The sequence below is a fragment of the Rugosimonospora acidiphila genome (assembly GCF_039543385.1).
GTDB lineage: Bacteria > Actinomycetota > Actinomycetes > Mycobacteriales > Micromonosporaceae > Rugosimonospora > Rugosimonospora acidiphila.
The window spans coordinates 1-115,343 of the sequence record NZ_BAABJQ010000023.1; the positions used below are offsets into that span (position 1 = coordinate 1).

Below are 115,343 nucleotides of genomic sequence, written 5' to 3' on the forward strand. Positions count from 1 at the left end.
GAGCCGGGCGCGGCGGGCCGGGCGGGCCGGGCGGGCCGGGCGGGCAAGCGGGCCAGGGGGCGCCGAGCCGAGCCGGGCGCGCCGGCTGACGGCCAGGAGGGCGGTCGGGGCGGGCGGAAGAGTCGGCCGGGATCGCCGGGCCCGGCGGCGCGCGGCGGGCTCAGCGCGGCCGAGTTCTGCAACCATAGACGGATGTCTGTCCCGAAGGCGTTGCCGGGCACCGCCCGCCGGCCGACCATGGTCGATGTCGCCCGGCGTGCCGGCGTCAGCCTCAAGACCGTCTCCCGGGTGGTCAACGGCGAACCCGCGGTGGCACAGGCGCTGACCGACCGGGTGCTGGAGGCCATCGCCGAGCTCGGGTTCCGGCGCAACGACATCGCTCGCAACCTGCGCTCCGGCCGGGTCAACGCGACCATCGGGCTGCTCATCGAGGAGATCGACAACCCCTTCTACGCGGCCATCACCAGCGCCGCCGCGCAGGTCGCCTCGGCCCACGACACGCTGCTGATGACCGCGTCCTCCGAGGAGGACCCCGAGCGGGAGCGGCAGCTGCTGCTCGACCTGTGCCAGAGGCGGGTGGACGGGCTGCTGGTGGTGCCGGCCGGTACCGACCACTCGTTCCTGCGCCGGGAGGTGGAGATGGGCATGCCCGTGGTGTTCCTCGACCGGCCGCCGGGGCAGCTGCTGGCCGACACCGTGCTGCTGGACAACCGGGGCGGGGCGCGTGCCGGCATGCGGCGGCTGCTAGCCGCCGGTCATCGGCGGGTCGGCGTGCTACTGGACTCGCTGTCCGTGTACACGATGGCCGAGCGCCTGGCCGGGGTGCGGGACGCGCTGGCCGAGACCGGCGTCGGGTACGACGAGGCGCTGGTACGGGACGGGGTCAAGACGCCGGAGGAGGCCGCGGACGCCATCGCCGACCTGCTGGGCCTCGCCGACCCGCCGACCGCGTTCTTCGGCACCAACAACCGGATCACCGTCGGCGCGCTGCGCCAGCTCTGGCGGCTGGGCAGCGACGCGGCGCTGACCGGCTTCGACGACTTCGAGCTGTCCCACCTGATGCCGCGCCCGCTGACCGTCATCGCCTACGATCCCCGGGAACTGGCCCGCCAGGCCACCCAGCTGCTGTTCCGCCGGATCTCCGGGGACACCTCACCGCCCGCCACGACGGTGCTGCCCACCCAGCTGGTGGCGCGGGGTATCCGATAGTTTGCCCCACGTTTGTCCGTCGGTAATTGTACCTTTTGTTCGTGAGTCAGTGTGTTTCTATCACTCCACACCGAGGGCCGGCCGGGCCGCCCCCCTCGGCCGACATGGTGTGGATCCCGAGCGGTAGCTGCGAACTCGGCCCGGTGGACGGCTTCTGGATCGACGCCTGCCCGGTCACCAATGGGGAGTTCGCGGCGTTCGCCGCCGAGACCGGGTACCGCACGCTCGCCCGCCGCGAGCCCGACCTGGCCCCCTGGGCGGCGTACCCGGCCGGGCGGGCCGACCACCCGGTCACCGACGTCGCGTGGGTGGACGCGGTGGCCTACGCGGCCTGGGCCGGCAAGGCGCTGCCGACCGAGGCGGAGTGGGTCTGCGCGGCACACGACGCGCCGGAGGCACCCGGGGCGGGCGCCGGTACCCGGCCGGTCGCCGCCGGCGCGCCCAACGGGTACGGGCTGTACGACATGTTCGGCAACGTGTCGGAGTGGACGGCCGACTGGCACCGCGCCAGCGGGCCGCTGCCGATGAAAGTGATCAGAGGTGGCGCCGGCCGGCTCGCTCGGCCGTACCCGGTGCACGGGTACGGCGACGACCTCGGCTTCCGTTGCGTGGTGCGCACCGGGTGACGCCGCCGGCCACCCGACCCGCCGGCGCGGACGGTACCGCGGCGTGACGCCCCGAGCGTCCCGGCGGCCCGCGGCACCCGCCGGCTGACCCGCCGCCACTCGGGGAGCGCTGGGTACGGTGGCCGCATGAGCATCCCTAGCCGGGTGATGGAGCGAGTCTTACAGCTGCCGCCGGCCCGCACCCGGGCCGTGCGGGTGCGCCGCCGCATTCCGGTGCGCACGCGCGACGGGGTGGTGCTGCGTACCGATCACTGGGAGCCCCGGCTGCGCGGGGCGCCGACGATCCTGATCCGGACCCCGTATGGGCGGGGCGGCGCGATCGGGCTGGTCTCCGGGCGGCTGCTGGCCGAACGTGGCTTCCACGTGGTGATGCAGAGCTGCCGGGGCACCTTCGACTCGGGCGGCGAGTGGAACCCGCTGCGGTACGAGCGCGAGGACGGGCTGGACACGGTGGCCTGGATCGAGCGGCAGCCGTGGTTCGAGGGGAGCCTGTTCACCTTCGGGCCCAGCTACCTGGGGTTCACCCAGTGGGCCATCGCCTCCGAGACCGGGCCGGTGCTCAAGGGGATGCTGACCGCGGTCACCGCGTCCGCCTTCCGTGACCCCACCTACGCCGGCGGCGCGTACGCCCTGGACACGATCCTCAACTGGGCCACTCTCACCAGCAACCAGGGCGGCTCCACGCTGTCCTTCGCCTACAAGCAGTACCGCTCCCAGTCCCGGCTGCGCCGGGCGTGGACGCACCTGCCGCTGTCCGAGGTCGACGCGCTGGCCGCCGGCCGGGAGGTCACCTTCTTTCAGGAGTGGCTGACCCACTGCGAGCCGGACGACCCGTACTGGACGCCGCGCGGCAACCCCGACGTGGCGCGGGTACAGGCCCCGGTGTGCATGGTCGGCGGGTGGTACGACATCTTCCTGCCCTGGCAGCTGCGCGACTACGCGACCCTGCGCGCGGCCGGGGCGGCACCCCGCCTGGTGATCGGCCCCTGGACGCACGCCAGCCCCGAGCTGCTGGGCGCCTCGATGCGCGAGGCCATCGCCTGGTTCCGGGCGTCCATGGACGGCGGCGCGTCGGGCGGGGTACGGGTGCACGTCGGCGGGATCGACGAGTGGCGGGAGCTGCCCACCTGGCCGCCGAGTACCCGGTCCCGGTCGTGGTTCCTCCAGCCGGAGGGCGGGCTGGCGCCCCAACCGCCGGCGGCCTCCCCGCCGGACCGGTTCCGGTTCGACCCGTCCGACCCGACCCCGTCGCCCGGCGGCCCGCTGCTGACCCGGCAGGCCGGCCGGGTGGACAACCGGGCGGTCGAGGCCCGGCCCGACACCCTGGTCTACACCAGCGCCGTGCTGAGCGCCGACGTCGAGGCGATCGGGCCGGTCGCCGCGACCGTCCGGGTGCGGGCCGACGGCGAGCACTTTGACGTCTTCGTGCGAGTGTGCGACGTGGACCCGGACGGTCGCTCGGAGAACATCAGCGACGGGCTGGTCCGGGTCGCTCCGGGACAGTTCCCGCCGGACGCCGACGGAGTGCGCGCCGTCGAGGTCGAGCTGTGGCCGATGGGGTACGTGTTCCGGCGCGGCCACCGGATCCGGGTACAGCTGGCCGGCGGTGCCCACCCGCGGTACGCCCGCAACTGCGGCACCGGCGATCCGATAGGTACGGCGATCGAGCTGCGACCGGTGGCCCAGGAGATCTGGCACGACCCGGAGCACCCCTCCGAGCTGCGGCTGCCCGCCTGAGTCCGGCACCGGAACCCGGCGGGTGCGCGGCCGGCCACCACCCCCCGTCGCCACACCCGGTCCCGACCGACCGGGTGCGGCTCGCGGCGGCCGACCGCGCGGTCTACCCGCGTCTCATCGTGATCGAAGCCGGCCGGCCGGGGAGCGGTTCGCCGGGCATGTCCCCGGAACGGGATCGCCGCGCCTACTCTCCGGGCGGCGGTTGCGGTGCTCGCCTGCGCCGCAACCCGGCTCGGCCGGCCCCCGGGGCGGCCGGCTCGGCGCCGGTGGGCACCGCCGGCCGGTGAGACTCGATCCACATGTCGATGCGCGCCCACCAGCGGTACAGCCACTCGATCCGCGCCTCGTCGCCGGCCGGAACCTCCGCGCGCGGCACCAGCCACCACTGCATGATGATGGTCTTGTCCATCGGCAGCGCGCGCCACACGTCGGCCACCGTCAGCAGGTGGTCCACGCCGGTGTGCCCAACCATGATCACGTCGGCGTCCGGCGCGGCGTCGAGCGCGGCGAGCACGCCGCCGGGGTGCGGCGGCAGGACGTTGTGCATCCGCCGCGCGCGGGTCGCCATCTGCTGCAATCCGAGCGCGGACAGCCGCTGGATGGCCCGCTCCCACCGGCGCGGGGTGAAGTTGCCGCCCTCCGGAAAGATCAGTAGCGCGTCGTGCCGGCCGAGCCCGGCGGCCAGCGAGGCGATCTCCGACTCCGCCCGCTCGGCGGGCTCCCGGCCGGGCGCGATGAACCGGTTGGGCAGCCGGTTGAGCAGCACGTCGATGCTCGGATCCCACTGCAACGCGTCCTTGAGCACGATCCGCGGATCGCGGTCGTACCAGTTGATCAAGGCGTGTGCCAGCAGGAACGAGTCCCCCGGGCCGGCGTGCCGGGACAGCACCAGCAGCGGCCGGCCGGGCGGCACCGAGTCGGGTGCCGAGCCCTCGATCCTGACGTGCAGCCGGAGCACCCAGCGGGCCTGCCGGTACAGCACCCGCATGGCCCGGCCGCACAGCCGGTAGTGGGCGCGCTGGAACAGCGGCCCGCGCACCCTCCAGCCGAAGCCCGAGGCCAGCCACAGCGCGAGCATCACGACCAGCGCGACCAGCTCGACGAGCAGGTAGACGGTGGTGAGCCAGAGCAGCCGCAGCGGCCGCAGGAAACCCGGTACCAGCGGCGAGCCGGCCAGCGTCAGGACCACCCACACCGGCGCGGTACCCACCAGGACCAGCGCCAGCCCCATCACCACGGGTGCCAGCAGCACCCGCCGGAGCCAGCGCGGGGGTGGCCTCATCTGCCGATCGCATCCAGGTACTCGGCCGAGGCTTCATAGGCCCGGTTGATCCGGCGGGCGGCGGCGCCCAGGTCCCGGTACGCCAGCGGGGAGTCGTCCCGGTCGGAGCCGCTCCCGGCGGGCAGCACGTGCACCGTCACCGTGTCGGGGAGGTTGGCCATCTCCCGGGCGTACCGGTGCCGCCGGGACACCTCGAAGGCGACCTTGGCCACGTCCCACAGGTAACGGGGTGGCTTCAGGGGCCGGTCGATCCGGCCGACCTGGAGCACGTAGACGGTCGTGGCCCCCAGGTCCACCGCGCGGCCCACCGGGATCGAGTTGACGATGCCGCCGTCGATGAAGTGCTCGCCCTCGATGGCCATGGGCGGCAGCAGGCCCGGTACCGCCGACGAGGCGAGCACGGCCGGCACCAGGTCACCGTCGGCGAACCAGTGCTCGGCGGCGCGCTCGATGCTGGCGGCACAGCACTCGAACCGGACCCGCAGGTCGGCGAAGCTGGTCACCGGCCCCAGTTCGCGGCGCAGCATGTCGCGCAGCGGCCGCGGCGAGTGCAGGTGCGTGCCGCGGCGGGCCACCCGGAACAGTTGCCGGGATGCGGAGCCGCCGTAGACCTCCCGGGCCTCCGGCGACGCCCACAGCCGGCCGAGCCGCTCGGTGACCTCCTCGGTCGGGTCGGCGGCCACCAGCACCCCGTTCACGGCGCCGATCGAGGTTCCGACGATGAGATCCGGCCGGATGCCGCGCTGCAGCAGGGCTCGCAGCATGCCCACCTCGACCGCGCCGAGCACGCCACCTCCGCCCAGTACGAACGCCACCGATCCGCCGGACATACTGATCATCGTGCCACGGAACGCGGGCCCCGGCCCGCTAGCACAGGCTCGGGTAGAGGCCGCTCAGATGTCATCCCAGCGGAACAGCAGCGCCGAGATCGCGGAGAGCACCAGCGCGAAGCCGAGCAGGATGCCCAGCTCGGGCAGCACGCTGACCGGCGACCTGCCGCGCACCATCACGTCGAGCACGCCGGTGTTCAGGTGCTGCAGTGGGAACACCTTGGCCAGCCCCTGTAGCCACCCCGGCGCGCCGGACAGCGGGAAGAAGGACCCGGACAGGAACGCCATCGGGATGGTGATCAAGTTGGCGATGGCGCTGGCCGCCTCCATGGACTTCGCCTTCGCGCCGGCGAGCAGCCCGATCGACATGAACGCCAGGGTGCCGGCGAGGATCAGCGGGATCGACATCCACCAGTAGTGGGACAGCTTGAGGCCGAACGCGCCGGCGCCGACGGCGAGGAAGATCGCCGTCTGGATGAGCGCCACGCCCATCGACACCACTATCCGCGCGCCGATCACCGTCGGCACCCCGACCGGAGCCAGGGTGAGCCGGCGCAGGATCTTCTTCTGCCGCCAGGTGACCAGGGTCGACGCGGCACCGAAGGTCGCGCCGACCGCCACCGCGTACCCCAGCAGCCCCGGGGTTATGTACTGGATGTAGCTCAGCGACTTGTCTTCGACCTGCTGGATGTCCAGCGAGAACTTGGGCGGCTGTCCGGTGGCGTCCACGTTCGCGGTCTGTACCAGCGACGTGAGCACGCCCTGTACCGTCCCGGACGCCGTCGCGTCCGCGGCCGAGTAGTGCACCACTAACCGGTCGCCGACCTGCTCGATGGCCGCCGCGTCGTCGCCCTGGCGCACCTTGCCCAGCGCGGCCGTCCGATCGGTGGTCTTCGTGATGTCGAGCACGCGATCCAGCGCGGTGCGCGCGTCGGCCGGCAGCGTGTCGATCAGCGGAACCGAGCCGACCTCCAGCACGGACTGCCTGGAGGTGCCGCTGTTGCGGAACAGGCCGCCGAAGATGACCAGGAAGACCAGCGGGAACAGCAGGGTGAAGAACAGCCCGGCACGATCGCGGCGGAAACCCAGGAACATCGCCCGGGCCAGGCTGAGGAAGCTGGTCGCCCGCCGGCCGGTGGCGATCGGGCGAGGACCGAACCTCCCCTCGACCGGGCCGCCTTCGTTGGGGCCGCCCTCGTTGGGGCCGCCCTCGTTGGGGCCGGCCGGGTCGGCGGTCAGTTGGCCGGCGGCGTCGTCGCCCGGTTGTCCGGGCCGGCTCTGCGTGCTCATGCCCGGTACTCCCGTCCGGTGAGGTCCAGGAAGACGTCCTCCAGCGAGGCGCCGCGCACGGCCAGGCCGCGCAGCGCGTTGCGCTCGGCCAGCGTGGACAGCACGCTCGCCGGGTCCCGGGTGGACACGATCAGCGACACGCCGTCGTCGGTGACCTCCGCGTCCGGAAAGAGCTCGCGGGCGCCGTCCAGCGGCACGGTGCCGGTCTCGACGCCGATCCGGGTGGGCGCGTCCAGGCCGCGTACCAGGGCCGCGGGCGCACCGGACCTGAGGATGCGACCGTTGTCCATGATCGCCACCCGGTCGCAGAGCAGCTCCGCCTCGTCCATGTAGTGGGTGGTGAGCACGACCGTGCGCCCCTCAGCGTTGATCTCCCGGAGCAGGTCCCAGAGGTTGCGCCGGGCTTGCGGGTCCAGCGCCGCCGTCGGCTCGTCCAGGAAGACCACCTCGGGCCCGTGCACCAGCGCGCAGGCGATGGACAGCCGCTGCACCTGGCCGCCGGAGAGCTTCTCGGTGCGGGTGTCGGCCTTGTCCGCCAGCCCGACGACCTCCAGCATCCGGTCGGCGTGCGGCGCCGGGATCCCGTACAGGGAGGCGAACGTGCGGATCTGCTCGCGGGCGGTGAGCCGCTCGAAGAACGAGGTGGCCTGCAACTGCACGCCGATGCGGGGAAGCAGCCGGGCGTTGCGCGGCCAGGGGCGCATGCCCAGCAGGCTCACCTGCCCGGCGTCCGGCTTGCGCAGGCCCTCGACGATCTCCAGCAGGGTGGTCTTCCCCGCGCCGTTGGGTCCGAGGATGCCGAAGAACTCGCCGCGCTCGACCTCGAACGACACCCCGTCCACGGCGTGTGTGTCGCCGTACCACTTCCGTAGTCCGTCAACCTGGATGGTGGGCGTCATGGCCTGCAGGTTAGCGGCAGCCGTCCACCTCGCGGCCCCATAGGCGGGCCACTTTCGATGCTTCTGGTACTGTTTGTATGAATTGTCCAGCTAATTCCGGAGGCATCAGTGAAGCCGGCTGTGATCGGAATTGCCCAACAACTCGCGGCGCAGCTGCTGCGGCACCCGACGACGGCACTCGAGCGCCAGCTCGGCCACATCTCGGAGATCGCCGCGCTGCTGCCGACCGATGTCGGCACCCCGCTGGCGAGGCTTGCCGCTCACCTGCGTGGCACCGGCCCGGACGCCGCGGTCGAGGAGTATACGACGATCTTCGAGCCCGGCGGGGCACTGCTTCTGCTCAGCCATCCGGACGACCTCGCCTTCACGCTCGCCTACCAGCAGGCCGGCTTCAGGCTCGCGGAGACGGAGCGGGCGGACTTCCTGCCAGCGGTGCTGGAGTTCGCCGCGGCACGGGTGGCGGCCGACGACTTCCGCGGCCAGGAACTGCTGTGCGGATACCGGCCGGCGATCGACGCGATCGCCGACCGGCTGGCCGAACGCGACTCGCCGTACCTGCTCGCGATGGACGCGATCGGCGCGACGCTGCCGCTGCTGCACCCGGCCGCCTGACCGCACGCGGGCCGGCCCATGATCGCCGGTACCGGGGCAAATGCGAGGATGTCCCGGTGCCCCCTCGCGTACTGCTCACCGGCTTCGAACCCTTCGGCGGCTCCGACCTGAACCCCTCGTGGTCCGCGGTGCGGCTCGCCGCGGCCTCGGCGATCCCCGGCGTCGACCTGCACACCCAGCTGCTGCCCTGCGTCTTCGGTGCGGCCGGCGAGGTGCTGTGGGACGCGGTCGAACTGCTCGACCCCGACGTGGTGATCGCGGTCGGCCAGGCCGGGGGCAACAGCGGGCTGGCCGTCGAGCGGGTGGCGGTCAACCTCGATGACGCCACCATCCCGGACAACGCCGGGGCGCGTCCGGTCGACCGGCCGATCGTGCCGGACGGGCCGGTGGGCTACTTCGCCACCATCCCGGTGAAGGAGTGCGTAGAGGCGGCCCGGGCGATCGGCGTACCGGCGGCGGTGTCCGACTCGGCCGGCCGGTTCGTGTGCAACCACGTCATGTACGGGCTGCTGCACCGCGCCGCGACCCGCCGCCCGGGCCGGCTGCAGGGCGGGTTCGTCCACGTGCCGTTCGCGCCGGAGCAGGTGCCGGACGCGGGCCGGCCCAGCCTGCCATCGTCCACGGTCGCGGCCGGACTGCGCGCGATCGTCTCCCGGGCCGCCCGGCCCGCCTGACCGGTCGGGACGGGGCCGGTCGGGACGGGGCATCCTCCCGGGTCCGATCGAGCGGGAACGAGCCGAGCCAGGCCGGCTGGCAGACTGTCCGCGTGACCTCTCGCTACATCGCGGCGATCGATCAGGGAACCACCTCGACTCGCTGCATCATCTTCGACGGCGCTGGTCAGATCGTCGCGCTCGATCAGCGCGAGCACCAGCAGATCTACCCCCGGCCAGGCTGGGTCGAGCACGACGCGGCCGAGATTTGGCACAACGTTCAGGCGGTCACCCGCGCCGCCCTGGACGACGCCGGGCTGTCCCGCGCCGACCTGGCCGCGATCGGCATCACCAACCAGCGCGAGACCACCCTGCTGTGGGACACGGCGACCGGGGAGCCGGTACACAACGCGATCGTCTGGCAGGACACCCGCACCGACCGGATAGTCCGGGAATTGGCCGGCCAGGCCGGGACCGACCGGTTCCGCGACGCCTCGGGGCTGCCGCTGGCCACCTACTTCGCCGGGCCCAAGATTCGCTGGCTGCTGGACGAGCGGCCCGAACTGCGGGCCCGGGCCGAGTCCGGCGAAGTGGTCTTCGGCACCCTGGACACCTGGCTGATCTGGCGGCTGACCGGCCGGCACGCCACCGACGTGACCAATGCCAGCCGCACCATGCTGATGAATCTGTCCACACTGGACTGGGATGACCGGCTGCTCGACGCGTTCGGGGTGCCGCGGGCGATGCTCCCCGAGATCCTGCCCTCGTCCCACGTGTACGGCGAGGCTCGGGGCGACATCGGCGGGGTACCGGTGGCCAGCGCCCTGGGCGACCAGTCCGCCGCCCTGTTCGGCCAGACCTGCTTCGATCCCGGGCAGGCCAAGTGCACCTACGGCACCGGATCGTTCCTGCTGCTCAACACCGGCACCACGCCGGTGCGCAGCGAGCGCGGCCTGCTCACCACGGTCGGATATCAGATCGGGGACTGCCGCCCGGTGTACGCGCTGGAGGGCTCCATCGCGGTGACCGGTGCGCTGGTGCAGTGGCTGCGCGACAACCTCGGCATCATCTCCTCCGCACCGGAGATCAACGAGCTGGCCGCGACCGTGGAGGACAACGGGGGCTGCTACTTCGTGCCCGCCTTCTCCGGCCTGTTCGCCCCGTACTGGCGCACCGACGCGCGGGGCGTCATCGCCGGCCTGACCGGCTACGTGACCAAGGGGCACCTGGCCCGGGCGGCGCTGGAGGCGACCGGGTGGCAGGTCAAGGACGTCGCGGACGCGATGGTCGCGGAGTCCGACGTGAACATCGCCGAACTGCGGGTGGATGGCGGGATGACCGCGAGCGACCTGCTCATGCAGTTCCAGGCCGATGTGCTGGACGTGCCGGTGGTGCGCCCGACGATCGCGGAGACCACCGCCCTCGGCGCCGCCTACGCCGCCGGGCTCGCGGTCGGGATCTGGCCCGACCTGGAGACGCTGCGGGCCAACTGGCACGCCGACGCCGAGTGGCAGTCCCGGATGCCGGCCGCCGACCGGGACCGCGGGTACGGGCTGTGGCGCAAGGCGGTCGAACGCTCCCTCAACTGGCTCGACTGACCCGCGCGTTCGACGCGAGGCGTCCGCCCCAGGTGTGCCCCGCGGGTCTGTGCTCCGGAGCCCGGAACAGGACGAGCGGCGTGACCCCCGGAGGTCACGCCGCTCGCCCTTCTGGGAGGAGGCAAAGCCTGTGTCAGGACGATTCGCCCACGGTCACGGGTACCTGCTGGGTCGAGCCGTTGCGGCTCACCGTGAGCTGGAGCTTGTCGCCCACCTTGCTGTTCTGCACGACGTCGAGCAGGTCGTCGCTGCTGTGGATGTCGGACGCGTCGGCCTTGACGATCACGTCGCCCTCCTTCAGGCCGGCCTTGTCCGCCGGGCTCCCGCTGACCACGCCGGTCACCGAAGCCCCGACGTTGCCGTCGGCGGTACCGACGTTGACCCCGATGTACGGGTGGCTGACCTTCTCGCCCTTCATCAGCGACTGGGAGACGGAGTTGACCCGGTCGGACGGGATCGCGAAGCCCACGCCGATGTTGCCGTCGGCGTCACCCGAGGTCAGGATGCTGGTGTTGATGCCCACCACCTCGCCGCGGGTGTTCACCAGGGCGCCACCGGAGTTGCCCGGGTTGATCGCGGCGTCGGTCTGGATCGCGCCAGCGATGTCGGTCTCCTGCTGAGGTTGCTGTTGCTGCTGAGGAGGTTGCTGGGGCTGCTGGGGTTGCTGGGGCTGCTGGCCGCCGAACGGGTTCTGGCCGCCGAACGGGTTCTGCCCGCCGAAGGGGTCCTGGCCGCCGAAGGGGTCCTGCGGCTGCTGCGGCTGCTGCTGGTCCTCGGGCGTCTCCTCGATGGTCCGGTGCAGCGCGCTGACGATGCCGGCGGTGACCGAGCCCTGCAGTCCCAGCGGACTGCCGATGGCCATCACCGTGTCGCCCACCTGGACGGCGTCGCTGTCGCCGAACTTCGCCGCGGTCAGCTTCGAGACGCCCTGCGCCTTCACCACCGCGAGGTCGGTCTTCGGGTCGGTCCCCACGATCGTCGCCTGCGCGGTCTTGCTGTCGGCGAAGGTGACCTGGACGGTCTTGCCGGTCGCGTCGGCCACCACGTGGTTGTTGGTCACGATGTATCCGTCGGCCGAGATGATCACGCCGGAGCCCTCGGCGTCCGAGGTCTGGATCGAGACCACGCTGTTCTTCACCGTGTTCACGATGCCGGTCAGGCTGGAGCGGTCGACGGTTGGCGCCGGCGCGAGCGAGCTAGCGGCGTTGGAGTGGTCGGCGGCGTGCACGACCAGGCCGCCCACGACGCCACCGCCGCCGGCGAGCAGCAGGGCGAGCAGGCCAACGCCGATGGCCCTGCCCAGCCGGCCGGTGGGCTGGCGGGGTGCCGTCTGCTCCTGGTCGCCGGGCGGCTGCTCCTCGGCACCGGCCGGCTGCCCGGCCGCGTCGGGTGCCTGCGGGCCGTACCCCGCCGGCGCGCCGTACCAGCTCTGCTGGGGCGGGGGCACGGACCCCGCGGGCATCGCGGGCGGCATGGGCGCGCCCGAGGACACCGGCGTGGCCGAGGTCGGCGCCTGCTCCGGCTGCCAGACGGACGGCACCGGCTGGCCCGACACGGGCTGATTCGGCGCGACCTGACCCGGTACTGGCTGACCGGGTACCGGCTGGCCCGGTACCGGCGGAAGCGGCGCGGTCTGGTCCGTCGCGGGCTGGCCGTCGGAGGCCTGGCCAGGGGCGGGCTCACCCGACATCGGCTGCCCGTTCGGGCCGATGGGCAGCTCGCTCGTCGGCCGTTCATACCGGTCGTCCGGCTCCGGGAAGCGCTGCGGGTTCGTGTCGCTCTCGCTCATGGGTCCAAGACTGCCCCGCCCGACTGCGTCAGTCCTGGGTTCGGGCTGGAAGTTGGCTGTGAATCATTCCTCCGACCAATCCTCTTCCGGATCGACGCCGGGCGGGGCCAACGGGAGGCGCACCCGGAACGTGGCACCCTCCCCCGGCCTGCTGTCCACCTCGACGCTGCCCCGGTGCGCCACGACCAGCGCCGCGACGATGGCCAGCCCCAGACCGGTGCCGCTGGTCGCCCCGTTTCCGCCGTCGTTGCGGGTACGGGCGGTATCGGCGCGGTAGAACCGCTCGAAGACGTGCTCCCCCTGCTCCGGCGACAGCCCCGGCCCGGCGTCGGCGACCTCGATCACCGCCTGGTTCTCCTCGGGGCGCAGGCGCAGCGAGATCGGGGTACCCGCCGGGGTGTGCACCCGCGCGTTGGTCATCAGGTTCCCGACGACCTGACGCAGCCGTGACTCGTCACCGTTGACCATGATCGGACCGGTGCCCTCGGGAATCTCCAGGGTGATCTCGCGATCCGGGGCCACGGCCCTGGCCGCGGTCACCGCGTCGTTGGCGATCACCCGCAGCTCCAGCCGGGCGGGCACCAGCGGCCGCTCCATGTCCAGGCGGGCCAGCAGCAGCAGGTCCTCGACCAGCAGGCCCATCCGGGACGCCTCGCCCTCGATCCGGCCGATCAGCCCCTCGGTCGCCTCCGGCGCGCGGGCCGCACCCTGCCGGTACAGCTCGGCGAAGCCGCGGATGGTGGTCAGCGGGGTACGCAGCTCGTGCGAGGCGTCCGCCACGAACTGGCGCATCCGCTCCTCCGAGCGGCGGGCCCGGGTCTCGGACAGCCGGGCGGCCTCGGCCGCGCCCCGGGCCGCCGACTCGGCCGACCGGGCGGCGGCCTCCGAGGCGGTCTGCGCGGTGAACGCGACCTCGACCTGGCCCAGCATCGTGTTCAAAGCGCGGGCCAGGTGACCGACCTCGGTGCGCGGCTCCTGCTCGCCCGGCTCGAACTCCGGGATGCGCTGGGTCAGGTCGCCGCCCGCGATGGCGGCCGCGGTGTGCTCGATCGAGCGCAGCGGGCGCAGGCTGGCCTGCACCATCGCCGTACCCGCGACCGCGAGCAGGATCAGCGTGCCGGCCCCGATCAGCAGCTCGGCGACCACGAGCCGGGACAGCGTGTTGTCCACGTCGGTCATGTCGGCGGCCACCATCAGGTAGTGGCCGGGCTGGGAGACCAGCGGGGTGACCAGCACCCGCCAGCGGCCCTGGCCGCTCATCGACGGCACCGTGAAGACGCTGTCCAGCTTGGCCGCCGCCTGGGTCGTGTTGCGCGGCACCATGGGCAGGTCGGTGGCCTGGTACTGCGAGGTGTCGTAGATCGGCTGGAACAGCCCGGTCGGGCCGACCAACTCGGCGAAGAACTGCGACGGCAGCGCCACCGCCGACTGGGTGCCGGGATGCTCGTAGTTCTCGATGGACAGCGCGTTGGAGTCCTGAGCGACGGTCCGTACGTCGCTGTCGAGCCTGCCGACCAGGTACGCGCGGAGCGCGAACACGCTGGAGAAACCGATCACCACAAGCGCGGCGGTGACCAGTGCCATGACGGCGGCTACGAGTTTGAGCCGCAACGGTGTGCGGCTGAACGGGTGGATCATGGGACTCGCTAGGGGCTCGCTAAGAGGGCAGGCGCAGCACGTACCCGACGCCGCGCAGCGTGTGGATCAGCCGCGGCTCGGTGAAGTCGACCTTGCGACGCAGGTACGAGATGTACGACTCGACAATGCTGTCGTCACCCCGGAAGTCGTAGCTCCAGACATGGTCGAGGATCTGCCCCTTGGACAGCACCCGGCCCGCGTTGGCCATGAGATAACGCAGCAGCTTGAACTCGGTCGGCGACAGCGAGATCCGCTCGCCGTTGCGCCACACCTCGTGAGCCTCCTCGTCCAACTCCAGGTCGGCGAAGGTGAGCCGGGCCGAGACCGCCGCGCCGCTGGTCCTGCGCAGCACCGCGCGGATTCGCGCGGTCAACTCCTCCAGGCTGAACGGCTTGGTGACGTAGTCGTCGCCACCCAGGGTCAACCCGCGGATCTTATCGTCGGTGGTGTCCCGCGCGGTCAGGAAGACCACGGGGGTGCGGGTACCGCTGTCACGCAGCTTGCGAATGACCTCGAAGCCGTCGAGGTCTGGCAGCATCACGTCGAGGACGATCAGGTCCGGGCGCTCCTCGCGGGCAGCGCTGACCGCGGCGGCACCATTGGTCGCCGTGGAAACGGTGAATCCGGCGAAGCGCAGGCTGGCGGAGAGCAGCTCGAGGATGTTTGGGTCATCCTCTACTACGAGCAGTCTCGCCTCAGCCTGCGCCGCACCGGACAGCGTCGCACCCCCGGATTGTGCAACGCCGTCACGTACCCCCATGCGCTTCATCGTGGTCCCCTATGCTGTGCCATAACTGAAGTCTGCCTGGGAATTGGCTGAGAATCAGCGTTCGGCACGCATTCCCCGGAGAATGCCACCGGTTTGGCCCCGCCCGTCCGGTGTCCCCGGCCACCCCGGCATCACTCGCGCAGCAGCCGCCGCAGCTCGGTCAGGGCGCTGCTTACCACCGCCGTCGCGGCCCTGAGCTGGGCCTCGCCGGCCGAGCCCTGCCGGGCCATCCGGCGCACCTCCGAGGCGAGCTGGCCGACCGCGCGCTCCAGATCGCCGAAGGCTGGGGCGTTTGCCCGGGAGTCGCCAGTTGTGCGCGTACCGCGATCGCCGTCCGGCCCACCGTGGCCCTGGTTCCCATCGACCGAGTTGGTGTCGACCGAGTTGGTGTCGACCGGGTTGGTATCGACCGGGCTTCCGTCGGCACCCTGGGTCCACGGGCCCGGCGTGCCCGCTCCGCCGGCCGGCGCCCCGGGTGTCCACCGCCGGTGGGCCTGCTGCCAGGGCGCCCGGCCGGCGGAGCGGACCTGCCGCGCGGCGTCCCGGAGTTCCTGCTTGATGTCCCGCACCGAGCCACTGACGTGCTGCTCGATCTCGGAGGCCAGGGTGGTCAGGTCGGCCACCGACGCGTGGATCTCCGCCTCCAGGTCGGCCAGCTCGCCGGCCCGCTGGGTGAGCTCGGCCCGGCCGTCCCCGGTGAGCTCATAGACCTTGCGGCCGCCGGCCTGGGTGTGGGTTACCAGTCCCTCGGACTCCATCCGCTGCAGCCGCGGGTAGATGGTGCCCGCCGACGGCGCGTACAGGCCGAGGAACCGGTTCTCCAGCAGCCGGATCAGCTCGTACCCGTGCTTCGGCCCCTCGGCCAGCAGCTTGAGCAGGTACAGGCGAAGCCGGCCGTGGCTGAACACAGCCGTCATGTCGACGCCTCCACCGAACCCGTGCCGACCGGCCCCGGCTCGTCGTGGGCGAAGTCCTCATCGACCGGTCGGTGCAGCAGCGCGATGTTGCCGCCCATCGCGTTGGCGGAAAGCCGCCCGGTACCCGCGCCGATCCTGCCCCGCACCGATGTGCCCCGCTCGCCCTCGACTGCCAGATCCGGGAAGGCGCTGGTCACCCGGCCGTGCACCGCCGACAGCCGCACGGTCAGGTCACTGTCCTCGCGCACCCGGATGATGATCTCCCCGGAGATCGTCTCAAGATTGATCTCGCTGTCGTGCGGCGGGTTGTCCAGGTCGGCGGTGAGCGCCCCGGAGATCGTCTTCGCGGTCAGCCGCCGGGCGGCGGTGTCCGCCAGCGTGATCTCCCCGGAGACCGTGTCCAGCGTGATGTCTCCCGCGCAGCCCAGCGCCTCGATCGAGCCGGAGACCACGCTGGCCTTGATCCGCCCATCGACGCCCAGCAGCGTGGTTCGGCCGCTGGCACAGTCCACGCTCAAATCGGCGTGCACGGTCGAGACGATCACCGAACCGGACCCGACCTTCAACGTCGCCGGGGTCTGGAACGGGACGGCTATCGACACGTCCGCCGAGAACCTGCGCCGGCCGCCGATCCACCACCACCACAGCGGCTTGAAGATCCCGGGCCAGGCGCGCGGCACGTCATGGTGCACCGACAGCTGTCCGTCCTCGCTGCGGACGTTGAGCTTGAGCTCCCCCACGGCGCTGACCTCCACCCGGGCCGGCCCGTCGGTGCCGACGAGGCTGAGCCGGCCGGCCAGCAGGGAGACGTCGAGCCGGTCGACGCGGTCGATGTCGAGCCGCCGAGGTTCGGTGATCGCCCAGTAGGCCACCGCGCACCTCCAGGAAGAGATTCGAATGGTACGGGCGCGACGTGTGTCGCGTTAGATCGTGACCAGACTATCGCGATGTATCGCGAATTCCCAGAGTCGGCGCGGCTCGTCGGCAGGAGTGAGTAAATGCGGCTGTCTACGGCCGAGAATCAAATGATTGCGGCCGTAGACAGGTAGTTGATATGAAAAACCGGCGCTCGACGCGGACGGGCAGCGCGCCGCTCAGGCCGCCCGCCGCAGCGCGAGCGGGCCGGCCGCCCCCTCGTCCGCGACCTCGGTCCGCAGCGGGATCGGGGCCACCGGCGGCACGGCGACCGGCGGCACGGCGACCGGCGCCTGGCGCCGCGTGCCCCGGTCCGCGGCCGGACCGGACGCGCCGACCGCCATCGCGGCCACCCTCGCCAGGCTGCGTCGGGTCGCACCCGAGGCCGGGTGGATGATCGATCCGCAGACCAGCCGGATGTCCAGCCGCGGCAGGCGCATGATCCGGCGCAGCGAGTCGAGCAGCGTCTCGTCGCCGATGAAGGCCGCCGCCGCGGTCCGCCCGGCCCCGGCCAGCCCGAACCTCAGCGTGACCGGGACGATCGCGGCGCCCGCCTCGACGGCCGCCTGGAAGAACGCCGGCCGGAACCGGCCGATCGACCGGCCGCAGGAGGTCGTTCCCTCCGGGAACACCACCACCACCTCGCCGGCCTCCAGCGCCGATCGGACGTCGGCCACCGCCGCCGGCAGCGCGCGGGGCCTGGCCCGGTCCACGAAGATCGTGCCGGCGTACCTCGCGATCCGGCCGACCACCGGCCACTCGCCGACCTCGCACTTGGCGACCAGCCGGGTGCGCCCGGCGGCCAGCAGCACCACGATGTCCAGCCAGGAGATGTGATTGGCGACGACCAGGGTGCCGCCGCAGGCCGACCCGGCCGCACCGCGCCCCGCGGCGGGCCGCCAGCTCGGGATCCGGCCGCGCACGCTCACCCGGATGCCCAGCGCGCGCAGCACGCCCCGGGCGCACCAGCGCACCGGCCGCGCCCGGCTCCCGGCCGGCAGCAACGGCAGCACCGGCGTCAGCACCACCGCCACGAGCATGACGCCGGCGGCGGCGGCGAACCGGCTCGCGCTTCTGAGCCGGCCGACGGCCGTGAACGGCTCGTCGTCGTTGAGGCAGTTCACGTCGCACGATGACGTGGGCTGCCACAGGTCGTTCACGACCCGCACCTCGCTCACGGGGCGCCCCGCCTCCGTGGTCGGCCCGCCGTTCACGGCATCGCACCCAGGAAGTGCCGTAGGTAGCGCGGGTCCACCCGGTCGAGGCCGAGCAGCACGTAGAAGTCGGCGCAGCCGAAGTCGGGGTCGTACGCGGGAGCCCCGCACACCCAGGCGCCCAGCCGCAGGTACCCGCGCAGCAGCGGCGGCACCGCCACCCGGCCCGGCGCCTCGGTCCCCGGGTGCCACGGCTGCCGCGGTGTGACCCGGTACTCCTCGGGCGCCAGGTGCCGGCGCTGGACCAGGTCCCACACCCCCGTCGCGACCGTACCGCCGTCGTCCAGCCCGACCGAGGCGCAGCCGGCCAGCCATTGGTGCCCGGTCAAGTGCATATACCGGGCGATACCGGCCCACATTAGGTTAATCACCGCTCCGCCCCGGTGATCCGGGCGCACGCAGGAGCGGCCCGTCTCCACCAGGTCGTGGGCGATCCCGGCCTGCGCCGAAAGCTCGAACTCCGTGTCGGAGTAGCGCCCCTCGATGCGCCCCGGCGGGAGCATCCGGTAGGTGCCGACCACCGCACCGGTCAGGTCCTCGACGACGATCAGGTGGTCACAGTGCCGGTCGAATTCATCCACGTCCAGGTGCGGCGTACCGGTGTGCAACCGCGCGCCGAGTTCCTCGGCGAACACCTCGTACCGCAGGCGCTGCGCCGCGCGGACCTCGGCGGGGCCATCCGCGATGCGCAGCGTGTACCGGGCCGCTCCGGTGGTGGGTGTGCTGACGGCTAGTACAGTCATACAACTCTGTGTAAATCCGTGGCCTGCCGAAATGATGAACGTCGACCGCTCACCGACGTGGAATCCTGATGAACGGCTGTGACCGGGGTCGACCGGATGCCGGGTGATCGACGGTCGTGCCCATTTATCACTCACGGTTATCCGGCGGGACTCTCGGTCATCCGGCGAGGGGTCCGCATCATGATCACGTCGGGTCGGGTTTTGGACACAGACCGCCACGACGGGGCAGCGCGCCATTCATCGCGTGCGGCACAATCGTGGCGTGCGGTGCTCATGCCTATCGATCAGGCGCCAGGATATTTCCTGATTGTTGCCGCCATATCAGAGGTCGCTCCGCCGCCCGCAAGCGAGATCGCGCGATCGGCGCGATAAGCACACGTGAATCAATTTCTGTGAGGCGTCACACGGTACGAAGCCGGTGGAGTCGGCCGATGCTTGTACGCGTAGCCTGAGAACACACTCAGGTCAAAACAGACTCGTGAAGAAACGAGAGAGCGGCAGTGTCGACTCAACAGGCATCGCAGGAGAATCCGCTGGCGGATTTCGGTCCGAATGAGTGGATCGTCGAAGACATGTACCAGCGCTACCTCGCCGATCCAGCGAGCGTAGACCCGGCTTGGCACGACTTCTTCGCCGACTACAAGCCGACCCTCGAGCAGCCGACGGGCGTCGCGACCGCTCCACCGACACAGCCACCCGCCTCGCCGCCGGCACCCGCCGCCAACGGTAGCGTCGCCCCGGCCAAGGCCGCGCCGGCGCCCGCCCAGGCCCCGACGGCCGCGCCCGCCGCCACGACGGCCGCGCCAGCGGCGCCGGCCAAGCCCGCGACCCCGGCCAAGCCCGCCGCCAAGCCGGCGACTGCCGCCAGGCCCGCCGCCGCGGCGAAGCCGGCCCCGCCGGTCACCGCGCCGTCCGCCGCGACCACGACCGTGCTGCGCGGGGTGGCCGCCCGGATCGTGCAGAACATGGACCAGTCACTGTCCGTACCGACGGCGACCAGCGTGCGCGCCGTGCCGGCCAAGCTGCTGTCGGACAACCGCATCGTGATCAACAATCACCTCGCGCGCGGCCGGGGCGGCAAGGTCAGCTTCACCCACCTGATCGGGTACGCGCTGGTCAAGGCGCTGGCCTTGCACCCGGAGATGAACAACTCCTTCGCCGAGGTCGACGGCAAGCCGGCGCTGGTCGCGCCCGAGCACGTCAACCTGGGCATCGCGATCGACCTGGCCCGCCCGGACGGCAGCCGCAGCCTCGTCGTGCCCAGCATCAAGGGCTCCGAGGAAATGGACTTCCGCCAGTTCTGGCAGGCGTACGAGGACATCGTCCGGCGCGCCCGCAAGAACGAGCTGACCATGGACGACTACGCCGCCACCACGATCTCGCTGACCAACCCTGGCGGCATCGGCACCGTGCACTCGATGCCCCGGCTGGTCACCGGCCAGGGCACGATCATCGGCGTCGGCGCCATGGAGTACCCGGCCGAGTACTCCGGCATGTCGGACGAGGCGCTGGCCAACAGCGCGGTCAGCAAGATCATCACGCTGACCAGCACGTACGACCACCGGATCATCCAGGGCGCCCAGTCGGGCGAATTCCTCAAGGTCATGCACGAGCTGCTGCTCGGCGAGCACGACTTCTACGACGAGATCTTCACCGCGCTGCGCATCCCCTACGAGCCCGTGCGCTGGGTGCGTGACGTGGCACACACCTCCGAGGGCCAGATCGACAAGGCGGCCCGGATCATCGAGCTGATCCACGCGTACCGGGTGCGCGGCCACATGATGGCCGACACTGACCCGCTCGAGTTCCACATCCGCCGCCACCCGGACCTCGACGTGCTCGAGCACGGGCTGACCCTCTGGGACCTGGACCGCGCCTTCCCGGTCGGCGGGTTCGCCGGCAAGCAGAAGATGAAGCTGCGCGAGGTGCTCGGTGTGCTGCGCGACTCGTACTGCCGCCGGGTGGGCGTCGAGTACATGCACATCATGGACCCGGAAGAGCGCAACTGGATCCAGGAGCGGGTGGAGCGCAAGTACACCAAGCCCGACGCCGAGGAGCAGAAGCACGTCCTGTCCCGGCTCAACGCCGCGGAGGCGTTCGAGACCTTCCTGCAGACCAAATTCGTCGGCCAGCGCCGGTTCTCCCTGGAGGGTGGGGAGAGCCTGATCCCGCTGCTCGACGAGATCCTGTCCCGCTCTGCGGTCGGCGGGCTGGATGAGGTCGTGATCGGGATGGCCCACCGTGGCCGGCTCAACGTGCTGGCCAACATCGTCGGCAAGCCGTACGAGAAGATCTTCTCGGAGTTCGAGGGCCACCTCGACCCGAAGACCGCGCAGGGCTCGGGCGACGTGAAGTACCACCTCGGCCAGACCGGCAAGTTCAGCACCCCGGACGGGGAGCACGGGATCACCGTCTCGGTGGTGGCCAACCCGTCGCACCTGGAGGCGGTCGACCCGGTGCTGGAGGGCATCGTCCGGGCCAAGCAGGACCGGATCGACCTCAAGCTGGAGGGCTACACCGTGCTCGCGGTCGCGGTGCACGGCGACGCCGCGTTCGCCGGCCAGGGCGTGGTGCAGGAGACGCTCAACCTGTCCCAGCTGCGCGGGTACCGCACCGGCGGCACCGTGCACGTGGTCGTCAACAACCAGGTCGGCTTCACCACCGCCCCGGAGTACTCGCGGTCCAGCCTGTACTCCACGGACGTGGCCCGCATGATCCAGGCGCCGATCTTCCACGTCAACGGCGACGACCCCGAGGCCGTCGTCCGGGTCGCCCGGCTGGCCTTCGAGTACCGCCAGGCGTTCAACAAGGACGTGGTCATCGACCTGGTCTGCTACCGGCGGCGCGGGCACAACGAGGGCGACGACCCCTCGATGACCAACCCGCTGATGTACCACATCATCGACAACAAGCGCTCGGTTCGGAAGCTGTACACCGAGGAGCTGATCGGCCGGGGCGACATCACGCTCGACGACGCGGAGGAGTCGCTGCGCGACTTCCAGCAGCAGCTCGAGACCGTGTTCAAGGCGACCCGCGACACCTCGACCACGAGCCGTCCGGCCCGCAACCGCGAGCCGCAGCCCGAGCCGGTGGTGGAGACGGCGATCACCGCCGAGCTGGTCAAGCAGATCGGCGAGGCGCACGTCAACCTGCCTGAGGGCTTCACCCCGCACAAGCGCGTGGTCCAGCTGCTCGAGCGGCGCGCGAAGATGTCCGTGCAGGGCGACATCGACTGGGGCTTCGGCGAGATCATCGCCCTCGGCTCGCTGCTCAACCAGGGCGTGACCGTCCGGCTGGCCGGGCAGGACTCGCGGCGAGGCACGTTCGTCTCCCGGCACGCCAGCGTGGTCGACGCGGAGACCGGTGACGACTACCTGCCGCTGTTCGCGGTGAAGCACGACGACGCCCGGTTCTTCGTGCACGACTCGCTGCTGTCGGAGTACGCGGCGATGGGCTTCGAGTACGGGTACTCGGTGGAGAACCTGGACGCGTTCGTGGCCTGGGAGGCGCAGTTCGGCGACTTCGCCAACGGGGCGCAGTCCGTGGTCGACGAGTTCATCTCCTCCGGCGAGGTCAAGTGGGGCCAGCGCTCGGCGGTGACGCTGCTGCTGCCGCACGGCCACGAGGGCCAGGGCCCGGACCACACCTCGGGGCGCATCGAGCGGTACCTGCAGCTGTGCGCCGAGGACAACCTGCGGGTCGTGCTCCCGTCCACCCCCGCTCAGCACTTCCACCTGCTGCGCCGGCAGGCCCTCTCGCCGAAGAAGAAGCCGCTGGTGGTCTTCACCCCGAAGTCGCTGCTGCGGCACAAGCTGGCGGTCTCGGCGGTGTCGGAGTTCACCACCGGCACCTTCCAGCGGGTCATCCCGGACACGGTGGCGCCGGCCAGCATCACCCGGGTGCTGTTCTGCTCCGGCAAGGTCTATTACGACCTGATCCAGGCCCGGGCCGACCGGAAGATCACCAACACCGCGATCGTCCGGGTCGAGCAGCTGTACCCGCTGCCGGTGGACGAGATCCGGGCGGCCATCGCCCAGTACCCGGCGGCCAACGACTTCTCCTGGGTCCAGGAGGAGCCGGCCAACCAGGGTGCCTGGTCGTTCATGGCGATGAACCTGCTGGAACACCTCGACGGCGTGTCGCTGCGGCGGATCTCGCGGCCGGCCGCGGCCGCCCCTGCGGTGGGCTCGGCGAAGCTGCACGAGGCCGAGCAGGCAGCGCTGATCGAGGCCGCCCTGCCGCGCGCCTGATTGGCAACCAATGGGCCGCGGGTGCCCCCGTTTCGTCGGGGGCACCCGCGGCCCATATCGTGAGGTCATGTACTTCACCGATCGCGGCATCGAGGAGCTGGCGCAACGGCGGGGCGACGAGTCCGTGTCGGTCGAGTGGCTGGCCGAGCGGCTGCGCGACTTCGTCGACCTCAACCCGGAGTTCGAGACGCCGATCGAGCGGTTCGCCACCTGGCTGGCCCGGCTCGACGACGAGGACGACGACCTCTGAGGCGACCCGCGACCAGCCGCCGAACGAGCGGACCCGCACCGATGGGCAGCGCGGCCGGAGCCGGTTCAGGACGCGGGCGCGGGCATGGCCGCGCGACCGGTCGGGTGATTACCCTGGCGAGATGAGCTCCTGTCCTCACCTGGCCGAGATCGCCGATGTCAGCCCGCAGCCGCTCGGCGGTTGCGCCGAGTGCCTGGCATCCGGCGGTCGCTGGGTACATCTGCGCGAGTGCCTGACCTGCGGGCACGTCGGCTGCTGCGACTCGTCGCCGAACCGGCACGCGACCGCGCACTACCACGAGACCGGGCACCCGATCGTCACGTCCTACGAACCGGACGAGGACTGGGTCTGGTGCTACCCGGACGAGGCGATCGTCGGCACGGCCGCCCGCCCCGCCGGTCAGCGGGGCCTGGGCGGCCCGGCCGCCGATCCCATCAGCTGAGCAGCAGCCAGCCCACCACCACGACGACGACGACCGCCACCACAATGCCGACGATCATCGGCAGCGGGGAGCGCTTGGCCGGCTCCGGTTCCTTGCTCTGCGCGTACGCCTGGAACTGTTGGGTGCTGCCGCTCGGATCGATCTGCTGGTTCGACATGCGGTAGACCCTAACGGGTGATCACAGCATGTGCGGGTACGTGTGGTCGGTCGGCGGCACGAAGGTCTCCTTGATGGTGCGCGGCGACATCCAGCGCATCAGGTTCTGCCAGGAGCCGGCCTTGTCGTTGGTGCCAGACGCCCTCGCCCCGCCGAAGGGCTGGTGGCCCACCACGGCACCGGTCGGCTTGTCGTTGACGTAGAAGTTGCCGGCCGCGTACCGCAGCGTGTGGCTGGCCCAGTCGATGACCCGGCGGTCGGTGGCGAAGATGGAGCCGGTCAGCGCGTACGGTGCGGCCGACTCGGCCTGGCGCACGACGTCCTCGAAGTCGCCATCGTCGTAGACGTAGACGGAGAGGATCGGCCCGAAGTACTCGGTGCGCATCACCTCGTGGCCCGGGTCCGTGCACTGGACGACCGTCGGGCGCACGAACCAGCCCTCCGAGTCGTCGGCGGTGCCGCCCGCCAGGACCGTGCACGCGGGCGAGTTCTTCACCATGTCCAGCGCGGCCGTGTGCTTCGCGAAGGCCCGCGCGTCGATGACCGCGCCACCGAAGTTGCCGAAGTCGCTGACGTCGCCGTAGGTCAGCGACTCGGTGGTGGCCACCAACTGGTCGCGCAGGCCGGCCTCCCACAGCGATCGGGGCAGGTAGGCCCGGGAGGCGGCGGAGCACTTCTGGCCCTGGTACTCGAAGGCGCCCCGGACCAGCGCGGTGTTCAGCGACGCCACGTCCGCCGACGCGTGGGCGATCACGAAGTCCTTCCCGCCGGTCTCGCCGACCAGGCGCGGGTACCCGCGGTACCGCCCGATGTTCTCGCCCACCGTCCGCCACAGCGTCTGGAACGTCGCGGTGGAGCCGGTGAAGTGGATGCCGGCCAGGTCGGGATCGGCGAGCACCACCTCGGAGACCGCGAGCCCGTCACCGGTCACCATGTTGATCACGCCGGGCGGCAGGCCGGCCGCCTCCAGTACCCGCATGGTGAAGTGCGCCGCGAACTGCTGGGTGGGCGACGGCTTCCACACCACCGTGTTGCCCAGCAGCGCGACCGAGGTCGGCAGGTTGCCGGCGATCGCGGTGAAGTTGAACGGCGTGATCGCGTACACGAAGCCCTCGAGCGGCCGGTAGTCGAACCGGTTCCACACGCCGGGCGAGGACAGCGGCTGCTCGGCGAGCAGCTTGCGCGCGAAGAAGACGTTGTACCGCAGAAAGTCGATGAGCTCGCAGGCGGCGTCGATCTCGGCCTGGAACGCCGTCTTCGACTGGCCCAGCATCGTCGCGCCGTTGATGGTGTCGCGCCACGGCCCGGCGAGCAGGTCCGCGGCGCGGAGGAAGACGGCGGCCCGGTCATCAAAGGACAATTCACGCCACATCGGGGCGGCTTTCTTCGCGGCCGTCACCGCATCGACGGCGTCGCCGTTGGTTGCGTTGTGGGTGAGTCCCAGAACGTGCCGATGCACGTGCGGCTGCACCACTTTGATGGGTTCGCCGCCGGCCATACGTTGCCGTCCGTCGACGGTCATCGTCAGGTCCAGCCGGTCTCCGGCCAGCTCATCGAGGCGACGGCGCAGGCTGTCCCGTTCTGGACTTCCCGGCGCGTACGTCCGGTTCGCTTCATTACGTGGCTCTGGTACGGCGGAAACGGCATCCATGGCGGGCTCCTCCGGAGGGATCTCGGCGGCATCGGCGAGGCCACACCCATACTGGCACGGCCGGCGGACCTCACCGACGGCCCCGCGCCACGTGACAGGCGCCGTTACCCACGCGCGTACCCTGAGTCATCGGCGACAGTGGTAAAGGGGAGCCGAGATGCCTGAAGACGCCGAGCGTCCCACCGGCCAGCGCAGCACGATAGTGCTGTTCGCGCTCGGTCTGATCTGGCTCGCCGCCTATTTGTGGTCGGCGCACGCCAGCATCGACGAGGCCGGCACGGATCAGCTCATCGCCGTGTTCGACGCGGCGCTGGCGCTGCCCGGCGTAGTCGCCGCCACCATGCTCGCCGGCGCCACGGCCGGCGTCACGGCGCTCGGCTGGCTGCGACCGCGCCTGCCCGGACCCGGTGGCTGGGCGGTGTCGGGCGTCGCGCTGCTCGCCGGCCTCATCGTCGGCGGCCTGGCCGGCGGCATGATCCTGGTGGGCTACGGTCACCGTTCATCGATCACGGTACTGGCCTGGGCGGTACTGGCCGCCGGAGCGGTCGGCGGCATCCTGGGCAGCGCCCGGCCCCGCGAGATGACCTCCGCCGGACTGGCCGCCACGATCGTCGCGTTCCTCATCGGGTTCGTGCTGAACTACAAGCAGGACTCGCTGCTCAACCTGTTCGGCGCCGGAGCCTCGGTGCAGTCGCGGGCCGACGCGCTCAACCGGCTCACGCCGACCGAATCCCTGCTGGCTGGCCTGCTGGCCGGCATCGTCGCCTACCTGTACCTGCGCCGGACCGGCACCGGGCTGCAGTTCTGGCCACGATTCTGGGCGCATTTGGCGGCCGGCGCGACGCCGGGGATCATCCTGCTGCTCGCCGAGGCGGTGACCCGGCTTGGCGGGGGCCAGCTGTTCGGGGCCGCGGGCAGCGACAGCGCGATCGACCAGACCGCCGTGGCGTACTCCAGCGGCGCCCGGCTGAACCACGGTCTCCTCGTCCTCTTCACGGGGGCGTTCGTCGCCGTGATCGCGTTCGGCGGCACCATCCGCCGGGCGAACGCCGTCCGGGCCGAGACGGCCGGGGGCCGTGGCGCGGCCGGAGGCGTGGGCCATCGTGGGGTCGCGAGTGCCGCCCGGAGGGCTGCGGCGCCGGCCGGCCGGGACTCGGTGGCGGCCGTCGCGGGCCCGGCCGAGGTGGCCGCCACGGGCGCCGACGAGCTGACCGCCACGGGTCCGGCGGGGCTGGCCTCCGCCGACGCCTCCCCCGGCAACGGCTCGGGGGCCGTCGAGTCCTGACCGAACCGTCGAGGCCCGCGGATCGGGCGGTCAGGCCGGATCAGGCGGTCAGGCCGGATCAGGCGGTCAGGCCGGATCAGGCGGTCAGGACAGGATCAGGCCGTCAGGCCGGATCAGGCCGTCGAGGCCCGATCCGGTCCGGCCGACGGGAAGGGCCCGGCGGGCCGGCGCAACGGCTCAGGCCGCGCCCTGCTCGGGCGGCATGCGCATGTGGTCGAGCTCGGAGACGTCGTACCAGGCCAGCTCGTGGTCCTCGGTGGCGTCCACGGTGAACTGCGCGTCCTGGTCCCCGGCCATGGCCGCTTCGATGACCTTGGCCGCCGCCGTGACCTCCCGCTCCGCCAGGGCGTCGTCGATGTGGATCGCGGCGACCGCGGCGAGCGGCACCGGGCCGGCCAGCCGGATCTCGCTGGAGCCCAGCTCGGGGATGGCCTTGCCGAGGCTGGGCCGCGGCAGGTCGACGGAGATCACCACCCGGCGCCGAGGAGCCGCCGGAGCCTGGCTGAGCAGCCGTAGGGAGGCCTGAGCCGCCCGGGTGAAGGCGACGTACTCCAGCTCCTCCTCGTCGCCCTCGGTGTACCACTCGCGCAGGCTCGGCGTGACCGCGTGCGCCAAACCGCCCTGGCCGTCCGGGAGCAACTGGCGCCCCTCTCGCAGCTCGACCAGATCGGGAAGGGTCGCGGGCAGGTAGATCCGGATCAGCTCGTCCGTCACGGTGGCGCACCCCCGGGCGCGATCAGTTTGATGTCGCCACCCGGTGTACACCCCGGGCAGCCCGGAAGGAAGGCTATCCGGTCGATCGGGACGGGCATCGTCGCCGGTGGCCCGGACCGGATCGCGCCGTTGCACGCAATCGATGGCAAACTAAAGCAATGCCCGCTCGCTTCATGCAGATGCAAGAGGTCGCCGACGAGCTGTCCGTGTCGGTATCGCAGGTCTATCACATGGTGCGCAGCGGTGAGCTGCCCGCGATCAAGGTCGGCGGCCGGGGCCAGTGGCGCATCGAGCGGGCCCGGCTCGAGGACTACATCGAGCGCAAGTACACGGAGACCGCCGACTGGGTCCGGGAAAACCCGCTGATCGGGCGGGAGGACGAGATCGACCCGTCCGACTGAGCCGACCGCGCGCGACGACTGAGCCCAACCAGCGAAGACGATCCCAACCAGCGAACACCAGCCAGCGAGGACGGCCGCCGATCCCGGAAGGGACGGCGGCCGTCGCGCGTTCCCGGGCCACCCCTCCCGAAGATCGGGCACTATCCGGGGTCAGTGGGGAGTTGACGGGATAGACCACGGTCGACTACAAACCAGTGAAGGCAAACGAAGGCAAACGAAGGTATCGACGACAGAGCTGGGGAGGCTCCCGTGACCACATCGCTTGCCGTCCGCTCCCGCCCGGAGCGCTCGCGGAAGGGCTCACCTCCGCCGCAGTCCGGCCCCGGCTGCGCCCCCTCGGACAAGGCCGCGCGCGTGGCCGCCGTCGGCGCGGTCCCGCTGGTGCGGGTCCGGCCGGCACCGCTGTGCGAGCCGCCGTATGACGACGAGGCGATCCCGTCGGAGCCGGCATCGGGAGCCATCCGCGCCACTACCCGGCTCGGGGGCGCTCCCCCAGGGGCGGCGCGCGACACCGGCCGTGAACCGGGGCCGGCGACGGCCGGCGGGCCGCAGCCGTGGTCCACCAAGGAGGAGGCCGCCCAGAACGGGGCCACAGGGGACGGCATCGCCCGCGACGGCACCGCCCGCGACGGCACCGCCCGCGACCGCATCGCCCGCGACGGCACCGCCCGCGACGGGGCGCGCGAGGAGCCGGGACGCAGCGAGCCCGCGCACGGCGCCCCTTCCGCCTCGCAGGCCGCTGGGGCACCGCCCCGGACCGGCACCGGCGGGCACGCCGCACACCGGTACGTCAGCCTGTGCATCGAGGTGCTGGAGGGCTTCCGGCCCATCGGGCATCTGCGCAGGTTCACGGCGCCGCTCGCGTTCGAGTCGATCGCCGGCCAGCTGGCCCGGCCGGTGGCCCGGATGGGGCACCGACCGGGCGGTGAGGCCCTGGCCGCCCCAGCGGACCGGTGGGGCCTCGCCGGACGCCCGCCGGGACCGTCGGCGGCCCCGCCACGAGCCGTGGGGACGATGGCGGTCCAGGGGCGGCCGGGGGCCGCGGCGTCCCCTGGGCGGCCCGGGGCCGCAGCGACTTCTGGGCGGCCGGCGGGGGTGGGCGCCGACAGGCTCAGGCTGCGGCGCCTGCGCCTGTCCGAGCCCCGTGAGGGGGTGGTCGAGGCGGTCGCCGTGCTCGGCCGGGCCGGGCGTGCCTGGGCCCTCGCGCTGCGCCTGGAGCAGCGCGGGGAAGCCTGGCTGTGCACCCACGTCGAGGTGGTCTAGCGGCGCTGACGGGCCCGGAAACGACCGCGGCGGCCGGCGGACCCTGGGGGTCCACCGGCCGCCGCCGGGCTTGCGCGTCAGACCACGGGAGCGCCGTGGCAGCGCTTGTACTTCTTGCCGGAGCCGCAGGGGCAGGGCGCGTTGCGCGAGGGGTTGCTGCCGACCGCCTGCCCCGCGGGGGCCTGGCGACCGCCGGTCGCCAGGTTGGAGGACGGGCCAGGCCGGCGGGCCGGCGGTTCGTCCTCCTCGCCGCCGAGGCCGAGCGCCGGCGCGTTCTCCATCATCACGCTGCCCCGGCCGGCCTCACCGTCGACGGCCGGCGCCGAATACTGCAGCGCGCGGGGCGTGGTGCGCGATCCGCCCAGCCCCTTGGCCTTGATCCCGACCGGCGCCTCGGGGCTCGGCTGCGGGGTGGTCGCCGCCGGCTCGCCGTCCTCGGTCTCGCCGGGGGCGGCGGGCGCCTGCTGCTGCTCGACCTGAACGTCCAGGTTGAACAGGAAGCCGACCGCCTCCTCCTTGATGCCGTCCAGCATCTGGTTGAACATGTCGAAGCCCTCGCGCTGGTACTCGACCAGCGGGTCCCGCTGCGCGTAGGCCCGCAGACCGACACCCTCCTGGAGGTAGTCCATCTCGTAGAGGTGCTCGCGCCACTTGCGGTCGATGACCGCCAGCAGTACCTGGCGCTCCAGCTCGCGCATGGCCTCGGAGCCCAGCGTCTCCTCGCGCCGGGCGTACGCCTCCTGGGCGTCCTCGATCATCCGGGCCTGGAGGAACTCCGAGTCGAGCTGGTCGCGCTCGGCGTTGGTCTCCTCCTCGATGTCCTCGACCGTGATCCCGACCGGGTAGAGCTGCTTGAGGCTGGCCCAGAGCTGGTCGAGGTCCCAGTCCTCCGCGTACCCCTCGCTCGTGGCGCCGGCCACGTACGCCCGGATCACGTCCTCGGTCATGTGGGTGACCTGGTCGTGCAGGTCTTCGCCGTCGAGTACCCGCTTGCGCTCGGTGTAGATCACCGTGCGCTGCCGGTTGAGCACCTCGTCGTACTTCAGAACGTTCTTGCGGATCTCCGCGTTCTGCGCCTCGATCTGGGTCTGCGCGCTCTTGATCTGGCGCGTGACCATCTTCGACTCGATCGGCACGTCCTCGGGGATGTTGAAGCGCTCCATGACCGCCTCGACCGCACCCGCCCGGAACCGGCGCATCAGCTCGTCCTGCAGCGACAGGTAGAAGCGGGACTCACCCGGGTCGCCCTGCCGGCCCGACCGGCCGCGCAGCTGGTTGTCGATGCGCCGGGACTCGTGCCGCTCGGTGCCCAGCACGTAGAGCCCGCCCGCGTCGACGACCTCCTCGGCCTCCTCGCTGCACAGCTTCTCCCACTTGCTCAGCGCGTCGGTCCAGGCCGCGGCGTATTCCTCCGGGCCCTCCTCCTGGCTGAGGCCGCGCTGGCGCAGCTCGGCGGCGGCCAGGAACTCCGCGTTGCCGCCCAGCAGGATGTCGGTACCGCGGCCGGCCATGTTGGTGGAGACCGTGACGGCCCCCTTGCGGCCGGCCTGCGCGACGATCTCCGCCTCCTTGGCGTGGAACTTCGCGTTCAGCACGTTGTGCGGGATGCCCTTGCGGCGCAGCATCTGCGAGAGCACCTCGGAATTCTCCACCGAGACCGTGCCGACCAGCACCGGCTGGCCCAGGGAGTGCCGCTCGGCGATGTCCTCGACCACGGCGTTGAACTTCGCCTTCTCGGTCTTGTAGATCACGTCGGGGCGGTCTTCGCGGATCATCGGCCGGTGGGTCGGGATCGGCACGACCCCGACGTCGTAGACCTTGTTGAACTCGGCCGCCTCGGTCTGGGCGGTACCGGTCATGCCGGCCAGCTTGTTGTACAGCCGGAAGTAGTTCTGCAGGGTGATCGTCGCGAGGGTCTGGTTCTCCTGCTTGATCTCCACATGCTCCTTGGCCTCGATGGCCTGGTGCATGCCCTCGTTGTACCGGCGGCCGTGCAGGATGCGTCCGGTGAACTCGTCAACGATCAGGACCTCGCCCTCGTCGCTGACGATGTAGTCCTTGTCCCGCTTGTACAGCTCCTTGGCCTTGATCGCGTTGTTCAGGTAGCCGACCAGCGGGGTGTTCACCGACTCGTACAGGTTGTCGATGCCCAGCCGGTCCTCGACCTTGGCGACACCCGCCTCGCTGACGGCGATCGTCCGCTTGGACTCGTCGACCTCGTAGTCGCCCTCGCCCTCGGTGCCCCGGATCATCCTGGCCACGACCTGGGCGAACTCCTGGTACCACCGGGCGGACAGCTCGGCCGGCCCGGAGATGATCAACGGGGTCCGGGCCTCGTCGATCAAGATCGAGTCAACCTCGTCCACCATCGCGAAGTTGTGCCCGCGCTGCACCAGGTCCTCGGCGGACAGGCTCATGTTGTCGCGCAGGTAGTCGAAGCCGAACTCGTTGTTCGTGCCGTAGGTGATGTCCCGGCCGTACGCCGCCTTGTGCTCGGCGCTGGACTGGTTGGGCAGGATCACCCCGACGGTCAGCCCGAGGAACCGGTGCACCTGCCCCATCCACTCGGCGTCGCGCTGTGCGAGGTAGTCGTTGGTGGTGACCACGTGCACGCCGTCGCCGGACAGGGCGTTGAGGTAGACCGGGAAGACCGAGGTCAGGGTCTTGCCCTCACCGGTCTTCATCTCGGAGATGTCGCCGAAGTGCAGTGCGGCGCCACCCATGATCTGGACGTCGTACGCCCGCTGGCCCAGCACCCGACTGGCCGCCTCGCGGGCCGTGGCGAAGGCCTCGGGCAGCAGATCGTCGAGGGACTCGCCGTCCTTGTACCGCTGCTTGTACTGATCCGTCAGCTCACGCAACTCCTCGTCGGTGAGATCGACGTAGTTGTCCTCGATCGAGTTCACGGCGGTAGCGATGGCCGCCAAGCGACGCACCATCCGCCCCTCGCCGGCGCGGAGGATCTTTTCGAAGAACGCCACGGATTCCGCTCCCTAGACAGTCTGCCGAACCATCGTAGGCGGAGAGGAGGCCGAACTGTCAGCCGCGCGGAGATCCAATGCCGTGATCGTGACTAATCGGACCCACAATTTTGAGTCGATCATGAAAATGACGGTCTGGCGCCCCTCGTATCCGGTCCGTAACCTCATGATCCATGTCGAGCCCGCTCATGGAGATCCACGCCGGAAACATGCTGATCCGGCCGTGGCAGCCGGCCGACGCCGGCCCCGTGTACCAAGCCTGCCAGGATCCGGAGATCCAGCGGTGGACCCGGGTACCCCGCCCGTACCGGCCCGAACACGCCGCCGACTTTGTTACTGAAATGTCGCCGAAAGCCTGGGCCGGGGGCAGCGCCGCCCCGCTGGGCGTTTTCGATCAGGCGACCGGCGAGTTGCTGGGATCCTGCGGGCTGGTGTCCATCCGCGACGGTTCCGGCGAGGTCGGGTACTGGACGGCACCCTGGGCGCGCGGTCGCGGGGTGGCCGTGACCGCGCTGCGCGCGGTGGCGCTGTTCGCCTTCGAGTCGCTGGGGCTACGCCGGGTCACCTGGCACGCCTACCTCGGTAACCACGCCTCCCGGCTGGTGGCGCTGCGGGCCGGGGTGCGCGTCCACGGCCGCACCCGGGTGGTGGACGGGCCGCCACCGGGCGCGTTCGGACCCGCCAACGATCACCGGGCCGGCGATCATCCGGCCGGCGATCACCCGGCCGGGGACGGGCCGGGTCGGGGTCAGACCGCGCCGGCCTGGCGGGACGCCTGGTGGGGCACCCTGGTGCCGGGCGAGGTCACCGGGCAGACCCCGCCGCCGTACGCGCCCGGATCGCCGGCCGCGCGGCGGGCCGCCCTGTTCGCCGGGCCGCAGCCCCGACTGCCCGGCCTTGCCCCGCTGGGCGAGGCCGATGTCGACGCCCTCACCAGCGCCTGCCAGGACCCGGAGTCCGCACGCTGGACGACCATACCGGTGCCCTACGCCCGGGCGGACGCGGAATTCTTCGTGCGGCGGCACGCGCCACTGGTCTGGGCCGCCGGGCTGGGTGCGGCGTACCAGATAGTGGACGGGCGGGGAGCCTACGCCGGGTCCGTGGAGCTGACTCTCGACGAGCGCGACGAGGCCAGCGCCGAGATCGGGTTCCTGGTAGCGCCGTGGGCCAGGGGGCGCGGGCACGCGACCGCGGCGGTGCGGACGATCTGCGGCTGGGCGTTCGACGCCCTCGGCCTGACCCGGATCGTCTGGCGGGCGCACGTGGGCAACGAGGCGTCCCGCCGGGTCGCCACGAAGGCCGGCTTCACGATGGAGGGGGTGCAGCGCGCCGGCTGCGCCCAGCGCGGCGAGCGCCGCGACGCCTGGGTGGGCTCGCTGCTGGCCACCGACCCCCGCCCGCGCTGAGCCACGGTGGGCGTTCGCGCCGGCGGGCGGAGGTCGGTCGGTCAGGCGAGCCAGACCGACGGGTCGGGCCCGGCCGGAACGATCCCGCTCGGGTTGATCGCCTCGTGGGTCAGGTAGTAGTGGCGCTTGATCTGGTCGAAGTCCACCGTGTCGCCGAAGCCCGGGAGACGGTAGAGCCGGCGCGCGTACTCCCACAGCACCGGCATCTCGGTGATCTTGTTGCGGTTGCAGCGGAAGTGGTTGTGGTAGACGGCGTCGAACCGGACCAGGGTGGTGAACAGCCGGACGTCGGCCTCGGTGAGCCGGTCCCCCATCAGGTACGGGCGGCCGTCCGACAACCGTGCCGCCAGCGCGTCCAGCCGGGCGAACAGCCGGTCGTACGCCTCCTGGTAGGCATCCTGGCTGCTGGCGAAGCCGGCCCGGTACACCCCGTTGTTGACGTCGGCGTAGACGTCGGCCATCAGCTCGTCCAGTTCGGCGCGCTGCGGTTCGGGGTAGAGCTCGGGGGCGCCGGCGGCGTGGAAATCCACCCACTCCGTGGCGAGGTCCAGGGTGATCTGCGGGTAGTCGTTGGTCACCACGCGTCCGGTGAGCGTGTCGACGATGGCCGGTACCGTCACACGCCCCTCGTAGGTCGGGTCGGTCGCCAGGTACGCCTCGGAGAGCAGCCCGATACCGAGCACCGGGTCGCGCCCGTCCGGGTCGAGGGTGAACCGCCAGCCGCGTTCGTCGCGGATCGGATCGACCGTGCCGAGGCCGATCGCCCCGGTCAGACCCAGCAGTGCCCGTACGATCACAGCGCGGTGCGCCCACGGGCAGGCACGCGACCAGATGAGCCGGTACCGCCCCGGCTCGACCGGCCAGCGACCCCGCTCGTCGGGCCCGCCGCCGGCCGGCGAGCTGGAGTCTCTGCTGATCCGGTCGGTGAAGCGGTTGGACTGGCGGACGAACCGCCCGTCCCGCTCCTCGGCGACGAACTGTGGGGTAGGCATTGTTCAAGGATGCCGTGGAAGGTGGAGCATGGGCCAACCGATCATGGGAGGCGACGGGGTCGTCCTGCGGGCGCCGCGCCCGGGCGACCGCGACGGCCTGCGCGCCGGGGTGGACTCGCTGGTCACCCGGTTCGTCCCGGCCGTACCGGACCCCTGCACCCCACGGGACATCCAGCGCTGGATCGATCGGGTACGCGGTGGCGCGCCCGACCGGGTGGACTACGTGATCGCCGATCCCGGTACGGACGAGATCCTGGGCGCCGCCGGCATGCACCACCTGCGCTGGGAGGAGGGCACCGGCGAGGTCGGGTACTGGGTGGCGCCGTGGGCCCGGGGCCGCGGCGTCGCGACCGCCACCGCGATCGCGCTCACCCAGTGGGGCCTGGTGCACGGCCTGCACCGCGTGGAGTTGCTCACCCACCCCGACAACTGGCCCAGCCAGCGGGTCGCGATCAACGCCGGGTACCGGCGGGAGGGCGTACGCCGCGGCGGCGGGATCAACCGGGACGGCAGCCGGTACGACCTGATCGTGTGGGCCCGGCTGCGCACCGACCCGGACGGGCCCGGGCTGCGCACCCTGCCCGACCTGCCCGGCGGCGAGCTGACCGACGGCGTGGTCTCGCTGCGCCCGCTGTGGTCCGACGACGCGCCGAACGTGTTCGCCCTGCGCAGCCTGCCCGACGTGGTTGCCACCACGGTGCCCTCCCAGCTGCCGAAGCTGGACCAGATCGAGCGGCGGTGCGCGCAGGCTCCCGCCGAGTGGCTTGCCGGCACCGCCGCCGACCTGACCATCCGGGACGCGGCCAGCGGCGCGTTCGCCGGGGAGATCGGGCTGCGCTACACCGAGCCGATCACGGGCCAGGCGATGATCGGGTACAGCCTGCTGACGCCCTGGCGCGGGCGCGGGTTCGCGTCCCGGGCGTGCCGGATGATGGCCGCCTGGGCCTTTGAGACGGTGGGTGCCGTCCGGCTGATCGCCGGTACCGCCCCGGGCAACGCCCGCTCTCAGCGGGTACTGGAGCGCGCCGGCTTCCGCCGCGAGGGGTACGAGCACTCCCGGCTGCCGGGTCCGGCCGGTGCCCGGGTCGACAACATCATGTACGCACTGCTGCCCGAGGACCTGGCCCCTCGGTCGGGCTGACCCCGTCGCCGGCCGCGAGCCCGCCGGGTCCGCCACCGGGAGGCGTCAGCCCCACCAGAACACAGCGGCGATGATCACGTAGAGGCCGATCAGGATCGAGCCCTCCAGCCAGTTGGACTCGCCGTCGAACACGATCAGGGTCACCAGCACCACCGTGACCACCACCGCGGCGACCAGCATGGGCGCGAAGACCAGGGTCAGCGTGGTGGCGGTGGTCAGGCTGAGCAGCACCAGGGCGGGCGCGAGCAGCAGGGCCACCTGCAGCGGACTGTTCAGGATGACGGACAGCGCATAGTCCGACTGGTTGAGGTACGCCAGCCGGATGCCCACCACGTGTTCGATGGCGTTGCCGGCGATGGCCACCACGACCAGGCCCGCGAACGCCTGCGACAGGTGGAGCGTGGTGATCGCGGGCTGCAGGGCGTGCACGAACCAGTCGGAGACCAGGGCGGAGGCCCCGCCGGACGCCGCGAGCAGGCCCACCGCCAACCAGATCGGCCAGCGTGGCGGCTCGTTGCCCTGGGCCACCTTGGCCGTCTTGGCGGCCGGCGCGGCCGCGGCGGCCTTGCCGCCCCCGGTCGAGTCGCCGGCGCGCCTGGCCAGCGCGGCGGGCAGCGACAGCACGAACACGATCAGCAGCACCACCGCCACCGTGTCGGACAGCACCCGCAGGTGCGGAGCCGCCGGGCTGTGGCTGAACTGCGCCATGCTGGGCAGCACCAGCGCGGCCGTGGCCAGGACCAGCAGCACGCTGGTGTCCCGGGCCCGGGCCCGCTCGAAGCGCTGCGTCCCGTGCTTGAGCCCGCCCACGACGAATGCGGCCCCGAGCACCAGCAGCAGGTTGGCCAGCATCGAGCCGATGATGGCCGACTGCACCACGACCCGCAGGCCGGCCCGCAGCGCGAAGAACGAGATGAACAGCTCGGGCAGGTTGCCCAGGGCGCCCTGCAGCACTCCGGTGGCGCCCGCGCCGAACCGGTCCCCCATCTGCTCCACGCTGCGCGCGACGAGCGCGGCCAGCACCGCGACCGCCACGGCGGCGCAGACGAAGGCGAGGATGGCGCTGGTGTGCGCGAACCGGGTGAGGCCGGCGGCCACGACTCCGATCGCCCCGCCGACGAAGATCACCACATCTGACCGGGTCAGCGTCCTCGCGTTCGCCGTCCGGTCGTCGGTTGACGGGGAACCGGCCTGGTTCTCGGGCACCGGGTCATCGCAGGGTCGGACGAGTCCGGCCGGCGTTCACCGGGGGCCCGCCCCGAACCGGGGCGGGCCCTCCCGGACCCGGTATCGGGGTCACGCGACCAGCGAGATGAGGCCGTAGTCGTACGCCCGCCGCCGGTACACGACGCAGGGGCGGCCGGAGTCTTTGTCGAGGTACAGGAAGAAGTCGTGGCCGACGAGCTCCATCTGGAACAGGGCGTCGTCGACGGTCATCGGTACCGCCATGTGCTCCTTGCACCGGGCGATGTGCCACGGCGCGTCGTCATCGAACTCGTTGAGCTCGCGCACGGCCGTGCGGGCCCGCACGACGACAGGTTCGGCGGGCAGTTCGGGTGTCGGCAGGCCCGACGTGGCCGCGGCGACGGACACCGGCGCATGCCGGCCCCGATGCACCCGGCGCCGGTCCGCGGCCCGCCTCAGCCGCGCCTCCAGCTTCGCGGTGGCCTGGTCCAACGCGCTGTAGAAGTCCCCGGCGCAGGCCTCGGCCCGAACCACCGGACCCCGCGAGACGCAGGTGACCTCCACCCGTTGGCAGTGGTCGGACTGGCGACGGTTGCGTTCGTGGGAAAGTTCGACTTCCCAGCGAATGATCTTGTGGTCGTAGCGCTCGATCTTGTGCAGCTTGTCCGCCAGGTGCTGCCGGTAATGATCCGGCACCTCCACGTTGCGGCCCTTGACGACGATGTCCACAGGTCTGACCTCCCCCAAGGTCTGTGTCCGGACGCCACCGCTGCCCCCTGGGTCAGTGGCGAACTGTCCATGTGGCTTCTGATGTGACTCGGCCCTGGCGACCGACCGTTGGTTGAGTACCTCCCTCGATCGGCTGCGCTCCTCCTTAGATCTCGCTGCCAGTTCCCGATGAGGTCCGACGCTAACCCTTGTTGGTTCGGACGTCACCCCTTGCTTTCAAGAACGTTTTGGAGTAATTCGCCCGCTCTATCAGCCGGGAAAATCATGGGAAAATCACCCGGAAGGCGTACGCGGACCGGTGCGACGCCGGGTCGCCGCGACCACCACCGCCAGCGGTACCGGGACCCCGGCGTCACGCAGCCCGGCGGCCACCGCGGCCAGGGTGGCGCCGGTGGTGAGGATGTCGTCGAGCGCGATCACCAGGGCTCCCCGGGCGGCCACCTCCGCCATCCTCGCCAGCTCGCGAGGGCGGGGAGCGAACGCCTGCGCCGCGGCACTGGCCCGGCCGGCACGGTCCAGATGGGCCGAGTCGGCACGCGGCCGGGCGGACAGCGGGGTGGCCAGGCCGGCCGGCCAGCCGCTGGCGTTGAGCCGTGCCGAGGCGCGCCGGGCGAGCCGGAGCATGTGATCGCCGTACCGGTCCCGTGCCGCGGCAGCGGTGTCCGGCACCGGTACCAGCAGCAGCGGCGTTCCGGCGGGCGGCCCGGCGAGCCGTACCCCGGCCAGGACGGCGGAGGCGAGCAGGTCGCCCAGCGAGCGGGCCAGGGTGTGCCGGCCCCGCTCCTTGTACGCCAGCAGCACCTCGCGCAGCACTCCCTCGTAGCCGCCCATGGCCACGCACCGGGGCAGGCCGGGCGGGGCCGGCGTCGGGCGTACCGGGTGGGCCCGCAGGCCGCGCAGCGCTCGGAGGCAGTTCGCGCACATCGCGCCCGGGCCGCCGGCCCCGCAGCCGGCGCAGGTCCCCGGCAGCACCAGATCCGCCAGCCCGGTCCACGTCTGCCCCAGCCAGCTCACGGCCGAGCCCCTAGTCTTGGTAGAACGGGTTGCTCGGCACCGGCTCGCCGGCCGGTGCGTGGCTGGGCGACGGGCTCGGCGATGGAGCGCTGGCCCCCAGCTTGATCGACCGCGAGCTGACGCGGGTGGAGTGGTAGGCGATGTTGTGGTCTGTTTGCACCATCGCCCGGTCAATCTGGCTGGCCACCGGCACCGACGCGGGGTTGGGCAGGGCCACCACCGAGACGATCCGGTACGAGTAGGCGGCCTTCCACTCGGTGGCCATGGCGCCGTCGATCGTCGCCTCGACCAGCTGGTAGTTGACGGCACCCCGGCCGGCGATCAGCACGCGGTCGAGCTGCGACCACGCGATGCTGGTCAGGTCGGTGAGCCCGGACGAGATGTAACGCGGCGGCCCGACGGAGATGCTCATGCCGTCGACCCGCAGCGCACAGACCCAGGCGGAGCCGTTGGCGATCATGGCTATCCGGTGGCCGTCCGGCGCCACGGCGAAGGCGGTGACCGCGAGGTCCCCGACGCCGATCTCGGTCTGGCCGCCGCCGAGGTCCACCCGGTGCAGCCGGCCGTCGACGGCGACCAGGACCACCGCGTCGGCGGCGGGCAGGAAGACCGGCCGGGTCCAGTTGCGGCCGTTCAGGTCGGACCGCACGAACACCGCGTCGGAGTTGTCCCGGGGGGTATGGCCGATCCAGAGCGAGTTGTCGGTCTTGACCAGGGCGGCGTACGGGTAGCCCGTCCGGAGCGCGGCGAACCGCACGTTCCGGTTGTCGCGATCCAGGTTCCGCAGCACGTCCGGCAGCCGGTCCGGGTTGTCGATCTGGCGGACCACCCCGCCCACCACGCAGTACGCCGTGTCGTCGCCCTCGAAGTACGGCCGGTCGGCCAGGTTGGAGTTGACCAGGTACTTGCTGCTCGAACCGTCCACCTTGACGTTCTGCGAGCTCTCCTGCAGCCGCACGGTGCCCTCGTAGCCCTCGTACGACGGCCGCAGCGACCAGCGCAGCTGGTTCATGATTTGCGGCGGGGTGAGCCCCTGCGGCGCGGCGGACAGGTTGATCAGCAGCCCGTTGGGGTCCGGCGGCACCAGGTTCGGCCCGACCAGGGTGATGCCGGCGTAGAGGTTGTTGAGGACGGCGCTGGTCAGCAGGTCGGAGGGCCCACCGAGCACCCAGTTCACCATCTCGGTGCGCTGGATCTCCTGGCTGAGCTGCCCGACCTTGGGCACATAGCGCAGATCCGGCACCAGGCCCCTGCGGTCGCTGTCGGTGGACCAGAAGTAGACCAGGTGCGGGTCGTACCAGCGGCTCAGGCCGGTGCTGTCCAGCAGCATCCCGGTCAGCGTGGACCCGTTCGCGGACCGCGGGCCGATGTCGTCGATGAGGTAGGTGCCGGGCTGCCGGTCGCTGAGGACCACGGTGAACCGCATCGCCACCTGCGGCGGCGGTACCGGGGTGTTCGAGCCGGGCGCCACCGTACCGTCGTTGCGCAGGATGCCGACCGGCTGGAGCGTCACGTCGACGAACGTCTCGCCGGCCGGGCCCGCGCTGGAGGCGGGGCCCTCGACCACCCGGACCACGGTGACCTGGCTACCCGACGACCAGGTCTTCTGCGCGTTGTCGGTCAGGTACGTCTTCGCCCGCTCGTTCGCCTTGTTGAAGTCGGTGTCCACGTCGAGCTTGCCGGCCACCGCGTTGAGGAAGTTCGTCACCAGTCCGCCCGCGTCGGTGGCGTCCTGCTGCAACGGCGCCTGGAGGTCGGTGTTGCTGGTGCCCGGGCCGGCAGGCGCTGCCGGGCCGTCGATGATCGGGCGGCCGCCCGACGGCAGGCCGCACGCCGCCGGTGCGGCGAGCGCCGCGGTGCCCAGCATCATCACCCGCAACACCTGGCGGCGATCAGGCATGGCGTCCTCCGCGAACGTGGGGGGTGCCCGGCTGCGCTTCCCCGAACTCGCCCGGCAGGTACTCGATCGTGAACTCGCTCGGCGCGTGCTCACCGAACTGGAGGTCGTCCGCCGGGTGGGAGTCCTGGGCCGGCAGGGCGACGCTCGGTATCACGCCGGGCGCCGGGTCCAGGGCGGCCGGGCCGGCGGTCAGCGCGAGCCGGGCCCGGACCGAGGAGGCGTCCGGCGGCACCAGCCGCAGCGGCGAGGAGGTCAACCGGTCGCCCGCGCGCAACGGCAGGGTCAGCCGGAACTGGGCGCCGTGGCCGGTCGCGCCCCACGCCTCCAGCCAGCCGCCGTGCAGCCGCGCGTCCTCCAGCGCGATCGACAGCCCGAGCCCGGTGCCGCCGGTCTGCCGGGCGCGCGACGGGTCGGCCCGCCAGAACCGGTTGAAGACCAGCTTCTCCTCGCCTATGTGCAGCCCGATGCCGTGATCCCGCACGGTGATCGCCGCCGCGACCTCGTCGGCGTACAGCGTTATCACCACCGGTCGCGCCTCGGCGTGCTCGACGGCGTTGCCGACCAGGTTGCGCAGGATCCGCTCGACCCGGCGCGGGTCCACCTCGGCGATCACCGGCGCGGCCGGGACGTTCAGGTCGATCCGCACTCCGCACCGCTCGCCCAGCGGACGCAGCCGCTCGGCCACCGCCTCGACGATCGGCACCAGGTCGCTGGGCTCGGCGTCGAGCACCGCGAACCCGGCGTCGAACCGGCTGATCTCCAGCAGGTCGGTGAGCAGTTCCTCGAACCTGTCCAGCTCGTCGTGCAGCAGTTCGGCGCTGCGGGCCATGGCCGGGTCGAACTCGTCCCGCTCCGAGTAGATCAGGTCGGCGGCCATCCGCACGGTGGTCAGCGGCGTGCGCAGTTCGTGCGATACGTCCGAGGTGAAGCGGCGCTGCAGCCGGGACATCTCCTCCAGCCGGATGATCTGCCGTTGCAGGTTCTCCGCCATCTGGTTGAACGAGGCGGCGAGCAGCGCCAGGTCGTCCTCCCCGCGCACCTCCATCCGCTGGTCGAGCAGGCCGGCGGAGAGGCGCTGCGCGGTGCGGGCCGCGGTGCGCACCGGCTGGACGACCAGCCGGGTGGTCAGCGCCGCGAGCACCGCCAGCAGCACGACCAACGCGACCCCGGTCGCCACCACCGTGGTCCGGACCAGGTCGGCGGCCTGCTGCTCGGTGATGAGCGGGAAGAAGTAGTAGAGCTCGAAGTGGCTGTTGGAGACCGTGACCGGGCTGCCGTAGATCAGGTACGGCTGGCTGGAGCCGTCGCCCAGGTCGGCGGTCACGAACTGGTGGGCCACCACGCCGACGTCGCCGGTACGCGCGCCGCTCACGTAGGCCTGCAGCTGCTTGGGGATCGCGGCCGCGATCTGGGCGTTGTTCACCGAGGTCTGCGGGGGGCGCGGGGACGGGTCCGGGTCGCTGCTGAGGATCGTGACGCTGGCGCCCTCAGTGTTGGCCGACAGCCGACTGATCACACCGGGGATCGAGGTCCGCAGGTCGCCCGGATCCTTGATCGCGTCGAGCTGCTGCTCCATCGTCTTGGTGCCCGTCTCCACCTGCTCCCGGGCGGTGGTCACCTTGGCGTTGACCAGCCCCTCCGTGATCATCGAGGCGACCAGCACGCCGAACGCGCCGACCAGCACCCCGGAGACCAGCAGGGTGATCACCACCATGCGCAGCTGGAGCGAACGCCGCCAGGCCCGGTGCCCGGACTCCCAGGCGACGATCACACGCCCGCCCACGGTACGGCGCAGTACCCGCACCACCGGACGGTGGCGCAGGTACCGGTACTGCGCGAGGAGCCAGGTGCTGCTGCTCATAGATCACCCGGTGCCGGCCTTGTAGCCGACGCCTCGCACGGTGAGGATGATCTCGGGACGCTCCGGGTCCGGCTCGATCTTCGCGCGCAGCCGCTGGACGTGCACGTTCACCAGCCGGGTGTCGGCGGCGTGCCGGTATCCCCAGACCTGCTCAAGCAGGACCTCGCGGGTGAAGACCTGGCGCGGCTTGCGGGCCAGCGCGACGAGCAGGTCGAACTCCAGCGGGGTCAACTTGACCTCGTCGCCGTCCCGGCTGACCGTGTGCGCGGGCACGTCGATGGTGATCTGGTTGCCGTTGGGGCCGATGGTCAGCAACTCGGGGGTGACGTCCTCGCCCCGGCGCAGCCTTGCCCGCATCCGGGCGACCAGCTCCTTCGGCTTGAACGGCTTGACCACGTAGTCGTCGGCGCCCGACTCGAGCCCGAGCACCACATCGACGGTGTCGCTCTTGGCGGTGAGCATGACGATCGGGATGCCGGACTCAGACCGGATCGCCCGACAGACGTCGATTCCGCTCATTCCGGGCAACATCAGGTCGAGTAGCACGATATCGGGTCGCGCCTCCCGGAACGCGCCCAGCGCGCGTTCCCCGTCCGCCACGAACGAGGGCAGGAACCCCTCGCTTCGTAGCACGATGCCGAGCATCTCGGCGAGGGCGGGGTCGTCATCGACGACCAGGACCCGAGCTCTCATGCGCCCAATATTCCATCTTCGCGACCGAATCCGGGAACCCGACCTTAGGAACCGGATGATTTCAGGCTAAAACCCGCGTATGGTGGCACGCTCCCAGACGTGCCCCGCCGCGGCCCCCGAGGTCGGGGGCTTCCATAATGCCTCGCTCCGCCGGCGGCACCCCCACCACCCGGAATTTCCCAAGATCCAATAGCCACGGATTCGGCCGGCGGGGGCCGATCGACGCGACGGCCCCGCCTACCCGAGATCGGGCGGGCGGGGCCGCCGAGGCGTCCGACGCGCGGATGCCGGCCGATCAGACCAGCTTGCGCGCCTCGGCGAAGTGGCACGCCGCCTGGTGGCCGAAGCCCCGATCGACGAGCGCCGGCAGTTCGTTCACACACTTCTGCTTGTCGCCATCCGACAGCTGGTTGGCGAACTTCGGGCAGCGGGTGCGGAACCGGCAGCCCGAGGGCGGGTTGACCGGGCTGGGCACCTCGCCGCTGAGCAGAACCCGCTGCCGGGTCCGCTCCTTGCGCGGGTCGGGCAGCGGAATCGCCGAGATCAGCGCCTGCGTGTACGGGTGGGCCGCCTTGGTGAACAGCTCCTCGACCGGGGCCGTCTCCACGATCCGGCCCAGGTACATGACCGCCACCCGGTGCGCGATGTGCCGGATGACCGACAGGTCATGGGAGATGAACAGGAAGGACAGGCCCAGGTCCCGTTGCAGGTCCTCGAGCAGGTTGATCACGCCGGCCTGGATCGACACGTCGAGCGCGGAGACCGGCTCGTCGAGCACCAGCACCTTGGGCCGCAGGGCCAGCGCCCGGGCGATGCCGATGCGCTGACGCTGGCCGCCGGAGAACTCGTGCGAGTACCGGTTGCCGTGCTCGGGGTTGAGCCCGACCTGGCGCAGCAGCTCCCGTACCTGCTTGCGGCCGTTGTCCGTCGACCCGAACAGGCCGTGGATGCGCAGCGGCTCCGCCACGATCTCGTTGACCGTCATGCGCGGGTCCAGGGACGCGAACGGGTCCTGGAACACGATCTGGAGATCCCGGCGCAGCGGACGCATCTGCCCGGTCGACAGCTGGGTCAGGTCCCGGCCGCCGTACCGCACCTCGCCCGACGTCGCGTCCACCAGGTTGAGTACGAGCCGGCCGGTGGTGGTCTTTCCGCAGCCGGACTCGCCTACCAGACCCAACGTCTCGTGCGGCATCAGGTCGAACGAGACGTCGCAGACGGCGTGCACCTCGCCGACCCGGCGCCGCAGGATGCCCTTCGACCGCACCGGGAAGTGCTTCACGAGGTTGCGCACCGACAACACCGGCTGGCCGGCTTCGGTCGATCGCGGTCCGGTCGACTGGGTGGGGATGTCGACGGTGGTCACTGTGTTACCTCCTGGTCCACCGAATCGATCGGATCCGGATCGGCGGACGTCGTGCCGAACAGTTGCGCCGCGTCCACGCCGACCAGCTTGTCATGGAAGTGGCAGGCGGCGAGGTGCGCCGGGTCGTCGGTGACCGTCAGCACGGGCTCCTTCTCCTCGCACACGTCCTGCGCCAACGGGCAGCGCGGCGTGAACGGGCAGCCGGCCGGCAGGTTGACCAGCGACGGCGGGGCGCCGGTGATCGGCGTGAGCCGCTGCTTGCGGGACGAGTCCAGCCGGGGCAGGCTGCCCAGCAGGCCCAACGCGTACGGCATCCGGGGCCGGTAGAAGATGTCGTCGATGGAGCCCATCTCCACCATCTTCCCGGCGTACATGACGCAGATCCGGTCCGCGTGTCCGGCGATCACCCCGAGGTCGTGGGTGATCAGGACGAGCGCGGCGCCGGTCTCCGCCCGGGCCGCCTCCAGCGCCTCGAGCACCTGCGCCTGCACCGTCACGTCCAGCGCGGTCGTCGGCTCGTCGGCGATGATGACGTCGGGGTCGTTGGCCATCGCGATCGCGATCACCACCCGTTGCCGCATGCCGCCGGACATCTCGTGCGGGTAGTTGTCCACCCGCTGGTCCGGGTGCGGAATGCCGACCGACTTCAGCAGCTCGATGGCCCGATCGCGGGCCGCGCGCTTGGAGATGTCGTTGTGCGCCAGCACCGCCTCGGCGATCTGGGTCCCGACCGTGTAAACGGGGTTCAGCGACGTCAGCGGATCCTGGAAGATCATCGCTATCTTCTTGCCGCGGATCTCCGCGTACTGGTTGTCGGACTTGCCCAGCAGGCTCTCGCCCTCGAACCGGATCGAGCCGGTCACCCGCGCGGACTTGGGCAGCAGGCCCATCACCGCCAGCGAACTGACCGACTTGCCCGAGCCTGACTCGCCGACGATCCCCATGGCCTCTCCCCGGCGCAGCTGGTAGCTGACCCCGCGCACGGCGCTGACCACGCCGTCGTCGGTGGGGAACGAGACCGTCAGGTTCTCGACTTCCAGCAGCAGGTTCGGGTCGACATCCGATCGGCCAAGCTGAATGTTCGTGTTAACCGTCATCGGCGTTGCCTTGTCTGTTGTGGGTCGAGCGCGTCACGCAGGCCGTCGCCAAGGAAGTTGACGGTCAGCGCGACCAGGATGATGAACAGACCCGGGAAGTAGAACAACCACGGCCGGGTGTCCACCGCCCCCTGACCGGTTGTGATCAGCACGCCGAGCGAGGTGTCCGGTGCCTGGATGCCGAAGCCCAGGAAGGACAGCGACGTCTCCAGCAGGATCCCGCTGGCCACCAGCAGGGTCGCGTTGACCACGACCACCGCGAACGCGTTGGGCACCAGGTGGCGGATCATGATGCGGAAGTCCGACGCGCCCAGTGCCCGAGCCGCCTCGACATACTCCCGCTCGCGTATCGAGAGCACCATGCCGCGCACCACGCGACCCACGTACGGCGCGGAGACCCCGCCGAGGATGATCGCGATGATCCACCAGGTACCGCCGAAGTTGTTCGCCAGGGCGGCGGCCATCGCCAGGCTGGGGATGGTGAGCACCAGGTCGGCGAAGCGCATGAGCACGGTGTCGACGGCGCCTCCGTAGTACCCGGAGATGACGCCCCACAGCGTGCCACCGATCGTCGCGATCAGCGCGATGCTGAGGGCCACCTTGATCGACTGCTGGAGGCCGCGGAGCACCTGCGCGAACATGTCGTGACCCAGGTTGTCCGTGCCGAAGGGGTGATCCAGCGACGGCGGGACGCTGTTGTCCGGCGTGATCGTCGTGTAGTGGTACTTCCACAGCAACGGCGTGATGAAGGCGAAGAGCACCAGCAGCACGAAGACGACGAGGCTGCCCACCGCCATACGGTGCCGCAGGAACCGGCGCATCGTCTGCTGCAGCTGGCTGCGGTCCTTGACGGTGAACTCGCGCTCGACCCGGCCGGTGCCGGGGTCGCCGGCGACCGGCTTGGCCCCGGTCGCGGATCCGGCGTTGGTGCGGCCGGCCTGGATAGTGGGCTCGGTCATCGGGCCACCTCGCTTACGCAAACCCCTGCGGTTGCCACGGTCGTCAATGGAGTCGCGCGCCTACGCATGACGGATCCTCGGGTCCAGGATGCCGTACAAAATGTCGGCGATGAGGTTGAAGACGATCACGATGGTGGCCGACACCAGCAGCCAGCCCATCATCATGTGCGCGTCCTTCTGCTGGAGCGCCTTCACGAACAGCGTGCCCATGCCGTTCCACTGGAACACCTGCTCGGTCAGGATCGCGCCGCCGAGGAGGGCGGCGATGTCCAGGGCGGTGACCGTGGTGAGCGGGATCAGCGCGTTGCGCAGCGCGTGCCGGATGAGGACCTTGCGCGAGCGCAGGCCCTTGGCGCGGGCCAGCCGCACGTGGTCGCTGTTGAGCACCTCGAGCATCGAGGCCCTGGTGAACCGGGTCCAGCCGGCGTATCCGGCGAGGCCCAGCACGATGGTCGGCAGCACCATGTGGCCCGCTACATCGGAGATGTGGGCCCAGGCGGTATCGCTCGGGAGATAGGGCGACTTATCGCCGATGGTGAAGAAGGTCTTCGTGCCGGTGCTGCGGTTGAACCAGATGCCCGCCTCCTTGAGGAGCACGGCGAACCAGAAGACCGGCATCGACAGGAACAGGAAGCCGAAGAAGGTGGCGGTGTAGTCCGTCACGCTGTACTGACGGATGGCGCTGACCACACCGGTGATGATGGCGAGAATCAGGGCGATCAGCACCGAGAAGAACACCAGCCGGACGGTCACCCACAGGTGGCTGCCGATGTCGGCGCCGATGTTCTCGGTGGGCTGCACCGCCTGGCCGAAGTTGCCGTGCAGCACGAGACCCTTGAGCCAGTCCCAGTACTGCAGCGGCCACGACTGATCCAGGCCGAGCCGGTGCTCCTCGAGCTTGATCGTCGCCGGCGGGGGCGGGGGGTTGCGCAGCTTGATGCCCTCCAGGGGGTCACCCGAGAGCTTGACCATGATGAAGACCAGGATCGTCGATCCGATCAGGACCGGGATCGAGATCAGCACGCGCCGGATGATGTACGCGAGCATGTGTTACCTCCAACTGTGGAGCCGTCCAGTAGTGGACCCCGGGCGCCCGCGGGCGTCCGGGGTCCACTTGGCTGACTGGCGGTAGAGCTGCCTTGCGTACTGACGGAAGATCGTCAGGACGCGGTGGCCAGGCCCCACTCCTGGTCGTTGTACGGCGGACCCGCCTGGGTGCCGTTACCGCGGATGTTCAGGATGTTCGCGTACGCGGCCAGAAGGTACGGCTTCGGGTACAGCGGGAGGACATACGCGTCGTTGGTCATGATCGTGTCGGCCTGGTTCAGGTCGTCGATCGCCTTCTGGTTGTCGGTCTGCTGCGAGGCGTCCTTGAGCAGAGCGTCGGCCTGCGGGTTGCTCCAGTGGCCGTAGTTGCTGGCACTGGTGCTCGTCCAGGTCTGGGCGGCGTTCGCGAAGACGAACGGCGGCTCGACCCAGGCGAAGTCGATCAGGTCGTAGTCACCGCTGCTCAGCGTGCCACCGAGGTCGCTGATCGAGGTGGGCGTGATCTTGATGCCCAGCTGGCCCAGCTCGCTCTGGATCAGCTCGCAGGTCTGCTGCCGCAGCACGTTGCCCTGGGTGAACGAGCAACGGAACTGGACCGCCTGGCCCGACGGGGTCTTCAGCGCCGTGCCGACGCCGGTGTACCCGCCGCTGGTCAGCTGCTGCTTCGCCTTGTCGATGTCGCCGCTGCCCTGGCCGGTCGACGAGACCACGTCCTTGTACCCGTTCATGCCCGGGAGGAAGTTGTGGTTGCCGAGGGGCTGGATGCTCGAGTCGAACTGGCCGACCGTCTTGGCGATGATCTGCTTCGTGTCGATCGCGTCGAAGATCGCCGTCCGCAGCTTGAGGTCCTTCAGCATCGAGTTCTGCAGGTTGATGTCGATGTGCTCCCACTGCAGGCCGATGCCGACCGTGCTGTTCACACCGTCAATCTGCTTGATCTGGTTCACGATGTCCGCGTCCGGCTGCGGGAAGATCGCCTGCACCTCGTTGTTCTGGAGGGCCGGCACCTCCTGCGTCTGATCCGTGATGATGCGGAAGACCAGCTGGTCAAGCGACGTCTTGGTCTTGCCGTACCACTTCGGGTTGGCCGTCTCGGTGATCGAGTTGTCCTTGTCGTACTTGCTGATGATGAACGGACCACCGGACCAGGTCGGCTGGGTGTCCTCGAGCCACTTGAACGACGCGGCGAGGTCACCATGCTGGTTGGCGAGGTGGGCCGGGTACAGCGGCCCGAAAAGGCCCTTCCAGTCCGTGTACGGCGTGTTGAAGACCACCGTGACCGTCTTGCCGTTGTCCGAGCCGGTGACCGACTTGACCTGGTCGTACCCGGAGTTGGTGGCGGCCTCGCAAGTCTTGCAGTCGACGCCGTTCATGGTCTTCCACATGTACGTGAAGTCGTCGACGTTGATCGGCGTCCCGTCGCTCCAGACCGCGTCCGGGTTGATCTTGTAGACGATCGTCTGCGGGCTGGAACTCGTCTGCGTCACCGAGGTCATCAGGTCGGTGTTCAGGGTCGGCTGCAGGTCCGGGGTGTTAATGAAAGGCGTCGGCGTGATGCCGTCGAGTGCTTCCTGGCCCTCGAGGACGTTGCCGTCGGCGCTGTTCAGGTTCCACCCGACGATGGTCTTCTCAAGCACATAGCTGATCGAACCACCCTTCTTAACCGTCCCCGAGTTACAGGTGAGCGGCTTGGTGGCGCAGTCCGCGAAGCTCCCCGAGGCACTCCCGCCGGAGGTGGAGGATCCAGATCCTCCGCCACAGGCCGTCACCGCGAGGAGAGACGCCACGCCAACCGCGAGGAGGCCGAAAAGCCCCTTCGTAGTGCGCATGTTCCCTCCAGTCGGCTACCGCAGCCCACGAAGGACCGGACGTCCAGATGACTGGACGGCGACAACTGGGGCTGCGTTGTAGTGCCTAAAGGAAACGACGCCGCGCGCCGCCTGCAAAGAGGCCGCGAGAATTCGTGACTCTCCCGTTATCGGAACCAGGGGTCAGAGTCACGTTGGTAGCCCTAACAGCTGGTTTCGGCTGACCGAAAAGTCGAGTCGGGATAGCCAGAACCGCCGACACGGATGACCGGAATGTCGGTTATGGAGGGCAGCTCTACCGCCAGTGCCCAGGGACGGGGCATCCTGCCCCAGCGTCCCACAAACAGGCCATCGATAGCTATGCCCGAATGGCCGCGCGGACCGGCCTCTCGCCGGCCCGAAAACCCCTGGTAGCGGTCAGCCCACCAGGTCCTGAGCCCAGTACCGGCCCTGCCCGGAGGGGGCCGGCGGGCAAGCGAACAGGCCCGAGCCGACGTGCTGGATATACTCATTGAGGGCATCGTGGGCACCCAGGCCCCGCTGCAAAGTAACAAACTGTTTACGCGGGTCCTTTTGAAACGCGATAAAGAACAGTCCCGCATCGAGTTCGCCACTCGCTGAAATGATGCCGTCGGTATATGAATACCCACGGCGAAGGATCCTGATCCCACCGTTATTTTCGTGAGCGGCGAGCCGGATATGGGCGTTGACCGGAATCACCGGCTGCCCGCTCGCGTCCTTGGCCGCGAAGTTCGGCGTGTCGCGCTCGTTACTGCCTGTCAGCGGAGCACCGGTGTACTTGAACCTGCCGAAGACGTGCTGCTGGTCGGCCAGGTAGTCACGGTCCCACGCCTCGATGTGCATGGCGATCCGGCGGGCCACCAGGTAGCTGCCGCCCCGCATCCACTGCTGGTCGGTCTCGTCCCCGACCCAGACGTGCTGGTTCATCAGCTGCGCGTCGCTGCCGTCGATGTTGCGGGTGCCGTCCTTGAAGCCCAGCAGATTGCGCGGTGTCTCCTGGCTGGCCCCGTTCGAGGTGGCGTTGCCGAAGCCCAGCTGGGACCAGCGCATGACCACCGTTCCCCGGCCCAGCCGGGCCAGGTTACGGATCACGTGGAAGGCCACCACCGGGTCGTCCGAGCAGGCCTGCACGACCAGGTCACCGCCGCTGCGCGCGGGGTCGAGGTTTTCCGGGGGAAGCATCGGCAGGTCGGCCAGCGCGGCCGGGCGCCGGGAGGCCAGCCCGAACCGGCCGTCGAACAGCGACGGACCGACCCCGAAGGTGATCGTCAGGTTCGCCGGCGAGGAGCCGTACGCCTCGCCGGTGTCCGCCGGCGGCGCCACGAGCGTGTTGCTGTCCCCGGGCACCGGCTTCCCGTCCGCCATCGCCGCCGCGGCGGCGGTCCAGGTCTGCAGCAGCTGCCTGAGGGCCGCCAGATTCTCCTGCGGGCTGCCGTCGACGGTCAGGTCGTAGGTGGCGAAAGCCAGCCGGGCCGGCGCCGGGGTGGCGATGCCGGCCTGGTGCGCGCCGTAGAAGGGCACCTTCGCCACGACCGGCGCGGCGGTCTTGGATGAGCCACTGTCGCAGCCGGCGAGGGCGCCGCTGGTGGCGGCGCCGGCGACCGCGGCCCCGCCGAGGGCCAGCAGCCCTCGGCGGGAGGCACGGAATTCGGTCATCAGGAGGTGACCTTAGCGGCGACCTGGGACAGGGGCTCGGCCAGGGCGTCCACCTTCTGGGTCAGCATGCGGCGCTGGTCGTCGCCGACTGTGCTGTAGTCGACAAACCCGCCGCCGGAGGTCTGGAACGGCTTGAGGGAGTCGAGGACATCGGTGAACTCCTGGCTGACCGTGCTCGCCAGCTGCGCGTCGATCTTCTGCAGCGCCGGCTGCAGCAGCTGGAACGCCTTCTGGCCGCCGAGGACGTTGGCCTGGAAGTCGGACAGGTCGGTGTGGCTGTACCGGTCCTCCTCACCCGTGATCTTGCTGGAGGCGACCTCGTTGAGCAGCTCGGTCGCGCCGTTGGCCAGCTGCGCGGGCTGGTAGTTCGTGGTGGCCACCAGGCCCTTGAGCTTCGCCACATCGGCGTCCAGCTTGTCGGCGATCGGGCTCATGCCGGCCAGCGACTTGTCCTGCCACAGCGCCTTCTCGATCCGGTGGAAGCCGGTCCACTGGCTCGGGTCCTCGACGTCGTCGACCCGGGCGTCGATGTCCGGGTCCAGGTCGCCGAAGCTCTCCGCGACCGGCTCGACCTCTTCGTAGTAGTACCGCGCCGGCGCGAACGCCGCCTCGGCCGCCGAGATGTTCCCGGCCCGCACCGCGTCGGTGAACGTCTTGGTCGCCGGTACCAGCTTGTCGACCTCACCGATCACGTACTGCTTGTACCCGGTCACCGCCTGGTCCAGCGCGGTCTGGACAGCCGGATCGACCGACTGCTTCGTGGCGGTGCCGGTCACCGTGAAGTCGGCCTTCTCGGTCTTCGCGTTCGGGCAGTAGACCGTGTAGCTGCCGGCGTCCAGGTGCAGCGAGAAGGTGCCGGACAGCCCCGGCGTCAGGTTCTCCTTCTCGCCGACGATGTTCCCGCCCTGCTGCAGCTCGGCCTCGGTCACCTTGTTCGCGCTGGTGTTGGTCACCTCGAAGGTGGCCGCGCCGGCCGGGATCGAGCTCGGCGTGGTCTTGCACCCGTTGTCGTTGAGCTCGATCTTCACCTTGGTGGCGCCGCTGGCAGCCGCCGCGTCGTCCTTGTTCTTGCTGCTACAACCGCTGATCACCAACCCGGCCAGCGCGAGTATGGCGGCCGCGCGCAGTGCGCCGGTCGGTACGGGTCGAGACATGGTGAAGCGCTCCTTGTCGGATCTGGTGACAGCGGTGGGGGTGGTGGTGCGGTGCGGGTGAATCGGCTCAGGCGTGCGCCGAGGAGCTGCTGGTCGGGGCGGGCTTCCCGGCGGCGGGCTGGCCGTTGGCGGCGGGCTGGCCGTTGGCCGCCTGGGCGGCGGCGGGCTTGCCGGCCGACCGGCGCTGGCCGCGCGGCCAGGCGACGTAGGCGAGCATCGGGATGGCGTACACCAGCCAGACGATGGCCTCGACCACGGTGGGGGTCGGCTGCAGCCCCAGCACGCCGGTCAGCAGCGAGGCGAGCACCGTGCCGGGACGGACCAGCCAGGTGAGGTCCACCGCCTGGCCCTGGCCGAAGTTGATCCAGCCCGCCTCGTGCGCGGTGTGGAACACGGTCATGGCCAGCCCGGCCGCGACCAGGACCAGCACCAGTCCGGTGATCTTGAAGAACCGGCCGAGGTTGAGCCGCACGCCGCCGCGGTAGATGCCGTACCCGATGGCGATCGCCACCAGGATGCCGATCGTCGCGCCCGCGGTCCCGGACGTCACGCTGGTGCTGTTCTGGATCACCGAGATGAGGAACACAGCGGTCTCGAAGCCCTCCCGGAGCACCGCGAGGAAGGCCATCACCACCAGTGCCCGCGCGGAGCCGGTGTTCAGCGCCTGGGCGGCCGCTCCCTCCAGCTCCTTCTTCATGCCGCGGGCGTGCTTGCTCATCCAGAGGATCATGAAGGTGACCATCGTGACCGCGAAGGCGCCGATGACCGTCTCCAGCCCCTCCTGCTGCTGCTGCGGCAGCTCCTTTGACAGGGCCACCAGCCCGATCCCGATCAGGAGGCAGAGCACGACCGCGGCGATCACGCCGATCCACATCTGACGCAGCGCGTCCCGGCGACCGTTGCGATTGAGGAAGGCGGCGATGATTCCGACGATGAGCGACGCCTCGACGCCCTCCCGCAAGCCGATCACCAGGGTTGGGATCATCGCAGCGTGCTCCTCTCCACCGTCCGCCATGGACGGTCCGACCGTGCCTCAGATGAGGCTAGCCTAAGTCAAAAACCTTAGGCAAGGCAGACCTTACTAAGGACACGTAGAGTAATGGCCCGCCTCCGGGACGGAGGCGGGCCATTGGTGCCTGCGACGCGATGAGCGGCGGCTCAGTACCGGTAGTGGTCCGGCTTGAACGGCCCCTCGGTCGGCACGCCCAGGTAGGCGGCCTGACCATCGCTGAGCGCAGTGAGCTTGACACCCAGCGCGTCCAGGTGCAGCCGGGCGACCTTTTCGTCCAGGTACTTCGGGAGCACGTAGACGCCCACCGGGTACTCCGAGGGCTTGGTGAACAGCTCGATCTGCGCAAGCACCTGGTTGGTGAACGAGTTCGACATCACGAAGGACGGGTGGCCGGTCGCGTTGCCGAGGTTGAGCAGCCGACCCTCGGACAGCACGATGATCGCGTGACCGTCCGGGAAGGTCCACTCGTCGACCTGGGGCTTGATGTTCTCCCGGCGGATCCCCGGCGTCCTGGTGAGGCCGGCCATGTCGATCTCGTTGTCGAAGTGCCCGATGTTGCCGACGATCGCCTGGTGCTTCATGTTCGACATGTGCTCGGCGGTGAGCACGTCACGGCAGCCCGTCGCGGTGACGAAGATGTCAGCGATGCCCACCACGTCCTCCACGGTGGACACCTGGTAGCCGTCCATCGCGGCCTGCAGCGCGCAGATCGGGTCGACCTCGGTCACGATGACCCGGGCGCCCTGACCCCGCAGCGACTCCGCGCAGCCCTTGCCCACGTCGCCGTACCCGCAGACCACCGCGACCTTGCCGCCGATGAGCACGTCGGTGGCCCGGTTGATGCCGTCGACCAGCGAGTGCCGGCAGCCGTACTTGTTGTCGAACTTCGACTTGGTCACCGAGTCGTTCACGTTGATCGCCGGGAAGAGCAGTTGGCCCTCCTGGCGCATCTCGTAGAGCCGGTGCACGCCGGTGGTGGTCTCCTCGGTGACGCCCTTGATGCCGGCCGCCAGGCGAGTCCACCGCTTGTTGTCCTCGGTGAGCGAGCGGCGCAGGACGTCCAGGATGACCGCGTACTCCTCGCTGTCGGTCTCGGCCGTCGCCGGCACCGCGCCCGTGCCCTCGAACTGCGCGCCCTTGTGTACCAGCAGGGTGGCGTCGCCACCGTCGTCGAGGATCATGTTCGGACCCTCGCCGTCGGGCCACAGCAGCACCTGCTCGGTGCACCACCAGTACTCCGGCAGCGTCTCGCCCTTCCAGGCGTAGACCGGAACGCCGGCCGGGGCCTCGGGCGTGCCGTTCGGCCCGACCACGATCGCCGCGGCCGCGTGGTCCTGGGTGGAGAAGATGTTGCAGCTGGCCCAGCGGACCTCCGCGCCCAGCGCCACCAGGGTCTCGATGAGCACCGCGGTCTGGATGGTCATGTGCAGCGAACCGGTGATCCGGGCGCCGCGCAGCGGCTGCGCCGCGCCGTACTCCTCGCGCATCGCCATCAGCCCGGGCATCTCATGCTCGGCGAGCTGAATCTCCTTGCGCCCGAAGGCCGCGAGTGACAGGTCGGCGACCTTGAAGTCGCCTTCCGCCACCGATCGCGCACGAGACGCCGCCGCGCTGTCAGCTGGCGTGGGAAGCGTACTGGTCATGAAAACCCCTGTCGTCGAGGCAGTGTGAAAAAGGCACAGGCCCGTCGACTGTAGCGTTTTGCCGGAGCGCGGACGGGGATTGGGTGGCCACGGGCAGCGCGCGGGGCGGTGGCCGGTGGGCGAACTTATCCGCCCATCGCTCCACCGCCCCGCGCTTCCCCCCGGTTTGGTTCCCCCGCGCGTGACTCGGACCTTCGTCGCGATAGCGCTGCGTAAGGACAGCATTACTGAGCGGAGCCAAAGCCGTCAAGCCAAACGGTAGAACTAGCCACTAATAACCGCGAATTCGGACGTTTAGCCGATAAGGGCATTCAACCGGTCAGGCGGCCGAAAAGTACCCGCGGTCAGGCGACCCCGGCCTGGAAGACATCGCCGCTGCCGGTCACCCGTACCTCCGGCTCCGACGCCGCCACGAACGCCGCCGCGCCGGCCGGCAGCGACAGCGATCCGGTACCCGTGCTGACCCCGACGGTGCCCGCGACGCACAGCAGGATCCGCGGCCCCGACGCCGGCAGCATCGTCTCGCCGTCGCGGACGCTCGCCTTGTACAGCGCGAAATCCCGGATCGGCGCGGACCAGGTGGACACCCCGTCCCGTACCGGCACCGGCCGCACTACCGGCTGCTCCAGCACCTCGAAGCGCAGCACCCGCATCAGTTCCGGCACATCGACCCGCTTCGGGGTCAGCCCGCCGCGCAGCACGTTGTCGCTGGCCGCCATGATCTCGACCCCGAACCCGCGCAGGTAACAGTGCAGGTTGCCGGCCGGCATCCAGACCGCCTCGCCGGCGGCCAGCGTAACCCGGTTGAGCAGCAGCGCGACCACCACTCCCACGTCGCCCGGGTAGCGGGCGGCCAGGTCGGTGGCGAGCGGGTGCCCGGCGGCCGCGACCGCGTCCACCAGGCCGGCTCGCTGCTGTTCCGGCCAGGACATCAACGCCCGCGTGCCGGCGCGCAGCGCCTGCTCCGGGTCGGTGCCGGCGCGCAGCGCGTCGATCACCGGCCGCAACGCGTCAACCCCCAGCGACTCCAGCTCGGCCGCGGACGCTCGCGGATCCCGGAACCCGCACAGCGCCTCGAACCCATCGTCGAGCGCGACCAGCAGCTCCGGCTTGTGGTACGGGTCGGTGTACCCGGTGCGCCCCGCCTCGTACGCCTCCCGCGCCTGCGCCGAGTTCGGATGCGCCTGCAGGGACAGCGGCTGCTCGGCGGCCAGCGCCTTGAGCAGGTACGGCAGCCGGGGGCCGAACTCCTCGACCGTCGAGGCGCCCAGCACGCCGGCCGGGTCCTTCTCCACCGCCTCGAGCAGCGAGCCGCCCGGCAGTTCCGACGGCTCGTCCGGATGCGCCCCGAGCCACAGCTCCGCCTCGGGTCCCTCGCTGGGCGTCGGTCGTCCGGTGAGGCTCGCCAACGAGGTGCGCGAACCCCAGGCGTACGCCCTGATCCGGCCGGTCAACCGCTGCACTGTCAGACCTCTCGGTAGATGTCGGGTTCGAGGTAGATCACCCGGGCGATGGGTACCGCGGTCCGGATGCGCTCCTCGGCCGCGTCGATCGCCGAGGCCACCGCCCCGGCGCTGGTCTCCCGCGCCACCGAGATCTTCGCGGCGACCAGCAGCTCCTCGGGGCCCAGGTGCAGCGTCCTCATGTGGATGACGCGCTCGACCTGGTCCGTACCCACCAGGGCGGCCTCGATCGCCGCCTCCTGCTCGGACGTCGCCGACTCCCCGATCAGCAGGCTCTTGGTCTCGGTGGCCAGGATCGCCGCCACCACGACCAGCAGCGCGCCGATGCCGAGCGTGCCCAGGCCATCCCACACGCCGTCGCCGGTGGCCAGGGTCAGCGCGACCCCGAGCAGGGCCAGCACCAGGCCGACCAGCGCGGCGGAGTCCTCCAGGAACACCACCGGCAGCTCCGGGGCGCGGGCGTGCCGGATGAACTGCCACCAGGACGCGCCGTTGCGGATCTGGTTGATCTCGTGCATCGCGGTACGGAAGGAGAAGCCCTCCATCCCGGCCGCGACCACCAGCACCGCCACCGGCAACCACTGCCAACCGGTGATCGCCTCCGGGTGCTGGACCTTGTGCACGCCCTCGTAGATGGCGAACAGTCCACCGACCGTGAACAGCACCACCGAGACGATGAACGCGTAGATGTAGCGCTCCCGCCCATACCCGAACGGGTGGCGCGGCGTCGCCTCGCGCCGGGACCGGTTGCCGCCGATCAGCAGCAGCAGTTGGTTGCACGAGTCGGCCACCGAGTGGATCGCCTCGGCCAGCATCGAGGACGATCCGCTCAGCGCGAACGCCAGGAACTTGGTCAGCGCTATGCCCAGATTGGCGCCAAGGGCCGCGACGATTGCCTTGGCCCCACCCTCACCCGTACTCACTCGGCCGACTCGTTTCGCTTGCGGTTGATCACGGTGTGAGGAAGTCCTTCATCTCGGATACGGCGGGTACCGCCATGGGATCCAGCCCGTGTGCCATGGCCAGATAGATCGATGCGAAGTCTGGTACTGCGATGAGCGATGCCAGCCGCTCCAGGGCCGAGCCGCCCTCGGCGGTGAGCACGGAGACCCGCACCCCACGCCGCTCGGCGATCTCCTGCAGCGCCTCGGCGCGGCGCTCCTCGACCTCCATCGGCTCCGGCTCGCTGCCGTCGTCCTCGGTCAGGCCGCCGTCGCGCAGCACCACGACGCGCAGCCGGGTGGCCGAGTTGTCCGCCACGTCCTCCGGGTCGGCGAAGATGTCCCGGTCCGCCTCGGCGAGCCCGCCGTACACGCCGTCGAGCAGGCCCACGCTGCCCCGCCCGGCCTCGCCCAGGGCGCCGGCCACCACCGGGTACCGGGCGTTGGAGGACAGCGTGTCGGCGAAGCGCCGGGCCGCGACCGCGGCCAGCGGCGAGGAGCCCCACACGATCGGTACCGAGTTGGCCAGGTTCAGGGCCAGCGACTTGCCGGGGTTGACGAACGACTCGGCGCTGGGCCGGCACCGCTCGGCGTCGGCGTCCAGCCGGGTGGCGGTCTCGGCCAGATCCGCCTCGTTCAGCTTGACCAGGTTCAGCGTCCGGGCGGCCAGCATCACCGGGACCGCCAGGCTCCAGATGCTGGCCCGGGCGGGTGCCCGGCGCGGGATCGGGATGAACGGCGAGCGGGCCCGTTCGGCCACCAGTTGCAGCTCCGTGTCCGGCGGGCCGATCGCGACCAGCCGGGCGCCCCGGCGGGCGGCGGCGTCGGCGGCGGCCAGAGCCTCGGGGCTTCGACCGGAGCCGGAGACCGCGATCACCACGTCCGCCGCGCCGACCCAGCCGGGCACCCCGGCGCTGCGATGCACCAGGACCGGCACCGGGCAGCGCGGTCCGGCCACCGTCGCGAGCACGTCGCCGGTGAGCGCGGCGGTACCCTGCCCGGCCACCACCACGGCGCGCGGGCGGCCCTCCTCAGCGAGGGTGGTCAGGTTGGCCTCGGCGGCCAGCGCCGCGGACTCGCGCACCTGGGCGCCGGCCGAAGCGGTGGCGCGCAGCATGCCGCCCGGGTCGGCGGCGGCCAGGGCGGCGGGGTCGTCGAGCAGCGCCTCGTCGACGTGCCGGTGCCCGCGGACCCCGGCGGTACCGTCGATCATCAGCGCTCCCCGGTGGCGGGGCCGGCCGTGGCCGGTCCGCCGGTGGCCTCGTCGAGCAGCAACACCGGGATGCCGTCCCGGATGGGGAACACCCTCCCGCACTCGGTGCAGGTCAGCGTCTGCGCGTCCTCGTCGTAGCGCAGCGGTGCGTGGTGGGTGTCCGGGCAGGCCAGGATGTCCAGCAGTTGGGGATCTAGCGCCATGCGAACTCCTCGGTCAGGCTCTGACTACCGTGAGCACCTGGTCCCGCAGCTGCGCCATCCGCTCGGCGGTCGGCGCCTCCACGTTAAGGCGCAGCAGCGGCTCGGTGTTGGACGGGCGCAGGTTGATCCAGGCCCCGTCGGAGAAGCGTACGGTCAAACCGTCGAGGTGGTCGACCTCGCCGCCCGCGCCGAACCGCTGCTCGACGTCGGTGAGCCGGGCCTGCTGGTCGGGCACCGTGGAGTTGATCTCGCCGGACGCCACGTACCGCTCGTACCTGCCGGCCAGCTCGGACAGCGGCAGGTCCTGCCCGCCCAGGGCGGCCAGCACGTGCATCGCGGCCAGCATGCCGGTGTCCGCGCCCCAGAAGTCCTTGAAGTAGTAGTGCGCGGAGTGCTCGCCGCCGAAGATGGCACCGGTGCGGGCCATCTCGCCCTTGATGAAGGAGTGCCCGACCCGGCTGCGCAGCGGCTTCCCGCCCTGCTCGATCACGATCTCGGGTACCGCGCTGGACGTGATCAGGTTGTGGATGACCGTGCCGCCCGGGTGCTTGCCCAGCTCACGGGTTGCCACCAGGGCGGTGATCGCGCTCGGCGACACCGGGTCGCCGTGCTCGTCCACCACGAAGCAGCGGTCGGCGTCGCCGTCGAAGGCCAACCCGAGGTCGGCACCGTGCTCGCGGACCGCCGCCTGCAGATCGACCAGGTTCTTGGGCTCCAGCGGGTTCGCCTCGTGGTTGGGGAAGGTGCCGTCCAGTTCGAAGTACAGCGGGGTGATGCTCAGCGGCAGCGGGTCGAGCGCGGCCGGGCCGAGCACCGCCGGCACTGTGTATCCCGCCATCCCGTTGCCGGCGTCCACCACGACCGACAGCGGCCGGATGCCCGACAGGTCGACCAGGGTGCGCAGGTGCGCCGCGTAGTCGGCGAGCAGGTTGCGGGGCTTGATCTCGCCCCGGCCGGAACCGGCGTCGGCGGCGCCGTCCAGGATCGCCTGCGCCTCGTCCCGGATGTCGTCCAGGCCGCTGCCCAGCCCGATCGGCAACGCGCCGGCCCGGCAGAGTTTGATGCCGTTGTACTGGGCCGGGTTGTGGCTGGCGGTGAACATCGCGCCGGGCAGGTCGAGCAGGCCGGCCGCGAAGTAGAGCATGTCGGTGGAGCCCAGGCCGGCCAGGGTCACATCCGCACCGGCGGCCGTGGCCCCCTCGGCGAACGCCTGCGCGAGGTCGGGCGAGGACGGGCGCATGTCGTGCGCGACCACGATCGCCGGCACCGGCGCCTCCCGGCCGAGCACCCGGACAAATGCCGCGCCGAAGGCCCTGGCGACCTGCGGCCCCAGCTGATCGGGCACGGTCCCCCTGACGTCGTAGGCCTTGACGAAACGGGCCAGCTCAACGGTCACCCTGATCGTTCTCCTCGGACTCGACGCGAGGGGTCGGACGCCTGCCGAGCCTACCGGCCGCCCGCCGCCGTCCGACCCTTGCCCTCCGAACCGGGTCGGATCGACGATGGTCTCATGAACCCACGCATGCTGCACCACGAACGGCTGGCCTGGGACGGGGCGAGGGCGTTCGTGACGCTGACCGAGTCCGACCGCGACTACCACTGGCTGGACGCCCGGCTGCGCGTCCTGCTCGGCGCCGAGGCCGAGCCGATCCTCGCGGAGAGCCGGGCCCGGCTGGATCGGCGGCGCCTCGACGCCCGTGCCGTCGAGGCCGGGGCTGTGGCGGGCCCGGCTCCACGACCTGCTCGCCGCGCGCCCGGAACTGCGCCCGGCACTGGTGTCCCTGATCGACGACGCCCGGAGCCGGGCGGCCGAGCCGGTCGCGGCGGCCGGCTGAGCCACCCGCCGCCCGGCGCCCGCGCCCGGCTCCCATCCCGGGGCGAGCACGCGGCGCCGGCGAGTCGCGCGCCTAGGTATCCACGGAACCCGTCGCCGGCAACCTTGCCCGCCACCGAATCGGTGGCGAAGATGGGGACCGACCACCGACTCGGGAGGCATGCGATGGATCTTCGCAACTTCATCGGAGGCGAATACACCGATCCGGCCGACGGTAAGCGGGCCGACCTCATCGATCCCACCACCGGCGAGGCGTTCGCCACCGCCCCCATCTCCACCGGTGAGGACGTGGACCGGGCGATGCGGGCCGCGGCCGGCGCCTTCGAGACCTGGCGCGACGCCACGCCCGGCGAGCGCCAGCGCGCGCTGCTCAAGTTCGCCGACGCGGTGGAGGCCCGGGCCGACGAGCTGATCGACGCCGAGGTGCGCAACACCGGCAAGCCACGCGGCCTGACCGCCAGCGAGGAACTGCCCCCGGCCATCGACCAGATCCGGTTCTTCGCGGGCGCCGCCCGCGTGCTCGAGGGGCGCTCGGCCGGGGAGTACCTGGCCGGTCACACCTCCTACGTGCGACGCGAGCCGATCGGCGTGTGCGGCCAGGTGACCCCCTGGAACTACCCGCTGATGATGGCCGTGTGGAAGCTGGCCCCGGCCCTGGCCGCCGGCAACACGGTCGTGCTCAAACCCAGCGACACCACCCCGGTCACCACCCTGATGCTCGCCGAGATCGCCGCCGAGTTCCTGCCGCCGGGCGCGCTCAACGTGGTGTGCGGGGACCGGGACACCGGACGGGCGCTGGTCGGCCACCCCACCCCCGCGCTGGTGTCCATCACCGGGTCGACCCGGGCCGGCCGGGAGGTGGCGGCCACCGCCGCGCCGGACCTCAAACGCACCCATCTGGAGTTGGGCGGCAAGGCCCCGGTGGTGGTCTTCGACGACGCCGACGTGGCCGCGGCGGCCGAGGCGATCGCCGTCGCAGGGTACTTCAACGCCGGTCAGGACTGCACCGCCGCGACCCGGGTACTGGCCGGGCCCCGGGTACACGACGAGTTCGTGGCCGCCCTGACGGATCAGGCCAGATCCACGAGGACCGGTGCGCCGGACGATCCGGACGTGCTGTACGGGCCGCTCAACAACGCCGCGCAGTTGGAGCGGGTGTCCGGCTTCGTGGACCGGCTCCCGGATCACGCCTCGCTGCGCACCGGTGGGGCCCGGGTCGGGCAGCGCGGATACTTCTACGCCCCCACGGTGGTCTCCGACCTGCGCCAGGACGACGAGATCAGCCAGGGCGAGGTGTTCGGCCCGGTCATCACCGTGCAGCGCTTCACCGACGAGGACGAGGCGGTGCGCTGGGCCAACGGCGTGGAGTACGGGCTGTCCTCCTCGGTCTGGACCGCCGACCACGGCCGGGCAATGCGGGTGTCCCGCCGGCTGGACTTCGGCTGCGTGTGGGTGAACTGCCACATCCCGCTGGTGGCCGAGATGCCGCACGGAGGCTTCAAGCACTCCGGATACGGCAAGGATCTGTCCCTGTACGGCCTGGAGGACTACACCCGGATCAAGCACGTGATGCACAACCTCGGATTGTGAGGTGAGTGCCATGTCATCGTCGGACGTGCACAAGCGCCGCACCGCCGCGGTCGCGCGCGGGATCAGCTCGGTCATCTCTTCCTATGTGGACAGCGCGGCGGGCGGCACGCTGACCGATGTGGACGGTCGCGAGTGGATCGACTTCGCGTCCGGGATCGCGGTCACCAGCGTCGGCAACTGTGCGCCCCGGGTGGTGGCCGCCGTTCGGGATCAGGCGGAGCGCTTCACCCACACCTGCTTCATGGTGGCGCCGTACGAGTCGTACGTGGCGGTGTGCGAGCTGCTGAACTCGCTGACCCCCGGTACCTTCGACAAGCGCTCGGCGCTGTTCAACTCCGGCGCCGAGGCGGTCGAGAACGCGGTGAAGATCGCGCGCCACTACACCGGCCGGCCCGCGATAGTGGTGTTCGACCACGCGTACCACGGCCGGACCAACCTCACCATGGCGCTGACCGCGAAGAACATGCCGTACAAGCACCGGTTCGGTCCCTTCGCGCCGGAGGTGTACCGGGCACCCCTGTCCTATCCGCTGCGCGACGGGCGCTCCGGCGCCGAGGCCGCGGCCCGGGCCATCGACGTCATCGACGCACAGGTCGGCGGCGCCAACGTGGCGGCTGTGCTGATCGAACCGATCCAGGGCGAGGGTGGCTTCATTGTTCCGGCGCCGGGCTTCCTGCCCGCCCTGTCGGCGTGGGCCCGGGACAACGGGGCGGTGTTCATCGCCGACGAGATCCAGACCGGCTTCTGCCGCACCGGCTCGTGGTTCGCCGCGAGCCACGAGGGCCTCGAACCGGACCTGGTGACCACGGGCAAGGGCATCGCCGGCGGATTGCCGCTGGCCGGCGTCACCGGCCGCGCGGAGATCATGGACGCGGTGCACCCCGGCGGGCTGGGCGGCACGTACGGCGGGAACCCGATCGCCTGCGCCGCCGCCCTGGCCGCCATCGAGACGATGCGCGAGCTGGACCTGGCGTCGGCGGCGCGGGCCATCGAGGCCCGGATGCTGCCCCGGCTGCGGGAGTTCCCGGTCGGGCAGGCGCGGGGCAGGGGCGCCATGCTGGCGGTGGAGCTGGTGCACCCGGCCTGCCTGGATCCCGACCCCGCCCGGACGGCGGCGGTGTCCCGGGCCTGCCACGACGCCGGGTTACTCACGCTGACCTGCGGCACGTACGGCAACGTGCTGCGCTTCCTGCCGCCGCTGGTCAGCCCGCCCGAGACCATCGACCGTGGCCTGGACATCCTCCAGGCGGCCTTCGCGGCGTCCTGACACGGCGACCCGAGACGCTGGCCCGAGACGAGGGCCCGAGACGAGGGCCCCAGACGCCGACCCGAGACGCCGGCCGGGGATGCCGGCCGCCTTCCCGCCGGTGGGCACCGGCGGCGGGCCGTCCGGCGCGACCGGTCAGCGCCCGGCGAGCAGGGGCTGCCGGGGGTCCCACGGATCGCCGCGCCGGCGGCGCGCGATCGCCGACAGCGCCTCCAGGACCACCCGGTTGCCCAGGTAGGCGGTGATCTCGGCGTGGTCGTACGGCGGCGACACCTCGACCACGTCCAATCCCGCGACGGGCAACTCGAGGCAGCACCGGCGCACGGCGTCCAGCAGTTGCCGCGCGGTCAGCCCGCCCGGCTCGGGCGTCCCGGTGCCCGGCGCCATCCCGGGATCGACCACGTCCACGTCCACCGACAGGAACACCGCGTCGCAGCCGTCGGTCGCGATGGCGAACGCTTCGGACAGGCATTCGTCCAGCCCCCTCGCCACGATCTCGCTCATTTCGTATGAGCGCATGCCGTGCTGCGCCATCCAGTCCAAAATGGACGGACCGGGCCAGTACCCGCGCAGCCCGATCTGCAGGAACCGGTCCCCCCGTACCGCCCCCGACTCGATCAACCGGCGCATCGGCTGCCCGTGCCCGTACAGCGAGCCGAACTCGATCTCGCCGGTGTCGGCGTGCGCGTCGAAATGCACCACGGATACCGACTCGTGCGCCCGGGACACCCCCGTCACGTCCGGCAGCGCGATGCTGTGGTCCCCGCCCAGCACCACCGGGATGGCGCCGCTGGCCGCGACCGTGTGCACGGCGCGCTCCAGGCTGGACAGCGAGCGCTCGACGTCGCCGCCGAACATCTCGACGTCACCGGCGTCGAACACTCTCAGGTCGCGCAGGCCGTCGACGCGCAGCGCGAGCGACGGCCGGGAGCCGTCCTGCGGCAGGTAGCACGCCTGCCGCATGGCCATCGGGCCGAAGCGGGTTCCGGGGCGGTGTGAGGTGCCGCCGTCGAACGGCGCACCGAGGATGACGGCATCGGCATCCGGGAGATTGTCGAGGTCGCACCGCCGGACGCCGAGGAACGTGAGGTCCGGTCCGTACATCGCGATCGTCATCTATTAGTGATACCCCAGGGGGTGCCGTACTCCACAAGCTTGTCCAGGAACGGCTGTGGATCGAACGCCTCCGGACCGAGCACGCCGGAGCCCCGCCAGGCGCCCTCGGCGAGCAGTTCCAGGGCGATGACCGGGTTGACCGCGGTCTGCCAGACCACCGCCTGGTGCCCGTACTCCCGCATCGACCAGGCGTTGTCCACGACGTGGTAGAGATACGACTCGCGGGCGGCCCCGTCTTTTCCGGCACCGCGCACCCAGGTACCCGCGCAGGTCTTGCCGTACATCCGGTCGCCCAGTGTCGCCGGGTCGGGCAGGCAGGCCGCCACCACGTCCCGCGGAGCCACCTCCACGCCGCCCGCCCGCACCGGGCGGGTGCCGTCCAGCCCCAGCTTGTGCAGCGTCCTGAGCACGTCGATGAACTCCCTGCCGAGGCCGTACTTGAAGGTGACCCGGCCGCTGTTGACCCAGCGCGGAATGAGCACCACCTCCTCGTGCTCGACGTTCACGCACTCGACGCGGCCTATCCCGTCCGGAAACTCGAACACCTCCGGCTCCGAGAACGGCTCGGTGGTGTACCAGCCGCGGTCGTGTTCGTAGATCACCGGCGGGTTGAGGCACTCCTCGATCGTGGTCCAGATGGAGAAGGACGGGGCGAAGTCGTACCCGTCCACGACCAGGTTCGCGCCGTCCCGCACCCCGATCTCGTCGATCCGGCCGAACAGCCGGTCCGCGGCGTACCGGGCGAAGACGTCGGACAGCCCGGGCTCGACGCCGATGCCGACCAGCGCCAGTCGGTTCGCACCCACCCAGCGGTCGGCCGCCGCGAACTGCTCGTCGCCCAACTTCACGCCGACCCGCCGGTACGGCTCGGTGGGGTGCGGCCGGGACAGCGACATCGCCAGGTCCAGATAGTGCGCGCCGGCGGCGAACGCACCCTCGAAGATCGGCATGACGAAGCGCGGGTCGACGGCGTTGAGCACGTGCGTGACGCGGTGCTCGCGACACGCGGCGGCCACCGCGCCCGGGGTGGAGGCGTCCAGACCCACCGCGGAGAACCGGGCGTCCCCGACCGCTGCGGCACGCGCGGCTCGCCCGGGGTCGTAGTCGGCGACCACCACCTGTTCGAAGAAGTCGCGGCGGGCGGCGATGGCGACCGCGGCGGAGCCGACGCCACCGGCGCCAAGAAGGAGAACGCGCATCGGTTCCATGGCCTCCCGGCAGATGGCGACAAACGCCGCATCCAACCACGTAGCTGCGTGGTTCGTCAGGGGCAATCTGACTGAAACAGTGTTCCCGCCAGGTTACTGCGACGGAAACCCTTGTCAAGGCCGCAGAAACCTGCGATAAACGCAGCAACGATCCGTCGCGTCATTGATCCGCTATCCATCGCTCATCACCCCGAGGATGGCACCCATGACCACGACCGCACCCCCAGCACCCCCTGCGGAACACGACCCCTCGTTGGCCCGCAAGGGCCTCAAGCTCGGCGCGATCGGTCTCATCTCCAGCATCGTCATCGCGATCGCGTCCACCGCGCCCGCCTACAGCCTCACCTCGGCCCTCGGCAGCGTCGTCGGTGAGGTCGGCACCAAGGCGCCCGTCGCCATGCTCATCGCCTTCGTCCCGATGCTGTTCATCTCCTACGCCTACAAGGCGCTCAACAACGTGGACCCGGACTGCGGCACCAGCTTCACGTGGGTGGCCCGGGCGTTCGGCCGGCGCACCGGCTGGATCACCGGCTGGGTCATCGTCATCGCCGACATCATCGTGATGGCCAACCTCGCCGAAATCGCCGGTAGCTATACGTTCCAGCTGTTCGGCGCGTACGGGCTGGCCGACAGCACCGGCTGGACGACCCTCGCCGGATGCCTGTGGATCCTGCTGATGACGCTGATCGCCTGGATCGGCATCGAGCTGTCCGCCCGCACCCAGGTGGTCCTGCTCAGCCTCGAGCTGCTGATCCTGGCCATCTTCGCGGTGACCGCGCTGGCCAAGGTGTACTCCGGGCACGCCGGCACGCTGGCGATCCACCCGTCGCTGTCGTGGTTCAACCCGTTCGGGGGCGGGATGAGCTTCAGCACCCTGTCGGCCGGCTTCCTCGCCGCCGTCTTCATCTACTGGGGTTGGGACTCGGCCGTGGCCGCGAACGAGGAGACCACCCACTCCCACATCACTCCCGGCCGGGCCGCCGTCATCTCGACGGTGGTCCTGCTCGTCACCTACGTGCTGGTGACCGTCGCCGCGCAGTCGTACGCCGGGGTCGGCTCCACCGGGATCGGGTTGACCAGCGACGCGGCCGGCACCGACGCGCTGTCCGGCATCGGGCAGGCGGCATTGGGCACCTTCGGCTTCAAGCTGCTGGTGCTGGCGATCCTGTCCTCGTCGGCGGCCTCCGCGCAGACCACCATCCTGCCGACCGCCCGGACCACGCTGTCCATGGCGGCGTACAAGGCCCTGCCCAAGGTGTTCGGCGACGTGCACCGCAGGTTCCAGACTCCCACCGTGTCGACCTGGGCGATGGGTCTGCTGTCCATCGCCTTCTACGCGGTGATGGTCTACGTCAAGGACGGTGGCCTGCTCAACGACATGATTCTCGCGCTGGGCCTGCAGATCGCCTTCTACTACGGGCTGACCGGCTTCGCCTCGGCGTGGTATTTCCGCAGAGAACTGACGACCAACGCCCGGAGCCTGTGGCTCAAGGGCATCCTGCCGGTGGTCGGCGGCGTCGTACTGTTCGCCTCGTTCTTCTACAGCGCGTACCAGTTCTGGACGCCGTCCACCGACGACGGCGACGTCCAGTGGCTGGGCGTGGGTGGCAAGTTCTGGCTGGGCATCGGCGCCATGGTCCTCGGCGTCCCGATCATGATCGTTTGGAACCTGTTCAACGCCGCCTACTTCAAGGGCGGCACCATGGTCGGCCCCGACCGACTGGTCAGCAAGGCCGAGCCGGCGGCGCCGGCCTCGGCGACCGCGCCAGCCTGAGGGGCGGTGGACCGGGCCCGATGACGCGCTCCCCCGTACGCGTCGTCGGGCCCCCGGTCCGCACGCGGGGAACGGGACCACCACGCCAGTCATCGATACAGATACATATTCGGAATCAGTGTCGTACCGCGCTCGATTCAATGGAATCAATTGCCTATGAGGGGGATCTGGGCAAGAATCCTGACGTGACCGAGCCTGCCCCCACACCTGCCCTACTCGACGACGTAAACAAACGGATCATCGATCAACTCCAACAAGACGGCCGGATGTCCTACGCGGCGCTGGCCAAGGTGGTCGGCCTGTCGGAGGCCGCGGTGCGGCAACGGGTGCAGCGGATGCTCGACAGCGAGGTCATGCAGATCGTCGCGGTGACCGATCCGCTCACCCTGGGCTTCACCCGCCAGGTGATGATCGGCCTCAAGGTGACGGGCGACCTGCACAAGGTGGCCGCCGACCTGGCCGCCGTCCCGGAGGTGGACTACGTGGTGATCTGCGCCGGCCACTACGACCTGCTCGCCGAGTTGGTGTGCACCGACGACGAGCACCTGCTCCGGCTGCTGAACGACCAGATCCGGACGATCACGGGGGTGACCAGCACGGAGACGTTTGTCTACCTGAAGCTCGCCAAACAGACCTACGCATGGGGTACCCGATGAGCGACCTCTCCGAATCCGCCCGCGACCGCCTCTGGATGCACTTCACCCGCCTCTCCAGCTATGCCGAGACCCCGGTGCCGATGATCGTTCGCGGCGACGGTGCCTATATCTATGACAGCGATGGCAAGCGGTACCTCGACGGGCTCGCCGGACTGTTCGTCGTGCAGGCCGGGCACGGCCGGCAGGAACTCGCCGACGCCGCCGCCAAGCAGGCGGCCGAACTGGCCTTCTTCCCCCTCTGGTCGTACGCGCACCCGAAGGCCGTCGAGCTCGCCGAGCGCCTGGCCGCGCTCACGCCCGGCGATCTCAACCGGGTGTTCTTCACGACCGGGGGCTCGGAGGCGGTCGAGTCGGCCTGGAAGCTGGCCCGGTCCTACTTCAAGCGCACCGGCAGGCCGGGCAAGTACAAGGCGCTCTCCCGGCACGTCGCCTATCACGGCAGTTCGATGGGCGCGCTGTCCATCACCGGGCTGCCCGCCATCAAGCGGGACTTCGAACCGCTGGTCCCGTCGACCGTTCGGGTGCCCAACACCAACTATTACCGCCGGCCGCCCGGCGCCGGGGACACCCCGGAGGAGTTCGGCGCGTGGGCCGCCGACCGGATCGCCGAGGCGCTCGAGTTCGAGGGCCCGGACACCGTGGCCTGCGTGTTCCTGGAGCCGGTGCAGAACTCCGGCGGCTGCTTCCCGCCGCCGCCCGGGTACTTCCAGCGGGTACGGGAGATCTGCGACAGGTACGACGTGCTGCTGGTGTCGGACGAGGTGATCTGCGCGTTCGGCCGGCTCGGCGAGTACTTCGGCTCGCTGCGGTACGGGTACCAGCCCGACATCATCACCTGCGCGAAGGGCATCACCAGCGGGTACGTGCCGCTGGGCGCGATGATCGCCAGCGACCGGCTGGCGGAGCCGTTCCTGACCGGCAAGAACTGGTTCGCGCACGGGGTGACCTTCGGCGGCCACCCGGTCGCCTCCGCGGTCGCGCTGGCCAACCTGGACATCTTCGCCAGGGAGGACCTGACCGGCCACGTGCGGGCCAACTCGGCGACGTTCCGGTCCTACCTGGAGCGGCTCACCGACCTGCCAATCGTCGGCGACGTGCGCGGCGACGGGTACTTCTACGGCATCGAGCTGGTCAAGGACAAGGCGACCAGGCAGACCTTCGACGAGGCGGAGTCCGAGCGACTGCTGCGCGGGTTCCTGTCCAGGGCACTGTTCGACGCCGGCCTCTACTGCCGGGCCGACGATCGCGGCGACCCAGTGGTGCAGCTCGCTCCGCCGCTCATCTGCGACGAGACGCACTTCGCCGAGATGGAGCAGATCCTCCGCGAGGTGCTGACCCGGGCGTGGCAGATGATCTAGGAAGGCGCCACGCCAGGCCGCCGGGCCCGTCACGGCTCGCGGATCTTGGAGATGCCGATCTTGGGCAGCCTGATCTTGGGCATGCCGATCCTGGGTACCGACCCCCGACCCCCGACCGCGGCACCGTGCCGCAGGTCACTGTGCGGGCGGGATCACCCTCAGGTGGCCGCGCCGCCCGACCTGGTTGTCCGAGGCCGGGGGCACCTCCTCCCGACGCGACGGCCGGCCGGCCTCACGGACGGCCTCGGCCAGCGCTACCAGGTCGTCGCTGCTGGGCGGGGGTGGCTCGAACTCCCCGTCATGGCGTACGAGATCCCATCCGCGCGGCGCGGTCAGACTGCGGGCATGCTGTTCGCACAGGTCGTAGGTGTGCGGCTCGGCGAAGGCGGCAAGCGGGCCGACGACAGCGGTGGAGTCGGCGTACACATAGGTCAGCGTGGCGACGGCCGGTTTTGGGCAGCCGTTACGGGAACAACGCCGTGGAGACCTCACTGCGGCACGGTATCTCCCCCGGCGTCCCTTACCCTCCCGTTGCCCTCGCGACACGCCGAACCATCCGCGCACCGGCGCCCGCCAGCCTCGCCGGAGAGGGCTACTCTGGCGGCGTGACCAGTCCCGGACCTCGTGGTAGCCGCTTTGGTGGGCCCGGCCGCCGGCCCCGGCGCGATCGGCACGGACGGGGCCTGCGCGGCCGGCTGGTGCCGGCCAGCGTGCCGCTGTCCCGGACCAAGGCCGAGCTGTTCGACGACCTGGTTCTGGACGCCGTGGAGACCTTGGAGCGGCAGTTCGGCAAGGAACTGGCGGGCGTGGAGTTCGCGGTCGAAGAGGTACCACCGGACCTCAACGTGTACGACTCGGACGTCCTGGAGGACGGCGAGGTGCCGCTGGCGCGGTTGCTACCGGGCGGCCCGGGCAGGATGAACGTCCCACCACGGATCGTGCTCTACCGCCGGCCCCTGGAGTTCCGGGCGATCGACCACGAAGACCTCGCCGACCTGGTGCACGATGTGATCATCGAGCAGGTGGCGAACCTACTGGGCGTCGACCCCGAAGACCTGGGCTAGATCCCGAACCCGGCCCCCCTCGGCCGGCTTCCGGATCTCCCCGTGGTGGCGGGGCGGGCACCCTCGCCCGCTACGCCGCCCGGCGCTTCAGCTTCCGTCGCTCCCGCTCCGAGAGCCCACCCCAAATACCAAACCGCTCATCGTGACCGAGCGCGTACTCAAGGCATTCGGACTTGACCTCGCACCGGGAGCAGATCCGCTTCGCTTCCCGGGTAGAGCCCCCCTTCTCCGGGAAGAACGCCTCCGGATCGGTCTGCGAGCACAGTGCCCGCTCCTGCCATTCCGGCGCGTTCCCCAAGAGGTCGACCGCTTCCACTCGGCCGTCCATCAGCGTGCCTCCTTCTTTCGCACCGGCCGCGGCGCCGATGCAACCCCCCACGCGGAAGGCAATCCTTCCATTAGTTCGATCAATGGCGATTCGCCATGCCCCACTCGAACAACCCCGTTGAAATTACACGCGTGTAATACGTGCGTCGTCAAGCGGAACCTGATAGATGAGGCCGTTCGGAGGTCTTTCGAACCCGCCGCCACCGCTTCCCTATCGATCCAGGCGACCGCAAGGTAACGCTCGGTCGGCGAGTCGCGACGAATCGCCGCAGCGGCCGACCGCGATCGGCCCCCGCCGCCCACCCATGCCCGCCGTGGCGCGCTCAGGCAAGGGCGTACGTGGTGGTGCGCTGGCGGGCCGGGCGCCCGGCCACCGTCGCGATCGCGGACAGCTGAGCGACCGTACGGGCGGAGCCGTGCTCGGAGCCGGCCATCCGCGAGATGGTCTCCTCCATCAACGTGCCGCCAAGATCGTTCGCGCCGCCGCGCAGCATCGCCACCGTGCCCTCGTCGCCGAGCTTCACCCAGGAGCACTGCACGTTGGCGATCCGGCCGTGCAGCAGGACCCTCGCCATCGCGTGCACCGCCCGGCTCTCCCGCCAGGAGGCGCCCGCCCGGGCGATCCCGGCCAGATAGATCGGCGCATTGGTGTGCACGAAGGGCAGCGCGACGAACTCGGTGAAGCCGCCGGTGCGGTCCTGGATGTCGGCCAGCACCCGGAAGTGGCCGAGCCAGTGCCGCGGGTGGTCGACGTGCCCGTACATCATCGTGGCGGACGAGCGGATGCCCAACTCGTGCGCCGTGCTGACCACCTCGATCCAGGTGGCCGCCGGCAGCTTGCCCTTGGTCAGCACCCAGCGCACGTCGTCATCGAGGATCTCCGCGGCGGTACCGGGGATGGTGTCCAGCCCGGCCTCCCGCAGCCCGGCCAGCCACTCCCGTACCGACACGCCCGCCTTGGCCGCACCCGTGACGATCTCCATCGGCGAGAAGGCGTGCACGTGCATGCCGGGCACCCGGGCCTTCACCGCCCGCACCAGGTCCGCGTACGCCGTAGCGGGCAGCTTGGGATCGATGCCGCCCTGCATGCACACCTCGGTCGCGCCGTCCCGCCAGGCCTCCTCGGCCCGGTCGGCGACCTGCTCGACGGAGAGCCGGTACGCGTCGGCGTCCCGCTCGCGCTGGGCGAACGCGCAGAACCGGCAGCCCACGTAGCAGACGTTGGTGAAGTTGATGTTCCGGTTGACGACGTACGTCACGTCGTCGCCCACCGCGTCGCGGCGCAGGTCGTCCGCGATGCCGGCGAGCTCGTCCAGGGCCGACCCGTCGCTGTGCAGCAGCGCCAGGGCCTCGGCCTCGTGCTCGGGCCGCAGCAGCGACGCCGGATCCGAGGCGGCCAGCCGGAGCCCCGCCAGCACGGTCGAGTCGAGCCGTCCGGCCGGGCCGGCGCCGAGCGCCCCGCCGGGCCGCGGCCCCGGGTGGCCGGCCGGCACGGGGTCCGGCGCGTCCGCGTCGGCCCCGGCGGTGCCCAGCGCGGTCAGCGCCGCGTGCTCGGCGACCTGCGACCAGTCGCCGTACACGGCGTCGAAGTCGGACCGGCGGTCGCTGGTGCGGCCGGTCGTGTCGACCTCGGCGTGGAGGTTGATCCGTCCGCCCGGCGCCTCGTCCGGCTCCTGCCACGGGCGCCCAACCGGACGGGCGGACTCGTCGGCCAGCCCGGATGCCGGATCGGCCAGCGCGCCCACGTGGCCGGCGAGCCTCGGGTCGAGCCACGGTTCGCCCCGTCGCACGTACTCGGGGTAGATGGTCAGCCGCTCGCGCAGCTCGAAGCCGGCGGCCGCGCTGCGCCGCGCCAGCTCGTCGATCTGCGGCCAGGGCCGTTCCGGGTTCACGTGGTCCGGGGTCACCGGCGACACCCCGCCCCAGTCGTCGATCCCGGCCCGCAGAAGCAACGCGTACTCGTCGTCGATCAGGTTCGGCGGGGCCTGGATCCGCGCCTTCGGCCCGAGCACCAGGCGGGCCACCGCGATCGTGGCGGCCAGATCCGCGAGGTCCGCGTCAGGCATCGCGCGCATGGCGGTATCCGGCTTGGCCCGGAAATTCTGCACGATGACTTCCTGGATGTGCCCGTACTCGCGGGCCACCCGGCGGATCGCGAACAGCGACTCGGCCCGCTCGGTGAGGTTCTCGCCGATGCCGATGAGCACGCCGGTGGTGAAGGGCACCCCGACCCGGCCGGCATCCTCCAGCGCCCGCAGCCGCACGGCCGGCTCTTTGTCAGGGGAGCCGAAATGCGGGCCGCCCGGCTCGGACCACAGCCTGGTGGCCGTGGTCTCCAGCATCATGCCCATGCTCGGCGCGACCGGCTTGAGCCGTTGCAATTCCGCCCACGACAGCACGCCGGGGTTGAGATGCGGCAGCAGGCCGGTCTCCTCCAGCACGGCGATGGCGCAGGCGCGCAGGTAGTCCACAGTGGATTCATAGCCGCGCTCGTTCAGCCACTCCCGGGCCACCGGCCAGCGCTGTTCGGGACGGTCCCCGAGAGTGAACAGGGCCTCCTTGCAGCCCTGCGCGGCGCCGGCCGCAGCGATCGCCAGCACCTCGTCGCGCTCCAGATAGGGCGCGGTCAGGCGGTGCGGCACGGTCACGAAGGTGCAGTAGTGGCACCGGTCGCGGCACAGCCGGGTGAGCGGGATGAAGACCTTCTTGGAGAAGGTGACGACGCCCGGCCGGCCGGCCTCGGCGAGCCCGGCGTCGCGGACCGCGGAGGCGTGCGCGAGGAGCCGATCCAGGGCCTCCCCTCGGGCGCTCAGCAGGATGGCCGCCTCGTCCACGTCGAGGCTGCGGCCGTCCGTCGCCCGGCGCAGCGCCCGGCGCAGGCCCACGTCTCCGGCATCGGGTTGACCGGCGCTCGCCGTCGGGCGCGCAGGCCCGTTCACGGCCTCGGACTGGCGTTTCGGCGTCGCTTCGGCTGGCTCGCGCTCATCAGACACACGTGAAGCCTATTCCGCGGGTACGGCGAGCAAGCCGTTCACCCGGATCCCACCGAGGGGATCCGGGTGAACTCCCGCCCGCCGGCGGAGCGTCGCCACCGGCTGTCACCTGGCAATTTCGCGGGGGCCGGTCAGGCTCGGCCCCCGCGCGCACCTGCTTGCGGCCGGACACGTGGTAAGGATCACCAGCGCTGGGTGGGCTCCTCGCCGGACCCGCCCGTGGAGCCCTCGGTCCCCTCTCCGCCCATCGGCGGGATGACCTGGGTCTTGTCGTGCCCCTCGTCCTCGGACGGCACGGCCGCAGCGCCCGACGTCGCCGCCGGTGTGGCGGACGCGGGCGCGAACGGGGATGCCGTCGGGGCGGGAGTCGGCGGGACTGGCGAGGCGACGGTGGCGTCGCCAGGGCCGGGCCAGCCCGCATGGGTGGACGCCTCGCCACCCGTGGCGGGCGGGGCGGAGGCCGGTGCCGGTTCGGTCGACGGCGCCGAGTAGGACGGGTACTGACCGCCGAGCGGCGGGGCCGACGACGGCGCCGTGGCCGGCTGGTAGCCGCCGGGAGCCGGGTACGCCGGCTGGTATCCGCCGGGCTGGGCGTATCCGGGCTGGCCGTAGGGCGGCTGACCGAAGGCCGGCCCAGCGGGCTGGACGCCGCCGGGCTGCCCGTACCCGGGCTGGCCGGGCGCGGGCTGGCCGTACCCGGGCTGGCCGTAGCCCGGCTGGCCGTAGCCCGGCTGGCCGTACGCGGGCTGGCCGGCGGCCGGCTGACCGTAGGGCTGGCCGTAGCCGGGCTGCCCGTACCCGTACCCCTGGGGCGGGTACGGCGCCGCGGCCGGCTTGGGTACCGAGTAGGCGCCCTGCCAGACCTGCCAGGTCAGGAAGGCTGCGAACCCGAAGACCGCCAGCAGCACCAGGTGCTCCAGCAACTCGATGAACGCCGGGCGGAACCCCCCACCGAACTGGTCGCCCAGCACGTAGACGAAGCCGGCGAACAGGCAGACGATGCCGAACAGCCCGGCGACCGCGTAGTCGATCAACGCGATGAGGGTGACCGTCCTCGCCCTCCGTGTGGCCGGCTTGATGTGCGTCGCCAGCAGCACCGCGCCCAGCGGGAAGAAGATCGGCACGAGGCCGATGAAGTCGCTGAAGTCCGAGTCCGCGCGGAGGGTGAAGTCGTGCGCGAACCCGTGGATCACCACGAACAGGTCGATGAGCCCCAGTAGGAGCAGCGCCGCCGTGGACAGCACCAGGATCAAGGCGCCAATCTCCCGGTGGGGCGCGGTGAACCTGGTCGCGTCCCGCGGCTCTCCCGCCGGCGCGCTCGGCGGCACCGGCGAGGGGCTCGGCGGCGCCGGTGGAGTGCTGGGCGGATATGGCGATTGATCTGAAGGTTGGGTCACATCTCCCCCTTGGTGAAGGTGGGCGGGGTTTGCCCCGCGAGCCTAGCCCCGCCCGCTCCAAGCTGCCTTTCAGCGAGCACGTGTTGCCGGCACGGACACCCGCTGTTCGCCAAAGTGAGCCGCCGCGGGGCCCGCCGCCCCTGATCACGGCGTCGCGGACCCCTGATCACGGCTTCCCTGGCGTCCGATCACGGCTTCCCGTCCTCCCGAGCGCCGCGTCGCGGGCGGCCCGGGCATGGCGTCCGGAGGTCGGACCGCCCGGGTGCGGCGTCGCGCGAGGGGTGCGCCGGTGCTGGACGCCCCGGGCGCGGCCGGGCCCGGAGGGAACGCCGGGTATTGCCGGCCGCCGACACCCGGCCGGGCCCCCTGGGAGAAGATTAGCCGCATGCGGATCGTGGCACTGGCGGGCGGCATCGGCGGGGCCCGCTTTCTCCAGGGGGTTCGGGCGACGGGCGCGGAGGTAACCGCGATCGTCAACGTCGGCGACGACGTGACCCTGCACGGCCTCCGGATCTGCCCTGACCTGGACAGCGTGATGTACACGCTGGGCGGCGGGGCGGATGCCGAGCGCGGTTGGGGCAGGGCCGGCGAGAGCTGGGCGGTCAAGGAGGAACTGGCCGCGTACGGGGCCGAGCCGACCTGGTTCGGGCTGGGCGACAAGGACGTGGCCACCCATCTGGTACGAACCCGGATGCTGGACGCGGGCTACCCACTGTCCGCGGTCACCGAGGCGCTGTGCGCCCGCTGGCAGCCCGGGGTCCGGATGCTGCCGGCCACCGACGACCGGCTGGAGACCCACGTGGTGGTCGCCGACCCCGACCCGGCGACGGGTGCGGAGGAGTCCGGGCACGACGGCGATCCGGAGGCCGGCGGCGGCAGCCGGGCGATCCACTTTCAGGAGTGGTGGATCCGGTACCGGGCGGCGCTGCCCGCCCAGCGGTTCGTCTTCGTCGGGGCGGATGTGGCCAAGCCGGCTCCGGGGGTGCTCGATGCCCTCGCCGCGGCCGACGTGGTGCTGGTCGCGCCGAGCAACCCGGTCGTATCGATCGCGCCGATCCTCGCCGTCGCCGGTCTGCGCGACGCCCTGGTCGCCGGTACCGCCCCGGTGATCGGCTTCTCGCCCATCATCGGTGGCTCGCCGGTGCGGGGGATGGCGGACAAGTGCCTGGCGGCCGTGAACGTGCCGGTGACCGCGGCCGGGGTCGGGGGGCTCTACGGCGCCCGATCGACCGGCGGCATCCTCGACGGCTGGCTGGTGGACGCGTCGGACGCCGACACCGCCGTCGACGGCGTCACGGTCCGGAGTTGTCCACTGTGGATGACCGATGAGCGGGCCACGCAGACCATGGTGGAGCAAGGCCTCGCGCTGGCCGAGGAGGTCCGGTGAATCTCACCATCCTGCCGGTGAACGGGATCGGCGACGTGCGACCGGGCGACGACCTGGCCACCCTCATCACCGATGCCGCGCCCTGGCTGGCCGACGGTGACGTGCTGGTGGTCACCAGCAAGATCGTGTCCAAGGCGGAGGGCGGACTGATCGCCGTGCCGCCGGAGGGGCCGGAGCGGGAGGCCGCCCGCGTCGCGGCCGTGGCGGAGCAGGCCGTCCGGACGGTGGCCCGGCGCGGCAACACCCAGATCGTGCAGACCCGGCACGGGTTCGTGCTGGCCTCCGCCGGCATCGATGCGTCCAATGTGGACAAAGAGCACCTGGTACTGCTGCCGGCCGACTCCGACGCCTCGGCCCGTGCCCTGCGCACGGCCCTGCGCGACCGGTACGGGCTGGACGTGGCCATCATCGTCAGCGACACCATGGGACGGCCCTGGCGCAACGGCCTGACCGATGTGGCGTTGGGCGCGGCGGGTATCGACGCGCTGCGCGACTACCGGGGCGAGGTCGACCCGTACGGCAACGAGCTGCACCTGACTCAGATGGCCGTCATCGACGAGCTGACCGCCGCGGCCGAACTGGTCAAGGGCAAGTACGACCAGGTGCCGGTCGCGGTGATCCGCGGGCTGAACACGGTCGCCGCACCCGACGGGCCGGGCGCGGCCGTGCTGGTCCGGGACGCCGAGCTCGACCTGTTCTCGCTGGGCACCGCCGAGGCGCGCGCCGAAGGACTGCTCGCCGCGGCCGGACTGTCCAATGTGGATCAGTTCGCCGATGCGCTGGTGACCGACGATCTGGTGGCCGCGGCGTCCCGGGGACTGACCGAGCCCCAGTTTCTGGAGGTACCGGTGAAGGCCGGGCTACCGGCGGGTACGGCACGGGCGCTGGTACCGCACGTGCCGGCGGACGCGGGGCCGGCCGCGCTGGCCTGGGCCGGGGCCGAGGTGCACCGGCTGCGCTGCGCCCTGGCCGCGGCCGGGGCGGCGAGCAGTTGGCTGCCCGACGCCGACCCGGAGGGCGTGGACGTACCGCCGGGCCGGATGCCGCTCGGCCTCATCGCGGTCGGTATGCCGGCGGCCTGAGACGCCTGGGGGCGCGGCCTGAGACTCCTGGGGCGTGGGCCGAGACTCCTGGGGCGGGGCCGAGACTCCTGGGGCGGGGCCGAGTCAGTGTGGGGGGCGGCCAAATCCGGTCGGGGGCGCGGCGCGAACGGCCACGCGGCGCTCCGGATCCGTCAGGTCAGCCGCTGGTCGCCCCGCTCTTTGAGCCGGTCCACCAACAGCTTCACATCCTGCGCCCGGTCGCGCGGGCAGACCATCACCGCGTCCGGGGTGTCGACGACTATCAGGTCGGACAGCCCGATGGTGGCGATCAGTCGACCGGACTGCGGCACCACCACCAGGTGATCGGAGTCGATCAACAGCATGTCCGGCTTCTCCGCCGAGTCGCTCGGGCCGACCACCACGTTGCCGTCACTGTCCGAACCCAACACGTCGCCGAGCGTGTGGAAGTCGCCGACGTCGTTCCAGCCGAAGTCGCCCGGCACCGTGGCCACCAGGCCCGCCTCGGCCGCACCCTCCATCACCGCGTAGTCCACGGAGATCTTGGGAAGCGTCGGCCACACCTCGCCGAGCACCTGCTCCCGGCGGTCGGTCGCCCAGGCCGCCGCGATCCGGGTGAGCCCGGCGTGCAGCTCGGGTTGCTGGCGGGCCAGCTCCCGCAGGAAGACGTCCACCCGCCAGACGAACATGCTGGCGTTCCAGAGGTACCGCCCCGAATCCACATAGGACCGGGCCACGTCGTACGACGGCTTCTCCTTGAACTGGTCGATCCGGCGCACCGGTCCACCGTCCAGCAGCTCGCCGCACTCCAGGTAGCCGTACCCGGTCTCCGGGTGGGTCGGCTCGATCCCCACGGTCATCAACAGGCCCCGCTGCGCCCCGGCGATCGCGTCCTGCAACACCCGTACGAACTGGCGACCGTCGCGCACCAGGTGATCGGCGGCGAACGAGCCCATCACCCCGTCCGGATCCCGGGTGGCGATCAGCGCGGCCGCCAGCCCGATCGCCGCGCACGAGTCGCGGGGCGACGGCTCCACCAGGATGTTGTCCTCCGGTACCGACGGGAGTTGGCGGGCCACGCCGGCGGCGTGCGCCACACCGGTCACCACATAGGTGCACTCCGGTGGGGTCAGCGGCGCGAGCCGCGCGACCGTGGCCTGCAGGAGGGTGGCCTCGCTCCCGGTGAGCGGGTGGAGGAACTTGGGGTTACCCGAGCGGGACAGTGGCCAGAGACGAGTGCCGCTGCCGCCGGCAGGGATGACCGCGTAAAGCATCAAACCATCATGCCGGGCAAGCTCAACGGCCGTCGCCTCGGGGCGGGCAAAGTAGCCAATAGTGACTCGAATGAGATGCGTTCGGCCAGCATAATTGTCGGTTCAGCCCGTAGCCGCTCGCGCCCAGGCAGCCAAGTGCACCTCGGCACTCGATTCCCAGGTGAATTCCTTCGCTCGATCGAAGCCGGCCTTTGCCAGATCGAGTCGCCGGGTCTCGTCGTCGAGCAGCGCGCCTAGATCGCGGCCGATCTCCTCAGCGCTCTCACCCGTGTACGCGACCGCGTCGCCGCCGACCTCCGGCAGTGACAGCCGGGGCGTGGTGAGCACCGGCGCCGCGCACGCCATGGCCTCCAGAATCGGCAGCCCGAACCCCTCGCCGTGCGACGGGTAGGCGGCCACCAGCGCGCCGCCCAGGTATCCGGGCAGGTCGGCGTAGCGCAGATAGCCGGGCCGGAGCAGGCGCAGGTCGGCCGGCACCTCGGCGACGGCCTGGTCGATGTCATCGTCGTGCCCGGAGCCACCCGCCACCACCAGGGCCGGAGGCCGCTCGCGGCCGGTCACCGCAGCCACCCAGCCGCGGATCAGGTTGGGCACGTTCTTGCGCGGCTCCTTGGCACCGAGGAACGCCACGTACGGCGTGTCACCCAACCCCAGCCGCGCCCGGACCCGCGCCTTCTCGTCGTCGCTCGGCGCGTGGAACGCCTCGTGGTCGACGCCGTGGTAGGCCACGTCGATCCGGGTCGGGTCCGCGTCCAGCAGCCTGATCAGCTCGTCCCGGGTCGCCTTGCTGGGCACGATTACCCGCGCCGCGCGGCGCAGCGACGTCTTGATCGCGCTGCGGAAGAACGTCCGCCTCGACTTGTCGTAGTGCTCGGGTTCGGTGAAGAAGGTCGCGTCGTGCACGGTCACCGTGACCGGGCACGACGCCCGCAGCGGACACGTATAGAAAGGTGAGTGCAGCACCTGCGCACCGACCTGCTGGGCCAGCAGCGGCAGGCCGGTCTGCTCCCACGCGAGCCGGGCCGGCCGGTGGGCGACGGCCGCGGGGGCGCCGATGACCTCGGCGTTGCCCAGCAGTCGGCCGTAACGCTCCGCATCGGTTCGCTGGCACACTACTGCGAGATCAGCATCGAGCGCGCTGAGTGCCTTGAGCAACCCGTCAACGTAACGCCCGACGCCACCCCGGTCCGCCGGGACACTGGTCGCATCGAAAAGTACGCGGGTCGCTTGACCGCCGGTCACGAGTTCACTCCTCATCGGGCCTGCCGCAGGACTCCTACCGCCACACTACGCCCGGAACCCGTCCCGTCAGTGACCGCAACGCGACGATCATCCCAACCTATCCGGCTGGGCGTTCTGATAACCGCCGATGTGCTACATCTGCCCAGGTGAACAACGTGCGCGAACTTTTCACCACGGCGGTCGACCTTGATCCGACACGCCCGCTGCTGACCTTCTACGACGACGCGACCGGAGAACGGACGGAATTGTCCGGCGCAACACTGTCGAACTGGGTGGCCAAAACCGGCAATCTGCTCGTTGACGGGGCCGCGCTCGGCCCCGGAGACACCGCGCTCGTGCTGCTCCCGCCGCACTGGCAGACCGCCGCGGTGCTCCTCGGATGCTGGTCGGCCGGCCTGTCCGTGCGGCCCGACGGGGCCACCGAGGAGCCCTTCGACATCGCGTTCGTGGCGGCCGATCGGACCGACGAAGTCACTGTGGGTGATCGGTACGCACTCGGGCTGCACCCGTTCGGGCTACCGCTGCGCGACGTGCCCCCCGGGTACCAGGACTACTCGGTCGAGGTGCGCGGCCACGGGGACCGGTTCGCGCCCTCCGCCCCGGCCGACGATCAGGGGCCGCTGTGCGCACGGGCGGTCCAGCGCGCGGCGACGTTGGGAATCGCGGAGGGCGCGCGGGTGCTCATCGACGCGAGCGCCTATCCGGACCCGGTCGACTGGCTGCTCGCCCCGCTGGCCGCGCGGGCCAGCCTCGTCCTGTGTGGACATCTGGATCAGGATCGGCTGGCGACGCGCGTCCAGTCGGAACGGGTCAGCCTCGTCGTCTAGCCCGGGACAACTCCTCGAAGGCGAGCAGGGACTCCGGGTTGGCCAGGGCACCGCGGGCGGCCGCCGCGTCCACCGGCGTACCGGTGAGGATCTTCTTCACCGGTACCTCCAGCTTCTTGCCGCTCAACGTCCGCGGCACCGCGCGTACCTGGTAGATCTCGTCCGGTACGTGCCGGGGTGACAGCGCGACGCGCAGCTGCCGGGCGATCCGCGAGCGCAGCGCGTCGTCCAGCTCCATCCCCTCGGCGAGCACCACGAACAGCAGCAGCTCGCCGGCGCCACCCTCGTCGTCCTCCAGGTGGACGACGACGGAGTCATCGACCTCGGGCAGCCCGTCCACCACCGAGTAGAACTCGGCGGTGCCCAGCCGAACCCCGCCCCGGTTCAGGGTGGCGTCCGAGCGGCCGGTGATTACGCAGGTACCCCGCTCGGTGATGGTGATCCAGTCCCCGTGCCGCCACACCCCGGGAAACACGTCGAAGTACGCCTCCCGGTACCGCTCGCCGTCCTCGTCGCCCCAGAAGCCGACCGGCATCGACGGCATGGGGGCGGTGATCACCAACTCGCCGAGCTCGCCGACTACCGGCTTGCCGGCCGGGTCGTAGGCCTCGACGCGCGTGCCCAGCGCCCGGCACGAGATCTCGCCCTGGTACACCGGCACCAGCGGCGAGCCGCCGACGAAGCCGGTGCACACGTCGGTGCCGCCGGACAGCGAGGCGAGCAGGATGTCCGCGCCGACGTTCTCGTACACCCAGGCGAAGCCCTCCGGCGGCAGCGGCGCGCCGGTCGAGCCCAGCCCGCGCAGGGTGTGGCCGACCAGGTCGCGCGGCACCACTCCGGCCTTACGGCAGGCCAGCAGGAACGGGGCCGAGGTACCGAAGTAAGTAATGCCCAACTCGCCGGCCATCCGCCAGAGCGCGGCCGGGTCGGCCTCGGCCGGCCGGCCGGGCTCCGCCGACACCATAGGGTTGCCGTCGAACAGCACAATCGCCGAGCCGACGGCCGGCGCGGAGACCAGGTAATTCCACATCATCCAGCCGGTCGTGCTGAACCAGAAAAACCGGTCACCGGGGCCGAGATCCTGATGCAGGGCCAGCATCTTGACGTGCTCCAACAGGATGCCGCCGTGCCCGTGCACGATGGGCTTGGGCAGTCCGGTGGTACCCGAGGAGTAGAGCACGTACAGCGGGTGGTCGAACGGTACCGGTGCGAACACCAGCGGCTCATCGGTCGGCGCGGCCAGGTCCGCCCAGCCGTCGGGTGCGTCACCGTCGAGATAGGACACCGTCACGGTGTGCTGCAGCGACGGCAGCGCCTCCCGGATCGCGGCCACCTCGCCGCGGCGGTCGATCGGCTTGTCGCCGTACCGGTACCCGTCGACGGCCACCAGTACCTTGGGCTCGATCTGCCGCCAGCGGTCGGTGACGCTGCGAGTGCCGAACTCGGGAGCGCACGAGGAGAAGATCGCGCCCAGGCTCGCGGTGGCGAGCAGCAGCACGTACGCCTCCGGGATGTTCGGCAGGTACGCGGCCACCCGGTCCCCCTCGCCGACCCCGAGCCGCACCAGCCCGGCCCGTACCCGCCGGACCTGCTCGCGCAGGTCGGCCGCGGTCAGCGTCACCTGGGCCCGGGTCTGCGAGACACCGAAGACCATCGGAGTGGAATTCGCCACACCGGGCATGCGGAGCACGTGTTCGGCGTAGTTCAGCCGGGCACCGGGGAACCATCGAGCCCCGGGCATGTGCGCATCCGCTAGTACGGCGGTCGGTGCGGTGTGCGCGGACACCATGAAGTAGTCCCAGACGGCTCCCCAGAATCCGGCGAGGTCGGTGGTCGACCATTCCCACAGCGCGGGGTAGTCGGCGAAATCCAGCCCCCGCTCGCGGTCGAGCCAGTTCATGAAATCGCCTACGCGGTAACGGTTTTTCGCGTCGGCGGGCGGCGTCCAGAGCACCTTGTTCGCGGTCATCGCGCTCCTCCCCACATCGGTGGTGAGATCCATCCTGCACCGTTCGCGGTGACAGTGGTCACCGCCGGTCGGGGCGGGGCCGAGCCGGTCCGGCGGCGCCGAGCGCGGGCCCGACCGGGCCGACGGGCGCGGCGCGGGGTGCCCGGGAACGGACCGCCCGGAGGGATCCGGGGGCGCGGCGAAGGGGCGGCATCGACGGTGAGCAGCGGGATGGCGCGCCCGGCGAGGCAATCGTCCGTCGTGCCGGGAGTTTGTCCGGAACACGGTACGGTCCCCGGTATGCGACACATCGCAACGTTGATCGCCGCGATCTTCATCGGCCCGCTGGCCTGGATCCTGATCGCCTTCGGGCAGGAGCGGTCCGCGACCGCGTTCGCCCGGGCCGGCAGCAGCGGCGCGTTCCATACCGGAGACTTCGTGCGGCCGCTGGCCTACCTGGCGGTGGCCGGGGTGCTCATCGGTCTCATCGCCACCCTGCGGTTCTCGCCGCTCGGCGCGGTGCTGACCGGCGTGGTGTACGTGCTCAGCTACGTATGGCTGCTCGTCGACCCGGACGAACTGCTGGACCTGTTCAAGCGCGACCTCGACATCTTCGGCCGGACGGCGGACCCGACGGTACCGGTGCGCACGGGCACCACTCTGATCGTCGGTGCGCTGCTGCTGGTGTCGGTGTTGAGTGCGAAGCGCTGGCGGCGGTGGCCCCGGCCGGTACTCGCCGAGGTCGCCGGTCCGTCGCCCGAACCGGTACCCGAGCCGATCGAGTACGACCTTGGTCGGCTCGGCTTCGCCGACACCGATGCACCGCGCCCCGACAATGAGCCCGACACGTTGGTCAACCCGTTCGGCCCCGCCGCCGGGGCGCCGGCCGGGCATGCTCCGATCCCCCGTACCGCGCCGCTCATCGAGTCCACGCAGCCGGCCGTCTCGCACTTCGTGACGCCCACGCCACCGGGGGCGGCCGGGTCGCGGATGGAGCCGGCGCGGGGCGAGGACCCGACCGCCGACCTGTCCGCGCCGGTCACGGCGCCGGCACGCCCAGAGCCCTCGACGGCCGATGTCTCGCTGCCCACCGCCGACCTGTCGCCGCCCACTACCGACCTGTCGGCGCCAGCGGCAGTCCCGGCGCAACGCAGCGAGTCCCCCGCCAATCCGCCCACGCTGGACGAGCCCACGCCAGCGCTCGGCGAGCCCACGCCAGCACTCGGCGAGCCCGCGCCAGCACTGGACGAGCCCGCGCCGGACGAGTCGGCCCGCGGTCAGCTCGTGATGGACGAGCCCTCGCGGAACGAGTCGGCGCGGAGCGAACCTGTGACGGACGAGCCCGCGCGGGATGAGTCGGCGGTCGCCGCGTCGACCGGCGACGAGCCGATCGGGAACGAGCCGACCGTGGACGAGCCGACCGTGGACGAGCCGACCGTGGCGACGATCCAGGCGGCGAAGCCGTCGGACGCCGAGCCGATCGACAGCGCACCAGCCGGAGCCGCGCCGAGCCAGCCCGAGCTAGCTCTTACCGAACCGAACACGGCCGAACCGAACATGGCCGAACCGACCCGTCCCGATCCAAGCCCAGCCGAAGCGAGCACGGCCGAACCGAGCACGGCCGAACCGAGCACGGCCGAACCGAGCACGGTCGAACCGGTCCAGACGGAATCGAGTCAGGCGCCGTCGACCGAGACGCCGTCGACCGAGACACCGGTGGCCGAGACGCCGTTGGCCGAGACGCCGTCGACTGAGGCGCCGTTGGCCGACGCCGAGCCGGACCGGGAACCGTCGCCGCAGGCGCCCCCGGCCGGGGATGAATCGAGCCCGGCAACGCCCGTCCGGATGTCACCGGCCGAGGGCGGGTCCGGCGGACCCGCCAGGGCCGAGCCGGTGGAGCGGCCGTTCGATCGGTGGGCTGCCGTCGAGTCGCAGGCGCCTCGGACGTACCAGGGTCGGACCCCGCCGGCCGGCTCGCCGTGGGCTACCCCGCCGCGTGAGGGCGCCGACGATTCGCCGAGCTGACCAGGCAGCCGCTCGTACCGCTCGCCGGGACCGCTCGTACCGCTTCGCGGGGGCCGGCACCCGGACGCCCCGATCGGCCGGTCATTCAAACCGGCCGATCGGGCTGATATCCATCGGCACGTCGACTACCCATAGGCGCACCGACGAGTTGGCGCTCAGCCGCGCAACAGCTCCCGCGCCATCACGATCCGCTGCACCTGGTTCGTGCCCTCGTAGATCTGCGTGATCTTCGCGTCCCGCATCATCCGCTCGAGCGGAAAGTCCTTCGTGTACCCGTACCCGCCGAGCAACTGCACCGCGTCGGTGGTGATCTCCATGGCGGCGTCCGAGGCGAAACACTTCGCCGCCGCGCCGAAGTAGGTCAGGTCGGCGTCGCCGCGCTCCGACTTCCCCGCCGCCGCGTAGGTGAGCTGGCGCGCCGCCTCCAGCTTCATGCCCATGTCGGCGAGCATGAACTGGATGCCCTGAAACTCCGCGATCGCCTTGCCGAACTGCCGGCGCTCCTGGACGTAGCGCTTGGCGAAGTCCAGCGCACCCTGGGCGATGCCGATCGCCTGGGCCGCGATGGTGACCCGGGTGTGATCCAGCGTCCGCATGGCGATCTTGAAGCCCTCACCCGGCTTTCCGATCATCCGGTCGGCCGGCACCCGGACGTTGTCGAAGTACACCTCGCGGGTCGGCGATCCCTTGATGCCGAGCTTCTTCTCGGGTGCGCCGAAGGTCACGCCGGGGTCGGACTTCTCGACCACGAATGCCGAGATGCCACGCGAACGCTCACCAGGCGCGGTCACCGCGAAGACCGTGTAAAACTCCGAGACGCCCGCATTCGTGATCCACCGCTTTGCCCCGTTGATCACATAGTGATCATTGTCACTCACCGCACGGGTCGTCATCGATGCCGCGTCGCTGCCGGCCTCGGGCTCTGACAGGCAGTACGAGAACATCCCGTCGCCGCGCGCCACTGGGGCCAAATACCGCCGCTTCAACTCGTCTGAGCCGGCCAGCAACAGCGGCATGGTGCCCAGCTTGTTCACGGCGGGAATCAGCGAGGAGGCGGCACAGGCGCGGGCCACTTCCTCGATCACGATGGCCGTGGCCAGCGCGTCGGCGCCGGCGCCGCCGTACTCCTCGGGGATGTGCGGTGCGTGGAAATCCGCGCTGCGCAGCGCGTCGTACGACGCCTGCGGGAACTCTCCGGTCTCGTCGGCGTGTGCCGCGTTCGGCGCCACCTTGCCCTCGCAGAGCGAGCGCACCGCGTCCCGGATTTCCTGGTGTTCTTCCGGGAGTTGGTACGCGTCAAAACCCGTCATCCGGGAACCCTCCCTGTCGGAGATCCGGGCTGTTCGGTGTACCTGACAGGCCGGAAGGTATGAGGTGTGGGCGCTAGGCTGGGCGCGTAGCGGGGCTAAGCTTACTGACCGGTAACCCGATGTCGTTGCCAGGCCGGGTGGGTCAAGCACTATCCTCGCCGGGACGGCGCGGTGGCCGCAAACGCCCGTCCGGCCCGGAGCGGAAAAAGTTTCGAGGCCGCGGCATATGCGGCACGTGTGCGAGCGGAGACCAGGTGTGACGATTTCGTTCCCAGGAGCCCAGCCCCTGACGCCCCCAGAGCTTCTGACCCCGCCGTCCGGCGCCGGTCGGCCCCGGCTGACCTTCCTCGGTACGGGCTACCTGGGGGCCACCTACGCGATCTGCTTCGCGGAGATGGGCTACGAGGTTCTCGGCTTCGACGTCGACGAGCCGAAGATTGCCAAGCTGGCCAGCGGCGAGGTGCCGTTCCACGAGCCCGGCCTCGACGAGTTGCTGCGCAAGAACCTTGCGCATGGCCGACTGCGCTTCACCACCTCGTATGACGAGGTGGCCGAGTTCGGCGACGTGCACTTCATCTGCGTGGGCACCCCGCAGCGGGCCGACGGCCTGGCGGCCGACCTGACCTACGTCGAGAGCTCCGTGACCGGCCTCGCCTCGCGGCTCACCCGCAAGGCGCTGATCGTCGGCAAGTCGACGGTGCCGGTGGGCACCGCCGAGTGGGTCGAGGAGATCATCGGCCGGCACGCACCGGCCGAGGCCGAGGTCGAGGTCGCCTGGAGCCCGGAGTTCCTCCAGGAGGGCTTCGCGGTCGAGGACGTGCTGCGGCCGAACCGGATCATCTTCGGTGTCAAGAGCGACTGGGCGTACGGCATGCTGTACGCGTCGCACAAGGGCGTTTTCGACCTCGCCCAGACCGAGGACCGTGAGGTGCCGATCGTGGTCGCCGACTTCGCGACCGCGGAGCTGGTGAAGGTCGCGGCCAACGCGTTCCTGGCCACGAAGATCTCGTTCATCAACGCGATGGCCGAGGTCTGCGAGGCGGCCGGCGCGGACGTGACGCAGCTCGCCCGGGCCATCGGGTACGACCCCCGCATCGGCAACCGGTTCCTGCGCGCCGGTCTCGGCTTCGGCGGCGCCTGCCTGCCCAAGGACATCCGGGCGTTCCAAGCCCGGGCCCAGGAGCTGGGCGTCGGCGAGGCGCTGCGGTTCCTGCACGAGGTCGACCTCATCAACCAGCGGCGGCGGCAGCGCGTCGTCCAGCTGGCCGCGGAGCTGCTCGACCGCCCCAACGGTCCGGCCGGTCCCGACCTGAGCGGGCTGCGCATCGCGGTGCTGGGCGCCACCTTCAAGCCGAACTCCGACGACGTGCGGGACTCGCCGGCGCTGTCGGTCGTGCGCAAGCTGCACCGCACGGGCGCGTCGGTCGCGGTGTACGACCCCGAGGGCATGTCCAACGCGGAGCGGGAGCTGCCCGAGGTCGGGTTCGCCAAGACGCTCACCGACGCGGTCGCCGGCGCGGACCTGGTCTGCGTGCTGACGGAGTGGGAGGAGTTCCGCAACGCCGACCCGTCCGCCCTGGCCGAGCTGGTGAACGGCAAGCGAGTCATCGACGGGCGCAACTGCCTCGACCAGTCGGTCTGGGTACGCGCCGGCTGGGACTACCGCGGCATGGGGCGTCCCGAGCCGATGTGACAGGTTGGGCCGAAGGTCCAAAAAAAGGGGCGCCCGGCGTGGCGCCCCTTTTGTCACTGGCGTCGGGTCATGGTCGCTCGGCATCCTTTTGCGTAGAGGCGACGGGAGGGTGCCGTGGGGACATACCCCTGCTCGAACTGTGGCACGACGGCGGACACCGCCACTGGCTGCCCCAACTGCGGCCACAGCGTCCAGCAGGAGATCGCTGACCTCAGTCAGGTGATCACCCAGATGCAGTTCCGCAGCCGGGCGATGGTCGACGAGCGGGGCCTGCTGATGAAGCGCCTCCAGGGCGCGATGACCACCCGCAGTCTGCTTGAGGCGGCGGCGGTCGAACCCAAGCGCGGTGGCTCGTCCAAACAGGCCGGTCCGAAGCCCACCCCGCTGCGCCGGGTCGTCCGGCCACGAACGGCCGCCGAGGGCGCACCGCCCGCCGACGAGGTCCCCACCTTCACCGGCGGCCCGGTGCGGCCCGGCCGCCGGGTGCGGATGCCGAGGCGCCCTGCCGGCGCACCACGGCCCGACCCGGCAAAGCCCGACGCGCCGCGGGCCGGCGCACGGGAGCCCGGCGCACCGCGGACCGCCTCATCGCAAGCCGACCCGCCGGACGCCGCCCAGCCGCGCGCCGACGCACCGCACCCCGGCCCACCGCACCCCTCGGCGCACCCGCCGGAGACCTCGACCCGCACCACGCAGAACGCGCTGCTCTGGCTGGGTGCCCTGCTGTTCGCGGTGACCGGCACCGGGTACCTGCTGCGCGAGCTGCACGGTGGTGCCCGGGTCGCGGTCTTCACCCTGCTCGCCGCCGCCATCCTGGCCGCCCCGCTGCCGATCGCGCGGCGTGGGCTCGTCTCGACCGCCGAGACGCTGGCCTCGGTCGGCCTGCTGTTCGTGCTCCTCGACGGGTCCGCCGTCTGGGCCACCGGCGCGCCGGCCGCGGCGGGGATCCCCGCCGCCGCGTTCGGCGGCCTGATCTGCCTGGCCACCGCCGGGGTGGCGGCCGGGTACCGGACGATCAGCCACCTGGTCGCGCCGCGGTTCGCCGCCATGCTGCTGCTGCAGCCCGTGCTGCCGCTGCTGCTCGCCGGCGTGATCCACGGCGTGGCCGGGTGGTCGGCGATCCTGGCCGCCGTGGCCGCGCAGGACCTGGCCCTGTCGCTGGTGCTGCGCCACCGCCTGGGGCGCGTGGTCCGCCGCCCCACCGGGACGATCATCGATCTAGAGGAGATCGAGGCCGAGGCCGAGGTCAACAAGCACGCCGCGGAGGGCACGCCGTACCTGCGGGATGCGGTGTGGGTGCTGCACGGCCTGGCGGTTCTCGCCGCCGTGGTCTGCGGAGTGGTCACGCTCGCCGGCGCCCACGCCACCACCGTCGCGCTCGGCGGCGCCGCCGGCCTGCTGCTCGCCGCCACGGTGGGCCTCGGCGGCGGGCTGAGCCTGCGCCGTCGGCCCCTGCCCGACGCCGCCGCCGGCCTGGCCACCGCCGCAGTGATCCTTGCCATCGGCCGGGTGAGCGCGGTGATGCTGCCCGGCTGGGGCCTGGTGATGACGGCCATCGCCATCCTCGTCGCGGGGCTGGCCGTCCGGCTGCTCGGTGGACTGGCGCACCAGGGTCCCCGGCTGGCCGGGGCGCTGTGCGCGGGCGTGCTCGGCCTGGTGCTGCTCGCCCGCGGCCTCGACGCGATCATCGCGCCGCTGCGCGCCGCCACCCCGGCCTGGCACGCCGACCTCGGCCGGTACGCGCGGGCAGTGGCAACCTCGGCCGGTCCGCACAGCGGGCAGCTCGCACTCGCCGCGGTGATCCTCACCGCGGCGGCGGTCACCATGCTGCCCAACCGGGACCGCGCCGACGGCGCCGTCGCCGGGCTCACCCTCGCGCTCCTCCTGGTACCCACCGGTCTGGCGCTGCCGTGGGCCGCCGTACCGCTGATCCTGGTGCTGGCCTCGGCGGCCCTCGGCGCGTACGCGCTGATCAGCCCGACCCGGCGGGCCTCCTGGGTACGGATCGTCGCCGCCCTGATCGTGGGCTGCTACGCGGTCGGGGTGGCACTGGCCCGGCCGGACGCCGCCGCGCTCGCCCTGACCGGGATCACCATCGCCGGGGCCGCGATCGGTGTCGCGCCCCGGCTGGCCGAGGGCTCCCTGGGTGCCCAGGCCGAACGGGCCACCGAGGCGGGCTGGGCCGGTGCCGCCTTCGCCCTGCCCGGCGCGGTCGCCTTCGCCACCGCCGGTACCGCGCAGAGCGCCGGCTCCGGCCCGGTACCGGTGCTCGCGGCCGCGTTCGTGGCCGTCGCCGGTACCCTCACCGCCGCCGCCGTGGCGCAGGTCGCGCGGGAGCGCCCGGCTCCCCTCCTGGTGGCCGGCAGCACGCTGGGTACCGCGGCCGTGTCCATCGCCGCGTTCGTGGCGGGCGGGGTCCCGCTGGTCGACATCGGCGTCGCCGCGCTGCTCCTGATCAGCGCCGTGCTGCTGTGCCTGGCGCCGTGGCTGGACCTGAGCCTGCCCACCGCCGGGCTGGCCGGCGGATCCGACATCGCGGCGACCGCGGTCACGGCCGCGTCGGTGGCCGCCATCGCCCGGGTCGCCGGCCTGCTCGTGCCCGGGTACCAGTTGGCCACGGCCGCCATCCTGGTGCTGCTGCTCGCCGCCGGCGTCTGGGCGATGCCCCAGGCGTGGCGGCGCGGCCCGATCGTGGGCGGCAGTCTGGTCGGCATCGTCGTCGGGCTGATCGCCGGCGTCGAGGCGGTGCGTGGGGCGCTGGCCGCCCTCGCCGCGCTGCCGCCGGTCTGGCACACCGACCTGCCGCACTGGTCCGCCCACGTCTCCGGCCCGTTCGGCGTGCAGATCCCGCTCGCTCTGCTCCTGCTGGCCGCCGCCGCCACCATCGCGCTACCGGCGCCGTCGTCGTACGCCGTCGGCGCGGTCGCGGTCGGCCTCGCGGCGCTGTCGGTGCCCGCCGCCCTCGACCTGGCGTGGTGGTCCCCGATCCTGTTCAGCGGGGTCACCGCCACCGGGCTCGGCATCGCCGCCGGCCGCAGCACCGTGCGCGAGGCGGCCTGGGCGCGGTACGCCATGGCCACCGTGCTGTTCGCCGACACCATCGGCGCCAGCCTGGTTCGGGCGGACACCACCGCGCAGACCCTGCTCGCGGCCACCCTGATCCTGGGCGGGGTCGCCTGGGCGGCCGGCGCCGCCCTGCGCGCCCATCCGGACGCCGGGCACCTGGTGCTGATCGGCGGTTCCGCCGTGGCCGTGGCGCTGGCCACCCTGCCGGCCGGCGTCGCCTGCCTGGCCCTCGCCTCGGGGGCGCCGTGGGCCTTCGCGCTGACCGGGGCGCTCGCCGCGCTCTGCGCCGGCCTGGCGCTGGCCCTGGTGGCCGGGGTCAACGCCGGGGCCTTCCTGCCGTTCGCCACGGCCGGCGTGGCGCTGGTCGGCACCGCGATCGCGGTCGCCACCATCCCCACCGCGTTGCCGATGGGCGTGTACGCGGCCGCCGCGGCGCTACTCGCGGTGCTGGCGGAGCTGGGGCGTGCGGCGGTGGACGCCAGGCACCGCGCGCTGCGCGGGACCGGGCGGGCCGACGAGTCGGTGGCCCCGCAGCGCCGGACCGGGCATGTGCTGGGGCTCGCGGCCGGTCCGGCCACGGTACTCGCGGCGGTCGCCCTCGCGCCGTCGGTAGGCGCCGCGCTGATCGGCCCGTACCGGTGGCTCGGTTCGGTCTGGGCCGGCGCGCCGGACTCGTCGCTGCACGCGCTCGGCCCGTTCGCCGACTGGGTCGGCGACGCCAACTCGGTGGTCGCCGCGCTGATCCTGACCCTGGCCGGGGCGCTGGGCGCGGTCGGCTTCGGCGGCCGTCGCAGGGTGGTGACCCGCCGGGCGGTGTCGGTGGTCATCCCGGGCCTGGCGATCACCCTGCTGATCGGCCCGGCCGCGCTGCGGATGGGATGGCCGGCGGGGCCGATTCTGGCGCTGGCGGTCGCCGTACTGGCCGGGCTGGGGCTGGCGCTGACCGCGGTGCCCGCGGGCGTCACCGAGGCCGCGCCGCAGCGCCCGGCCCGCCTGCTGGTCTTGATCATCTGCCTGCTGGCCGGGGGCGCCGGCCTGGCCGGCAGCCTGGCCACCCAGTCCGTGACGCTGTGGTCGCTGGCGATCACCGCCGTCGCGGGCGTGGTCGCCGCGCTGCGGGGCCGCGCCCGCTCGGCAAGGGTGACCGGCTGGCTGGTCACCGCGTTCGCCGGACACCTGCTGGCGCTGGTGGTCGGGCTGGCGGCCGGGCTCCCGGTGTACTGGTCGGCGTTCCTGGTCACGCTTGTCGCCGGGGCGATGCTGGTGGTCGGCTCGCTGCTGCCCCAGCTGCGCCGGCCCGAGGCGCTGTCCGAGGCCATCACGGTCGAGGCGAGCGCCTACGCCGGTGCCGTCCTCGCGCTGGCGCTGGCCGCCCGATCGCTGCCGCACCTGGCCGCGTTCGCCTGCGCCTGGGGCGCCGTGCTGTCGATCGCCGCCTCCCGCCCGAACCGCCCCCGGCTGTACCGCAACGCGCTGATCTGGTTCGCCTGCGCGCACGAGGTGGCCGCCTGGTGGCTGCTGATGTACGTGTCGAAGGTCGCGCTGCCGGAGGCGTACACGCTGGCCGTGGCGCTGGCAGCGCTGGTCATCGGGTACCTGCAGACGCGCCGGCACCCGGAGATCTCAAGCTGGCTGGCGTACGGGGTGGCCCTGGTCGCCGCGTTCCTGCCCAGCCTGGTGATCGTGCTGATGACCAACGAGACCCCGCTGCGGCGGGGCGTACTGATCGTGGGCGCGGCCGCCACCCTGGTGTTCGGGTCGTGGCGCCGGCAGCAGGCCCCGGTGCTGATCGGCGGGATCACGCTGGCCATCGCCGCCCTGCATGAACTCGCGGTGGTGTCCACCACCGCGCTGATGTGGACGGTCATGGCGCTGGTCGGCGCGGCGCTGGTCGGCCTCGGCGCCAACTTCGAGAAGCGGCGCCGGGACATCCAGCGGCTACGAGGCGCGTTCGGTCGTCTGCGCTAGCTCTTCCCGCAGGCCGTCGTTCTTGTGCGCCACCATCGCGACGAGGTCTCGCTGGTAGGCCGCCATCCGGTCGAGCAGGCTCGGGTCGGCGATGCCGAGCATCCGCACCGCCAGCAGGCCGGCATTGCGCGCGTTGCCGATCGACACGGTGGCCACCGGTACCCCGGCCGGCATCTGCACGATCGACAGCAGGGAATCCATGCCGTCCAGGTACTTGAGCGGAACCGGTACCCCGATCACCGGCAGGGTGGTCGCCGCGGCCACCATCCCCGGCAGGTGCGCGGCGCCGCCGGCACCCGCGATGATCACTTTGAGGCCCCGACCGGCCGCCTGGCTGGCATAGTCGAGCATCTCGTGCGGCGTACGGTGCGCGGACACCACTCGCACCTCGTACTCGACCCCGAACTCGGACAGCGCGTCGGTGGCCTGCCGCATGACCGGCCAGTCCGAGTCGCTGCCCATGATCACGCCTACGTTCACGATGAACCCCCCGCTCGGGTGTCCGGCATCGGTACCTGGTCCTGCAGCCAGCGCGCCGCGGCGACGGCCCGCTCCCGGGTGCGCGCCATGTCATCGCCCAGCGCGGTGACATGCCCGATCTTGCGGCCGGGCCGCGGCTGCTTGCCGTAGAGGTGCACCTTGATCCCGGGGTCCGCGGCGAACATGTGGTGAAGCCGCTCGTCGAGCGACATACCGCCGGGCTGCCCGCCCAGCACGTTGGCCATTACCACGGCCGGCGCGGTCAGCCCGGTGTCGCCCATCGGGTAGTCCAGCACCGCGCGCAGGTGCTGCTCGAACTGCGAGGTACGGGCACCCTCGATGGTCCAGTGCCCGGAGTTGTGCGGGCGCATCGCCAGCTCATTGACCAGCAGCCCGTTGCCGGTGTCGAACAGTTCGACCGCGAGCAGCCCCACGACTCCCAGCTCGGTGGCGAGCCGGATGGCCAGCTGCTCCGCCTCGACGGCCAGCTCCGGATCGAGGTCGGGCGCCGGGGCCAGCACCTCGACACAGATCCCCTCGCGCTGCACCGTCTGCACCGTCGGGTACGCGGCGACCTGCCCGAACGGGGACCGGGCCACCAGCACCGCCAGCTCGCGGCGCAGCGCCACCCGCTCCTCTACGATCAACTCGACCTCGGGCAGCTGGTCGCCCCGGTCGACGAACCACACGCCCCGCCCGTCGTACCCGCCGCGCACCGCCTTGACCACGACCGGCCACCCGGTGCGGGCGGCGAACTCGGCGACGTCGGCCGGCCCACCCACCTTCGCCCAACGCGGTACCGGCACGCCGAGTTCGGTCAGCCGCTCGCGCATGGCGTGTTTGTCCTGGGCATAGCGCAGCGCGGCCGAGCCGGGTGCCACGTTGACGCCGGCGGCCTCCAGTGCCTCGAGGTGCGCGGAGGGCACGTGCTCGTGGTCGAAGGTGACCACCTCGCAGCCCTTGGCGAAGGTGCGCAGCGCATCGAGGTCGGTGTGGTGGCCGATCTGGACGTCGGTGGCGACCAGGGCGGCGCCGTCGTCGGGGGACGCGGCGAGGATTCGCAGGGATTGTCCGAGCGCGATCGCTGCCTGGTGGGTCATCCGGGCCAGTTGCCCTGCGCCCACCATGCCGACCACGGGCAGACCGGTTCGGGTATCCATCTTGGCCGCCAGCCTAACGCCCCGCCGCGCCCGGCCCACCCTGACCTGCCACGTAGCGCCCGGACCACGCTGACCTGCCGGTAGCGGCCGAACCGCCCGGTCCCGCCTCGCCGGACAAAACCGGACCGGGCGAACTCGGACCGCCCCGGGGTCCCGAAGAACTACAGGTCCCGAAAGACTCCAGACCCCGGCAGACCTCCAGATCGGGACAGACCTCCGGATTCCGACGGACCTACAGCGACGGACCCTGCCTGCGGAGCTCGTCGACCGCGCCCATCGCCTCGCGCAGCGAGCCGAGCCAGCTGTCCGCGTGCTCGCCCACCAGGCGCACGCACCAGGCCAGCGCCTCCGACCGGGACCGGGCCACACCGGCGTCCACCAGGGTGTCCAGCACCTGCCGCTCCGGCTGGCGCAGCCGGGTCATGGTCGGCGCGGCCAGCGTGGTGAACAGCTCGGACGTGCCGCCGCAGGTCATGCCCCAGGCGACCTTGCGCCGGTACCGGTGCTCCAGCTGCTGCGCGATGCCGATCCGGCGGTCCCGGGTCCCCTCGCGGAAACTCGCGACCCGGCCCGCCTCGGCGGCGGTCTTCTCCGCGTCCGTGGCGCCGTCGCCGAGCGCCGGCTCGGGCAGCCGGCCAACGATCACGATCTCGTCCCGGTCGATGGTCACCTCGGGGCGGCCATTGAACCAGTCATCCGGGATTGCCCCGGCGATCCAGGCCGCGGCGTCGTCGGCGGCCGGAGGCTCCCCCCGGGAACCGGCCCGCGCCCAGGGTGGCCCGAAATGCTCGCGCGTCATGGCGACCTCCGTTGCAGTCGTTACTCTGATTACAGAGTTACACGACTACAGAGACAACGGAAGCCCCCCGCGTGGTCGAAAGCGTGATTTCAGCCGCGGAGCTGGGCCTCCAGGGCCGCCAGGTCGGTGACCGGGCGGTCACAGACGAACCCCCGGCACACGTACGCCGTCGGCGCACCCCCGATCGTGGGCCGATCCCGCAGTAGCGGCGCTCCCGGCCGGTCCGGCGCGCCGGCCACGATCACCGCCCCGGGCGGGGCCAGCCGCCACGCGGCGTCCAGCAGCTCGCCGCCGGCACCGGCACCACCGCCGGCACCATCAACGGCGCCCCGCGGGTCGCCGCTCGCCGCGACGATCGCGATCTCGTACGGGCCGGACAGCAGCGCCTCGCCCACGGCACACGAGTACCCGGCGAACCGGGCGAACCGGGTCGCGACCGGCACCACGGTGGCCAGCGCCGCCTGGGCGGCCTCCAGGTACCGGGCCTGCCCGCTCAGCGCGCCGTACGCGGTCAGCGCGGCGGCCATCGCGGACAGGCCGGACGGGGTCGCGTTGTCGGTCGGATCGGCCGGCCGGGACACCAGCGCCTCCGCGTCGTCCGCGGTGTCGTAGAAGCCGCCACGGCCGTCCCCGAAGTGCGCCAGGGCGGCGTCCAGCAGCTGCCCGGCCAGCTCCAGCCAGCGCCCCTCGCCGGTGAGCTGGTGCATCGCGCAGAACGCCTCCGCCACGCACCCGTAGTCCTCCAGCACCCCGGCCGGGCGCCCGACCGCGCCGTCGCGGGACACCCGGCGCAGCCGGCCGTCGATCAGGTGCCGCTCGGCGAGCAGGGTGGCCGCGGCGGTCGCCAGGCGGGCCGCGTCGGGGTCGTGGCGCAGGGCCGCGTACTCCGCCAGCGCGGTCACCGCGAGCCCGTTCCAGGCCGCGACCACCTTGTCGTCCCGGGACGGCTGCGGCCGGGCGGATCTGGCCTGGTGCAGCCGCGTCCGGATGGCGGCGGCGCGGGTGGCGAGGGACGAGTCGGGTTCGTCGTCGAGGTCACGGGCCAGCCGCAGCACGGACGAGCCCCGCTCGAAGGTGCCCTGTGGGGTGACCCCGTACAGGTCGGCCGCGAACGCACCGTCTGCCTCGCCGAGCGCCTCGCTCAGCTGGGCCGGGGTCCACACGTACGTCAGGCCCTCCTCGCCCTCGGTGTCAGCGTCCAGGGCGGAGGCGAAGCCGCCCTCCGGAACGGACAGGCCGGCGCCGAGGAACTCCACGGTCTGCGCGGCCACCCGGGCCGCCATCGAGTCACCGGTCAGCCGCCACAGCTGCGTGTACACGCGCAGTAGCAGTGCGTTGTCGTAGAGCATCTTCTCGAAATGCGGCACGGTCCAGGTCGCGTCCACGCTGTACCGGGCGAAGCCGCCGGCGAGCTGGTCGTACACGCCGCCCCGGGCCATCTGCTCGGCGGTGTGCCGGACGATCTCCAGCGACCGCTCGCTGCCGGTGCGCTGGTAGTGACGCAGCAGGAACAGCAGGTTCAGGTGCGGTGGGAACTTCGGCGCGCCGCCGAACCCGCCCCTGGCCTCGTCGAACTCGTCGGACAGCCCGGACGCCGCCGCGTCCAGCACCTCGGCGCTCATCGGAGCGGCCCCGCCCGCCGTGGCGAGCGCCCCGCCGATCGCCTCGACCACCGCCGCGCCCTGCCGCAGCACCGCGTCGCGCTGGTCGCGCCACGCCTCTGAGATCGAGCCGAGCAGCTGGGTGAACGCGGGCCGGGGGAAGTAGGTGCCGCAGAAGAAGGGCTCGCCGTCGGGGGTGGCGAAGACCGTCATCGGCCACCCGCCCTGGCCAGTCATCGCCTGGGTGGCGGTCATGTAGACGGCGTCCACGTCCGGACGCTCCTCGCGGTCCACCTTGATCGCCACGAAGCGCTCGTTGAGCAGCCGGGCCACGTCCTGGTCCTCGAACGACTCGTGGGCCATCACGTGACACCAGTGACACGCGGCGTACCCGACCGAGATGAGTACCGGAACGTCCCGCCGGCGCGCCTCCTCGAACGCCTGTGGGTCCCACGGCCACCAGTCGACCGGGTTGTCCTTGTGCTGTTCGAGATAGGGCGATGCCGAGCCCGCCAGTCGGTTGGCCATGGACCAACCCTACGAGGCGCCCTCCTGGGGGAACGGAATCACCCTGCCGCGGGAGGAGCGGACCAGCTGGTGCAGCACCCCGGAGATCTTCTCCGCCGCCATCGGGCGGAAGAAGTGATAGCCCTGCGCCGAGTCGCAGCCCAGCCGGGCCAGCTCGGAGCGCTGTTCGGCGGTCTCCACACCCTCGGCCACCACCCGCAGGTTCAGCTCCCGGGCAAGCTCGACGGTGGTCCGTACGATCGCCATGGCCTCCGGGGACTCCGCCATCCGGGCGACGAAGCTCTGGTCGACCTTCACCTCGTCGACCCGCACCCGGGTCAGGAAGGTCAGCGACGAGTACCCGGTGCCGAAATCGTCGACGGCCAGCTGCACGCCCACCTCACGTAGCGCGTTCAGGACCTCGGTGACGGTCCTCGACTCGGGTACCACCACCGTCTCCGTGATCTCCAGGATCAGCCGGTGCGGAGGCACCCGGTGCCTGGCCAGCAGCTGCGCGATCTCGCCCGGCAGCCGTACGTCCAGCAGGCTGCGCGCGGACAGGTTGACCGAGATCGGTACCGACAGGCCCTGCGCCGCCCAGTCGGCGGCCAGCGCCACCGCCCTCTCCAGCACGTACCGGGTGAACGGCGCGATCAGCTCGCTGTTTTCCAGGACGTCGATGAACTCGCCCGGCCCCAGCTCGCCCCGGCGCGGGTGCCGCCAGCGGATCAGCGCCTCGACCCCGGTCGGCGCGCCGCTGTTCAGGTCCACGACCGGCTGCAGGGCGAGGACCAGCTGCTGCGAGGAGCCCAGCGCCTCGCGCAGCTCGGCCAGCAGCGCCAGCCGGTCGGTGCTGCTCGCGTCGCCGGAGCTGTCGTACCAGGCGATCGAGCCGTTACCGTCCTTCTTGGCCCGGTACATCGCCATCTCGGCGCGCCGGATCAACTCGCCCATGTCGCAGCTGCCCGCGGCGGCCACCGTCACGCCGATGGATGCCTCCACGGCCAGCCGAACCCCCGACACCCGGGTCGGGGTGCCCAGCAGGTCCGCCAGCTCCCGGGCCCGGCGCAGCGCGTGGTCCAGCGCCGCGGCCTCGTCCCCGGCGGCCGTGGGCAGGTCGGTCAGCAGCATGCCGAACTCGTCACCGCCCAGCCGCGCGACCAACTCGCCCGGCCGGCGCTCCGAGTCGAGCCGCCGGGCGGTCACCCGCAGCAGGTCGTCGCCTGCCGCGTGGCCGAGCGTGTCGTTGACCTCCTTGAACTGGTTGACGTCCAGCAGCAGGAACGCCACGAGCCCGTCGCGCTCCAGACCGTGCAGCGCGGCGTCGCCCTTGGCCAGCAGGGCCGCCCGGTTACCGATGCCGGTCAGCGTGTCGTTCAGGGCGTCCTCGGAGCTGCGCGCGGTCATCTCCCGCAGTTCCCGGTGCGAGGTCGCGTCGTGCAACGCGGCCGCGAGGGCATCACCGAAGGCGGAGAGCTGCATCTGTTCGCGCCGGGTCAGCCGGACCGACCGGCCGAAGCTCAGCCGGAGCTCTCCGATGCTCGCCCCGCCCACCAGCAGCGGGCGTGCCGCCACCCGATCCCCGTCGGTCGGCTGGGCGGGCAGCCCGCTCGCCGCGCTGACGGTGACGACCAGCTCGACGCCCCGGCCGCCGCGGTAGCGCCACAGCACCCCCTCGGTGGGGCCGTCTGGCCGTTCGCCCGCCCCACCCGGCTGGCCCGGGCCGGAGGCGGCGACACGCGGTTGCGGACCGGGGCGCAGGATCAGCACCTCGACGCCGTCGGCCGCGAACAGCCGGGCGGCGCCCGCGACCGCGGCCTCGACCACCCCGCGCTCGTCCAGCCGGTTCAGCGACCGGGTGGCACCGGCGAACAGCCGCCAGCCGCGCCGCTCGTCGTCGCCGCGCAGCCGGTACGCGTAGGCCTGGCGCAGCAGCCACAGCATCGGCGCGAGGACCAGCAGCCAGCCCACGTCCGCACCGGCCAGGGCCACGATGAGCAGGCCGAGCGTCACGTTACCGACCAGCATGTAGAGCTTGCCGTGGATGGCCCGCACGAACACGGCGTAATAGCTCGTGCCCGTGCGCGTGTTCACCGAGGCGCTGCTCAGCGCGATGCTGACCACGGTCTCGATCGGAGCGCCGACGACGAGCCCGGCGGCCACCGGCAGGGAGAGGGCGGCCAGGTGTGGCGGCGCGATGAGCTGGGCCACCGAGGCGGAGACCGCGCCGGACAGGGCGAGGCTCGACGCGTTGAACAGCATGCGGCGCGCGCTGCGGGGCTCCTGGGTGAACTGGAGCACGACCATGGCCAGGCCGACGCCGAGGAAGATGGCCATGGGTACCCAACCCACGGGGATCAGGTACAGTGCCACGATCAACGCCGCCTCGCCCCAACCGAGCGAGAGGTAGCTGCCACCGACCCTCACCCGCACCCCGGCGATGACCGCGGTCGCGGCAGCGGCGATCACTACCGCGAGCCGGACGAAATCGGTCGAGGTGCCCAGGGAGAGCGGGTCGATGGCCAGTCCGATGGCGATCGCGACCAACGCCGCACCGGTGACCAGGCCGCACAGCAGGCCGGCCCAGCGGGGTTTGGCCACCGGGTCGGGCGGACGGGCCGCCCGCACGAGCAACGCCCGCACCCTGCCCGTGAGGCGACGACGATCAGCGGGGCTCATCATGCATCGCCCCCTCCAGGCCGGCGGCAGCACGAATCGCGCCTTGCCTGGATGACCCTATGCCATCCGACCCGGGTGCGGAATCGGCAAACAGGGCGGCAGACATCGTAGTTCGTCACTTGACATCGCCCCTTCGCCGATCTTGATCAGAGGCTTGTGGCCCCTGGGAAGGCTAAGGCACGAAAGGGTCTGACGTCAGCTACGAACCTTGTCACTTTGCCCCGGTGCGTGCACCGAAGTCGGAATATTCGGACCTCCCGACCGATCTACGAGATCGACCGGCCGATCGTTGACCGCCCGTCGGTTGGCGGGGGGCCACCGGCAGAGCCGACAGCGACAAAAATCGCTATTCCGGGCGAGATTCGCCGGACGCCGCCTCACCCGCCGCCGACGCCTCCGGCGCCGCTTCTGCTGGCTCCTGCGACTCGGCCGGCCGCGAGGCTGGCGCCTGGGATCCGGCCGGTCGCGAGGCCGGCGCCTGAGACTCGGCGGACCTCGGGGCCGGTGCGGTGGCCTCCGCTGGTGCGGTCGCCGGTTCCACCCCGGCCCGCGGGCCGGGGCCTCGCTCGGCGAGGCCGGTGGCCGCCGCCGGGGCCGAACCGGAGGACTCCATGGCGCCCGCCGACCCGCTCCCGGCCGGGGTGCCGCCCTTCCCCGCCCCGGGAACCCCGGCCGCGCCGGCCGTCTGGATCCCGCCGCCCGCCGCGGCACCGCTCGCCGCGACCGGGAACCGGTCGGGAAGCCGCTTGAGGTGCCGGTTCATGTTCCGGATGAGCAGGGCCGTCCCGATACCGAGGAGCACGATGATCAACAGTGCCGTCGGGCCGGCGACGCCATCTCCGAGGGTGTCGCCGAAGTTGTTCTGCGCCGGTGGCGGGGTCGCGGGACCCTGGGCGAGAAACATGAGCATGCCGGCCTCCTTTCGCAAGCCGGCATGCCTGGCACGCCGCTCACCGGCTCCTACTGCGTGGACGAGCCTACGCCCGCTCCGACAGTCTCTCGCACGCCGCCGAACAGGTCGTCCTCGGGCAGTGGGCTGTCGACCAGGGAGCGAACCAGCTGGTAGTCCTCGGTGGGCCACACCTCCCGCTGGACGTCCATCGGGACCCGGAACCAGAACCCGTCCGGGTCGACCTGGGTTGCGTGCGCCCGCAGGGCGTCGTCACGGGTCTCGAAATAGTCGCCGCAGACCACCCGACTGGTGATCAAGTGGTCGTTGTTGGGGCGCTTCGAGAACCTCTCCATGGACTCCGTGAACGGCGACTCCATGCCGGCGGCGAGCAGCGCCTCGTGCTGGGCCATCATCTTCGCGTGCGACCACCGGTGGTAGTAGAGCTTCAGCGGCTGCCAGGGCTCGCCAGCCAGCGGGTAGCGCTCGGGGTCGCCGGCCGCGTCGAACGCGACCATTGAGATCTTGTGGGTCATGATGTGGTCCGGGTGCGGGTACCCGCCGCTCTCGTCGTACGTGATGATCACGTGCGGCCGGAACTCCCGGATCAGCGCGACCAGGGGCTCGGCCGCCTCATCGACGTCCTGAAGCCCGAAGCACCCCTCCGGAAGCGGCGGCAGCGGGTCGCCCTCGGGCAGGCCGGAGTCGACGAATCCCAGCCACGCCTGCCGCACGCCGAGGATCTCGCGCGCCCGGTCCATCTCGCGCCGGCGGATCTCGGCGATGTCCCGCCAGACCTCGGGGCGGTCCATCTTGGGATTCAGCACGCTGCCGCGCTCGCCCCCGGTACACGTCGCCACCAGCACATCGACGCCCTCGGCGACGTATCGCGCCATGGTCGCCGCGCCCTTGCTCGACTCGTCGTCGGGATGCGCGTGAACCGCCATCAGCCGCAACCGCTCGGCCACTTCAGAGCTCCTACCCTCACGTGCCCGCCACTCGCTGTGGCCGAGCAGATCCACTCACGTGCCTGCCACTGTGCGTGGCCGGCTTCACCCACGTGCCTAGCCACTGTGCGTGGCCGGCTTTTACCCACGTGCCTGCCACTGTGCGTGGCAGGCGGCGACGCCTGCCATGATGGACTCGACAATTGTTGCCCAACCATCCGACAACTTTTCGAGGCCCGCATCATCGTGACCACCACAACGGCGCCAGTATTCCCGCCCGGCCGATACGGCCATCGTCGCGAGCCGCGACGGGGCCGTCGCTGGCTCATGTATGTGCTGCTGGTGCCGGTGTTGGCTGCTTTTATGTGGATCGCTCTGAAGCTTTACGGGCAATATAGTGATTCGAATAATTATGAGCCGGTTGTAGATAGTTTCAGCGTAATCAGTGCTCAGCAGGTCAACCTGCGGCTCCAGGTGAGCAAGGCCGACACCGACCCGGCCGTGTGCCGGGTGCAGGCCACGGACCAGCAATCCAACGAGGTTGGGTACGCCCAGATCTCCGTGCCGGCGGGCGGAGACGTCCAGGTCGACTACTCGCTGAAGACGAGCGCCCGGGCCTTTTCCGTGAGCGTTCTAGGCTGTAGTGCCGGGTAAATGCCCCAAGGGGCCGCGTTCGGTAGCCCCGACCTAACCAGGGCGCTGGTACCGTAGAAGATTCCGATTGTCCATCCCGAGGAGAACGCGTGTCCACCACCGATCGCGCGGCCACCTGGCTGTCTCAGGACGCGTACGACCGGCTCCAGGCCGAGCTCGACCAGCTGATCGCGAACCGGCCGGTGATCGCCGCCGAGATCAACGCCCGCCGGGAAGAGGGAGACCTCAGGGAGAACGGCGGCTACCACGCCGCCCGCGAGGAACAGGGCAAGCAGGAGGGCCGCATCCGGTACCTCCAGGAGTTCCTCCGCAACGCCCAGGTCGGTGAGGCTCCTCGTGCGGACGCGGTGGCGGCCGGCATGGTGGTGACGATCTACTTCGACGAGGACAAGGACGACACCGAGACGTTCCTGCTCGGCTCCCGGGAGATCGCGTCGACCACCGACCTCACCGTGTACAGCCCGGAGTCCGCGCTCGGCAAGGCGATCGTCGGCGCCCACCCCGGCGACTCGGTCAGCTACACCGCCCCGAGCGGCGCGGACATAGCGGTGACCGTGGTCAAGTTCGAGCCGTTCGGCGGCTGACCCCGGCCGGCGGGTCACCCGCCGAAAGTCACCGTGTAGCCCGCCGAGCGCAGCGCGTTGACCAGGTGGTCGGACTGCTCCGACCCCCGGGTCTCCACCGACAGATCGACCTCGACCTCGCCCAGGCGCAGCCGGGGATCACGGCGCTGGTGCTCCACACTGACGACGTTGGCACCCTGCTCGGCGATCTGACCGAGCAGGAGTGCCAGCTGGCCGGGGCGGTCCACGCACCGGACCGTGAACCGCAGGTGCCGGCCGGCCGCCACCAGCCCGTGCTCCAGCACGCGGAGGATCAGTAGCGGGTCCATGTTGCCGCCGGACAATACCGCCACGACCGGGGTCTCCACCTTGATCACCCCTGCCATCAGGGCCGCGACCCCCACCCCGCCGGCCGGCTCCACCACCGTCTTGCAGCGCTCCATCAACATCAGCAGGGCGCGAGAAATGTCCTCGTCGGAGACCGTGACGATTTCGTCGACCAGCTTGCTGACGTGGGCGAAGGTGAGTTCGCCCGGCGTACCGACCGCGATGCCGTCGGCGATCGTCGCGAACCGGGGCAGCCGGACCGGGTGCCCGGCGCTCAGCGAGGGCGGGTAGGCCGCCGCCCCGGCCGCCTGGACACCGATCACCCGGATGTCCGGCCGCAGCGCCTTGGCGGCCACCGCGATGCCCGAGATCAGCCCGCCGCCGCCGACCCCGGTCACGATCGTCTTCACGTCCGGGCACTGCTCGAGGATCTCCAGCGCGACGGTGCCCTGCCCCGCGATCACGTCCGGGTGGTCGAACGGGTGGATGAACACCGCACCGGCGGCCCGGGCGTACTCCTGCGCCGCCAGCAGCGACTCGTCCACCGTCGTACCGACCAGGCGCACCTCGGCGCCGTACCCCTTGGTGGCCGACACCTTCGGCAGCGGGGCACCGACCGGCATGAACACAGTCGCGCTGGTACCCAGCAGCCCGGCGGCCAGGGCGACCCCCTGCGCATGGTTGCCGGCGCTGGCCGCCACCACGCCGGCGGCCCGCTCCCCCGGGCTGAGCCGGGCGATCCGGGTGTACGCGCCGCGCACCTTGTACGAGCCGGCACGCTGCACGTTCTCGTACTTGAGCCACGCCGGCCCGGACAGCTTGGCGGTCAGCTGACGGCACGGCTCCAGCGGCGTCCGGCGGACCACGCCGGCCAACAGCTTCCGCGCCCGCTCCACGTCTTCGATGGTCACCAGGTCCAGCGTCATGGCCAGATCCTCGCACCCGCCTCCGGCCGGACCCTCATCGATCTGGCGTGACATGCGGCTCAGGGCTCGTGATGAGCGCGAACAACGGGACAGGGGCCTAGGATCGACGGCGTGTACAAACTCATCGTGACGCTGCACGTGCTGGCGGCGGTCCTGCTCATCGGGCCGTTCACGCTGGCGGCCTTCCTCGGCTACCGGGCGATCCGGCGGCACGATGCCGACAACACCCGTTGGGCCGGCCGGATCCTGGCGCGCTTCGGGCTCGGCTCGCTGCTGGTGGCGCTGCTCGGCGTCGGCGCGTTGTCCAGTTCGGACCGTTACACGTTCCGGACCCCGTGGGTGATCATTTCGCTGACGCTGTACGTCATCACCATGGGCCTGGCCACCGGCTACACGGTGCCGGCCATCCGCCGGGCCGCCTCGATGATCGAACAGAGCGTGCCGGAGCGGCTGTCCGCCCCGGGCACCGGCGAGCCGAACAAGAGCGAGGAAGAGGCCTCGCCGCTGCCGCCCGCCGAGCTGGCCACCAAGCAGCGCCTGGACGCCGTCGCGGGCCGGATCGCCGGCTCCGGCGGGCTCGTCCTGCTGCTGATAGTGGTGATCACGATCCTGATGGTCACCCGGCCGTTCGGTCGGTAGCCGGGGTGGCGGACTCGCGCCGCGGCCACCCGGGCGCGTGCCGCAGCCAGGGCGACGCCTGCTCCAGCTGGCCGGCCAGGCCCAGCAGAGTCAGCTCACTGCCGGGCGGTCCGACCAGCTGAACCGCGACCGGCAGCCCGTCCGGGCGTACCCCCATCGGCACCACCACGGCCGGCAGACCCGCGAGGTTCCACGGCGCCGCGAACGGCGCGTACCGCACCGAGGTCAGCAGGTTGCTGCGCCACGGCCGCTCGCGCCAGTCCTCGGCGGGCGGCGGCGAGCCGGCCAGCGCCGGGGTGAGCAGGGCGTCGTAACCGCCGGCGAACCACTGCTCACACTGCGCGCGCCAATCCTCGCGGTCGCGGTCCCGAACCAGGCCGCGCCGCTGCACCCAGCCGCCGATCGCCACGTGCCGGCGGGTACGCGGCTGTAGCGCCGCCACGTCCAGGCCGGCCTCGGTCACGTCCCGGTGGGCCGCCGCGAACCAGGTCGCCAATCCGCGCAGCCCCAGCCGGGTCGAGTACGGCGGGCTGGCCTCCACGGTCTCGTGCCCGGCACCGGTCAACAGCCGGGCCGCCGAGGCGAGCGCGGCACGGGCCGGCTGATCGGCCCCCGCACCCAGGACCGGGCTGCGTGCGCTGACCGCGACGCGCAGGTGGGTCGGCTCGGTGAGCCGGGGCGGCTGCCATCCGGCCAGCACCGCCAGCCCGACCGTCGCGTCGGCCACCGTGGTGGCGAGGATGCCGTGCTCCGCCAGGCCGAACCAGTCGCCGGCCGACATCTGCGCTGGTACCACGCCGCGCCCGGGCTTGATGCCCACCAGCCCGCAGCACGCGGCGGGGATCCGCACCGAACCCAGGCCGTCGTTGCCGTGCGCGATGGGTACCAGCCCCGCGGCCACCGCCGCCGCGGCGCCGCCGGAGGAGCCGCCGGGCGTCCGGTCGGTGCGCCACGGGTTGCGGGTCACCGCCGTCTCGTCGTCGGTCATCGGCCAGAGCCCCAGCTCCGGCATGCGGCTGGTGGCGACCACGACGGCGCCCGCACCACGCAGCCGCCGGACCACCTCGTGATCGGTCTCGGCGACCGCTCCCCGCACCGTGGCCGAGCCGCCCCACGTGGGCAACCCGGCCACGGCGGTGTTCTCCTTGACCGCGATCGGGACTCCGGCCAGCGGCAGCTCGCCCAGGTCCTCCTGCTCGTCGACCGCCTCGGCCTCGGCCACCGCCTCGGGGCGCAGCACCCGGAACGCGTTGACCACCGGTTGCTGGGCGCGGATGTAGTCGAGATGGTCGGCGAGTACCTGAGTCGCGGAGGTATCACCCCGCCGCACCGCCCGGGAGATCTCCTTGGCCGTGGCACCCACCCAGCTGCCCGATTCGTTCCACATGGCAACCTCCGGCGGCGTTAGCGCGACCCGGCGAGTGGGCCGGACCGGTTTTGGCGAGTCTCAGGCGAGCGCTTGCTCCAGGTCCGCGAGCAGATCATCCACCGTCTCGATACCAACAGACAAGCGGACCAGGTCACCCGGCACCTCCAGCGCGGACCCGGCCGCGCTGGCGTGGGTCATCCGACCAGGATGCTCGATAAGCGACTCAACTCCACCCAGCGACTCGCCGAGAGTGAACAACCGTGCGCGGTTGCACACGGCGATGGCCGCTCGCTCGTCGGCGACCCGGAAGCTGACCATACCGCCGAACCGGCGCATCTGCTTGGTCGCCGTCTCGTGGCCGGGGTGCTCGGGCAGGCCGGGGTACAGCACCGAGGTCACCCTCGGGTGCCTGCTCAGGTACTCGGCGACCCGCTCGGCGTTGTCGCAGTGCCGCTCCATCCGCACCGCCAGGGTCCGCAGGCCGCGCAGGGTCAGCCAGGCGTCGAACGGTCCGCCGACGGCGCCCATCGCGTTCTGGTGGTACCGCAGCGAGGAGGCCAGGTCGTCGTCGTTGAGGATCAGCGCGCCACCGACCACATCGGAGTGCCCGCCCACGTACTTGGTGGTCGAGTGCACGACGACGTCGGCGCCCAGGGCCAACGGCTGCTGCAGGTACGGGCTGGCGAACGTGTTGTCGACCACCAGCAGCGCGTTGTTGTCGTGCGCGGCCTGGCTGAGCGCGGCGATGTCGGCGATACCGAGCAGCGGGTTGGTCGGCGTCTCGACCCAGACGATCCTGGTGTTGTCCTGGAAGGCGGCGCGGGCGTCATCCACATTGGACAAATGGGCCGGAGTGAAGGAAAGCCCCCACCGCTCGGCGACCTTGGAGAAGAGGCGGAAGGTGCCGCCATAGGCGTCGTTCGGGATCACGACGTGATCGCCCGGCCGGCAGACGGTGCGCAGCAGGGTGTCCTCGGCGGCCATCCCGCTGGCGAAGGCGAGCCCGACCCTGCCGCCCTCAAGGGCGGCGAGGCAGTCCTGCAGCGCGTCGCGGGTGGGGTTGGTGGTGCGGGAGTATTCGTATCCGAGGCGGGGAGCCCCGACGGCGTCCTGTGCGTAGGTCGAGGTCTGGAAGATCGGCGGTACGACCGCGCCGGTGCGCGGATCGGGCTCCTGGCCGGCGTGAATGGCCAGGGTGTCGAAGCCGTAGGTCATTCTTGCGAGATTAGTGGTCGCCGCAGGAGCCGAGGACAAGACTCCACGGTCCGCGACCAGGACTTTTGGAAAGAAGGCCGGCCAGGGCGGCAGCGCCTTCGAAAAAGATCAGCGCTGCGGGGAGAACAGCCCCGGCGTCGCCGGCCGAGCGCTCGGCGGTGCGCGGAACCCGTAAGGTCGGGCCGTGGCTGACTGTGTGTTCTGTGGCATCGTCGCCGGCTCGGTCCCGGCGTTCATGGTCGCGTCCGAGGAGGCGGGGCTGGCCTTCCTGGATCTCCGGCCGGTCTTCCCCGGGCACACCCTGGTCATCCCGCGCCCCCACATCGAGACGCTGACCGACCTACCCCAAGAGTTCATATCGGGATATTTTGGACTGGTCCAGCGGGTGGCGGTCGCCGTGGAGCAGGGGATGGCCGGCGACGGGACCTTCGTCGCCATGAACAACAAGGTCAGCCAGAGCGTCCCGCACCTGCACACCCACGTGGTGCCGCGCCGCCGCAAGGACGGCCTACGCGGCTTCTTCTGGCCGCGCACGAAGTACGAATCGGATCTTGTGGCCACCGAGACCGCAGAGCGGATCAAGGCGGCGTTCACCGCCTTGTAAGGGCGGAATACCGGAGGCCCCGGCACGCTTGAACGTGGAGGCCGAAAGGAGCGCCAAAGTGTTTGCGCGTTACAAGAAGCTGAACCTGCCGACCACCGACCAGGCCCTGCCGGGCCGGGACTTCGAGACGCCGCTGCCGGCGCGCCACACGGTGCTGGACACGCCGCTGCGCGGGCCATGGCCGGCCGGAGCCCAGGTGGCCGTCTTCGGGATGGGCTGTTTCTGGGGTGCCGAGCGGCTTTTCTGGCAGGTACCGGGAGTCATCTCGACCTCGGTCGGTTACGCGGGCGGGATCACGCCGAACCCGACGTACGAAGAGGTGTGCTCGGGCCTGACGGGGCACGCCGAGGTGGTCGAGGTGGTCTACGACCCGACCAAGGTGGCCTACGCCGACCTGCTGAAGGTGTTCTGGGAGAACCACGACCCGACGCAGGGCATGCGCCAGGGCAACGACGTGGGTACGCAGTACCGGTCGACGATCTACACGACGACCGAGGAGCAACTGGCCGAGGCGCAGGCATCGCGGGACGCGTTCGCCCCGGTGGTGACGGCCGCCGGACACGGCGAGATCACCACCGAGATCCGGGAGCTGGGCTCGTACTACTACGCCGAGGACTACCACCAGCAGTACCTGTCGGACGCGAAGAACCCGTACGGGTACTGCAACCACGGACCGAACGGCATGACCTGCCCGGTCGGCGTGGCACGCGTGGGTTCCGCGCACTAACCGGTTCGGATCTTCTCAGCGGGCGAGGCCATCGGGTTTCCGATGGCCTCGTTTGTCGCCGTGGGTCAGTGCAACATGATCGACTGCCGGCAAGTGAGACTGCCCAGACTTCGCGCCACTTATTGGCTATACTTCAAGCATGACTGTTCTCCCCTTCACCGACGCCCGCAACCGGCTGTCCGAGCTGATCGACGAGGTGGCAAGGACGCACGAGCGAGTGGAGATCACCCGCCATGGCCATCCCGTCGCCGTACTCATGTCGGCCGACGACCTGGCCGCGCTTGAGGAGTCCCTGGAGGTGCTCGCCAGTCCGGAGGCCATGCGGCAGCTCGCCGAGTCCCGTGAGGCCATCAGCGCCGGCGACGTTCTCGACGCCGATGAACTCGCCACGCTCATCGCGAAGCGATCACGGCGCGCGAAGTGACGGAATCCGGTCCCCTGCCCCGTTATCGGCTTCGGGTCGCTGGACCGGCGGCGCGGGCCCTGGCTGGCCGACTACCCGAGAAAGTCGCCACCGCGGTCTACGAGTTCATCACCACCACCCTGCTCGAGGACCCTCATCGCGTCGGAAAGCCCCTGTTTCTGCCGCCGTTCGAGGGCACCTGGTCGGCCAGACGCGGCACGTACCGGGTTCTCTACGAGGTCGATGATGAAGACCTCGTTGTCACCGTCACCGCGGTCGAACACCGCGCCGACGCCTACCGGTCCCGCTGATCTAACCGATCACTCCTGTTTGCCCGACGGCGAACACTGCCACCAGCAGTACCTTTCGGACGCGAAGAACCCGAACGGCTATTGCAACCACGGTCCGAACGGGATGACCCGCCCCGTCGACGTTGCCCGGATCTAGCTCGGCCGGGGGTCCCCGGGACGAGGTCAGTCGCGCGGTCGCACGCGACAAATTCGGTGGCGTCGGTGGTCATGCCGACGATAATCGCGGACGTGGATGAGGTCGCGGTCGTCGTCGCCCACAACGAGCGCGCAACCTTGCGCGTCGGCGATGTGTTTCTGAAGATCGACGCTGATCAGAGGCGCACCGACGTCGAGGTTGAGGCGATGGCGATGTCGCCGATCCCGACTCCGGACGTCCTGTGGCGCAAGCCGCCCGTCCTCGCGCTCGCCGCCCTCCCGGGGACGGCACTCGGCCGCCTCGGCGAGCCGTCGACCGCGTCATCGACGGCGTGGGCCGCGGCGGGCGCCGCCATAAGGAGGCTGCACGACGCGCCGCTTCCGCCGTGGCCCGGGAGGAGCCTTGACGAGATGGCACTGCGCCTTGACGGCGAATGCGAGTGGCTCGTCACAAACGGCGTCCTTCCCACCGACCTGATCACCCGCAACCGCCGGCTTGCCGAGGCCGCACTCCGGCCGTGGACGCCAGTGTTCACGCACGGCGACCTGCAGGTCGACCACGTGTTCGTCGATGGTGACCAGATCACGGGCGTGATCGACTGGTCCGAGGCGGCCCAAGGCGATGCCCTGTACGACCTCGCCATCATGACGCTAGGACACGGGGAGCAGCTCGGCCACGTCGTCGCCGGCTACGGCATCGAAGTCGACCTCGACGTGATCCGCGCGTGGTGGTCCTGGCGAAGCCTGGTGGTCATCCGGTGGCTGGTCGAGCACGGCTTCGACCCGTTCTCGCCAGGCTGCGAGGTCGACGTCCTCAGATCCCAGCTGTGAGGCTGCACGAGCTGGACGGCCACGAGCGCTGGCTCCACCGCATCGAGCGGGCGCCGAAGTACCGCACCGGTGCCAGGGTTGAGAACCCGTACGGGTACTGCGACCACGGCCCGAACGGCATGACCTGCCCGTCGGAATCGCCCGCACGACGTCCGCCACGCACTGACGCCGCACGAGCCCGACCATACTCAGCTGGGCTGCCACAGCTCCACCCGATTGCCCTCAGGATCGGTGACCCAGCCGAATCGACCGACACCCTCCATGTCCTGAGTCTCGTCGGCCACGTCCGCTCCCTTGGCGCGTAGTTGCGCGAGCATCGCATCCAGGTCGCGGACACGGAAGTTGAGCATGGTCTGCTGGGCGCGGGAGCCGAAGTACTCGGTCTCGGACTCGAACGTCGCGAACACGGTCACCCCGGCTTCCTGTTGCCACAGTCCGTTTTCATCGGCGTCGAGGCCCAGGCAATCGCGGTACCACGCACCCAGCACCACCGGGTCTGCGGCCCGCATGAAATAGCCACCAACTCCAAGCACACGTTCCATGCCGCCATCCTGCACCGATACGTCACGGACCGAGTCGGCTTCGACACCGGCCGTTGAGTTGAGGCGCGCGATGGTACGCGGGGCTCATCCGCCGCCCGGTGGTCGATCGTTATGATCAACTCCGCTGCGGCCCGGATCGCCTGAGGGTCCGCCATCGTCGTGATCCGAGGAGACTACGTGCGTCCGTCTCGCCGTCTGCTGCCGCTCGCCCCGGTCCTGTTGGTCGCCGGCATACTCGTGAGCCCGCCACCACCGGCCACCGCTAACCCATCGGCGAGCGCGGACGCGCCGACCACCCTGTACGTGTTCGATTCCCCGCAGTGCGACAACTCCGGCCCGGCTACCCAGGCAGTACCGCTGTGCTCCATCCAGGTCGCCGCCGACCGGGTGCAGGCCGGCCAGACCGTCGCGGTCAAGGGAGCGATCTTCTCCGATTACCCGGCACCGGTAACGATCACGCACTCGGGCACTCCCACAGCCCCGATCACGTTCACCAAGTACGGGTCGACCAAGCCCACGCTGAAAAGCACCCTCACCCTCTCCGGGGTGCACGACGTCGCGGTCAATCAGCTCGACTTCCTGGAGCCGAAGGACCAGGTTCAAAGCACCATCCAGGTCAAGGCTTCCTCGGACGTGACCCTCGACGGGCTGCTTACCGACGGGCTCCAGGACACCGATGCCGCCATCGATGGTGATTCGTCCGATGTGACGCTGTCCCGATCCTGGCTGACGGGTAACGTTCAGGTCGCACCGGGCGCCTCGCGGATCACTGTGACCACCAACACCGTCGGTATCAACGTCCCCGGATCGGACGCGATCTCGATCGGCGGCACGACCAATGCCGTGGTCACCAGCAACAGCGTCTTTTCGTGCGCGAACGGCATCGCGATCGGCGGCGCCTCGTCCGCGACGGTGGAGAACAACACCGTCGAGATCGGCCCGGAAACTGGCTGTACGCCCACGGGCATCACGGCCGGGCTGGCCGTGAGCGCCGACTCGGCGGCCAATGTGCGCAGCGACTACAACGACTACATGGTCACCGCGCCTGCGGTCGAGTACTCCTGGGGCGGCACGAGCTACCCGACCGCGGCCGCCTTCCGCTCAGCTACCGGCCAGGGCGCGCATGACCTCGATGGTCGCGTGAGCCTCGTCGACGCGGCCGACGCGAACGCACCCGGTGAGCTGTCGACGGATGAGCTCGGAAACCCGCGGGTGAACGACCCGCTGGTGCCCGACACGGGCGTCGGGGCGTCGGCCCCGGACCTCGGCGCGCGCGAGGTGCAGGACGTGCTGCACCTGAGCGAGACCGCCACACCATCGGCACTGCAGTCCACAGGCGCCCCCTTCACCGTCGGGTTCACGGTAAGCGCGCCCGCGGTGAGCCAGTGGTCGGAGCCGATCACGACAACGGTGGACTTCGGCGACGGTGGCGGCGCCGCCCCGGTCGCGCCGGGCGACACGGTGACGCACACGTACGAGACGCGGGGCGTCTACGTCGCGACGACCACCGCGACCGACACCAGTGGCTCCCGGCAGACCCTGACGCGCACGATCACGGTCGGCACGTCCGCGCCGCCGGCGGTCACCCTTACCGCGACACCAGTTTTCGTCACCGACCCCGCGACCGGCCAGGCCAATCTCGTGCCGGGTGAGGGCAAGGTGACCGTCTCCCTCGCCGACCCGTGGGAAGTGGCGGGAGTGGACGTCGACTGGGGCGAGGGGAAGGACACGTTGACCGCCGGCAACGACGGCACGGACGAGACGGCCGGCGCCACTTTCTCGAAGAGCCACCTGTACGACCAGACCGGCACCTATGTCGTACAGGTGACCGTGACGGACCTGCTCGGGCGGACCTCGAAGGCCAACGCGTCGCTGACCGTCGGGGACGGGTTCAAGGCCCGTCCCGGTGGCCCCCAGCGCGTCTACGACAGCCGGGGCGCGCTGGGCGGCGACGGAATTCCGGCCAACGGCAAGGTCAGCCTTCCCTCCGTCCTGTTCGGGGGAACGGCGTCCAACTCGGGCTTGGAGGCGGTGCTGCTCAACGTCACCGTTACCAACCCGAAGGCCAACGGATATCTCGTCGCCGTCGAGCACGCCACGCAGATCCCCACGTCGAACGTGGATTTCACCGCCGGGCAGACCGTCGCGAATCACGTCGTCGTCCGCATCTCTCGCGGCAACAACATCGACTTCATCAACGCTAGCAGCGGTCCGATAGACCTCCTGATCGACACCATCGGCATCCAGACGCAGGGACCGGGCACGGACAGCTACCACCCCGAGGGACCGGTCCGGCTGCTGGACACCCGTACCACCCTCGGCGGGTCGCCCGGCGCGGTGCCGTCCGGAGGCTCGGTCACCCTGCAGGTCGCGGGGGTCAGCGGAGTACCGGCCGACGCCACGGCGGTGGTCATGAACCTGACCATCACCGACACGAAGTCGGCCGGCTTCGTGACCGCGTACGGGCATGGCACCACGCGACCCGGGATCTCCGATGCCGACTGGGCAGCCGGTCAGACCGGCACCGCCCTGGTGGTGGTGCCCCTCACCGACGGCAAGGTGGTGCTGTACAACTCCGGGCCGGGTACCGCCGACTTCGTCGCCGACCTGCTCGGCTACTACAGCGATCACGGAAGCGGCGCGGTCTTCCTGCCGTCGGAAGAGCCCCAGCGGGCGCTGGACACCCGGTCCGGACTGGGCACCGGTGGGCACATCGCGAAGCTGAAGTCCGGCCAGACGCTGGTGCTGCCGGTGACCTCGTTCGTCGACGCGCCGGCGTCGGGGGTGTCCGCCGTCGAGGTCGACCTCATCGCCACCAACCCCAGCTCCACCGGGTACATCACCGCGTATCCGGATGGCGCGGCGCGCCCGACCGCCTCCAGCGTCGACTTCACGGGCGGCCAGACGGCGGCGAACATGACCATCACGCCGGTCGGTGCGGACGGTGCGATCGCCCTCTACAACGGCGGGGGTGCGACGGTCGACCTGCTCGTCGACATCTACGGCGCCTACTACCAGTACTCGGAGAGCTGAGCGGCACGGCGGCCGTGCCCGGATCGCTACCGGGCCGGCCGCCATTCGTAGCGCACGTCGGGTTCGCGCTCCTCGTTGCCGGCGCCGTCAGTGCGCTCGACCGCCACGAAACCGTGCCGCTCGTAGAACCTGCACGCGGCGGCGTTGACTTGGAAGGTCCACAGCCGCAGCCCGCCCGGGTGCCGCCGCTTGGCCAGGTCGAGGAGGCGCTCGCCGATGCCCCGGCCGCGCCACGACGGGTCCAGGTACAGCTGATCCACCCAGCCGTCGTCCAGCGCCATCATCCCGACGACGACTGACCCGGCGCCCGAGGAGGCCACGGCCGAGGAGGCCACAGCCGAGAAGGCGACGGCCACCCAGGTCTCGTGCTCCGGTACGAGAACGTCGCGCACCCAAGCGCGCACCTCGTCCTCGGAGTGCGCCCGCCGTACCGTCGGCAGCGCCGCGCGGTACGAGCGCAGCCACACCTCGGCCACGGCGCCGGCGTCCGGCGTACCGGCCCGCCGGAGTTCGACATCGGCCGGCCGGAGTGCTGGATTGTCACCGCTCACAGATCGTCATGGTGCGCCGCTGCCGGCTCAGGCGCCAACGGAGCGGGACAACGGTCGTCGAGGGTGCCGATCGGACGCTTATAAAAGAGAGCGCTCTCAATCTCCACAGCCCGGCGTGATCACGTCAGTTTGGGCCACCGCTGCGATCCGGCCACGCCCAATGCCGCCGAGGCATCGATATACTTGACACTATTTGGCGACGAGCGTACAACTACCGATACCAATAGAGAGCGCTCTCTGAACCGCGGCGCCATCAGTCCTAACTCCACACGACAGGCAGGACAAGCCGTGAGACCGTCCCCTCCGGCACTGCCGCGCCGCCCGCCGGTCCGGCGAGCCCGTCCCCCTGCGCGGCACCGACGATCGGGCACCGCCGTCCCGCGCGACGCCGGTGCGGATACCGCGGTCTCACCCGGCACCGCGCCGCCCGGGCCCGAGCGGCTTTGGC

Annotated in this window: 95 protein-coding genes and 1 pseudogene; 38 read left to right on the plus strand and 58 right to left on the minus strand. The window is 71.2% G+C overall.

Annotated features, from left to right (window positions below):
- Positions 1-192 precede the first annotated feature (192 nt).
- From ABEA87_RS30215 to ABEA87_RS30225, 3 genes are all read left to right on the plus strand, one after another.
- On the plus strand, positions 193-1,209 hold the full coding sequence (locus ABEA87_RS30215) for a LacI family DNA-binding transcriptional regulator (protein WP_345635372.1): 1,017 nt from the start codon (positions 193-195) through the stop codon (positions 1,207-1,209).
- 104 nt (positions 1,210-1,313) lie between these two features.
- Entirely contained in the window at positions 1,314-1,835 is a 522-nt protein-coding gene (locus ABEA87_RS30220) for a formylglycine-generating enzyme family protein (RefSeq protein ID WP_345635375.1), read from the plus strand.
- A 126-nt stretch (positions 1,836-1,961) separates the two neighbouring features.
- On the plus strand, positions 1,962-3,572 hold the full coding sequence (locus ABEA87_RS30225; protein WP_345635376.1) for a CocE/NonD family hydrolase: 1,611 nt from the start codon (positions 1,962-1,964) through the stop codon (positions 3,570-3,572).
- Between the two features lie 184 nt (positions 3,573-3,756).
- On the opposite strand, the gene ABEA87_RS30230 is transcribed toward ABEA87_RS30225, so the two are convergent.
- The 4 genes from ABEA87_RS30230 to ABEA87_RS30245 form a co-directional block, all read right to left on the minus strand.
- Positions 3,757-4,854 carry a 1-acyl-sn-glycerol-3-phosphate acyltransferase gene (locus ABEA87_RS30230; RefSeq protein ID WP_345635377.1) on the minus strand — a complete coding sequence of 366 codons (1,098 nt, stop codon included), beginning with the start codon at positions 4,852-4,854 and terminating at the stop codon, positions 3,757-3,759.
- On the minus strand, positions 4,851-5,684 hold the full coding sequence (locus ABEA87_RS30235) for a patatin-like phospholipase family protein (RefSeq protein ID WP_345635380.1): 834 nt from the start codon (positions 5,682-5,684) through the stop codon (positions 4,851-4,853). Before ABEA87_RS30235 ends, ABEA87_RS30230 begins: the two co-directional genes overlap by 4 nt.
- Before the next feature lie 63 nt (positions 5,685-5,747).
- Positions 5,748-6,974: an ABC transporter permease gene (locus ABEA87_RS30240; RefSeq protein ID WP_345635382.1), complete on the minus strand. Its 1,227-nt coding sequence runs from the start codon at positions 6,972-6,974 to the stop codon at positions 5,748-5,750.
- Positions 6,971-7,873 carry an ABC transporter ATP-binding protein gene (locus ABEA87_RS30245; protein ID WP_345635384.1) on the minus strand — a complete coding sequence of 301 codons (903 nt, stop codon included), beginning with the start codon at positions 7,871-7,873 and terminating at the stop codon, positions 6,971-6,973. Before ABEA87_RS30245 ends, ABEA87_RS30240 begins: the two co-directional genes overlap by 4 nt.
- A 120-nt stretch (positions 7,874-7,993) precedes the next feature.
- On the opposite strand from ABEA87_RS30245, the gene ABEA87_RS30250 reads away from it, so the two are divergent.
- The 3 genes from ABEA87_RS30250 (at position 7,994) to glpK (ending at position 10,736) form a co-directional block, all read left to right on the plus strand.
- Positions 7,994-8,485, plus strand: coding sequence for a nitrate reductase molybdenum cofactor assembly chaperone (locus tag ABEA87_RS30250; protein ID WP_345635385.1), 492 nt, complete (start codon positions 7,994-7,996; stop codon positions 8,483-8,485).
- A 56-nt stretch (positions 8,486-8,541) separates the two neighbouring features.
- Positions 8,542-9,159: a pyroglutamyl-peptidase I gene (pcp, locus tag ABEA87_RS30255; protein WP_345635387.1), complete on the plus strand. Its 618-nt coding sequence runs from the start codon at positions 8,542-8,544 to the stop codon at positions 9,157-9,159.
- Positions 9,160-9,251: 92 nt separating this feature from the next.
- Positions 9,252-10,736 (plus strand): glycerol kinase GlpK, encoded by a 1,485-nt coding sequence (gene glpK, locus ABEA87_RS30260; protein WP_345635389.1) that lies wholly within the window; start codon positions 9,252-9,254, stop codon positions 10,734-10,736.
- A 133-nt stretch (positions 10,737-10,869) separates the two neighbouring features.
- Here glpK and ABEA87_RS30265 read toward each other — a convergent pair whose 3' ends face one another.
- The 7 genes from ABEA87_RS30265 to ABEA87_RS30295 form a co-directional block, all read right to left on the minus strand.
- Positions 10,870-12,525, minus strand: a complete 1,656-nt coding sequence (locus ABEA87_RS30265; protein WP_345635391.1) for a S1C family serine protease — start codon at positions 12,523-12,525, stop codon at positions 10,870-10,872.
- 63 nt (positions 12,526-12,588) lie between these two features.
- Complete coding sequence (locus ABEA87_RS30270; RefSeq protein WP_345635393.1) at positions 12,589-14,163, minus strand: sensor histidine kinase; 1,575 nt, start codon at positions 14,161-14,163, stop codon at positions 12,589-12,591.
- 19 nt (positions 14,164-14,182) lie between these two features.
- Complete coding sequence (locus ABEA87_RS30275; protein WP_345635395.1) at positions 14,183-14,923, minus strand: response regulator transcription factor; 741 nt, start codon at positions 14,921-14,923, stop codon at positions 14,183-14,185.
- Between the two features lie 140 nt (positions 14,924-15,063).
- The gene (locus ABEA87_RS30280) at positions 15,064-15,849 is read right to left on the minus strand and encodes a PadR family transcriptional regulator (protein ID WP_345635397.1); all 786 of its coding nucleotides are present in this window, start codon (positions 15,847-15,849) and stop codon (positions 15,064-15,066) included.
- Entirely contained in the window at positions 15,846-16,721 is an 876-nt protein-coding gene (locus ABEA87_RS30285) for a DUF4097 family beta strand repeat-containing protein (protein ID WP_345635399.1), read from the minus strand. Before ABEA87_RS30285 ends, ABEA87_RS30280 begins: the two co-directional genes overlap by 4 nt.
- 222 nt (positions 16,722-16,943) lie before the next feature.
- Positions 16,944-17,924: a lysophospholipid acyltransferase family protein gene (locus ABEA87_RS30290; RefSeq protein ID WP_345635401.1), complete on the minus strand. Its 981-nt coding sequence runs from the start codon at positions 17,922-17,924 to the stop codon at positions 16,944-16,946.
- A 50-nt stretch (positions 17,925-17,974) separates the two neighbouring features.
- Positions 17,975-18,721, minus strand: a complete 747-nt coding sequence (locus tag ABEA87_RS30295) for a GNAT family N-acetyltransferase (RefSeq protein WP_345635403.1) — start codon at positions 18,719-18,721, stop codon at positions 17,975-17,977.
- A 500-nt stretch (positions 18,722-19,221) separates the two neighbouring features.
- Between ABEA87_RS30295 and ABEA87_RS30300 the strand changes: the two genes are divergently transcribed.
- The 3 genes from ABEA87_RS30300 (at position 19,222) to ABEA87_RS30310 (ending at position 23,663) form a co-directional block, all read left to right on the plus strand.
- Entirely contained in the window at positions 19,222-22,971 is a 3,750-nt protein-coding gene (locus tag ABEA87_RS30300; RefSeq protein WP_345635405.1) for a multifunctional oxoglutarate decarboxylase/oxoglutarate dehydrogenase thiamine pyrophosphate-binding subunit/dihydrolipoyllysine-residue succinyltransferase subunit, read from the plus strand.
- Positions 22,972-23,038: 67 nt separating this feature from the next.
- The gene (locus ABEA87_RS30305) at positions 23,039-23,221 is read left to right on the plus strand and encodes a DUF6104 family protein (protein WP_345635406.1); all 183 of its coding nucleotides are present in this window, start codon (positions 23,039-23,041) and stop codon (positions 23,219-23,221) included.
- 121 nt (positions 23,222-23,342) lie between these two features.
- Positions 23,343-23,663 (plus strand): UBP-type zinc finger domain-containing protein, encoded by a 321-nt coding sequence (locus ABEA87_RS30310; RefSeq protein ID WP_345635408.1) that lies wholly within the window; start codon positions 23,343-23,345, stop codon positions 23,661-23,663.
- Here the strand turns inward: ABEA87_RS30310 and ABEA87_RS30315 are convergent.
- Positions 23,656-23,820 (minus strand): hypothetical protein, encoded by a 165-nt coding sequence (locus tag ABEA87_RS30315; protein ID WP_345635410.1) that lies wholly within the window; start codon positions 23,818-23,820, stop codon positions 23,656-23,658. The two genes, ABEA87_RS30310 and ABEA87_RS30315, sit on opposite strands and share 8 nt — an antisense overlap.
- Positions 23,821-23,841: 21 nt before the next feature.
- Positions 23,842-25,470: an L-glutamate gamma-semialdehyde dehydrogenase gene (pruA, locus tag ABEA87_RS30320; RefSeq protein ID WP_345635412.1), complete on the minus strand. Its 1,629-nt coding sequence runs from the start codon at positions 25,468-25,470 to the stop codon at positions 23,842-23,844.
- A 157-nt stretch (positions 25,471-25,627) separates the two neighbouring features.
- Here pruA and ABEA87_RS30325 point away from each other — a divergent pair, with 157 nt between their 5' ends.
- Positions 25,628-26,755, plus strand: a complete 1,128-nt coding sequence (locus ABEA87_RS30325; RefSeq protein ID WP_345635414.1) for a hypothetical protein — start codon at positions 25,628-25,630, stop codon at positions 26,753-26,755.
- Between the two features lie 177 nt (positions 26,756-26,932).
- On the opposite strand, the gene ABEA87_RS30330 is transcribed toward ABEA87_RS30325, so the two are convergent.
- The gene (locus ABEA87_RS30330) at positions 26,933-27,469 is read right to left on the minus strand and encodes a DUF6912 family protein (protein ID WP_345635415.1); all 537 of its coding nucleotides are present in this window, start codon (positions 27,467-27,469) and stop codon (positions 26,933-26,935) included.
- Between the two features lie 158 nt (positions 27,470-27,627).
- Between ABEA87_RS30330 and ABEA87_RS30335 the strand changes: the two genes are divergently transcribed.
- Both ABEA87_RS30335 and ABEA87_RS42760 read left to right on the plus strand, forming a co-directional pair.
- Positions 27,628-27,870, plus strand: coding sequence for a helix-turn-helix domain-containing protein (locus ABEA87_RS30335; RefSeq protein ID WP_345635417.1), 243 nt, complete (start codon positions 27,628-27,630; stop codon positions 27,868-27,870).
- A 249-nt stretch (positions 27,871-28,119) separates the two neighbouring features.
- Entirely contained in the window at positions 28,120-29,133 is a 1,014-nt protein-coding gene (locus tag ABEA87_RS42760; RefSeq protein ID WP_425570979.1) for an Rv3235 family protein, read from the plus strand.
- Positions 29,134-29,210: 77 nt separating this feature from the next.
- Here the strand turns inward: ABEA87_RS42760 and secA are convergent, their stop codons facing one another.
- Positions 29,211-32,114: a preprotein translocase subunit SecA gene (gene secA / locus ABEA87_RS30345; protein ID WP_345635419.1), complete on the minus strand. Its 2,904-nt coding sequence runs from the start codon at positions 32,112-32,114 to the stop codon at positions 29,211-29,213.
- Between the two features lie 173 nt (positions 32,115-32,287).
- On the opposite strand from secA, the gene ABEA87_RS30350 reads away from it, so the two are divergent.
- Positions 32,288-33,520, plus strand: a complete 1,233-nt coding sequence (locus ABEA87_RS30350; protein ID WP_345635421.1) for a GNAT family N-acetyltransferase — start codon at positions 32,288-32,290, stop codon at positions 33,518-33,520.
- Positions 33,521-33,561: 41 nt separating this feature from the next.
- Here ABEA87_RS30350 and ABEA87_RS30355 read toward each other — a convergent pair whose 3' ends face one another.
- Positions 33,562-34,512, minus strand: coding sequence for a glutathione S-transferase family protein (locus ABEA87_RS30355; protein WP_345635423.1), 951 nt, complete (start codon positions 34,510-34,512; stop codon positions 33,562-33,564).
- Positions 34,513-34,540: 28 nt separating this feature from the next.
- On the opposite strand from ABEA87_RS30355, the gene ABEA87_RS30360 reads away from it, so the two are divergent.
- Complete coding sequence (locus ABEA87_RS30360; protein WP_345635425.1) at positions 34,541-35,653, plus strand: GNAT family N-acetyltransferase; 1,113 nt, start codon at positions 34,541-34,543, stop codon at positions 35,651-35,653.
- Between the two features lie 45 nt (positions 35,654-35,698).
- On the opposite strand, the gene cax is transcribed toward ABEA87_RS30360, so the two are convergent.
- From cax to ABEA87_RS30460, 20 genes are all read right to left on the minus strand, one after another.
- Positions 35,699-36,859 (minus strand): calcium/proton exchanger, encoded by a 1,161-nt coding sequence (cax, locus tag ABEA87_RS30365; RefSeq protein ID WP_345635427.1) that lies wholly within the window; start codon positions 36,857-36,859, stop codon positions 35,699-35,701.
- A 90-nt stretch (positions 36,860-36,949) separates the two neighbouring features.
- Complete coding sequence (gene hpf / locus ABEA87_RS30370) at positions 36,950-37,567, minus strand: ribosome hibernation-promoting factor, HPF/YfiA family (protein WP_345635428.1); 618 nt, start codon at positions 37,565-37,567, stop codon at positions 36,950-36,952.
- Positions 37,568-37,840: 273 nt separating this feature from the next.
- Positions 37,841-38,581: a ComF family protein gene (locus ABEA87_RS30375; RefSeq protein WP_345635429.1), complete on the minus strand. Its 741-nt coding sequence runs from the start codon at positions 38,579-38,581 to the stop codon at positions 37,841-37,843.
- A 10-nt stretch (positions 38,582-38,591) separates the two neighbouring features.
- Positions 38,592-40,481, minus strand: a complete 1,890-nt coding sequence (locus tag ABEA87_RS30380; protein WP_345635431.1) for an LpqB family beta-propeller domain-containing protein — start codon at positions 40,479-40,481, stop codon at positions 38,592-38,594.
- Complete coding sequence (gene mtrB, locus ABEA87_RS30385) at positions 40,474-42,342, minus strand: MtrAB system histidine kinase MtrB (RefSeq protein ID WP_345635432.1); 1,869 nt, start codon at positions 42,340-42,342, stop codon at positions 40,474-40,476. The genes ABEA87_RS30380 and mtrB overlap by 8 nt, the downstream gene beginning before the upstream one ends.
- Before the next feature lie 3 nt (positions 42,343-42,345).
- Complete coding sequence (gene mtrA, locus ABEA87_RS30390; protein WP_203915723.1) at positions 42,346-43,035, minus strand: MtrAB system response regulator MtrA; 690 nt, start codon at positions 43,033-43,035, stop codon at positions 42,346-42,348.
- Positions 43,036-43,330: 295 nt separating this feature from the next.
- Positions 43,331-44,386, minus strand: coding sequence for an ABC transporter ATP-binding protein (locus ABEA87_RS30395; RefSeq protein WP_425570983.1), 1,056 nt, complete (start codon positions 44,384-44,386; stop codon positions 43,331-43,333).
- Between the two features lie 11 nt (positions 44,387-44,397).
- The gene (locus tag ABEA87_RS30400) at positions 44,398-45,498 is read right to left on the minus strand and encodes an ABC transporter ATP-binding protein (RefSeq protein ID WP_345635439.1); all 1,101 of its coding nucleotides are present in this window, start codon (positions 45,496-45,498) and stop codon (positions 44,398-44,400) included.
- Positions 45,495-46,457 (minus strand): ABC transporter permease, encoded by a 963-nt coding sequence (locus ABEA87_RS30405; RefSeq protein WP_345635441.1) that lies wholly within the window; start codon positions 46,455-46,457, stop codon positions 45,495-45,497. Before ABEA87_RS30405 ends, ABEA87_RS30400 begins: the two co-directional genes overlap by 4 nt.
- A 60-nt stretch (positions 46,458-46,517) precedes the next feature.
- Entirely contained in the window at positions 46,518-47,504 is a 987-nt protein-coding gene (locus tag ABEA87_RS30410) for an ABC transporter permease (RefSeq protein ID WP_345635443.1), read from the minus strand.
- Positions 47,505-47,617: 113 nt separating this feature from the next.
- On the minus strand, positions 47,618-49,141 hold the full coding sequence (locus ABEA87_RS30415) for an ABC transporter family substrate-binding protein (protein WP_345635445.1): 1,524 nt from the start codon (positions 49,139-49,141) through the stop codon (positions 47,618-47,620).
- Positions 49,142-49,729: 588 nt separating this feature from the next.
- On the minus strand, positions 49,730-50,989 hold the full coding sequence (gene efeB / locus ABEA87_RS30420) for an iron uptake transporter deferrochelatase/peroxidase subunit (protein WP_345635447.1): 1,260 nt from the start codon (positions 50,987-50,989) through the stop codon (positions 49,730-49,732).
- Complete coding sequence (efeO, locus tag ABEA87_RS30425) at positions 50,989-52,143, minus strand: iron uptake system protein EfeO (protein WP_345635449.1); 1,155 nt, start codon at positions 52,141-52,143, stop codon at positions 50,989-50,991. Before efeO ends, efeB begins: the two co-directional genes overlap by 1 nt.
- Positions 52,144-52,210: 67 nt before the next feature.
- Positions 52,211-53,128 carry an iron uptake transporter permease EfeU gene (gene efeU / locus ABEA87_RS30430; protein WP_345635451.1) on the minus strand — a complete coding sequence of 306 codons (918 nt, stop codon included), beginning with the start codon at positions 53,126-53,128 and terminating at the stop codon, positions 52,211-52,213.
- A 173-nt stretch (positions 53,129-53,301) separates the two neighbouring features.
- A complete protein-coding gene (gene ahcY / locus ABEA87_RS30435) occupies positions 53,302-54,798 on the minus strand; it encodes an adenosylhomocysteinase (RefSeq protein ID WP_345635452.1) in 1,497 nt (498 codons plus the stop codon).
- Positions 54,799-55,142: 344 nt separating this feature from the next.
- Positions 55,143-56,261, minus strand: a complete 1,119-nt coding sequence (gene manA, locus ABEA87_RS30440) for a mannose-6-phosphate isomerase, class I (protein WP_345635454.1) — start codon at positions 56,259-56,261, stop codon at positions 55,143-55,145.
- Positions 56,262-56,263: 2 nt separating this feature from the next.
- Positions 56,264-57,184: a cation diffusion facilitator family transporter gene (locus ABEA87_RS30445; protein WP_345635455.1), complete on the minus strand. Its 921-nt coding sequence runs from the start codon at positions 57,182-57,184 to the stop codon at positions 56,264-56,266.
- Positions 57,185-57,212: 28 nt separating this feature from the next.
- A complete protein-coding gene (locus ABEA87_RS30450; RefSeq protein WP_345635457.1) occupies positions 57,213-58,415 on the minus strand; it encodes an SIS domain-containing protein in 1,203 nt (400 codons plus the stop codon).
- Complete coding sequence (locus tag ABEA87_RS30455) at positions 58,415-58,618, minus strand: Trm112 family protein (protein ID WP_345635459.1); 204 nt, start codon at positions 58,616-58,618, stop codon at positions 58,415-58,417. The genes ABEA87_RS30450 and ABEA87_RS30455 overlap by 1 nt, the downstream gene beginning before the upstream one ends.
- Before the next feature lie 13 nt (positions 58,619-58,631).
- Complete coding sequence (locus ABEA87_RS30460; RefSeq protein ID WP_345635461.1) at positions 58,632-60,014, minus strand: phosphomannomutase/phosphoglucomutase; 1,383 nt, start codon at positions 60,012-60,014, stop codon at positions 58,632-58,634.
- 301 nt (positions 60,015-60,315) lie between these two features.
- On the opposite strand from ABEA87_RS30460, the gene ABEA87_RS30465 reads away from it, so the two are divergent.
- From ABEA87_RS30465 to gabT, 3 genes are all read left to right on the plus strand, one after another.
- Entirely contained in the window at positions 60,316-60,453 is a 138-nt protein-coding gene (locus tag ABEA87_RS30465) for a hypothetical protein (protein WP_345635463.1), read from the plus strand.
- Between the two features lie 164 nt (positions 60,454-60,617).
- Positions 60,618-62,042 carry a gamma-aminobutyraldehyde dehydrogenase gene (locus ABEA87_RS30470; RefSeq protein WP_345635465.1) on the plus strand — a complete coding sequence of 475 codons (1,425 nt, stop codon included), beginning with the start codon at positions 60,618-60,620 and terminating at the stop codon, positions 62,040-62,042.
- 10 nt (positions 62,043-62,052) lie between these two features.
- Positions 62,053-63,309 carry a 4-aminobutyrate--2-oxoglutarate transaminase gene (gene gabT / locus ABEA87_RS30475; protein ID WP_345635467.1) on the plus strand — a complete coding sequence of 419 codons (1,257 nt, stop codon included), beginning with the start codon at positions 62,053-62,055 and terminating at the stop codon, positions 63,307-63,309.
- A gap of 135 nt (positions 63,310-63,444) precedes the next feature.
- On the opposite strand, the gene speB is transcribed toward gabT, so the two are convergent.
- Positions 63,445-64,425: an agmatinase gene (gene speB, locus ABEA87_RS30480; protein ID WP_345635469.1), complete on the minus strand. Its 981-nt coding sequence runs from the start codon at positions 64,423-64,425 to the stop codon at positions 63,445-63,447.
- A complete protein-coding gene (locus ABEA87_RS30485) occupies positions 64,422-65,624 on the minus strand; it encodes a saccharopine dehydrogenase family protein (protein WP_345635470.1) in 1,203 nt (400 codons plus the stop codon). The genes speB and ABEA87_RS30485 overlap by 4 nt, the downstream gene beginning before the upstream one ends.
- A gap of 214 nt (positions 65,625-65,838) precedes the next feature.
- On the opposite strand from ABEA87_RS30485, the gene ABEA87_RS30490 reads away from it, so the two are divergent.
- The 3 genes from ABEA87_RS30490 to ABEA87_RS30500 all read left to right on the plus strand — a co-directional run bounded on the left by ABEA87_RS30490 (position 65,839) and on the right by ABEA87_RS30500 (position 69,421).
- Complete coding sequence (locus tag ABEA87_RS30490; protein ID WP_345635472.1) at positions 65,839-67,407, plus strand: APC family permease; 1,569 nt, start codon at positions 65,839-65,841, stop codon at positions 67,405-67,407.
- A 140-nt stretch (positions 67,408-67,547) separates the two neighbouring features.
- Complete coding sequence (locus ABEA87_RS30495; RefSeq protein ID WP_425570980.1) at positions 67,548-68,063, plus strand: Lrp/AsnC family transcriptional regulator; 516 nt, start codon at positions 67,548-67,550, stop codon at positions 68,061-68,063.
- Positions 68,060-69,421: an aspartate aminotransferase family protein gene (locus ABEA87_RS30500; RefSeq protein WP_345635476.1), complete on the plus strand. Its 1,362-nt coding sequence runs from the start codon at positions 68,060-68,062 to the stop codon at positions 69,419-69,421. The genes ABEA87_RS30495 and ABEA87_RS30500 overlap by 4 nt, the downstream gene beginning before the upstream one ends.
- 135 nt (positions 69,422-69,556) lie before the next feature.
- Here ABEA87_RS30500 and ABEA87_RS30505 read toward each other — a convergent pair whose 3' ends face one another.
- Complete coding sequence (locus ABEA87_RS30505) at positions 69,557-69,913, minus strand: DUF3499 domain-containing protein (RefSeq protein WP_345635478.1); 357 nt, start codon at positions 69,911-69,913, stop codon at positions 69,557-69,559.
- Between the two features lie 206 nt (positions 69,914-70,119).
- On the opposite strand from ABEA87_RS30505, the gene ABEA87_RS30510 reads away from it, so the two are divergent.
- On the plus strand, positions 70,120-70,485 hold the full coding sequence (locus ABEA87_RS30510; RefSeq protein WP_345635583.1) for a metallopeptidase family protein: 366 nt from the start codon (positions 70,120-70,122) through the stop codon (positions 70,483-70,485).
- 70 nt (positions 70,486-70,555) lie between these two features.
- Here the strand turns inward: ABEA87_RS30510 and ABEA87_RS30515 are convergent, their stop codons facing one another.
- From ABEA87_RS30515 to ABEA87_RS30525, 3 genes are all read right to left on the minus strand, one after another.
- The gene (locus ABEA87_RS30515; protein ID WP_345635479.1) at positions 70,556-70,813 is read right to left on the minus strand and encodes a WhiB family transcriptional regulator; all 258 of its coding nucleotides are present in this window, start codon (positions 70,811-70,813) and stop codon (positions 70,556-70,558) included.
- Positions 70,814-71,135: 322 nt separating this feature from the next.
- On the minus strand, positions 71,136-73,751 hold the full coding sequence (locus ABEA87_RS30520) for a bifunctional FO biosynthesis protein CofGH (RefSeq protein WP_425570984.1): 2,616 nt from the start codon (positions 73,749-73,751) through the stop codon (positions 71,136-71,138).
- 236 nt (positions 73,752-73,987) lie between these two features.
- Entirely contained in the window at positions 73,988-75,058 is a 1,071-nt protein-coding gene (locus ABEA87_RS30525; protein ID WP_345635481.1) for a hypothetical protein, read from the minus strand.
- Here ABEA87_RS30525 and ABEA87_RS30530 point away from each other — a divergent pair.
- The 3 genes from ABEA87_RS30530 (at position 75,039) to ABEA87_RS30540 (ending at position 77,671) form a co-directional block, all read left to right on the plus strand.
- Positions 75,039-75,185 carry a hypothetical protein gene (locus ABEA87_RS30530; RefSeq protein WP_345635482.1) on the plus strand — a complete coding sequence of 49 codons (147 nt, stop codon included), beginning with the start codon at positions 75,039-75,041 and terminating at the stop codon, positions 75,183-75,185. The two genes, ABEA87_RS30525 and ABEA87_RS30530, sit on opposite strands and share 20 nt — an antisense overlap.
- 402 nt (positions 75,186-75,587) lie before the next feature.
- Positions 75,588-76,589 (plus strand): 2-phospho-L-lactate transferase, encoded by a 1,002-nt coding sequence (gene cofD / locus ABEA87_RS30535; protein WP_345635485.1) that lies wholly within the window; start codon positions 75,588-75,590, stop codon positions 76,587-76,589.
- Entirely contained in the window at positions 76,586-77,671 is a 1,086-nt protein-coding gene (locus ABEA87_RS30540; RefSeq protein ID WP_345635487.1) for a coenzyme F420-0:L-glutamate ligase, read from the plus strand. Before cofD ends, ABEA87_RS30540 begins: the two co-directional genes overlap by 4 nt.
- A 152-nt stretch (positions 77,672-77,823) precedes the next feature.
- Here ABEA87_RS30540 and ABEA87_RS30545 read toward each other — a convergent pair whose 3' ends face one another.
- On the minus strand, positions 77,824-78,924 hold the full coding sequence (locus ABEA87_RS30545; protein WP_345635489.1) for a mannose-1-phosphate guanylyltransferase: 1,101 nt from the start codon (positions 78,922-78,924) through the stop codon (positions 77,824-77,826).
- A gap of 102 nt (positions 78,925-79,026) precedes the next feature.
- Entirely contained in the window at positions 79,027-80,181 is a 1,155-nt protein-coding gene (locus ABEA87_RS30550) for a glycosyltransferase family 4 protein (protein WP_425570981.1), read from the minus strand.
- A gap of 131 nt (positions 80,182-80,312) precedes the next feature.
- Here ABEA87_RS30550 and ABEA87_RS30555 point away from each other — a divergent pair, with 131 nt between their 5' ends.
- A complete protein-coding gene (locus ABEA87_RS30555; RefSeq protein ID WP_345635493.1) occupies positions 80,313-80,993 on the plus strand; it encodes a TIGR03089 family protein in 681 nt (226 codons plus the stop codon).
- On the opposite strand, the gene ABEA87_RS30560 is transcribed toward ABEA87_RS30555, so the two are convergent.
- Positions 80,977-82,962 carry an acetoacetate--CoA ligase gene (locus ABEA87_RS30560; protein WP_345635495.1) on the minus strand — a complete coding sequence of 662 codons (1,986 nt, stop codon included), beginning with the start codon at positions 82,960-82,962 and terminating at the stop codon, positions 80,977-80,979. The two genes, ABEA87_RS30555 and ABEA87_RS30560, sit on opposite strands and share 17 nt — an antisense overlap.
- Before the next feature lie 279 nt (positions 82,963-83,241).
- Between ABEA87_RS30560 and ABEA87_RS30565 the strand changes: the two genes are divergently transcribed.
- A complete protein-coding gene (locus tag ABEA87_RS30565; RefSeq protein WP_345635497.1) occupies positions 83,242-84,966 on the plus strand; it encodes a hypothetical protein in 1,725 nt (574 codons plus the stop codon).
- A gap of 155 nt (positions 84,967-85,121) precedes the next feature.
- Here the strand turns inward: ABEA87_RS30565 and ABEA87_RS30570 are convergent, their stop codons facing one another.
- A complete protein-coding gene (locus ABEA87_RS30570) occupies positions 85,122-86,276 on the minus strand; it encodes an acyl-CoA dehydrogenase family protein (RefSeq protein ID WP_345635499.1) in 1,155 nt (384 codons plus the stop codon).
- A gap of 256 nt (positions 86,277-86,532) precedes the next feature.
- On the opposite strand from ABEA87_RS30570, the gene ABEA87_RS30575 reads away from it, so the two are divergent.
- Together ABEA87_RS30575 and ABEA87_RS30580 are read left to right on the plus strand one after the other, a co-directional pair.
- Entirely contained in the window at positions 86,533-87,969 is a 1,437-nt protein-coding gene (locus ABEA87_RS30575; RefSeq protein WP_425570982.1) for a UDP-glucose dehydrogenase family protein, read from the plus strand.
- A 114-nt stretch (positions 87,970-88,083) separates the two neighbouring features.
- Positions 88,084-93,003 (plus strand): SCO7613 C-terminal domain-containing membrane protein, encoded by a 4,920-nt coding sequence (locus tag ABEA87_RS30580; protein WP_345635500.1) that lies wholly within the window; start codon positions 88,084-88,086, stop codon positions 93,001-93,003.
- On the opposite strand, the gene purE is transcribed toward ABEA87_RS30580, so the two are convergent.
- From purE to mca, 7 genes are all read right to left on the minus strand, one after another.
- A complete protein-coding gene (purE, locus tag ABEA87_RS30585) occupies positions 92,974-93,486 on the minus strand; it encodes a 5-(carboxyamino)imidazole ribonucleotide mutase (protein WP_345635587.1) in 513 nt (170 codons plus the stop codon). The genes ABEA87_RS30580 and purE overlap by 30 nt on opposite strands.
- Positions 93,480-94,643, minus strand: a complete 1,164-nt coding sequence (locus ABEA87_RS30590; RefSeq protein ID WP_345635502.1) for a 5-(carboxyamino)imidazole ribonucleotide synthase — start codon at positions 94,641-94,643, stop codon at positions 93,480-93,482. The genes purE and ABEA87_RS30590 overlap by 7 nt, the downstream gene beginning before the upstream one ends.
- Before the next feature lie 232 nt (positions 94,644-94,875).
- On the minus strand, positions 94,876-95,442 hold the full coding sequence (locus tag ABEA87_RS30595) for a hypothetical protein (protein WP_345635504.1): 567 nt from the start codon (positions 95,440-95,442) through the stop codon (positions 94,876-94,878).
- 89 nt (positions 95,443-95,531) lie between these two features.
- Complete coding sequence (locus ABEA87_RS30600) at positions 95,532-97,571, minus strand: thioredoxin domain-containing protein (protein WP_345635506.1); 2,040 nt, start codon at positions 97,569-97,571, stop codon at positions 95,532-95,534.
- Positions 97,572-97,580: 9 nt separating this feature from the next.
- Positions 97,581-100,193 (minus strand): putative bifunctional diguanylate cyclase/phosphodiesterase, encoded by a 2,613-nt coding sequence (locus ABEA87_RS30605; RefSeq protein ID WP_345635507.1) that lies wholly within the window; start codon positions 100,191-100,193, stop codon positions 97,581-97,583.
- A 382-nt stretch (positions 100,194-100,575) separates the two neighbouring features.
- Positions 100,576-101,139 (minus strand): hypothetical protein, encoded by a 564-nt coding sequence (locus tag ABEA87_RS30610; RefSeq protein WP_345635509.1) that lies wholly within the window; start codon positions 101,137-101,139, stop codon positions 100,576-100,578.
- A gap of 50 nt (positions 101,140-101,189) precedes the next feature.
- Entirely contained in the window at positions 101,190-102,086 is an 897-nt protein-coding gene (gene mca / locus ABEA87_RS30615; protein WP_345635511.1) for a mycothiol conjugate amidase Mca, read from the minus strand.
- A gap of 306 nt (positions 102,087-102,392) precedes the next feature.
- Here mca and ABEA87_RS30620 point away from each other — a divergent pair, with 306 nt between their 5' ends.
- A complete protein-coding gene (locus tag ABEA87_RS30620) occupies positions 102,393-102,719 on the plus strand; it encodes a DUF4307 domain-containing protein (RefSeq protein WP_345635512.1) in 327 nt (108 codons plus the stop codon).
- Positions 102,720-102,808: 89 nt separating this feature from the next.
- Positions 102,809-103,303: a transcription elongation factor GreA gene (gene greA / locus ABEA87_RS30625; RefSeq protein ID WP_345635514.1), complete on the plus strand. Its 495-nt coding sequence runs from the start codon at positions 102,809-102,811 to the stop codon at positions 103,301-103,303.
- Positions 103,304-103,317: 14 nt separating this feature from the next.
- On the opposite strand, the gene ilvA is transcribed toward greA, so the two are convergent.
- Positions 103,318-104,535 carry a threonine ammonia-lyase gene (gene ilvA / locus ABEA87_RS30630; protein ID WP_345635516.1) on the minus strand — a complete coding sequence of 406 codons (1,218 nt, stop codon included), beginning with the start codon at positions 104,533-104,535 and terminating at the stop codon, positions 103,318-103,320.
- 111 nt (positions 104,536-104,646) lie between these two features.
- On the opposite strand from ilvA, the gene ABEA87_RS30635 reads away from it, so the two are divergent.
- Complete coding sequence (locus tag ABEA87_RS30635) at positions 104,647-105,174, plus strand: hypothetical protein (protein WP_345635518.1); 528 nt, start codon at positions 104,647-104,649, stop codon at positions 105,172-105,174.
- Here the strand turns inward: ABEA87_RS30635 and ABEA87_RS30640 are convergent.
- A complete protein-coding gene (locus ABEA87_RS30640; protein ID WP_345635520.1) occupies positions 105,152-106,561 on the minus strand; it encodes an amidase in 1,410 nt (469 codons plus the stop codon). The two genes, ABEA87_RS30635 and ABEA87_RS30640, sit on opposite strands and share 23 nt — an antisense overlap.
- Before the next feature lie 60 nt (positions 106,562-106,621).
- Entirely contained in the window at positions 106,622-107,758 is a 1,137-nt protein-coding gene (locus ABEA87_RS30645; protein WP_345635522.1) for a cystathionine gamma-synthase, read from the minus strand.
- 184 nt (positions 107,759-107,942) lie between these two features.
- Between ABEA87_RS30645 and ABEA87_RS30650 the strand changes: the two genes are divergently transcribed.
- The 6 genes and pseudogenes from ABEA87_RS30650 to ABEA87_RS30675 all read left to right on the plus strand — a co-directional run bounded on the left by ABEA87_RS30650 (position 107,943) and on the right by ABEA87_RS30675 (position 110,769).
- Positions 107,943-108,362 (plus strand): HIT family protein, encoded by a 420-nt coding sequence (locus ABEA87_RS30650; RefSeq protein ID WP_345635524.1) that lies wholly within the window; start codon positions 107,943-107,945, stop codon positions 108,360-108,362.
- A 58-nt stretch (positions 108,363-108,420) separates the two neighbouring features.
- A complete protein-coding gene (msrA, locus tag ABEA87_RS30655) occupies positions 108,421-109,089 on the plus strand; it encodes a peptide-methionine (S)-S-oxide reductase MsrA (protein WP_345635525.1) in 669 nt (222 codons plus the stop codon).
- 139 nt (positions 109,090-109,228) lie between these two features.
- Complete coding sequence (locus ABEA87_RS30660; RefSeq protein ID WP_345635527.1) at positions 109,229-109,513, plus strand: type II toxin-antitoxin system Phd/YefM family antitoxin; 285 nt, start codon at positions 109,229-109,231, stop codon at positions 109,511-109,513.
- Positions 109,510-109,803, plus strand: a complete 294-nt coding sequence (locus ABEA87_RS30665) for a type II toxin-antitoxin system RelE family toxin (protein ID WP_345635529.1) — start codon at positions 109,510-109,512, stop codon at positions 109,801-109,803. Before ABEA87_RS30660 ends, ABEA87_RS30665 begins: the two co-directional genes overlap by 4 nt.
- 31 nt (positions 109,804-109,834) lie before the next feature.
- Positions 109,835-109,939: pseudogene (locus ABEA87_RS30670) on the plus strand (peptide-methionine (S)-S-oxide reductase MsrA); the annotation flags it as partial.
- A 92-nt stretch (positions 109,940-110,031) separates the two neighbouring features.
- Positions 110,032-110,769, plus strand: coding sequence for a phosphotransferase family protein (locus ABEA87_RS30675; RefSeq protein ID WP_345635530.1), 738 nt, complete (start codon positions 110,032-110,034; stop codon positions 110,767-110,769).
- Between the two features lie 188 nt (positions 110,770-110,957).
- On the opposite strand, the gene ABEA87_RS30680 is transcribed toward ABEA87_RS30675, so the two are convergent.
- A complete protein-coding gene (locus tag ABEA87_RS30680; RefSeq protein ID WP_345635532.1) occupies positions 110,958-111,311 on the minus strand; it encodes a VOC family protein in 354 nt (117 codons plus the stop codon).
- Between the two features lie 177 nt (positions 111,312-111,488).
- Between ABEA87_RS30680 and ABEA87_RS30685 the strand changes: the two genes are divergently transcribed.
- On the plus strand, positions 111,489-114,344 hold the full coding sequence (locus ABEA87_RS30685; protein ID WP_345635533.1) for a PKD domain-containing protein: 2,856 nt from the start codon (positions 111,489-111,491) through the stop codon (positions 114,342-114,344).
- Between the two features lie 26 nt (positions 114,345-114,370).
- Here ABEA87_RS30685 and ABEA87_RS30690 read toward each other — a convergent pair whose 3' ends face one another.
- Positions 114,371-114,895 carry a GNAT family N-acetyltransferase gene (locus tag ABEA87_RS30690; RefSeq protein WP_345635535.1) on the minus strand — a complete coding sequence of 175 codons (525 nt, stop codon included), beginning with the start codon at positions 114,893-114,895 and terminating at the stop codon, positions 114,371-114,373.
- Positions 114,896-115,343 lie beyond the last annotated feature (448 nt).

Excerpts from the sequence above, each read along its gene's own strand:
- ABEA87_RS30640 (WP_345635520.1), bottom strand. The coding sequence starts at position 106,561 with ATGTGGAACGAATCGGGCAGCTGGGTGGGTGCCACGGCCAAGGAGATC.
- ABEA87_RS30235 (WP_345635380.1), bottom strand. The coding sequence starts at position 5,684 with ATGTCCGGCGGATCGGTGGCGTTCGTACTGGGCGGAGGTGGCGTGCTC.
- ABEA87_RS30495 (WP_425570980.1), top strand. The coding sequence starts at position 67,548 with ATGGAATCAATTGCCTATGAGGGGGATCTGGGCAAGAATCCTGACGTG.
- ABEA87_RS30515 (WP_345635479.1), bottom strand. The coding sequence starts at position 70,813 with ATGGACGGCCGAGTGGAAGCGGTCGACCTCTTGGGGAACGCGCCGGAA.
- ABEA87_RS30595 (WP_345635504.1), bottom strand. The coding sequence starts at position 95,442 with ATGACGCGCGAGCATTTCGGGCCACCCTGGGCGCGGGCCGGTTCCCGG.
- ABEA87_RS30570 (WP_345635499.1), bottom strand. The coding sequence starts at position 86,276 with ATGACGGGTTTTGACGCGTACCAACTCCCGGAAGAACACCAGGAAATC.
- ABEA87_RS30560 (WP_345635495.1), bottom strand. The coding sequence starts at position 82,962 with ATGACCGCGAACAAGGTGCTCTGGACGCCGCCCGCCGACGCGAAAAAC.
- ilvA (WP_345635516.1), bottom strand. The coding sequence starts at position 104,535 with ATGACGCTGGACCTGGTGACCATCGAAGACGTGGAGCGGGCGCGGAAG.
- ABEA87_RS30380 (WP_345635431.1), bottom strand. The coding sequence starts at position 40,481 with ATGCCTGATCGCCGCCAGGTGTTGCGGGTGATGATGCTGGGCACCGCG.
- ABEA87_RS30355 (WP_345635423.1), bottom strand. The coding sequence starts at position 34,512 with ATGCCTACCCCACAGTTCGTCGCCGAGGAGCGGGACGGGCGGTTCGTC.
- ABEA87_RS30645 (WP_345635522.1), bottom strand. The coding sequence starts at position 107,758 with ATGACCTACGGCTTCGACACCCTGGCCATTCACGCCGGCCAGGAGCCC.
- ABEA87_RS30455 (WP_345635459.1), bottom strand. The coding sequence starts at position 58,618 with ATGGCGCTAGATCCCCAACTGCTGGACATCCTGGCCTGCCCGGACACC.
- ABEA87_RS30410 (WP_345635443.1), bottom strand. The coding sequence starts at position 47,504 with ATGCTCGCGTACATCATCCGGCGCGTGCTGATCTCGATCCCGGTCCTG.
- ABEA87_RS30230 (WP_345635377.1), bottom strand. The coding sequence starts at position 4,854 with ATGAGGCCACCCCCGCGCTGGCTCCGGCGGGTGCTGCTGGCACCCGTG.
- ABEA87_RS30240 (WP_345635382.1), bottom strand. The coding sequence starts at position 6,974 with ATGAGCACGCAGAGCCGGCCCGGACAACCGGGCGACGACGCCGCCGGC.
- ABEA87_RS30225 (WP_345635376.1), top strand. The coding sequence starts at position 1,962 with ATGAGCATCCCTAGCCGGGTGATGGAGCGAGTCTTACAGCTGCCGCCG.
- pruA (WP_345635412.1), bottom strand. The coding sequence starts at position 25,470 with ATGGATGCCGTTTCCGCCGTACCAGAGCCACGTAATGAAGCGAACCGG.
- ABEA87_RS30350 (WP_345635421.1), top strand. The coding sequence starts at position 32,288 with ATGTCGAGCCCGCTCATGGAGATCCACGCCGGAAACATGCTGATCCGG.
- ABEA87_RS30360 (WP_345635425.1), top strand. The coding sequence starts at position 34,541 with ATGGGCCAACCGATCATGGGAGGCGACGGGGTCGTCCTGCGGGCGCCG.
- ABEA87_RS30620 (WP_345635512.1), top strand. The coding sequence starts at position 102,393 with ATGTATGTGCTGCTGGTGCCGGTGTTGGCTGCTTTTATGTGGATCGCT.
- efeB (WP_345635447.1), bottom strand. The coding sequence starts at position 50,989 with ATGACCGAATTCCGTGCCTCCCGCCGAGGGCTGCTGGCCCTCGGCGGG.
- ABEA87_RS30265 (WP_345635391.1), bottom strand. The coding sequence starts at position 12,525 with ATGAGCGAGAGCGACACGAACCCGCAGCGCTTCCCGGAGCCGGACGAC.
- ABEA87_RS30680 (WP_345635532.1), bottom strand. The coding sequence starts at position 111,311 with ATGGAACGTGTGCTTGGAGTTGGTGGCTATTTCATGCGGGCCGCAGAC.
- ABEA87_RS30470 (WP_345635465.1), top strand. The coding sequence starts at position 60,618 with ATGGATCTTCGCAACTTCATCGGAGGCGAATACACCGATCCGGCCGAC.
- ABEA87_RS30400 (WP_345635439.1), bottom strand. The coding sequence starts at position 45,498 with ATGACGGTTAACACGAACATTCAGCTTGGCCGATCGGATGTCGACCCG.
- ABEA87_RS30660 (WP_345635527.1), top strand. The coding sequence starts at position 109,229 with ATGACTGTTCTCCCCTTCACCGACGCCCGCAACCGGCTGTCCGAGCTG.
- gabT (WP_345635467.1), top strand. The coding sequence starts at position 62,053 with ATGTCATCGTCGGACGTGCACAAGCGCCGCACCGCCGCGGTCGCGCGC.
- ABEA87_RS30280 (WP_345635397.1), bottom strand. The coding sequence starts at position 15,849 with ATGACGGCTGTGTTCAGCCACGGCCGGCTTCGCCTGTACCTGCTCAAG.
- ABEA87_RS30310 (WP_345635408.1), top strand. The coding sequence starts at position 23,343 with ATGAGCTCCTGTCCTCACCTGGCCGAGATCGCCGATGTCAGCCCGCAG.
- ABEA87_RS30500 (WP_345635476.1), top strand. The coding sequence starts at position 68,060 with ATGAGCGACCTCTCCGAATCCGCCCGCGACCGCCTCTGGATGCACTTC.
- ABEA87_RS30270 (WP_345635393.1), bottom strand. The coding sequence starts at position 14,163 with ATGATCCACCCGTTCAGCCGCACACCGTTGCGGCTCAAACTCGTAGCC.
- ABEA87_RS30490 (WP_345635472.1), top strand. The coding sequence starts at position 65,839 with ATGACCACGACCGCACCCCCAGCACCCCCTGCGGAACACGACCCCTCG.
- ABEA87_RS30485 (WP_345635470.1), bottom strand. The coding sequence starts at position 65,624 with ATGCGCGTTCTCCTTCTTGGCGCCGGTGGCGTCGGCTCCGCCGCGGTC.
- ABEA87_RS30550 (WP_425570981.1), bottom strand. The coding sequence starts at position 80,181 with ATGAGGAGTGAACTCGTGACCGGCGGTCAAGCGACCCGCGTACTTTTC.
- ahcY (WP_345635452.1), bottom strand. The coding sequence starts at position 54,798 with ATGACCAGTACGCTTCCCACGCCAGCTGACAGCGCGGCGGCGTCTCGT.
- ABEA87_RS30245 (WP_345635384.1), bottom strand. The coding sequence starts at position 7,873 with ATGACGCCCACCATCCAGGTTGACGGACTACGGAAGTGGTACGGCGAC.
- ABEA87_RS30315 (WP_345635410.1), bottom strand. The coding sequence starts at position 23,820 with ATGTCGAACCAGCAGATCGATCCGAGCGGCAGCACCCAACAGTTCCAG.
- ABEA87_RS30295 (WP_345635403.1), bottom strand. The coding sequence starts at position 18,721 with ATGACTGTACTAGCCGTCAGCACACCCACCACCGGAGCGGCCCGGTAC.
- ABEA87_RS30590 (WP_345635502.1), bottom strand. The coding sequence starts at position 94,643 with ATGGATACCCGAACCGGTCTGCCCGTGGTCGGCATGGTGGGCGCAGGG.
- mtrB (WP_345635432.1), bottom strand. The coding sequence starts at position 42,342 with ATGAGCAGCAGCACCTGGCTCCTCGCGCAGTACCGGTACCTGCGCCAC.
- ABEA87_RS30405 (WP_345635441.1), bottom strand. The coding sequence starts at position 46,457 with ATGACCGAGCCCACTATCCAGGCCGGCCGCACCAACGCCGGATCCGCG.
- efeO (WP_345635449.1), bottom strand. The coding sequence starts at position 52,143 with ATGTCTCGACCCGTACCGACCGGCGCACTGCGCGCGGCCGCCATACTC.
- ABEA87_RS30600 (WP_345635506.1), bottom strand. The coding sequence starts at position 97,571 with ATGGCCAACCGACTGGCGGGCTCGGCATCGCCCTATCTCGAACAGCAC.
- ABEA87_RS30325 (WP_345635414.1), top strand. The coding sequence starts at position 25,628 with ATGCCTGAAGACGCCGAGCGTCCCACCGGCCAGCGCAGCACGATAGTG.
- efeU (WP_345635451.1), bottom strand. The coding sequence starts at position 53,128 with ATGATCCCAACCCTGGTGATCGGCTTGCGGGAGGGCGTCGAGGCGTCG.
- ABEA87_RS30610 (WP_345635509.1), bottom strand. The coding sequence starts at position 101,139 with ATGCTCATGTTTCTCGCCCAGGGTCCCGCGACCCCGCCACCGGCGCAG.
- ABEA87_RS30215 (WP_345635372.1), top strand. The coding sequence starts at position 193 with ATGTCTGTCCCGAAGGCGTTGCCGGGCACCGCCCGCCGGCCGACCATG.
- ABEA87_RS30545 (WP_345635489.1), bottom strand. The coding sequence starts at position 78,924 with ATGCTTTACGCGGTCATCCCTGCCGGCGGCAGCGGCACTCGTCTCTGG.
- mtrA (WP_203915723.1), bottom strand. The coding sequence starts at position 43,035 with ATGAGAGCTCGGGTCCTGGTCGTCGATGACGACCCCGCCCTCGCCGAG.
- speB (WP_345635469.1), bottom strand. The coding sequence starts at position 64,425 with ATGACGATCGCGATGTACGGACCGGACCTCACGTTCCTCGGCGTCCGG.
- ABEA87_RS30305 (WP_345635406.1), top strand. The coding sequence starts at position 23,039 with ATGTACTTCACCGATCGCGGCATCGAGGAGCTGGCGCAACGGCGGGGC.
- ABEA87_RS30450 (WP_345635457.1), bottom strand. The coding sequence starts at position 58,415 with ATGATCGACGGTACCGCCGGGGTCCGCGGGCACCGGCACGTCGACGAG.
- ABEA87_RS30565 (WP_345635497.1), top strand. The coding sequence starts at position 83,242 with ATGCGACACATCGCAACGTTGATCGCCGCGATCTTCATCGGCCCGCTG.
- ABEA87_RS30220 (WP_345635375.1), top strand. The coding sequence starts at position 1,314 with ATGGTGTGGATCCCGAGCGGTAGCTGCGAACTCGGCCCGGTGGACGGC.
- cofD (WP_345635485.1), top strand. The coding sequence starts at position 75,588 with ATGCGGATCGTGGCACTGGCGGGCGGCATCGGCGGGGCCCGCTTTCTC.
- ABEA87_RS30335 (WP_345635417.1), top strand. The coding sequence starts at position 27,628 with ATGCCCGCTCGCTTCATGCAGATGCAAGAGGTCGCCGACGAGCTGTCC.
- ABEA87_RS30275 (WP_345635395.1), bottom strand. The coding sequence starts at position 14,923 with ATGGGGGTACGTGACGGCGTTGCACAATCCGGGGGTGCGACGCTGTCC.